At 59.4% G+C, this 113,311-nt stretch carries 104 protein-coding genes and 4 tRNA genes (2 of these 108 only partly in view); 46 read left to right on the top strand and 62 right to left on the bottom strand.

What is annotated here, in order from left to right:
• The 6 genes in view from DKW72_RS03930 to DKW72_RS03955 are tightly spaced (at most 46 nt apart) and all read right to left on the bottom strand, a layout consistent with a single transcriptional unit that may run on beyond the window.
• Positions 1-131 carry the beginning of a symmetrical bis(5'-nucleosyl)-tetraphosphatase gene (locus DKW72_RS03930; protein WP_111641028.1) on the bottom strand. 691 nt of this gene lie to the left of the window's left edge, so only the first 131 of its 822 coding nucleotides appear in the window; the start codon lies at positions 129-131; its stop codon lies beyond the left edge, outside the window.
• A 16-nt stretch (positions 132-147) separates the two neighbouring features.
• Positions 148-537 (bottom strand): Co2+/Mg2+ efflux protein ApaG, encoded by a 390-nt coding sequence (gene apaG / locus DKW72_RS03935; RefSeq protein ID WP_111641029.1) that lies wholly within the window; start codon positions 535-537, stop codon positions 148-150.
• Positions 534-1,349 carry a 16S rRNA (adenine(1518)-N(6)/adenine(1519)-N(6))-dimethyltransferase RsmA gene (gene rsmA, locus DKW72_RS03940; protein ID WP_111641030.1) on the bottom strand — a complete coding sequence of 272 codons (816 nt, stop codon included), beginning with the start codon at positions 1,347-1,349 and terminating at the stop codon, positions 534-536. The genes apaG and rsmA overlap by 4 nt, the downstream gene beginning before the upstream one ends.
• Positions 1,346-2,362, bottom strand: a complete 1,017-nt coding sequence (gene pdxA / locus DKW72_RS03945) for a 4-hydroxythreonine-4-phosphate dehydrogenase PdxA (RefSeq protein ID WP_111641031.1) — start codon at positions 2,360-2,362, stop codon at positions 1,346-1,348. Before pdxA ends, rsmA begins: the two co-directional genes overlap by 4 nt.
• A 6-nt stretch (positions 2,363-2,368) precedes the next feature.
• Positions 2,369-3,685 carry a peptidylprolyl isomerase gene (locus DKW72_RS03950; RefSeq protein ID WP_111641032.1) on the bottom strand — a complete coding sequence of 439 codons (1,317 nt, stop codon included), beginning with the start codon at positions 3,683-3,685 and terminating at the stop codon, positions 2,369-2,371.
• 46 nt (positions 3,686-3,731) lie between these two features.
• Positions 3,732-6,242 carry an LPS-assembly protein LptD gene (locus tag DKW72_RS03955; RefSeq protein ID WP_198411211.1) on the bottom strand — a complete coding sequence of 837 codons (2,511 nt, stop codon included), beginning with the start codon at positions 6,240-6,242 and terminating at the stop codon, positions 3,732-3,734.
• Positions 6,243-6,451: 209 nt separating this feature from the next.
• Here DKW72_RS03955 and DKW72_RS03960 point away from each other — a divergent pair, with 209 nt between their 5' ends.
• The 10 genes from DKW72_RS03960 to pnp all read left to right on the top strand — a co-directional run bounded on the left by DKW72_RS03960 (position 6,452) and on the right by pnp (position 17,602).
• A complete protein-coding gene (locus DKW72_RS03960) occupies positions 6,452-7,528 on the top strand; it encodes an aminoglycoside phosphotransferase family protein (protein WP_111641034.1) in 1,077 nt (358 codons plus the stop codon).
• Positions 7,525-8,232: an N-acetylmuramate alpha-1-phosphate uridylyltransferase MurU gene (gene murU / locus DKW72_RS03965; protein ID WP_111641035.1), complete on the top strand. Its 708-nt coding sequence runs from the start codon at positions 7,525-7,527 to the stop codon at positions 8,230-8,232. Before DKW72_RS03960 ends, murU begins: the two co-directional genes overlap by 4 nt.
• Positions 8,233-8,323: 91 nt before the next feature.
• Positions 8,324-8,400, top strand: a tRNA-Met gene (locus DKW72_RS03970).
• Between the two features lie 238 nt (positions 8,401-8,638).
• Positions 8,639-9,094, top strand: a complete 456-nt coding sequence (gene rimP, locus DKW72_RS03975) for a ribosome maturation factor RimP (protein ID WP_111641036.1) — start codon at positions 8,639-8,641, stop codon at positions 9,092-9,094.
• Positions 9,095-9,127: 33 nt separating this feature from the next.
• On the top strand, positions 9,128-10,609 hold the full coding sequence (gene nusA / locus DKW72_RS03980; protein WP_111641037.1) for a transcription termination factor NusA: 1,482 nt from the start codon (positions 9,128-9,130) through the stop codon (positions 10,607-10,609).
• A gap of 68 nt (positions 10,610-10,677) precedes the next feature.
• On the top strand, positions 10,678-13,407 hold the full coding sequence (gene infB, locus DKW72_RS03985) for a translation initiation factor IF-2 (RefSeq protein ID WP_111641038.1): 2,730 nt from the start codon (positions 10,678-10,680) through the stop codon (positions 13,405-13,407).
• Positions 13,408-13,509: 102 nt separating this feature from the next.
• Positions 13,510-13,905 (top strand): 30S ribosome-binding factor RbfA, encoded by a 396-nt coding sequence (rbfA, locus tag DKW72_RS03990; protein WP_111641039.1) that lies wholly within the window; start codon positions 13,510-13,512, stop codon positions 13,903-13,905.
• Positions 13,905-14,858 (top strand): tRNA pseudouridine(55) synthase TruB, encoded by a 954-nt coding sequence (gene truB / locus DKW72_RS03995; RefSeq protein WP_111641040.1) that lies wholly within the window; start codon positions 13,905-13,907, stop codon positions 14,856-14,858. Before rbfA ends, truB begins: the two co-directional genes overlap by 1 nt.
• A gap of 144 nt (positions 14,859-15,002) precedes the next feature.
• A complete protein-coding gene (gene rpsO, locus DKW72_RS04000) occupies positions 15,003-15,272 on the top strand; it encodes a 30S ribosomal protein S15 (RefSeq protein ID WP_111641041.1) in 270 nt (89 codons plus the stop codon).
• Between the two features lie 215 nt (positions 15,273-15,487).
• Positions 15,488-17,602 (top strand): polyribonucleotide nucleotidyltransferase, encoded by a 2,115-nt coding sequence (gene pnp / locus DKW72_RS04005; protein WP_111641042.1) that lies wholly within the window; start codon positions 15,488-15,490, stop codon positions 17,600-17,602.
• 93 nt (positions 17,603-17,695) lie between these two features.
• Here pnp and DKW72_RS04010 read toward each other — a convergent pair whose 3' ends face one another.
• The 14 genes from DKW72_RS04010 to DKW72_RS04075 all read right to left on the bottom strand — a co-directional run bounded on the left by DKW72_RS04010 (position 17,696) and on the right by DKW72_RS04075 (position 29,719).
• Positions 17,696-18,364: a ChrR family anti-sigma-E factor gene (locus DKW72_RS04010; protein ID WP_111641043.1), complete on the bottom strand. Its 669-nt coding sequence runs from the start codon at positions 18,362-18,364 to the stop codon at positions 17,696-17,698.
• Positions 18,361-18,972: a sigma-70 family RNA polymerase sigma factor gene (locus tag DKW72_RS04015; RefSeq protein ID WP_232522309.1), complete on the bottom strand. Its 612-nt coding sequence runs from the start codon at positions 18,970-18,972 to the stop codon at positions 18,361-18,363. The genes DKW72_RS04010 and DKW72_RS04015 overlap by 4 nt, the downstream gene beginning before the upstream one ends.
• A gap of 281 nt (positions 18,973-19,253) precedes the next feature.
• Positions 19,254-20,228 carry a GGDEF domain-containing protein gene (locus DKW72_RS04020; RefSeq protein ID WP_111641045.1) on the bottom strand — a complete coding sequence of 325 codons (975 nt, stop codon included), beginning with the start codon at positions 20,226-20,228 and terminating at the stop codon, positions 19,254-19,256.
• Between the two features lie 127 nt (positions 20,229-20,355).
• Positions 20,356-21,393 carry a LacI family DNA-binding transcriptional regulator gene (locus DKW72_RS04025; RefSeq protein WP_111641046.1) on the bottom strand — a complete coding sequence of 346 codons (1,038 nt, stop codon included), beginning with the start codon at positions 21,391-21,393 and terminating at the stop codon, positions 20,356-20,358.
• Between the two features lie 114 nt (positions 21,394-21,507).
• Positions 21,508-21,584, bottom strand: a tRNA-Met gene (locus DKW72_RS04030).
• An 83-nt stretch (positions 21,585-21,667) separates the two neighbouring features.
• Positions 21,668-22,759: a redox-regulated ATPase YchF gene (ychF, locus tag DKW72_RS04035; protein ID WP_111641047.1), complete on the bottom strand. Its 1,092-nt coding sequence runs from the start codon at positions 22,757-22,759 to the stop codon at positions 21,668-21,670.
• Between the two features lie 93 nt (positions 22,760-22,852).
• Positions 22,853-23,746 carry a chemotaxis protein gene (locus DKW72_RS04040; RefSeq protein WP_111641048.1) on the bottom strand — a complete coding sequence of 298 codons (894 nt, stop codon included), beginning with the start codon at positions 23,744-23,746 and terminating at the stop codon, positions 22,853-22,855.
• A 63-nt stretch (positions 23,747-23,809) separates the two neighbouring features.
• Positions 23,810-24,397 carry an aminoacyl-tRNA hydrolase gene (pth, locus tag DKW72_RS04045; RefSeq protein ID WP_111641049.1) on the bottom strand — a complete coding sequence of 196 codons (588 nt, stop codon included), beginning with the start codon at positions 24,395-24,397 and terminating at the stop codon, positions 23,810-23,812.
• A gap of 20 nt (positions 24,398-24,417) precedes the next feature.
• Positions 24,418-25,065: a 50S ribosomal protein L25/general stress protein Ctc gene (locus tag DKW72_RS04050; RefSeq protein ID WP_198411212.1), complete on the bottom strand. Its 648-nt coding sequence runs from the start codon at positions 25,063-25,065 to the stop codon at positions 24,418-24,420.
• A gap of 115 nt (positions 25,066-25,180) precedes the next feature.
• Positions 25,181-26,113, bottom strand: a complete 933-nt coding sequence (locus DKW72_RS04055) for a ribose-phosphate pyrophosphokinase (RefSeq protein WP_111641336.1) — start codon at positions 26,111-26,113, stop codon at positions 25,181-25,183.
• Between the two features lie 291 nt (positions 26,114-26,404).
• A tRNA-Gln gene (locus DKW72_RS04060) sits at positions 26,405-26,479 on the bottom strand.
• Positions 26,470-27,351 carry a 4-(cytidine 5'-diphospho)-2-C-methyl-D-erythritol kinase gene (gene ispE / locus DKW72_RS04065; protein WP_111641050.1) on the bottom strand — a complete coding sequence of 294 codons (882 nt, stop codon included), beginning with the start codon at positions 27,349-27,351 and terminating at the stop codon, positions 26,470-26,472. The genes DKW72_RS04060 and ispE overlap by 10 nt, the downstream gene beginning before the upstream one ends.
• A gap of 3 nt (positions 27,352-27,354) precedes the next feature.
• Complete coding sequence (lolB, locus tag DKW72_RS04070) at positions 27,355-27,966, bottom strand: lipoprotein insertase outer membrane protein LolB (protein ID WP_111641051.1); 612 nt, start codon at positions 27,964-27,966, stop codon at positions 27,355-27,357.
• Entirely contained in the window at positions 27,959-29,719 is a 1,761-nt protein-coding gene (locus DKW72_RS04075) for a tetratricopeptide repeat protein (RefSeq protein WP_111641052.1), read from the bottom strand. Before DKW72_RS04075 ends, lolB begins: the two co-directional genes overlap by 8 nt.
• 216 nt (positions 29,720-29,935) lie before the next feature.
• On the opposite strand from DKW72_RS04075, the gene hemA reads away from it, so the two are divergent.
• The 6 genes from hemA to DKW72_RS04105 all read left to right on the top strand — a co-directional run bounded on the left by hemA (position 29,936) and on the right by DKW72_RS04105 (position 36,221).
• The gene (hemA, locus tag DKW72_RS04080) at positions 29,936-31,213 is read left to right on the top strand and encodes a glutamyl-tRNA reductase (protein ID WP_111641337.1); all 1,278 of its coding nucleotides are present in this window, start codon (positions 29,936-29,938) and stop codon (positions 31,211-31,213) included.
• Positions 31,214-31,263: 50 nt separating this feature from the next.
• Entirely contained in the window at positions 31,264-32,346 is a 1,083-nt protein-coding gene (gene prfA / locus DKW72_RS04085; RefSeq protein ID WP_111641053.1) for a peptide chain release factor 1, read from the top strand.
• Position 32,347: 1 nt separating this feature from the next.
• Complete coding sequence (gene prmC, locus DKW72_RS04090; protein ID WP_111641054.1) at positions 32,348-33,205, top strand: peptide chain release factor N(5)-glutamine methyltransferase; 858 nt, start codon at positions 32,348-32,350, stop codon at positions 33,203-33,205.
• Positions 33,202-33,954 (top strand): HesA/MoeB/ThiF family protein, encoded by a 753-nt coding sequence (locus DKW72_RS04095; RefSeq protein WP_111641055.1) that lies wholly within the window; start codon positions 33,202-33,204, stop codon positions 33,952-33,954. Before prmC ends, DKW72_RS04095 begins: the two co-directional genes overlap by 4 nt.
• 114 nt (positions 33,955-34,068) lie before the next feature.
• Entirely contained in the window at positions 34,069-35,157 is a 1,089-nt protein-coding gene (locus DKW72_RS04100; protein ID WP_111641056.1) for a YjgN family protein, read from the top strand.
• An 11-nt stretch (positions 35,158-35,168) separates the two neighbouring features.
• On the top strand, positions 35,169-36,221 hold the full coding sequence (locus DKW72_RS04105; RefSeq protein ID WP_111641057.1) for a M48 family metallopeptidase: 1,053 nt from the start codon (positions 35,169-35,171) through the stop codon (positions 36,219-36,221).
• 12 nt (positions 36,222-36,233) lie between these two features.
• On the opposite strand, the gene DKW72_RS04110 is transcribed toward DKW72_RS04105, so the two are convergent.
• A complete protein-coding gene (locus tag DKW72_RS04110) occupies positions 36,234-37,238 on the bottom strand; it encodes an adenosine kinase (RefSeq protein ID WP_111641058.1) in 1,005 nt (334 codons plus the stop codon).
• A 94-nt stretch (positions 37,239-37,332) separates the two neighbouring features.
• On the opposite strand from DKW72_RS04110, the gene mrcB reads away from it, so the two are divergent.
• The 4 genes from mrcB (at position 37,333) to DKW72_RS04130 (ending at position 41,241) form a co-directional block, all read left to right on the top strand.
• Positions 37,333-39,690, top strand: coding sequence for a penicillin-binding protein 1B (mrcB, locus tag DKW72_RS04115; RefSeq protein WP_111641059.1), 2,358 nt, complete (start codon positions 37,333-37,335; stop codon positions 39,688-39,690).
• Positions 39,691-39,756: 66 nt separating this feature from the next.
• The gene (locus tag DKW72_RS04120; protein ID WP_111641060.1) at positions 39,757-40,182 is read left to right on the top strand and encodes a hypothetical protein; all 426 of its coding nucleotides are present in this window, start codon (positions 39,757-39,759) and stop codon (positions 40,180-40,182) included.
• A 325-nt stretch (positions 40,183-40,507) separates the two neighbouring features.
• Positions 40,508-40,584, top strand: a tRNA-Pro gene (locus DKW72_RS04125).
• 102 nt (positions 40,585-40,686) lie between these two features.
• On the top strand, positions 40,687-41,241 hold the full coding sequence (locus DKW72_RS04130) for a hypothetical protein (protein WP_157960385.1): 555 nt from the start codon (positions 40,687-40,689) through the stop codon (positions 41,239-41,241).
• Between the two features lie 2 nt (positions 41,242-41,243).
• On the opposite strand, the gene panB is transcribed toward DKW72_RS04130, so the two are convergent.
• From panB to dksA, 9 genes are all read right to left on the bottom strand, one after another.
• Positions 41,244-42,071 (bottom strand): 3-methyl-2-oxobutanoate hydroxymethyltransferase, encoded by an 828-nt coding sequence (gene panB / locus DKW72_RS04135; protein WP_111641062.1) that lies wholly within the window; start codon positions 42,069-42,071, stop codon positions 41,244-41,246.
• Between the two features lie 20 nt (positions 42,072-42,091).
• A complete protein-coding gene (locus tag DKW72_RS04140; RefSeq protein WP_111641063.1) occupies positions 42,092-42,775 on the bottom strand; it encodes a deoxynucleoside kinase in 684 nt (227 codons plus the stop codon).
• Positions 42,759-43,292, bottom strand: coding sequence for a 2-amino-4-hydroxy-6-hydroxymethyldihydropteridine diphosphokinase (folK, locus tag DKW72_RS04145; protein WP_111641064.1), 534 nt, complete (start codon positions 43,290-43,292; stop codon positions 42,759-42,761). Before folK ends, DKW72_RS04140 begins: the two co-directional genes overlap by 17 nt.
• Before the next feature lie 2 nt (positions 43,293-43,294).
• The gene (pcnB, locus tag DKW72_RS04150) at positions 43,295-44,644 is read right to left on the bottom strand and encodes a polynucleotide adenylyltransferase PcnB (protein ID WP_111641065.1); all 1,350 of its coding nucleotides are present in this window, start codon (positions 44,642-44,644) and stop codon (positions 43,295-43,297) included.
• An 865-nt stretch (positions 44,645-45,509) separates the two neighbouring features.
• Positions 45,510-46,931 (bottom strand): sigma-54-dependent transcriptional regulator, encoded by a 1,422-nt coding sequence (locus tag DKW72_RS04155; RefSeq protein ID WP_111641066.1) that lies wholly within the window; start codon positions 46,929-46,931, stop codon positions 45,510-45,512.
• A gap of 116 nt (positions 46,932-47,047) precedes the next feature.
• A complete protein-coding gene (locus tag DKW72_RS04160; protein ID WP_111641067.1) occupies positions 47,048-50,005 on the bottom strand; it encodes an ATP-binding protein in 2,958 nt (985 codons plus the stop codon).
• Positions 49,995-50,174, bottom strand: a complete 180-nt coding sequence (locus DKW72_RS04165; protein ID WP_111641068.1) for a hypothetical protein — start codon at positions 50,172-50,174, stop codon at positions 49,995-49,997. The genes DKW72_RS04160 and DKW72_RS04165 overlap by 11 nt, the downstream gene beginning before the upstream one ends.
• Positions 50,171-51,151: a tRNA glutamyl-Q(34) synthetase GluQRS gene (gluQRS, locus tag DKW72_RS04170; protein WP_111641069.1), complete on the bottom strand. Its 981-nt coding sequence runs from the start codon at positions 51,149-51,151 to the stop codon at positions 50,171-50,173. The genes DKW72_RS04165 and gluQRS overlap by 4 nt, the downstream gene beginning before the upstream one ends.
• 51 nt (positions 51,152-51,202) lie before the next feature.
• A complete protein-coding gene (gene dksA / locus DKW72_RS04175; protein WP_111641070.1) occupies positions 51,203-51,649 on the bottom strand; it encodes an RNA polymerase-binding protein DksA in 447 nt (148 codons plus the stop codon).
• 238 nt (positions 51,650-51,887) lie between these two features.
• On the opposite strand from dksA, the gene sfsA reads away from it, so the two are divergent.
• Positions 51,888-52,604: a DNA/RNA nuclease SfsA gene (sfsA, locus tag DKW72_RS04180; RefSeq protein WP_111641071.1), complete on the top strand. Its 717-nt coding sequence runs from the start codon at positions 51,888-51,890 to the stop codon at positions 52,602-52,604.
• On the opposite strand, the gene yqhD is transcribed toward sfsA, so the two are convergent.
• The 5 genes from yqhD to DKW72_RS04205 all read right to left on the bottom strand — a co-directional run bounded on the left by yqhD (position 52,601) and on the right by DKW72_RS04205 (position 56,726).
• Positions 52,601-53,755 carry an alcohol dehydrogenase gene (gene yqhD, locus DKW72_RS04185; RefSeq protein ID WP_111641072.1) on the bottom strand — a complete coding sequence of 385 codons (1,155 nt, stop codon included), beginning with the start codon at positions 53,753-53,755 and terminating at the stop codon, positions 52,601-52,603. The genes sfsA and yqhD overlap by 4 nt on opposite strands.
• 48 nt (positions 53,756-53,803) lie before the next feature.
• Positions 53,804-54,133 carry a Rieske (2Fe-2S) protein gene (locus tag DKW72_RS04190; RefSeq protein ID WP_111641073.1) on the bottom strand — a complete coding sequence of 110 codons (330 nt, stop codon included), beginning with the start codon at positions 54,131-54,133 and terminating at the stop codon, positions 53,804-53,806.
• Position 54,134: 1 nt separating this feature from the next.
• Entirely contained in the window at positions 54,135-55,178 is a 1,044-nt protein-coding gene (locus tag DKW72_RS04195) for a S1C family serine protease (RefSeq protein WP_111641074.1), read from the bottom strand.
• Positions 55,179-55,203: 25 nt separating this feature from the next.
• Positions 55,204-56,091, bottom strand: a complete 888-nt coding sequence (gene htpX, locus DKW72_RS04200) for a protease HtpX (protein WP_111641075.1) — start codon at positions 56,089-56,091, stop codon at positions 55,204-55,206.
• Between the two features lie 347 nt (positions 56,092-56,438).
• Positions 56,439-56,726: a TfoX/Sxy family protein gene (locus DKW72_RS04205; RefSeq protein ID WP_111641076.1), complete on the bottom strand. Its 288-nt coding sequence runs from the start codon at positions 56,724-56,726 to the stop codon at positions 56,439-56,441.
• Positions 56,727-56,895: 169 nt separating this feature from the next.
• Between DKW72_RS04205 and DKW72_RS04210 the strand changes: the two genes are divergently transcribed.
• From DKW72_RS04210 to DKW72_RS04230, 5 genes are read left to right on the top strand one after another with little or no spacing between them, the layout of a single operon-like run.
• Positions 56,896-57,636 carry a M15 family metallopeptidase gene (locus DKW72_RS04210; RefSeq protein ID WP_111641077.1) on the top strand — a complete coding sequence of 247 codons (741 nt, stop codon included), beginning with the start codon at positions 56,896-56,898 and terminating at the stop codon, positions 57,634-57,636.
• Positions 57,633-59,000 carry an MFS transporter gene (locus DKW72_RS04215; RefSeq protein ID WP_111641078.1) on the top strand — a complete coding sequence of 456 codons (1,368 nt, stop codon included), beginning with the start codon at positions 57,633-57,635 and terminating at the stop codon, positions 58,998-59,000. The genes DKW72_RS04210 and DKW72_RS04215 overlap by 4 nt, the downstream gene beginning before the upstream one ends.
• Positions 59,001-59,008: 8 nt before the next feature.
• A complete protein-coding gene (locus tag DKW72_RS04220; RefSeq protein WP_111641079.1) occupies positions 59,009-59,734 on the top strand; it encodes an HAD family hydrolase in 726 nt (241 codons plus the stop codon).
• Entirely contained in the window at positions 59,727-60,542 is an 816-nt protein-coding gene (cysE, locus tag DKW72_RS04225; protein ID WP_111641080.1) for a serine O-acetyltransferase, read from the top strand. The genes DKW72_RS04220 and cysE overlap by 8 nt, the downstream gene beginning before the upstream one ends.
• Before the next feature lie 3 nt (positions 60,543-60,545).
• Complete coding sequence (locus tag DKW72_RS04230) at positions 60,546-61,205, top strand: hypothetical protein (RefSeq protein ID WP_111641081.1); 660 nt, start codon at positions 60,546-60,548, stop codon at positions 61,203-61,205.
• Positions 61,206-61,267: 62 nt separating this feature from the next.
• Here the strand turns inward: DKW72_RS04230 and ppa are convergent, their stop codons facing one another.
• Positions 61,268-61,798: an inorganic diphosphatase gene (gene ppa / locus DKW72_RS04235; protein ID WP_111641082.1), complete on the bottom strand. Its 531-nt coding sequence runs from the start codon at positions 61,796-61,798 to the stop codon at positions 61,268-61,270.
• 144 nt (positions 61,799-61,942) lie between these two features.
• Here ppa and DKW72_RS04240 point away from each other — a divergent pair, with 144 nt between their 5' ends.
• Positions 61,943-64,537: an efflux RND transporter permease subunit gene (locus tag DKW72_RS04240; protein WP_111641083.1), complete on the top strand. Its 2,595-nt coding sequence runs from the start codon at positions 61,943-61,945 to the stop codon at positions 64,535-64,537.
• A 71-nt stretch (positions 64,538-64,608) separates the two neighbouring features.
• Here DKW72_RS04240 and DKW72_RS04245 read toward each other — a convergent pair whose 3' ends face one another.
• The 4 genes from DKW72_RS04245 to leuS form a co-directional block, all read right to left on the bottom strand.
• On the bottom strand, positions 64,609-65,949 hold the full coding sequence (locus tag DKW72_RS04245; protein ID WP_111641084.1) for a family 15 carbohydrate-binding domain-containing protein: 1,341 nt from the start codon (positions 65,947-65,949) through the stop codon (positions 64,609-64,611).
• A 191-nt stretch (positions 65,950-66,140) separates the two neighbouring features.
• Positions 66,141-67,193 carry a DNA polymerase III subunit delta gene (gene holA, locus DKW72_RS04250; protein WP_111641085.1) on the bottom strand — a complete coding sequence of 351 codons (1,053 nt, stop codon included), beginning with the start codon at positions 67,191-67,193 and terminating at the stop codon, positions 66,141-66,143.
• Complete coding sequence (locus tag DKW72_RS04255; RefSeq protein WP_157960386.1) at positions 67,174-67,728, bottom strand: LPS-assembly lipoprotein LptE; 555 nt, start codon at positions 67,726-67,728, stop codon at positions 67,174-67,176. Before DKW72_RS04255 ends, holA begins: the two co-directional genes overlap by 20 nt.
• 13 nt (positions 67,729-67,741) lie before the next feature.
• Positions 67,742-70,204 (bottom strand): leucine--tRNA ligase, encoded by a 2,463-nt coding sequence (leuS, locus tag DKW72_RS04260; protein ID WP_111641087.1) that lies wholly within the window; start codon positions 70,202-70,204, stop codon positions 67,742-67,744.
• A 162-nt stretch (positions 70,205-70,366) separates the two neighbouring features.
• Between leuS and DKW72_RS04265 the strand changes: the two genes are divergently transcribed.
• Complete coding sequence (locus DKW72_RS04265; protein WP_111641088.1) at positions 70,367-71,284, top strand: alpha/beta hydrolase; 918 nt, start codon at positions 70,367-70,369, stop codon at positions 71,282-71,284.
• A 20-nt stretch (positions 71,285-71,304) separates the two neighbouring features.
• On the opposite strand, the gene DKW72_RS04270 is transcribed toward DKW72_RS04265, so the two are convergent.
• The 7 genes from DKW72_RS04270 to DKW72_RS04300 are packed head-to-tail and all read right to left on the bottom strand — an operon-like array spanning position 71,305 to position 80,366.
• The gene (locus DKW72_RS04270; protein ID WP_111641089.1) at positions 71,305-73,020 is read right to left on the bottom strand and encodes a protein-disulfide reductase DsbD family protein; all 1,716 of its coding nucleotides are present in this window, start codon (positions 73,018-73,020) and stop codon (positions 71,305-71,307) included.
• Entirely contained in the window at positions 73,017-73,958 is a 942-nt protein-coding gene (locus tag DKW72_RS04275; protein ID WP_111641090.1) for an FAD:protein FMN transferase, read from the bottom strand. The genes DKW72_RS04270 and DKW72_RS04275 overlap by 4 nt, the downstream gene beginning before the upstream one ends.
• Positions 73,955-75,121, bottom strand: a complete 1,167-nt coding sequence (locus DKW72_RS04280; RefSeq protein ID WP_111641091.1) for a DUF3570 domain-containing protein — start codon at positions 75,119-75,121, stop codon at positions 73,955-73,957. The genes DKW72_RS04275 and DKW72_RS04280 overlap by 4 nt, the downstream gene beginning before the upstream one ends.
• 13 nt (positions 75,122-75,134) lie before the next feature.
• On the bottom strand, positions 75,135-75,350 hold the full coding sequence (locus DKW72_RS16670; protein ID WP_111641092.1) for a DUF4266 domain-containing protein: 216 nt from the start codon (positions 75,348-75,350) through the stop codon (positions 75,135-75,137).
• A gap of 2 nt (positions 75,351-75,352) precedes the next feature.
• Positions 75,353-75,862, bottom strand: coding sequence for a TlpA family protein disulfide reductase (locus DKW72_RS04290; protein WP_111641093.1), 510 nt, complete (start codon positions 75,860-75,862; stop codon positions 75,353-75,355).
• Positions 75,863-75,908: 46 nt separating this feature from the next.
• Positions 75,909-77,177, bottom strand: coding sequence for a DUF1552 domain-containing protein (locus DKW72_RS04295; RefSeq protein ID WP_111641094.1), 1,269 nt, complete (start codon positions 77,175-77,177; stop codon positions 75,909-75,911).
• A gap of 30 nt (positions 77,178-77,207) precedes the next feature.
• On the bottom strand, positions 77,208-80,366 hold the full coding sequence (locus tag DKW72_RS04300; protein ID WP_198411214.1) for a DUF1592 domain-containing protein: 3,159 nt from the start codon (positions 80,364-80,366) through the stop codon (positions 77,208-77,210).
• Between the two features lie 466 nt (positions 80,367-80,832).
• Between DKW72_RS04300 and DKW72_RS04305 the strand changes: the two genes are divergently transcribed.
• From DKW72_RS04305 to DKW72_RS04340, 8 genes are all read left to right on the top strand, one after another.
• Positions 80,833-81,576 (top strand): rhamnogalacturonan acetylesterase, encoded by a 744-nt coding sequence (locus DKW72_RS04305; RefSeq protein ID WP_157960387.1) that lies wholly within the window; start codon positions 80,833-80,835, stop codon positions 81,574-81,576.
• A 280-nt stretch (positions 81,577-81,856) separates the two neighbouring features.
• Positions 81,857-82,168 (top strand): 50S ribosomal protein L21, encoded by a 312-nt coding sequence (gene rplU / locus DKW72_RS04310; protein WP_111641097.1) that lies wholly within the window; start codon positions 81,857-81,859, stop codon positions 82,166-82,168.
• 15 nt (positions 82,169-82,183) lie between these two features.
• Complete coding sequence (gene rpmA, locus DKW72_RS04315) at positions 82,184-82,441, top strand: 50S ribosomal protein L27 (RefSeq protein WP_111641098.1); 258 nt, start codon at positions 82,184-82,186, stop codon at positions 82,439-82,441.
• A 138-nt stretch (positions 82,442-82,579) separates the two neighbouring features.
• Entirely contained in the window at positions 82,580-83,782 is a 1,203-nt protein-coding gene (gene cgtA / locus DKW72_RS04320) for an Obg family GTPase CgtA (protein ID WP_111641099.1), read from the top strand.
• 32 nt (positions 83,783-83,814) lie between these two features.
• Complete coding sequence (proB, locus tag DKW72_RS04325) at positions 83,815-84,939, top strand: glutamate 5-kinase (protein ID WP_111641100.1); 1,125 nt, start codon at positions 83,815-83,817, stop codon at positions 84,937-84,939.
• Between the two features lie 41 nt (positions 84,940-84,980).
• Entirely contained in the window at positions 84,981-85,469 is a 489-nt protein-coding gene (locus DKW72_RS04330; protein WP_111641101.1) for a DUF4442 domain-containing protein, read from the top strand.
• Between the two features lie 17 nt (positions 85,470-85,486).
• A complete protein-coding gene (locus DKW72_RS04335) occupies positions 85,487-86,596 on the top strand; it encodes a lysozyme family protein (RefSeq protein WP_198411215.1) in 1,110 nt (369 codons plus the stop codon).
• A 181-nt stretch (positions 86,597-86,777) separates the two neighbouring features.
• Positions 86,778-88,856, top strand: coding sequence for a putative bifunctional diguanylate cyclase/phosphodiesterase (locus DKW72_RS04340; protein WP_111641103.1), 2,079 nt, complete (start codon positions 86,778-86,780; stop codon positions 88,854-88,856).
• Between the two features lie 68 nt (positions 88,857-88,924).
• Here the strand turns inward: DKW72_RS04340 and DKW72_RS04345 are convergent, their stop codons facing one another.
• Both DKW72_RS04345 and DKW72_RS04350 read right to left on the bottom strand, forming a co-directional pair.
• A complete protein-coding gene (locus tag DKW72_RS04345) occupies positions 88,925-89,641 on the bottom strand; it encodes an HAD family hydrolase (protein ID WP_111641104.1) in 717 nt (238 codons plus the stop codon).
• Positions 89,641-90,435, bottom strand: coding sequence for an AfsA-related hotdog domain-containing protein (locus DKW72_RS04350; RefSeq protein ID WP_157960388.1), 795 nt, complete (start codon positions 90,433-90,435; stop codon positions 89,641-89,643). The genes DKW72_RS04345 and DKW72_RS04350 overlap by 1 nt, the downstream gene beginning before the upstream one ends.
• 300 nt (positions 90,436-90,735) lie before the next feature.
• Between DKW72_RS04350 and DKW72_RS04355 the strand changes: the two genes are divergently transcribed.
• The 3 genes from DKW72_RS04355 to DKW72_RS04365 are packed head-to-tail and all read left to right on the top strand — an operon-like array spanning position 90,736 to position 93,524.
• Complete coding sequence (locus tag DKW72_RS04355) at positions 90,736-91,500, top strand: substrate-binding periplasmic protein (protein WP_111641106.1); 765 nt, start codon at positions 90,736-90,738, stop codon at positions 91,498-91,500.
• 49 nt (positions 91,501-91,549) lie between these two features.
• Positions 91,550-93,115: a sensor histidine kinase gene (locus tag DKW72_RS04360; protein ID WP_111641107.1), complete on the top strand. Its 1,566-nt coding sequence runs from the start codon at positions 91,550-91,552 to the stop codon at positions 93,113-93,115.
• Positions 93,087-93,524: a response regulator gene (locus DKW72_RS04365; RefSeq protein ID WP_198411216.1), complete on the top strand. Its 438-nt coding sequence runs from the start codon at positions 93,087-93,089 to the stop codon at positions 93,522-93,524. The genes DKW72_RS04360 and DKW72_RS04365 overlap by 29 nt, the downstream gene beginning before the upstream one ends.
• A gap of 39 nt (positions 93,525-93,563) precedes the next feature.
• On the opposite strand, the gene alkB is transcribed toward DKW72_RS04365, so the two are convergent.
• The 5 genes from alkB to DKW72_RS04390 all read right to left on the bottom strand — a co-directional run bounded on the left by alkB (position 93,564) and on the right by DKW72_RS04390 (position 100,391).
• Entirely contained in the window at positions 93,564-94,211 is a 648-nt protein-coding gene (gene alkB / locus DKW72_RS04370) for a DNA oxidative demethylase AlkB (RefSeq protein ID WP_111641109.1), read from the bottom strand.
• The gene (locus DKW72_RS04375) at positions 94,204-95,055 is read right to left on the bottom strand and encodes a class I SAM-dependent methyltransferase (protein WP_157960389.1); all 852 of its coding nucleotides are present in this window, start codon (positions 95,053-95,055) and stop codon (positions 94,204-94,206) included. The genes alkB and DKW72_RS04375 overlap by 8 nt, the downstream gene beginning before the upstream one ends.
• A 103-nt stretch (positions 95,056-95,158) precedes the next feature.
• The gene (locus DKW72_RS04380; protein WP_111641111.1) at positions 95,159-96,613 is read right to left on the bottom strand and encodes a right-handed parallel beta-helix repeat-containing protein; all 1,455 of its coding nucleotides are present in this window, start codon (positions 96,611-96,613) and stop codon (positions 95,159-95,161) included.
• A 74-nt stretch (positions 96,614-96,687) separates the two neighbouring features.
• Positions 96,688-98,871, bottom strand: coding sequence for a right-handed parallel beta-helix repeat-containing protein (locus DKW72_RS04385; protein ID WP_111641112.1), 2,184 nt, complete (start codon positions 98,869-98,871; stop codon positions 96,688-96,690).
• Between the two features lie 77 nt (positions 98,872-98,948).
• On the bottom strand, positions 98,949-100,391 hold the full coding sequence (locus DKW72_RS04390) for a right-handed parallel beta-helix repeat-containing protein (protein ID WP_111641113.1): 1,443 nt from the start codon (positions 100,389-100,391) through the stop codon (positions 98,949-98,951).
• 196 nt (positions 100,392-100,587) lie between these two features.
• On the opposite strand from DKW72_RS04390, the gene DKW72_RS04395 reads away from it, so the two are divergent.
• From DKW72_RS04395 to DKW72_RS04405, 3 genes are read left to right on the top strand one after another with little or no spacing between them, the layout of a single operon-like run.
• Positions 100,588-101,577, top strand: a complete 990-nt coding sequence (locus DKW72_RS04395; protein ID WP_198411217.1) for a phosphoribulokinase — start codon at positions 100,588-100,590, stop codon at positions 101,575-101,577.
• Positions 101,574-102,416 carry an HAD-IIB family hydrolase gene (locus DKW72_RS04400; RefSeq protein ID WP_111641114.1) on the top strand — a complete coding sequence of 281 codons (843 nt, stop codon included), beginning with the start codon at positions 101,574-101,576 and terminating at the stop codon, positions 102,414-102,416. The genes DKW72_RS04395 and DKW72_RS04400 overlap by 4 nt, the downstream gene beginning before the upstream one ends.
• A gap of 10 nt (positions 102,417-102,426) precedes the next feature.
• Positions 102,427-103,641 carry a glycosyltransferase family protein gene (locus tag DKW72_RS04405; protein WP_111641115.1) on the top strand — a complete coding sequence of 405 codons (1,215 nt, stop codon included), beginning with the start codon at positions 102,427-102,429 and terminating at the stop codon, positions 103,639-103,641.
• A 323-nt stretch (positions 103,642-103,964) separates the two neighbouring features.
• Here DKW72_RS04405 and DKW72_RS04410 read toward each other — a convergent pair whose 3' ends face one another.
• Positions 103,965-105,716 (bottom strand): alpha-amylase family glycosyl hydrolase, encoded by a 1,752-nt coding sequence (locus tag DKW72_RS04410; RefSeq protein ID WP_111641116.1) that lies wholly within the window; start codon positions 105,714-105,716, stop codon positions 103,965-103,967.
• A gap of 68 nt (positions 105,717-105,784) precedes the next feature.
• Entirely contained in the window at positions 105,785-106,312 is a 528-nt protein-coding gene (locus DKW72_RS04415) for a gluconokinase (RefSeq protein ID WP_111641117.1), read from the bottom strand.
• Between the two features lie 150 nt (positions 106,313-106,462).
• On the opposite strand from DKW72_RS04415, the gene gntR reads away from it, so the two are divergent.
• Positions 106,463-107,512 carry an HTH-type transcriptional regulator GntR gene (gene gntR / locus DKW72_RS04420; RefSeq protein ID WP_111641118.1) on the top strand — a complete coding sequence of 350 codons (1,050 nt, stop codon included), beginning with the start codon at positions 106,463-106,465 and terminating at the stop codon, positions 107,510-107,512.
• Here the strand turns inward: gntR and maoP are convergent.
• Complete coding sequence (gene maoP, locus DKW72_RS04425; RefSeq protein WP_111641119.1) at positions 107,509-107,802, bottom strand: DUF413 domain-containing protein; 294 nt, start codon at positions 107,800-107,802, stop codon at positions 107,509-107,511. The genes gntR and maoP overlap by 4 nt on opposite strands.
• Before the next feature lie 182 nt (positions 107,803-107,984).
• Positions 107,985-108,251 carry a 30S ribosomal protein S20 gene (gene rpsT, locus DKW72_RS04430; protein WP_111641120.1) on the bottom strand — a complete coding sequence of 89 codons (267 nt, stop codon included), beginning with the start codon at positions 108,249-108,251 and terminating at the stop codon, positions 107,985-107,987.
• 186 nt (positions 108,252-108,437) lie between these two features.
• Between rpsT and DKW72_RS04435 the strand changes: the two genes are divergently transcribed.
• Both DKW72_RS04435 and DKW72_RS04440 read left to right on the top strand, forming a co-directional pair.
• On the top strand, positions 108,438-109,514 hold the full coding sequence (locus tag DKW72_RS04435) for a sensor domain-containing diguanylate cyclase (RefSeq protein ID WP_111641121.1): 1,077 nt from the start codon (positions 108,438-108,440) through the stop codon (positions 109,512-109,514).
• On the top strand, positions 109,507-110,130 hold the full coding sequence (locus tag DKW72_RS04440) for an IMPACT family protein (protein WP_111641122.1): 624 nt from the start codon (positions 109,507-109,509) through the stop codon (positions 110,128-110,130). The genes DKW72_RS04435 and DKW72_RS04440 overlap by 8 nt, the downstream gene beginning before the upstream one ends.
• A gap of 283 nt (positions 110,131-110,413) precedes the next feature.
• Here DKW72_RS04440 and DKW72_RS04445 read toward each other — a convergent pair whose 3' ends face one another.
• From DKW72_RS04445 to DKW72_RS04460, 4 genes are all read right to left on the bottom strand, one after another.
• Positions 110,414-110,902 (bottom strand): hypothetical protein, encoded by a 489-nt coding sequence (locus DKW72_RS04445; RefSeq protein ID WP_111641123.1) that lies wholly within the window; start codon positions 110,900-110,902, stop codon positions 110,414-110,416.
• Positions 110,903-111,012: 110 nt separating this feature from the next.
• Positions 111,013-111,432 (bottom strand): secondary thiamine-phosphate synthase enzyme YjbQ, encoded by a 420-nt coding sequence (locus DKW72_RS04450; RefSeq protein WP_111641124.1) that lies wholly within the window; start codon positions 111,430-111,432, stop codon positions 111,013-111,015.
• 42 nt (positions 111,433-111,474) lie between these two features.
• Positions 111,475-111,993 (bottom strand): hypothetical protein, encoded by a 519-nt coding sequence (locus DKW72_RS04455; RefSeq protein WP_111641125.1) that lies wholly within the window; start codon positions 111,991-111,993, stop codon positions 111,475-111,477.
• Positions 111,994-112,105: 112 nt separating this feature from the next.
• Complete coding sequence (locus DKW72_RS04460) at positions 112,106-112,582, bottom strand: DUF6231 family protein (RefSeq protein ID WP_111641338.1); 477 nt, start codon at positions 112,580-112,582, stop codon at positions 112,106-112,108.
• 195 nt (positions 112,583-112,777) lie between these two features.
• On the opposite strand from DKW72_RS04460, the gene DKW72_RS04465 reads away from it, so the two are divergent.
• Positions 112,778-113,311 carry the 5' end (the start) of an MFS transporter gene (locus DKW72_RS04465; RefSeq protein ID WP_198411218.1) on the top strand. The gene runs 657 nt beyond the window's last position, so the window shows 534 of its 1,191 coding nt (coding positions 1-534); its start codon is at positions 112,778-112,780; the stop codon falls past the right edge of the window.

The following is a 113,311-nucleotide window of genomic DNA, read 5'->3' on the forward strand; positions in this document are numbered from 1 at the left end:
CCCGGGCCGCGGTTGATCAGGTCGCCCGCCACCCAAAGGGTATCCACCGAGGGATCGAAGCGGACTTTGTCGAGCAGCTTTGTCAGCGGCAGGTAGCAGCCCTGAATGTCGCCGACGGCGTAGGTGCTCATGGGTTGACTCCGATCATCAGTGGACGGCGTGCGGTGGTACCAGGGCGAAGGCGGGAATCGCCGCGTCAAAGACCCGACCGTCGTCGTCGCGCATCTGGTAGCTGCCTTGCATCAAACCCGTCTCGGTCTCCAGCACCACACCACTGGTGTAGGTGTAGTGCTCGCCGGGGGCGATATAGGGCTGTTCTCCGACCACGCCTTCGCCCATCACCTCCTGGGTGCGCTCGGCTTCATCCTTGATGATCCAGTGGCGACTGAGTAGCTGGGCGCCGCGTGGGCCCTGGTTGCTGATGGTAATGGTGTAAGCGTAGACGTAACGTCGGGCCTCGGGTATGGATTGTCCGGGCACGTAGTCGGTGGTCACCGCAACGGCGATATCGGTAGGGGTGTCGGGATTCGGGTTCACAGCAGTTCCTCGGGGTCTATCAAGTTGCTGATGGTGACGTAGTCGGCAACCGAGAGGTTCTCCGGGCGTACGCCGGTGTCCACCGGCAGGGTATCGATGCGCTCGGTGGGCAGCAGTTGCTTGAGGGCGTTGCGCAGGGTTTTGCGGCGCTGCTGAAAGGCGACATTGACCAGTCGCGCGAGTAGCTTGGGGTCGCGCGCTTCCAGCGGTGGTGTGGTGTAGGGGCGTAATCGAACGATGGCCGAGTCGACCTTGGGCGCCGGGTCGAAGGCGCCCGGGGGGACCTCGAACAACCAGTCCACCTGACAGTAATATTGCACCATCACGGTCAGGCGCCCGAAGGCTTTCTCACCCGGTGCGGCGGCCATGCGCTTGACCACTTCTTTTTGCAGCATAAAGTGCATATCGTGCACTTGTCCGGCAAAGCTCAGCAGGTGAAAGATCAAAGGCGTTGAAATATTGTAGGGCAGATTGCCGACAATACGCAGCGGCTGCCCGGGGCTCGTCAGCTGACTGAAATCGAAACGCAGGGCATCGGTCTGAAACAGTTCAAAATCCGGGTGCTTTTCGAAGCGTACTCGCAACCAAGGGACCAGATCCCGATCCAGTTCGATGACCCTGAGATGATTGCAGCGCTCGGCCAGTAGACCGGTAATGGCGCCCTTGCCCGGGCCGATCTCTACGATCCGGTCATTTTCACCCGGGTGTATCGCGTCGACGATACGCTGGACAATATTCTGGTCGACCAGAAAGTTCTGGCCGAAGCGCTTGCGCGCCCGATGGCCGCCGAGTGGGGTCTGGGCTTTGCTCATGATGACGGGCCCTCCTGGGCCATGCGGGCCTGCACCATGGCTTGTGCATAGCGCAACGCGGTATCGAGGCTGCCTGGGTCAGCCTTGCCGGTACCGGCCAAATCCAGGGCGGTACCGTGATCCACAGAGGTGCGGACAATGGGCAGCCCGAGGGTGATATTGACGGCGTTGCCAAAGCCTTTGTATTTCAGCACCGGCAGTCCCTGGTCGTGGTACATGGCGAGCACGGCATCGGCCCGCTCCAGGTATTTGGGGGTGAACAGGGTGTCCGCCGGCAGCGGCCCTTCCAGACTCATCCCGGTGCGACGCAGTTCGTTCAGTACCGGTTCGATGATGTCGATTTCCTCGCGCCCCATGTGTCCGCCTTCACCGGCGTGTGGGTTGAGGCCGGCAACCAGAATATGAGGATCGGCTATGCCGAACTGTTGCTGCAGATCGGCATGCAGGATGCGCGTCACGCGGGTCAGCTCTTCGGGGGTGATGGCGTCCGCCACCGCCCGCAGGGGCAGGTGTGTGGTGACCAGGGCCACGCGCAGCCCTTCGGTGGCGAGCATCATCACCACCTTGTCGGTGCCGGTGCGCTCAGCCAGGTATTCGGTGTGGCCGCTGAAGCGAATGCCCGCCTCGTTGATGACACCCTTGTGTACGGGGCCGGTTACCAGCGCTGCGAACTGCCCGGCCAGGCAGCCGTCGATCGCCGCGTCGAGGGTGTCGAGCACGTAGCGGGCGTTGCGCGCGTCGAGGTGTCCAGCGCGGGCAGGCGTTGCCAGGCGAACAGGTACCACGGTCAGTTCGCCGTGGGCGTTGGCGCGTGCCGGGGCCTTGGGATCGAATTCGCGCAGGCGCAGGGCCAACCCCAGGTCGCGCGCGCGTGCCTGCAGAAGCTGTGGGTCGGCGATGACGATGTGTTCACTCAGGGGGTCGGGCCGTTGGGCCAGGGCGACCAGCAGGTCGGGTCCTATGCCCCCGGGTTCGCCGGGGGTAATGGCAATGCGAGCAGGTTGTGAGGTCATGGTGGTCTAGCGTTTGATCTCGATGTAGGCGTTGTCGCGCAACTCGCTGATCCAGGTTTGCAGCTCCTCGTCAAAACGGCGCTGGCGCAGCATCTGCGCGGCCTGGTTGCGCATCATTTCGCGGCTCATGTCCTGTTCACGGCGGTCGTCAACCTTGAGAATGTGCCAGCCGAACTGGCTGCGGAAGGGGCCGGCAATTTCGCCGATATCACTGGCGGCCATGGCCTCTTCGAACGCGGGTACGAAGCTGCCCGGGGCGGCCCAGCCCAGATCACCACCGCCCATACGCGAACCGATGTCCTGGGAGTGTTCCCGGGCCAGTTCGGCAAAGTCAGCGCCGTCTTCCTCGACCCGTCGACGCAGCTCCTGCAGGCGCGCTTGAGCGTCCTCGTCGGACACAATTTCAGTGACTTCGATCAGAATATGGCGCGCTCGGGTCTGGGTCACCAATTGCTCACCGCCGCCGCGCTGTTCCAGATTTTTGAGGATGTGAAAGCCCGCGCCGCTGCGGAAGGGCTCGGTGATCTGACCCACCGACAGGCCTTCGACCGCGTTGCTGAACAACTCGGGCAGTTGGCCGAGCTTGCGCCAGCCCAGGTCGCCGCCGCTGAGGGCGGTGTTCTGGTCGTTGGAGTAGGTCATGGCCATCTGGCCGAAGTCCGCGCCTTCGCGCAGCTCCTCGACGATGCCGCGAGCCTGCTGTTCGGCCTCGCGCACCGTGTCTTGATCGGCGTTGCCGCTGACCGCAATCAGGATATGCCCAAGGCGGTAATCGGGCGAGGTGGCAAAGCGCCCATCGGTGGAGGCGAGAAAGCTGTTGACGTCCTGTTCGCTGACCCGAATCCGGCTGTTCACGATAGCCTGCTGAATCTGGTTGACCGTGAGGTCCCGGCGGATATCCCGGCGGAAGTCCTCGAAGCTGGTGCCCTGCTGAGCGAGCTCCCGGGCCAGTTGCTCCTGAGTGAGCTGGTTGTTGCGCAGGATATTCTGAATGGCCTGATCGACCTGGCTGTCAGTGACGCGAATCTCGAAACGCTCGCCCTGCATCAACTGCAGGCGCTCGTAGATCAACTGGTCGAGAATCTGGGTCTCGAGCACGTCCATCGGGGGCAGTTGGCCCGCCTGGTTGCTGGCGCGCACCCGGTCGAGGATAGCTGCGACCCGGGCATTGAGTTCGCTTTCCATCACCACGTCTTCATCGACGATGGCCACCACGCGATCCAGGTGTTGAGTTTGCGCATGAACGGTGCCAACGCAGGCCATCATCAGGCCCAGTGCCAGCAGTCGAACTGAATGTGTGATGCAAAAAACGCGGTTACCCATAATATGTCGTGCTCTGTCTATTGAAGTGTGGATGCTCGCCGGGCGCCTAGTGTAACGCTTTTTCGCGCGCTTCATAGCCCGGAATGGCTTTGCCCAGCATGCTCGTGATGCGTTCATTGATACTGCCCAGCCCTTTGAACTGGATATCGAAAACAATGCCCTCGTCATAATCTTCCCTGCGCACCTCGGCGAGCAGATCCGGGTTGTAATCAAAGTCCAGCCAGCGCCGGGCCACGACCCGGATGCGGTAGCAGCAGTCATCGTATTCGAGACCGGCAAAGACGTAGAGTTCCCGGTTGTAGGTCAGGTCGTAGTTGTAGCGCCCGATAACACTCCAGCCCCCGGCGATGGGCCAGTGGACGGTGGCGTCCACCTGATCCAGGCTGCGATCGAGAAACGAGTCCGGATCGAGTCGGTCGGGTACAGGCTGGCGCCGGTTGAAGCGGTAGGAGAGGTTGGCGATGCGGGCCTGATCGTCGAAATAACGGACACTCAGGCTACCGCTCTCGATCTGGCTGGCGCCGGGGTTGTAGACCAGGTCGTTGGTCAATTGCAGGTGGTCGCCCACGCGCGCCTGCAGGCGTGTGGCGATGTCGGACTTGTCCAGGGTGTCCTCTTCCTGGGGGCGACCGCGGCGGTTGATTTCCCGGTCGCGGTTGTAAAAAATCCGGCCCACGCCAAGGCTGGCGCGCTCAATGCCGGTGGCGTTGTCGATAAAGCGGCTGGTCAGCCCCAGGGTCCACTGGTCGGCATCGTCGATCCGGTCGCCCCCGGTGAAGCGCGAGGTGCGGTACAGTTGGTTGTAGCCGAAAGTGGGTTCGCGGGTGTCAAAATCGACGTTGCGATTGTTGGCCGTTATCTCAAACAGCTCGCTGTGGTCTTCAAGTTCGCTGTAGAAATAGAAGGCGCGCGGCTCCAGGGTCTGGGTGTAGCGGCTGCCGAAGCGCTCGAACACCAGTCCCATGTCGAGGCTGGTCTGAGCAGCGTCCAGGCTGGGCCGGGCATTGGCGTCCTCGGTCAGCGCTTCGGGTTTAAGGTCATAGTTCAGGGTTCGGTAACCGACGCCGGGTTTAAAGAAGCCCCAGTTCCAGTCTTTATCCCAGCTCACTCGATAGTCGGTGCGCAGGCGTTCACCCAGAATCAGGTTGTCGGTGTCTTCTTCAAAGTAATCGTTGACATCAAAGCGGGTGAATTCATTATCCAGCTCCACCAGAAGGTCGCCCGGCAGGCGGTAGTTGCCGTCCAGATTGATGCGCGGTAGCTCCCGGTAGGGTTCCTGGCGTGTCGTGACCGAGAGAGTACGTTCTTCTTCGCCGCGAATCCCGAACAGCCAGTTGTCGGCCCGGTAGTTGGCGCTGGCGATCTTGCTGACCCGCGCCTGGCGGTTGGCGTCCAGGGCGCCGGCGTCCAGATCGCGCAAATAGTCCGGGTCGCTCAGCTCGGTGTAGTCGATCTGGGTACTCCAGCGCTGCTCGCCGCCGCCCCCGGTCTGGTCGATCTGATAAACCCAGCGCGCTTGCCCGCGGTAGGGGTAAGCTTCCTCCTCGGTTATCTCGCCGTCAGCGATCTGGTTATCCAGGCGGCGATTGTACCCGCCCCGGTCGTTGTTCAGATACGCGCCGCTCAGGTCCGTTTCAAAATAGCGCGACAGGTGCCGGGTTTCCACATCCCAGAGGGTTCCTCGGCGCGACATATACTGCGGGGTAATGGTCATATCAGCCTGGGGCGCGATATTCCAGTAAAAGGGGACGGTGATCTCGGTGCCGTTGCGGCGGCTGTAGCTGGCCGAGGGGAACAGGAAACCGGTCAGGCGATCGTCGCCCACGGGAAAGCGGACGTAGGGCGTATACAGCGTCGGGACATCCTTGATATTGAGCCGGGCGTGACGGGCGGTGCCGTAATTTTTTTCGGGGTGCAGGGTGATTCGGGCGCCGGACACGCTCCAGGTATTGTCATCGGGGGCGCAGCTGGTAAAGCGGCTGCTGTCCATACGAATGAATTCATTCCCGATGCGCTCCAGGCGGTTGGCTTGGCCGCGAATATGGACCTGATGGATGACAAACTCGGCGTCTTTCAGCTGAACATTGTCGCCGTCCTGTTGCATGCTCGCTTCGCTGGCCTTGAGCAGCAGACCGGGTTCACGGATTTCGATATTGCCAAAGGCCTCGGTGTCGCCGGTTTCCTGGTCGTAATTCAGGCGATCGGCCGACAAACTGCGGTAGCCCTGGTAGAGCTCGACGTCGCCGATCAGCTCGATACGGGTTTCCTGGCGAATGTTGGAGTTGTCTGCGCTTGCCCGAATCGGGGCGAGGGAGGGGTCGAGCAGGGCGTCGTCATCGTCCCGGATCGGGCTGACGTAGGCGCCGCAGCAGTGGCGGCGTGTCAGCCCACGCTGCTCCGGGGTCAGGGCTTCGGCGGGCACCCAGTCCAGGTGCTCGCTGCTGGGCTGGCTCGGGACCTCGGCCAGCGCCAGGCCAGCGCTGCTCAGTAGCAGGGCGGCGCTGGCCTGGGTGGTCAGTGAGCGGGCGAGCGCGGCCTGGCGGCGAGTCAACGTCATCTTAGTGCGGTCTCGGAGTGCTCGGGCGCCATTACCGGGGCCCGGAATTGGTTGATACACCCCCGTCGGGGCGCTGGTGCAAGAGCGCGATTCTACTTGAATCGGCGCGAGCATGGAATGAAGGCCGGATTTGCGGTAGTTTGTTTTTTGGAATACCTTGAAAATCATCAATACTGCGGAATCGCAAAAACGCTAATAAGGTTGTTGTTATGAAGGAGACGTTGCAGCAAGGTGCCGGGGAATCAACACGTTTCGAGGCGCTGTGTGAGTGGGCCAGTGAGCAACTTCCGGCCAAAGATGGGGCCGCGGCTCCGGTCTTTACCCGTCTGGGTGGGGATGCGGGCCATCGGCGTTATTTTCGCCTGAACACCGAACCACCGCTCCTGGCTGTCGACGCCCCGGTTGAAGGGGAGAGTGCCACCCACTTCGCCCACCTGGCGCGTTACCTGCGCCAGCATAACATTGGCGCGCCTGCGGTCGTGGCGGTCGATGAGGGCGAGGGATACCTGCTTCTTGAGGACTTGGGCGACGGCCTGCTGGCCCGGTTGCTCAACGAAGAGACGGCGCCAGCGCTTTACGGCGAGGCGCTGATGACCCTGTTGGCCATTCAGCAATGCCCGGACGACCCGGCGCTGCTGCCGCGCTACGACCAGAGCGCCCTGCGGGGCGAGCTGAATGTATTTGATCAGTGGTTCGCCACGGAGCTTCTGGGGGTCGAACTCAGCGAGGCGGACTGGCATTTGTTGCACGGGACCTATGAGCGCCTGGAGGCACTGGCCGTCGAGCAGCCTCAGGTGCTGGTGCATAGGGACTACCATTCGCGCAATCTGTTGGTGGGAGACAACGGCACCGTCGGCGTGATCGACTTCCAGGATGCCGTGTGGGGGCCAATCACTTATGACCTGGTATCACTCCTGCGTGACTGCTACGTCCGCTGGCCGGAGGAGCAGGTGACCAATTGGGCGCTCAGCTACGGTAATTTGCTCATTGATGTGGGTCTGTTGCCCGAAAATATTGACGGTGAAACCTATCTGCGCTGGTTTGACTGGATGGGGCTGCAGCGGCATATCAAGGTGCTCGGGGTGTTTTCGCGTTTGCACCTGCGCGATGGCAAGTCCGACTATCTGAGTCACCTGCCGCTGGTGATCCGCTATACCCTGGAGGTGGCCGAGCGTCACGCTGAATTGAAACCTTTTGCCGATTGGTTCCGCGAGCGGGTGTTGCCCGCAGCCGAGGCTCAGCCTTGGTACAAGGATTATCGGCGCGCCGGTGACGCCAGCCAATGAAGGCCATGATCTTGGCGGCGGGGCTGGGCAAACGCATGCGCCCGCTCACCGATCATACCCCCAAACCGCTGTTGCCGGTCGCGGGTAAGCCCTTGATTCAATACCACCTTGAAGGGTTGGCCGCGGCCGGGGTGTCAGACGTGGTGATCAATCTGGCGTATCTGGGAGAGCAGATCGAAGCTTTTGTCGGCACCGGTGCGGCGTTCGGCGTGCGCGTTCATTACTCCCGAGAGCCCGAACCCCTGGAGACCGGTGGCGCCCTGGTGCGGGCGTTGCCTTTGCTGGGCGAGGCACCTTTTATCCTGGTGAACGGCGATGTCTGGAGTGATTATCCGCTCCTGGACCTGGTATCGGCGACGCTGCCGGACGCACAGGATGGTCATCTGGTGCTGGTACCCAATCCCGAGTTTCACGGTGATGGCGATTTTGCCTTGCCCCAGAACCCCGGATTGATTGGCGTACAGGGGCCGCGCTTCACCTTTTCCGGTATCAGCCTGCTGCGGCCGCGGCTCATTGCTGAGTACCCCGAGCGGCGTTTGCGCTTCGCGTTGGTTGAGACGTTGCGCTGGGCGATAGCGCGGGGTGCGCTCAGTGGCGAGCTGTATCACGGCCGCTGGAATGACGTTGGCACACCGGCGCGTTTGGCCGAACTGGACCGGTTGCTGCAGGTTGAGCCTGCGGGTAGCGCGGGAATTGTAAATTAACCGAAACAGACCCTTGACCTCGCTTGTGCAGATCCCTATAATTCGCCTCCTCAGTTGATGAGCGGCAACGCAAAAGCATCTGAGTTGTGAATGCGGGGTGGAGCAGCCTGGTAGCTCGTCGGGCTCATAACCCGAAGGTCGTTGGTTCAAATCCAGCCCCCGCTACCAAATTCAGCAGTATGGGGTTTTTCCGATGCTGCAGACGAAAAGCCCCTGTTAGGGGCTTTTTTGTATTTGTGTGTTCGAGGCCGTGGCCACAGCACGCCGACATCAGGGGGCAAACCCCGGCCACAGAGGCCTGTGGCAATAAACGAAATGGGCCTCTGGCCCATTTTTTGTTTGTGGCCAAGTCAAAAGTCATTGCGCGTGCTGGCCGAACTGCGCTTTTTCATCAGGTTGTCAGAATATGGCGTCAAAACAAGAGCAGCTCCAGGCGCTGATTGCCCCGGTGGTGGCGGCGCTCGAATGTGAACTCTGGGGATTGGACTATCTTACCCGGGGGCGAAACAGCATCCTGCGTCTGTATATCGAGCGCGAAGGTGGTGTCACCCTGGAGCATTGCGAAAAGGTCAGTCGACAGGTGAGCAGTATGCTCGATGTCGAGGACCCGATCAGCGGCGAGTACACGCTGGAAGTGTCGTCGCCGGGCATGGATCGGCCACTTTATAGTCTGGCGCAGTTTGGTCAATACGTCGGTGAGACTGTCGCTGTGCGCCTGCGGGTGCCAGTGGCGGGACGCCGAAAAATGAAAGGCACCCTGCACAGTGTGGGGGCCAGCGAAGTACAGCTGGTAGTGGATAACGAGACGTATGCACTGCCGTTTGAAACCATTGAACGAGCGAACATCGTCCCGCGTTTTTAAGACGCGTACACGGGAGTTTAACGAGGCAAACTCATGAACAAAGAAATTTTGCTGGTCGCCGAAGCGGTATCCAACGAAAAGGGTGTCGAGAAGGACATCATCTTTGAGGCGATTGAAACCGCCCTGGCCACCGCCACCAAAAAGCGTTTTGACGAAGATTCCCATATTGAAGTCGTCATCGATCGCATGACCGGTGATTACGACACCTTCCGTTGGTGGGAAGTGGTGAGCGATGATGTGATGGCGGAGTTGGGCACCCAGTTCACCCTGGAAGAAGCCCACGAAAAAGATGCCGATCTGAAAGCGGGTGATATTTACCGCGAAAAAATCGAGAACGTTGGGTTTGGTCGCATTGCCGCCCAGACGGCCAAGCAGGTGATTGTGCAGAAAGTGCGCGATGCCGAGCGCGCGCAGATGGTTGATGAGTACCGCGACCGGGTCGGTGAACTGATCAGCGGTTCTGTCAAAAAAGTGACTCGCGATAGCATTATCGTTGACCTGGGCAATAACGCCGAGGGGCTTTTGCCGCGCGATCAACTGGTAGGCCGGGAAATTTTCCGGGTAGGCGATCGGGTGCGCGCACTGCTTCAGGATGTGCGTAGCGAAAGTCGTGGGCCACAGTTGTTCTTGAGTCGCGCTTGCCCGGAAATGCTGGTCGAGCTGTTCCGTATTGAAGTGCCGGAAATCGCCGAAGACGTTATCGAGATCAAAGGCGCGGCGCGCGACCCCGGTTTGCGTGCCAAAATTGCGGTCAATACCAACGACGGCCGTATCGATCCGGTCGGTGCCTGTGTCGGTATGCGCGGTTCGCGCGTACAGGCCGTATCCAACGAGTTGGGCAACGAGCGTGTCGATATCGTGCTCTGGGACGACAACCCGGCTCAGTTTGTGATCAACGCGATGTCGCCAGCGGAAATCGAGTCGATTGTTATCGACGAAGATGCCCACTCAATGGACGTGGCCGTCAATGAAGACAACCTGGCGATGGCCATCGGCCGCGGTGGCCAGAACGTGCGCCTGGCGTGTGACCTGACCGGTTGGGCCATCAATGTCATGAGCATTGAGGATTGGCAGGCCAAACAGCAGGAAGAAGCCGGTAGCTACATCGACAAGTTTATGAATGCGCTTGATGTGGACGAGGACATTGCGGCGATTCTGGTAGAAGAAGGCTTTACCAGTCTCGAAGAAGTGGCTTATGTGCCGCTTGACGAAATGCTCGCGATTGACGGCTTTGACGAAGATATTGCCGAAGAGCTGCGGGCACGGGCCAAAGACGCCCTGTTGACCCAGGCTCTGGCCTCGGAAGAGCAGGTTCAGGGCGGCGACCCTGCGCAAGACCTGCTGGACATGGAAGGTATGGACGATGCCACCGCCCACGCGCTGGCGAAGAAAGGCATCATCACGATGGAAGATCTGGCCGAGCAGTCTGTTGATGACCTGCTCGAGGTGGAAGGTATCGATGATACTCGCGCTGCGGCGCTGATTATGAAGGCTCGCGAGCCCTGGTTTGAGTAACAGTAGTCAACCAGATGCCGGTAGCCAACCGCCTGCCAGTGAGCAACGAACATTATTGAGGAAATGCAATGGCTGAAGTAACTGTAAGCGAACTCGCCACATCAGTCGGGGTTCCGACTGAGCGCCTGCTGCGTCAAATGCAGGAGGCCGGGTTGAGCCATAAATCTGCAGATGCGTCTGTTTCGGACGACGAGAAACAGAAACTGCTGGCTTATCTGAAAACCAGCCACGGTGACTCGGTCGCGCAGCCGAAAAAGATTACGCTGCAACGCAAGACCACCACCACGCTCAAAACGGGCTCGGGCAGTGGCCGCAAAACCGTGAACGTCGAAGTGCGCAAAAAACGCACTTACGTTAAGCGCGATCCCGACGAGCTGGCGGCTGAAGAGGCGGAAGCCAATGCAGCGGCTCAAGCCGAGTTTGAACCGGAAGAGCCAGTAGCGGCGGAGCCGGAAGCCAAACCTGAGACTGAGGTTAAAGCCGAGACGCCGGCACCCGAGCCTGAGGCCGCGCCGAGCGAGCCCGAGCCCGAGGTTGTTGCCGAGCAAGCTGAGCCTGAGGCGGAGCCCAAACCCGAGCCCGAGGCCGCGTCAGCGCGCTCGTTTGTCGATGACATCGAAGAGAAGCGTCAAGCCGCTATCGAACGGCGCAAGGCTGAAGATGCCAAGCGTGAAGCGGAGCTGAAAGCGAAAGAAGATGCGCGTAAGCGCGAGAGCGAGCAAAAAACGAAGCCGGCACCAGCGGCTACCGCACCTGCGACACCTGCGCCCGATGACGGTCCTGCGCCGATCAAGGATGACGGTCGTCCGCACAAGCGTAAAGAGCAGCGTCGTCCGGCGGACGAAGATGACGAAGGTAAGCCGCACCGCAAACGTGCGGGCAAGGCCTCCAAGAAAGCGCTCAGTGGCCCGAAAAAAGGTTCGCGTCGCGATCTGTATGAGATGGCCGTCGAGGGTGAAGACCAGGAGTTGCTGGCTCGTCGACGCACCATGCGTGCCAACCACAAGGCTTCCAACAAACACGCCTTTAAAAAGCCGACCACCAAAATCGTGCACGAAGTTGATGTGCCCGAAGCGATCACAGTGGCCGATCTGGCGCAGCGCATGACCGTCAAGGCCGGTGAAGTCATCAAGCATTTGATGAAGATGGGCGTAATGGCAACCATCAACCACTCGCTTGATCAGGAAACCGCCGTGCTGCTGGTCGAAGAGATGGGCCACAAAGCCCGTCTGGTGAGTGCCAATCAGGTGGAAGATCAACTTGAAGAGCTGGTGGTCATTGAGGGTGAGTTGAAGCCCCGTGCACCGGTCGTTACCGTTATGGGGCACGTTGACCACGGCAAAACCTCGCTGCTGGATTATATTCGCGAAGCTAAAGTCGCTTCGGGTGAAGCGGGCGGTATTACCCAGCATATCGGTGCATACCGCGTGCCCACCAGTCGCGGCGAGATCGCCTTCCTGGATACGCCGGGTCACGCCGCCTTTACCGCCATGCGTGCCCGCGGTGCTCAGTGCACCGACGTGGTTGTGCTGGTCGTTGCGGCTGACGATGGCGTTATGCCTCAGACCGAAGAGGCGATCAATCACTCGCGCGCTGCTGAAGTGCCGATGGTCGTGGCCATCAACAAATGTGACAAAGAAAGTGCCGACCCGGATCGGGTCAAGAACGAGTTGTCCGCTAAAGGCGTAATCCCGGAAGATTGGGGCGGCGATACCCAGTTTATCGAGGTGTCGGCGCACACCGGGCAAGGCATTGATGAACTGCTTGAAGCCATCGCGCTGCAGGCAGAAATCCTGGAGTTGACGGCGGTTGAAGACTCTCCGGCCAAAGGTGTGGTGATTGAATCGCGCATCGAGAAAGGCCGCGGTGTGGTTGCTACGCTGTTGGTTCAGCAAGGTACCCTGAAACACGGCGACCTGGTGCTGGCCGGACAAAGCTACGGGCGCGTCCGTGCCATGAGTGATGAGCGGGCGCAACAGGTCAAGCAGGTGGGACCGTCCTCGCCGGTGGAGATTCTGGGCCTGGATGCAGCCCCCAGCGCCGGTGACGAGTTCGTGGTACTCACTGATGAGCGCAAGGCCCGGGACGTGGCCGAGCATCGTGCCGAGAAAGAACGCCAGACCCGTCTGCAGCGTCAGCAGGCCGCCAAGCTTGAAAACATGTTCTCCAATATGGAGAGCGGACAGGCCAAGACCCTGAGTGTTGTGGTCAAAGCGGATGTGCGCGGCTCGCTCGAAGCGATTCAATCAGCGCTGCTTGATTTGGGTAACGAGGAAGTACAGGTCAATATCGTCTCCTCGGGCGTTGGTGGTATCACCGAGAATGACGTCAACCTGTCGATGACTGCGGACGCCATCATCCTGGGCTTCAATGTTCGGGCCGATGCGCCCAGCCGTCGTCTGGCTGAGACCGAGAATGTCGAGATTCGCTATTACAGCATCATCTATCAGCTGCTCGATGAGATCAAAAGTGCGCTCGGCGGCATGCTGGATCCTGAGCGGGTCGAAACCATTGTCGGTATTGCCGAGGTGCGCGAGGTATTCAGCTCACCCAAGTTTGGCCAGGTGGCTGGCTGTATGGTGGTCGAGGGTACCGTGTACCGCAACAAGCCCATCCGTGTGCTGCGTGACAACGTGGTGATCTTCGAAGGCGAACTGGAATCGCTGCGTCGCTTCAAGGACGACGTCAACGAAGTGCGCAACGGCATGGAGTGTGGTATTGGCGTGAAGAACTACGACGTCAAAGTCGGTGACCAGATCGAGGTCTTCGAAGTCAAAGAAGTCGCGCGCGAGCTTTAAGGCGCGCGCTCGACCTTTCGCCTCGGGCGGTGTCAGACACCGCTCGGGGCGTTGTTGTTTCCACGACGGCTATCGATACCGTTTTTACAGAGGGTGGCTCCTATGGCCAAAGAATTTAATCGTTCCGACCGTATTGGCGATGCCATTCAGCGCTTTCTGGCGCAGATTATTCCCCAGGAATTGCGCGATCCGCGGATTGGCATGGTCAATATTAATGATGTCCGCGTCAGCCGTGATTTGGCCTACGCCAAAGTCTATGTCACTTTTGTCGGTAGCGACGAAAGTACCAGCCTGGAAGGGACTGCAGCTCTGAACAAGGCCTCCGGTTTTCTGCGCAGCTTTCTGGCCAAGGAATTGACCAGTCGCTCGGTGCCGCGGCTACAGTTTATCTATGACAAGACCGCGATCGAGGGTCAGGAACTGTCCTCCTTGATCGACCGGGCGGTGGCCAAGGATCGCGACCGTCAGGAGCAGCGTGAAGAGCCGGACGAGCACTGATGGGGCGCACACGTAAAGGTCGCCCGATCGATGGCGTGATGCTGTTGGACAAACCTGGCGGGATGACCTCGAACAGGGCGCTGCAAAAGGTCAAATGGTTGCTTCAGGCGGCCAAGGCGGGGCATACCGGGAGTCTGGATCCGCTGGCCACGGGGGTCCTGCCCTTGTGCTTCGGCGAAGCCACCAAGTTTTCCCAGTTTCTACTGGATGCCGACAAGTGCTACCGCAGCCGTTTTTACCTGGGTGCCACCACCACCACCGGTGATGCCGACGGCGATATTCTGGAAGAAAAAGACGCCAGTGGTCTGGTTCGCGACCAGGTTGAGCGGGCCCTGGCGAGTTTTGTGGGCGATATCCTGCAGATCCCGTCCATGTACTCGGCGCTCAAACACCAGGGGCAGCCGCTCTACAAACTCGCCCGGCAGGGGGTAGAAATCGAGCGCAAGGCGCGCCCGGTGACTATTTTCCGTATTGACGTGCTTGAGTTTGTGCCCGGTCCCCGCGCCGAGGTGGTCCTTGAGGTTGCCTGCAGCAAGGGTACCTATATTCGTTCGCTGGCCGAAGACCTGGGTGCCGCCCTGGGCTGTGGAGCCCATGTGGCGGAGCTGCGGCGCATCGGTGCCGGACGCTTTGACGATACCCGCATGGTGACCCTGGAAGCGCTCGAAGCGGCACGGGAGGCCGGGGGGCCTGAGGCGCTCGACCATTGGCTTCTGCCGGCCGACGCCCCCGTGGCTGAACTGCCAGGCTTGACCCTGCCCGCCGACAGCGGCTATTACTTCCGTTTGGGGAACCCGGTGATGGACCCCCAAGTCTATCGCCTGGGCCAACAAGGTGATATGGTACGGGTTTTCGTCGCCGCCGAGGGCGCCGAGCCGCGTTTTTTGGGGATCGGTGAGCTCAACGACGAGGGCCAAGTGGCCCCGAAACGATTAATTGCCAGCCCGGCGTGAGCCGATTGGCAGCCCTGTTTGTACCGTCGGCCCCTGGCTGCCGGGCAAATCGGATCAAGGCAATTAGGCGCTTGATCCTGGCCCACCTGTAAATATGCACGGGTGTGGCTGTATTGTTGACGCATATTAACTGAGGAAATGATTATGGCACTGAGTGCTGCAGAAAAAGCTGAAGTCGTGAAAGAGTATCAGCAAGCTGAAGGTGATACCGGATCTCCGGAAGTCCAGGTCGCGCTGTTGACCATCAACATCAACAAGCTGCAAGGCCACTTCTCTGATCACAAACAGGATCACCATTCTCGTCGCGGTCTGATCCGCATGGTAAACCAGCGTCGCAAGCTGCTGGATTACCTGAAAGGTAAAGACGCCAAGCGCTATGCTGCGTTGATCCAAAAACTGGGTCTGCGTCGTTAAGTGTTTTCGTGCCCGCGTTCCGCGGGCACTTTTTTTCTGTCAGCGCGGGGTTGCCGGAGCCGGTAGCTCAGCGTTGGCGTGCCTGTCGGTTGGCCGGAGGTAACGGTCCACTGAAGAGTCATTTGGACGATGTATCGCGTGTAAAACTGTCTGGCTGCGTGATTGAAAAGCCAAGCGAATGCAATAAACAGTCAATTGTTAGAAGGTAGAGAAGAGTGAATCCAGTTATCAAGAAATTCCAGTTTGGGGACGAAACCGTTACCCTTGAAACCGGTCGGGTTGCGCGTCAGGCCACCGGCGCAGTGCTCGTGACCATGGGCGAAACCGCTGTCCTCGTTACCGTTGTCGGTGATAAAAAAGCCAAAGAGAATCAGCCGTTTTTCCCGCTGTCTGTGCACTACCAGGAAAAGGCCTACGCCGCCGGCAAGATTCCCGGTGGTTTTTTCAAGCGTGAAGGCCGCCCGTCGGAAAAAGAAACCCTGACCTCGCGTTTGATTGACCGTCCGATTCGCCCGCTGTTTCCCAAGGGCTTTATGAATGAAATTCAGGTGGTGTGCACGGTCATGTCTACCTGTAAAGCCGTGGATCCGGATATTCCGGCTATGATTGGTACCTCTGCAGCTTTGGCTGTTTCCGGTATCCCGTTCAACGGCCCGATTGGTGCGGCGCGGATTGGCTACAGCGCTGAGCACGGTTACCTGCTCAACCCCAACTACGCCAAGCTGAAAGAGTCCGAGTTGGACATGGTCGTGGCCGGCACTAAAGATGCCGTGCTGATGGTTGAGTCTGAAGCCAAAGAATTGCCCGAAGACATCATGCTCGGTGCTGTGCTCTACGCTCACCAGGAAATGCAGTCTGTGATCCAGGCCTGTGAAGAGCTGGCACGCGATGCGGCCAAGCCCGCTTGGGACTGGACCCCCAAGGTTGTCAACGAAGAGCTGCTGAACGCCGTGAAAAGCGGTTACGAAGCCGGTATCGGCGAGGCCTACCGCATTACCGACAAGATGGAGCGTTACACCCGTCTGCAGGAGCTGCGTGCCCAGGCCGTGGAAAGTCTGAGCAACGAAGAGCAGGGCGTGACCGGTGAAGCGGTATCCGAACTCTTTGCGAAGGTGGAAAAGAACCTGGTGCGTACCCGTGTCGTCAACGGCGAACCCCGTATCGACGGTCGTGATAACAAAACCGTACGCGGTATTGATGTGGAAGTGGGTGTGCTGGCCAAGGCCCACGGCTCGGCTCTGTTCACGCGCGGTGAAACCCAGGCGCTGGTTGTCGCCACCCTCGGTAACGCTCGCGATGCCCAGATCATTGACGCCCTTGAAGGCGAGCGCAAAGATCACTTTATGCTGCACTACAACTTCCCGCCCTACTCTGTGGGCGAGTGTGGTCGCATGGGTGGCACCAACCGCCGTGAAATCGGTCATGGCCGTCTGGCCCGTCGCGGTATTGGCGCGGTTCTGCCGACCGAAGACACCTTTCCCTACACCATGCGTGTGGTGAGCGAAATTACCGAGTCCAACGGTTCCAGCTCAATGGCCTCCGTCTGTGGTGCCAGTCTGGCGCTGATGGATGCCGGTGCGCCTTTGAAAGCGCCGGTTGCCGGTATCGCTATGGGTCTGGTTAAAGAAGGCGAAAAATTCGCGGTTCTGACCGACATCCTGGGTGATGAAGATCACCTGGGTGATATGGACTTTAAAGTGGCCGGTACCGCCAGCGGTGTGACGGCACTGCAGATGGATATCAAGATCGAAGGTATTACCGAAGAGATCATGGAGATTGCCCTGGAGCAGGCCCTGGCTGCACGTCTGCACATTCTGGGCGAGATGAACAAGGTCATCGCTGCGCCGCGTGATACCGTGAGCGACAATGCGCCGCGTTTTGAAACCATCAAAATCGACCCGGACAAAATCCGCGACATCATCGGTAAAGGCGGCGCTACCATTCGCTCGATTACCGAAGAAACCGGCGCGTCTATCGATATCGACGACAACGGCTTGATCAAGATCTATGCTGATGATACCGAGGGCCTGCAGGCGGCGCTCGACCGTATCGGTGAGATCACGGCTGAAGCCGAGATCGGTGCCATCTACGAGGGTACCGTGGTACGCATCGTTGACTTTGGTGCCTTTGTCAACTTCCTGCCGGGCAAAGACGGTCTGGTTCACATCTCCCAGATCGCCGATGAGCGGGTCAACAGCGTAAGTGACTATCTGAAAGAAGGTCAGGTTGTGAAGGTCAAATGTCTGGATGTAGACCAGCGTGGCCGTATCAAGCTGTCGATCAAGGAAGCACAAGCTGAACAGGCCCAGGCTGAAACCTCCGAGGAGTAATCCTCGGGTTTTCCCTGTAATAAAAAACCCCGGCATCGCTGCCGGGGTTTTTTTATGCCTACCCATTTTGGTGGCGCTGAAGTCAGATCGACCTCAGCGCATGAAAGGGTTTAGCAGGCGGTGCCAGCCCTTGGTGAACTGAATCGGGGCCTGAACTACAGTCAAACAAATGCAGTCTTCGTTTTCGAGCGCCCGAGGGGTGTGGATATGCTCAGGACCTACGTCGTGAGAGACAAAATCACCCTCATGGTAGACGCCGTTTTCATCTGAGAACCCGCCTTGCATGATCACCGTCAGCTCAGTGCCTTGGTGGCGGTGAGTCGGCACCTTGGCCCCTGCGCGAATACGCTGAAGCACCACCTCAAAATCGCCGAGCCCCAGTTTGTCTGTCAGGTCATATTTGGCGATATCACCGGTCTGTTTTGACCAGGGCAGGTCATCCCAGCGGTCTGTCGGGAGATACTTGAGCAACGGGTTGCGATAGCCAGGCAGTTGCTCATCAGGCGCGCTGCTCACCGCGTCTGCCGTCGCACACTTACTGCTCTCTATATGCGCCATCAATGCCTCAAAGCTGCCTTCCTCCACACTGGCAGGCTGGGTCGAGTCCAGCAGGGAACCCCCGAGGGTGTTGAGTTTACGCAGTTGCTCTCGACAGTGACCACACATCGATAAGTGAACGGACACGGCCAAAGCGCAGGCCAGGTCGAGATTGCCGGCAGAATACTCCACCAGGGTCATGTCGTCGGGGTGGTGATGACTCATAAATCGGTTGCCTCTAACTTGACGCGTAACTTCTTGAGGGACAATCTCAAGCGCCCCTTCAGGGTACCCAAAGGCACCTGAAGCTCTTCTGCCACCTCTTGGTGGGTCTTACCTTCATAATAGACCTTGCGCACCGCAATCAACTGCTCTTCAGGCAAGGTATTAATGGATTCATTCATGTGCTTGGCGGTCGAGCCGGCCTGAATCGAGCGGATAGTGGTATCTTCAACAGGAATCTGCCACAGGTCCTCAGTCTCAATCACAATTTCCGCTTTTGTACGGTTACGTTTGCGCAACAGATCAATGCGCTGGTTGCGGGCAATCGTAAAGATCCACGTAGATACAGACGCCAATGACGCCGTGTATTTACCCGCATTGCGCCAGACACTGGTCAACACTTCCTGCACCAGCTCCTCTGACTGCTCGCCCATCCCCTGATTGATGGCATAAGCCTTCAGGCGGGGGGCAAAATAATCGTAGACTTGCTTGAACGCTCTCTGGTCACCGGTCTGGGCTACCTGATTTAACAGCTTACCCCAGTCGGGCGTGCGAGACTCGTCCGTGCCGGGATCGCTCATGGAATTGGCCTTGGCTCGGGTCGTCAACATGCAATGCCTCTAAAGTGGTCCGTTATTCGGAATGGCCTGCACGAGCTGGCCAATTGCTGTTACGGACTTTTACGCATTACGTTTGTGGGCGGATCACAAAAAGTGAGCCGAAACAGAAAATGATCTGTTCGGTGGGGACTGGCGTATAAGGAATTACGCGGTTTCAGCACATTTAGAGGCCCGTCGCCTCCAGCATAGGTAATTTGCTGCCAAATTACCAGCAGGTTCATCCGCTCTGAGATCAATGTGTAGCCCGTTGCCCGGCCCTGAGCCGGGCTTTTTTATGGGGCTGTTTCCACCCGGTTGCGGCCTCCGGCCTTGGCCCGGAGCATCGCCTCGTCGGCGCGTCCGAACCAGGCGCTGGGCGTGTCGGAGGCCAGCAGCGGTGCGCATCCAAATGAGGCCGTGACTGGACCGTCAGGGGCCTCCAGCTGGCCTTCGAACTGGCTTCGCAGTTTTTCCGCCAGCAAACGGCCCTGTTCCAGGTCGGTATGTCGAGCCAGGATCACGAACTCTTCGCCCCCATAGCGGAATACCCGGTCAGTCCGGCGCGCGCGCTGGCGCAGGATGTGTGCAGCGTGCACCAACACCTTGTCTCCCACGGGGTGGCCGTAGGTGTCATTAACCCGTTTGAAATTGTCCAGGTCGAGGATGATCAGGGTGGTTGGCGTACCCGAACGGTGGAAGTCATCCAGGCAACGTTTGAGCTCTTCATCGAGCTGGCGGCGGTTGCCGAGATCGGTCAGTGCGTCGTGATGGGCCGCCTGGTCGAGTTTGCGCCGCTGATGATCTGCCAGACGGGAAAAGGTGAACGCCATGGCGCTGCTCAAGGCGAGAGAAGCGCTGACGCTGGCTGCTGTGAGGGTATCACTGGCGGTCAGGAGCAGGGGGAAGAGCGCGGCGACGGTGATCACCGAGAGACTGATGGCGACCCGCTGAGGAAGCAGGAAGTAACAGGTGAGCATGACCGGATGCAGCCACATACTGAATAGGGGGTGGCTCATATAGGTCAGTGTCATGACTGCAATCAGCAGGAAAAATGCCAGAAAGCTGGCCAGCTCGGAGACCCGCTGGGCACGGTAAGAGTAGATATAACTGGTCAGCGCCATGGCGAAGATGACGCAGTTGATGCTTGCCCTTAGCCAATCGCCGCTGTAAAAGCGCCAAAGCGTAAAGGGCAGAATAACCGCGAGGGTCATCAGTGCGAACAGTCGCACCAGCCCCAGTTGAAAGTGTTGCTTCGAGTCGAGTTGCATCCCTTCCTCTGCCAAGTATCGTTATATCCGTGCAGTTACTCGAGCAATAGTAGCGCCATTGGCGCCTGAATTCACGGGGTCCGAGCAAAATTCTGTGTAAAGATTCCGTGTTGGGGCGGCCGCCGTCTCACGCACTGTCGCGCTGCATGATACTGAAACCCACGTCTACCAGTGTCTGTGGCGGGGGGTCGTTGTCGTCCGCGGTCATTTTTGCCACCAGCGCCTGAGCCGCCACCCGACCGATATCGGCGCCGTTGATCTTTACCGACGAGATCGAGGGCAGCGAGGCTTCGGCAAAATCCAGGTCACCGAAGCCGATCACGGCGACGTCCTCAGGCACCCGCAAACCGCGGCTCAGGGCTTCGGTGATCACCCCGTGGGCGAGGGTGTCGGAGCTGCAGTACACCGCATCGCACTTGACCCCTTGATCCAACAGTGTACCAAAGGCCGAGCGGCCGCGACTGAAGCGGGCCGGGGTCTGAATGACATTGGTAGGGACATGCTTGATGCCAGCCTCAGCCAAGTGGTCAGTGAAGCCCTCCAGGCGCTTGGCGGCGCGGGAGTCGTCGGCGGTCACAGCGGCAAAGCGCTGGTAGCCCCGGCCCAGAAGATAGGCCGCCATCTCCTTGCCTACGTCGTAGTGGGAAAAGCCGACCAGCGCATCGACCGGGTCGTCGCCCAGGTCCCAGGTTTCCACAATCGGAATTTGCGAGGCGTGCAGACGCCGCAAGCTGATATCGGTATGGTCGAGACCGGTGAGAATAATGCCGTCCGGGCGGCGACACAAAATCGCCTCAAGCAGGTCCTGCTCCTGGTCGCGGTTGTAGCCCGATAGCCCAAGCAGTGCCTGATACCCGTATTCGGCCAGTGTCTCGTTAATGGCGCGTACGGTTTCCGCAAAGATGGGGTTGGCTACGGTCGGAACGATCAGTGCCACCAGGTGGCTGCTGCGTGTCGCCAGGCCGCCGGCCACCAGGTTGGGCAGGTAGCCGGTCTTTTCGACCGCTTTCTGAACCTTTTCACGGGCTTTTTCCGACACCATATCGGGCTGATTCAATGCCCTGGAGACGGTGATCGGAGATACCCCGGCGACCCGGGCCACATCGATAAGCGTGGGGGCCTTGGGCTTGTTTTTGAGGTCTTTGCGCTGCTTGTATTTTTTCATCCCGACGTCAATCCGTATCGCAGTGAGTGGATGTCGATTTGGCGCATATTATTATTACACAAATAAAAGGCCAGCAGGGTATACCCTGCTGGCCTTTTGTAATCGGTCTCAAAGTGGTAGCTAGGGGCGGACTTGAACCGCCGACCCCAGCATTATGAGTGCTGTGCTCTAACCAGCTGAGCTACCTAGCCACGTCTGAGGGCGCGTATTCTCGCCATCTATGGGTCTAAAGTCAAGCGTTTGGCCGCAACAATTTGGTCTTGGGCCGGCTCGTCTAGACATTAAAGCGAAAGTGCACCACATCGCCATCCTTGACGACGTAGTCTTTGCCTTCCAGGCGCCATTTGCCGGCGTCTTTCGCCCCTTGCTCGCCTTTGTGAGCAATGTAGTCGTCGTAGCTGATGACCTCGGCGCGGATAAAGCCTTTTTCAAAGTCGGTGTGGATCTTGCCCGCTGCCTGGGGAGCGGTGGCACCGACGGGAATGGTCCAGGCGCGTACTTCCTTAACCCCGGCGGTAAAATAGGTATGCAGGCCGAGCAGGTCGTATCCGCCGCGAATCACCCGATCCAGGCCGGGCTCGTCCATCCCCATTTCCTGCAGAAACTCCGCTTTTTCGTCGTCTTCCAATTCGGCAATCTCGGCCTCGAGCTTGTTGCAGATAGGAACCACAACGGCATTTTCCTCGGCGGCGATGGCGCGCACCTTGTCCAGGAGCGGGTTGTTCTCGAAGCCGTCCTCGGCGACGTTGGCGATATACATGGTGGGTTTGAGGGTGAGCATGTTGAGCTCGCGCAGTAGCGCCAGCTCGTCCTTGCTCAAACCGAAGGAGCGCAGGGGCTTGGCCTCATCCAGGTGAGGCTGGACCCTCTCCAGGATGGCCTTCATGGCGATCGCGTGCTTGTCTTGGCCCTTGGCGGCTTTACTGTAACGCAGCAGCGCCTTATCGACGCTTTCCAGATCCGCCAGCGCCAGTTCGGTATTGATGACCTCGATATCCGCCGCCGGGTCGACACTGTTGGCAACGTGAATCACATTGTCGTCTTCAAAGCAGCGTACGACATGGGCTATGGCCTCGGTTTCGCGAATATTGGCCAGAAATTTATTGCCCAGGCCCTCACCCTTGGAGGCACCTGCCACCAAGCCGGCGATATCCACAAATTCCATGGTGGTGGGGACGACTTTTTCCGGTTTGACGATCTCGGCGAGCCGGTCCTGGCGCGGATCCGGCACCATGACAACCCCGGCATTGGGTTCGATGGTGCAGAAAGGGAAGTTCTCTGCGCCGATGCCGGCCTTGGTCAGTGCGTTGAAAAGAGTGGACTTGCCGACGTTGGGCAAGCCAACGATGCCGCAGTTAAAACCCATGATAACCGTCCCGAAAGTGGAGCCCGAAGCTCCGTTGAGTGAAAAAGAAAGGCGCGATTATACAGGGGTGCGAGCCGCTTTTCGACCGGCGTTTCAGGCATCCATGACCCGTTTGGCCCCGCGCAACATGGCGTGTACCAGTTCGTCGGCATCGAACTTGGTGAGTGCCTCGTTGGCCCCAACCTGATGGGCGTAGCTGACACTCATCTCGCTGTTGAGGGAGGTATGCAGGATGATGTAGGCCTGGTTGAGGGCGCGGTTATTGCGGATCTCGAACGCCAGTTCGTAGCCGTCGAGCCCGGGCATTTCGATATCACTGACCAGAATGTCGATGGCGTTGTTGTCGGCGGCAGCCGCTTTCATGCGCGCGAGCGCATCGGCCCCATCGTTGGTGACCTGATAAGGGATATTCAGGTGGTCGAGCGCATCCGAGAGCTGCCTGCGCGCCACATGGGAGTCGTCTACGAGCAGGATGTTGAGTGGCCGCAGCTGTTCGCGCTGAACATCCGTCAGCACCGCATAGCGGCGCTCGGGCGGATCCGGGTAAATCTGGGAAAATAGTAGCTCCAGATCGAGCAATTGGATGGCTTGCCCCTCGAACATAAACAGACCGGTGACGTAGGCTTTCTTGCTGAGCATGGCGGGGGGCTGTTTTATCTCTCGCCAGTTGGCGTCGACGATACGGTCGATATGACGCACCAGAAAGCCCACGTCTTTGCGCTGGCAGTCGGTGATGATGATCGAGCTTGACGGCATTTCCTCAACAGGGATGGGCGGGTAGCCTACCGCCGCCGCCATATCGATGACCGGCAAGGTTTTCCCGCGTACAGTGACCGCCCCAAGCACGGCGGGGTGCTCCTGAAGAATGCGGTTAAACTTCACATAGGGGATGATTTCCCTGACTTTCAGGGTACCCATGGCAAAAGTCTGTCGGCCTGCCAGGGTAAAGAGTAAAAGCTTCTGCGTGTGTTTGGCTTTACTGGTCATACCGACTCCGGTTGTAATGCACTAGAGTATAACGGCAGCGAACAGATTTTATGAAGCCTTGAATCAGGCTTTGGTGTGCAGGGTCTTCATGGCGTTGGCCCAGTCGCCGCTCACGGCCAGGGGCAGGGCGTCGAGTGCGCGATCAATGGCCTCTTCGATCAACTGTTGCTCTGCGGCAGGAGCCCTTTTGAGTACAAAGCCGGATACTTGCGAGGCGTGGCCGGGGTGGCCGATACCCAGACGCAAGCGGTTAAAGTCGCGGTTGTTGCCCAGAGCGCTGATGGTATCGCGCAGGCCGTTGTGACCGCCGTGACCGCCACCGTGTTTGAGGCGTGCGCTGCCCGGGGGCAGATCAAGCTCATCGTGGGCGACAAGGATGGCCTCAGGGGCAATTTTGAAGAACTGCGCAATGGCACCGATGGCCTGGCCGCTGCGGTTCATAAAGGTGGTGGGGATCAGGAGTCGGACGTCGCGGTTGGCAATGCGGATACGCGCGGTGAGGCCGTGAAATTTGGCCTCGGGGGTGAGGCTGGCGCCCATACGGTGCGCCAGCTCGCCCACAAAATCGGCGCCGGCGTTGTGTCGGGTCCGGTCGTAGTCGGGGCCTGGGTTGCCCAGGCCCACGATAAGTTCGATCGGGGTATCCTTCATCACGTCCGGCAGATTCCGCGTTAGGCGTCGCCGCCCTCTTCAGAACCTTCTTCGCCTTCGCCTTCAGTGTCTTCAGCTGCGCCCTTGGGCTTGTTGACGGACACCACCGGCAGGTCGTGGTCCGGGCCGTGAGACAGCGCCACAGAAACAACACCTTTAGGCAGTTTCAGGTCAGAGATATGCAGGGTGTCGCCAATTTTGGCGTCGATCAGGTCCACTTCGATAAACTCGGGCAGATCGGCCGGCAAACAGCTGACTTCCAGTTGCACCATGCTGTGTACGACTTTACCGCCTTGCAGCTTGATACCGTCGGCTTTGTCTTCGTTGATGAAGTGCAGCGGCACGCTGGTCTGCAGCTTGGTGGACTTGGAAACACGCAGGAAGTCGGCGTGCATCGGGAAGCCCTTGGCGGGATGGCGCTGCAGATCTTTCAGGATCACGTTCTCGGCTTTTTTGCCGTCGACGCTCAGGCTGATGATATGCGAGAAAAACGCTTCGCTTTCCAGGTGCTTCTTCAGCTCCTTCAGGCTGATAGAAATACTGACGGGGTTCTTCTTGCCACCGTAAATAATCGCCGGGACTTGGTCCGCCAGGCGACGCAGGCGGCGGCTCGCACCCTTGCCCAGGTCGTCGCGCGCGACGGCATTCAATTCAAAATCTTCAGACATGATGTCTTTCCTCATTAACATTCCGTTGGCATCCGCGACCAGATATCGCCAACGGGGTTATAAAAACACCCGGACAGGTTTGCCCGGGTGTGTTGCCTCGAGTCGATGGGTCCGCTTATTCGCGGAACATCGCACTCAGGGATTCTTCATTGCTCAGGCGGCGCACCGCTTCGGCGAGCATGCGTGACAGCGTCAGTACACGGACACGCCCACAGTCTTTGGCCTCACCGCGCAAGGGGATGGAGTCGGTAACCACCAGCTCATCCAGCTCGGAATTATTGAGGTTGTCTATTGCGTTGCCCGACAAAATCGGGTGAGTACAGTAGGCGACCACGCGGTTAGCGCCAGCTTTTTTCAGCGCTGTCGCGGCGTTGCACAGGGTGCCGGCGGTGTCGACCATGTCGTCCACCAGCAGGCAGGTGCGGCCACTGACATCGCCGATGATGTTCATGACCTCGGCGACGCCGGCCCGCGGGCGACGTTTGTCGATAATGGCCAGCTCTACGCCCAGTTGTTTGGCCACTGCGCGGGCGCGAACGACACCGCCAATATCCGGCGACACCACAACCAGGTCTTCAAAATTCTGCTTTTCAATATCTTCGAGCAGTACCGGCGAGCCGTAGACGTTGTCCACCGGTACATCAAAAAAGCCCTGGATCTGTTCAGCGTGCAGGTCAACCGTCAGTAGCCGGTCGATGCCAGCGCCAACCAGCATATCGGCCACCACCTTGGCGGTAATCGGCACCCGTGCCGAACGTACCCGACGATCCTGACGGGAGTAGCCAAAGTAGGGCACGACCGCCGTGATCCGGCCGGCTGAGGCTCGGCGCAGGGCATCAACCATCACGATCAGTTCGATGAGGTTGTCGTTGGTCGGCGCACAGGTGGGCTGGACAATAAAAACGTCGCGCCCCCGGACGTTAACCAGCAGTTCGACGCAGACTTCGCCGTCGGAGAACTGCGTTACCGAGGCGTCGCCCATGGGCATCCCCAGATAATCGACAATCTTCTGGGCGAGTACGGGGTTGGCGTTGCCGGTGAATACCATCAAGTCAGTCACGCAGGGTACCTTTGCTAACTTAAATTGAGTCTGTCCTGTTCGACGTTCACTGCAACGGTTTACTTATCGGAACTGACGCTGATAGTTGCATGACGAATCGGGTGCTGTCGGGAAAGGTGGCCGGGGCCAGGTGACCTCCGGGTCACCCTGATAAATATGGCTGGGGCGGTAGGATTAGCTCGCCTTCGGCTCACTGGTCTCCGGCGGCGCTGCCGCCTCCGGCTCGAACCTACCCGATCCCAGTAGTTTCGCTCTGGCAGCATCGCTGCCCGATAAATATGGCTGGGGCGGTAGGATTCGAACCTACGCATGACGGGATCAAAACCCGCTGCCTTACCGCTTGGCTACGCCCCAGTAGTGTTTTTCGGCGGTGCGTATTCTGCACCATTACTTGCCAGTTCGTAAAGTGGTGATCGGTTAATTCCTTGGGCTACAAAGCCTGGGAGATCACTCGGTGCCTGGGCAAGTACATGCTCGGCCTCCTGTCGGTTGGCAAAAGCTGCAAAAATGCAGGCGCCGGTGCCAGTGAGCAGAGCATTATCAGTGAAGCGACTCAGCCACGCCAGGGCGTTGGCCACCGCCGGGTAGAGTCTTTCCACCAGGGGCTGACAGTCATTGTGGCCGCCCTCCCTGAGAAAGGCCGCTACTGTAATGGCCGCTGTGTCTCTTGTCAAACCTTTATGTGAAAAAATTTCTTTAGTAGAAACATGGCATTGCGGGCACAAAACCAGGAACCAGCGGGGTGCCAAAGCCACCGGTTTGAGAACCTCGCCGACACCTTCGGCCCAGGCGGTTTCGGCGCCCACAAATACCGGTACATCGGCACCCAGTTGCAGTCCCAAATGTTGTAATTCGGCCCGGGTCAGTCGGCAGTCCCACAGCCGGTTGAGGGCGACCAGGGTGGTGGCGGCATCACTGCTGCCACCACCGATGCCGCCGCCCATGGGTAGGCGCTTGTCGAGGTTGATGTCGGCGCCGGCCGGCCCTCTGGCCCAGGGCCGCAGCAACCGGGCGGCGCGCAGGATCAGGTTGTCGGCATCGGCAACGCCTGGCAGTGCGGGGGTGAGCTGGAGCGTGTCGTCCGGACGCAGGCGAAAATGCAGCTGGTCGCCGTAGTCGAGCAGTTGAAACAGGGTTTGTAGCTGATGGTAGCCGTCGGCTCGTCGCCCGGTGATGTGCAGGAACAGGTTCAGCTTGGCAGGTGCGGGCAGGGTCAGGTGGTCCACAGCCTAGTCCCCGGCGTCGGGCAGTTGCCACTGGCGAATGATCAGGGTCAGGCGGATATCCCCGCTTTGGGCGACAATGCGTCCGGGTAGCGGGTAGCCGTCGACCGCCTGAAACCGGCTGTAGTCCAGTGTCCATCCGGCCTGGGTCAGGCGTTCAGGCCAGCCCTGGCTATTGTGTTCGACCTCGGCGGGCGGGCCGAAGGGTGCCGGTATGCCCTTGACCCAGTAGGTCAATTGGGCCACGGGGAAAACCCAGCCGGTGGTGTCCCAGAGCAGGGTTTCAGCGCTGCTCGCCGTCAGGGGTCGTTCGCCCGCCTGCTCCAGGACGGCATGTTGCTGATCGCCGTGTATCAAGGTGCGCCCCTGACCGAAGGGGCCGCTCAGGTCAATATGAAAGTCGTCCCGATCCTGGCGCCAGCGCACGCTGGCACTGGCGTTCTGCTCGGGCACGCGCAGCCCGAGACGACCGGTGATGTGCCAGTGTTCGAGGTTTTGCAGCAGAGCCTGATGGGCACTCCAGTCTTCGATATCGGGGGCCACAGGCTGGCGCGCACAGCCAGTGGCCAGTAGCACGGCCAGGGCCAGCCACAGTCCGGATGCCGGCAACCTAGTCATCGGCTTGCAGGCGCTCTATCGTTTCGAGAATGACCGGGCTCTCGGGTTTGAGGTCCAGCCCTTCACGCCACACCGCCCGGGCGCGTTCGCGCTCGCCGGTTACCCACAGCAGCTCGCCCAGGTGGGCGGCGACCTCATGGTCCGGGTACACGGCCCAGGCGCGCTCGAGGTAGTGCAGGGCGCGCTCGTGGTCACCGAGGCGGTAGTACACCCAGCCCATGCTGTCCAGAATGGCCCCGTCGTCGGGCTTGAGGGCCAGTGCTTGACTGATCAGGGTATAGGCCTCGTCGTGGCGCTCGGTGCGATCGGTCAAAATATAACCCAGGGCATTGAGTCCGTGCGCACTGTCGGGTTGGTAGCTCAGCAGCTCGCGCAGGTCGCGCTCGGAAGCCTCGATATTGTCCAGTTCAAAATGGACCATGCCGCGGGAGTAAAGTAACTCGGTACTGGTCGGGAAGTGCTCGAGGCCCTGGTCCAGTACCGCTTTGGCGGCACTGTGTTCACCGGCGCGGGTCAGGGCTTGAGCGTGCATGAAGTAGAGGGCCTCGCCCTGCTCGGGAAAGCGTTGGTGTACGCGCTGCATGTGCTGTTCAGCGCTGACCAGGTCGCCCTGGTCGATCAGGATTTCCAGAATCCGTACGGTGGCACTGTAAAAATCGTTGCCCGGTTCGACTTGCAGGTAGTGCATCAGCGCACTTTCCAGGTCTTCGTCGTGCTCGGCCATACCCGCCAGGTAATAGTGGGCGGGTGAAAGGTGCTCATCCAGGTCGAGCAGCGTCTCAAAAGAGTTGGCGGCTGTGTCCCGGTCTCCCTGTTCCAAGGCGATAAGGCCCAGGGACAGGAGCAGATCCGGATCCATCGGGGATTGCCCAAGGAGGGTTTCAAACTGCTCCTGGGCCAGTGCCAGGTCGAGTTCCGTCAGTAGGCGGGCGTACTGCAGGCGCACCCGAAAATCGTTGGGATTGCGTCGCAGCAGTGTCTCGAGTCCACTAATGGCCTCTTCAAGGCGACCGAGTTGATGCAATGCGCTGGCACGCAGAATGGCGGCGGCGGAGTTACTGCGTTCTAGCTTCAGGGCGCGCTCGGCCAGCGCCAGGGCGGCGGCGGGCTGGTTCTGCTGATGGTACATCAGCCCGGTACCGATCAGCAGTTGAACGTCTTCCGGGTATTGCTCCAGCAGATCACTGAAGCGCGCGCGCAGGGCCTCGTGGCGATCATTGGGCAAGTTGGCCGCGTTGGCGGCAATGTTCTGAAACAGGGGGTACTCGCCCTGAGCGTGCAGGCGCCGGGACAGCTCGAAGGCTTCGTTCAGCCGGCCGCCTTGCATCATCAGCAGGGCCGCGTTGAGCTGCGCTTCTGGGTCATCCGGGCTGATGTCCAGCCACAGTTCAGCCGTTTCCAGAGCCAGATTGTCAGCATCGAGGAAGCGGGCGTAGAGCGTGGCGCGTGCGGCGACCTGGGGGTCACGGGTCACAAGCGCCTGCTGGTAGTAATTGGACAGGGCAACGTCGTAAAGTTCGCGGCTGCTGGCCAGTTCGGCGGCCAGCAAGGAGTACAGCGTTTCGCTGGTAAAGGCGCGCACCGGGCGCTCGCGACGGGCCTCGGACGTCGCCTCGTATGACTCGGCTGCGGATTCGGTCCGGGCTTCGGTCGGCGGCGGTATCTCGGGGTCCGGAACCGGTGGTTGCTGGGCGCAGCCACTCAGTAAGCTCCAGCACAGAGCCGCGGACACGAGCGGGAACAGGGTTTTCATGCGAATGGTTTTATCCTCTGAGTGCAGCTATGGGAGCATCATAAACATAGCGCGGTGATATCTCCAGCCTTGCGGCTTCCCGTTTGGAGTCTGATGCCGGCTCAGAATTCCCCGTAAAAGTCGGTATAATGCCTCTTTTGGGGGCCTGCCCTTGCCAGCCCGAGGCGCTGGCTGGACAATGACCCCCCTTTGGTTGGCGAACGCAGCTGGGACTTCATGACCTTATTGGCCTTTGGCATTAACCACACGACAGCCCCCCTCGCAATCCGTGAGCGGGTGGCTTTTGGGCCCGATCGGGTTATCGCTGCGCTGCGCCAGGCGCATGAACGTGCGGGTTTGGCGGAGGTGGCGATTCTGTCCACCTGCAACCGGACCGAGATTTATGCCCACGGCGAAGAGGATCTGCAGCGACTTTTACAGTGGTTGATTGCGCAGACTTCGATCGAACTCGATGATCTCAACAACTGCTATTACTGCCACCGTGACGACGAGGCGGTGCGCCATATGATGAAGGTGGCCGGCGGGCTGGACTCCCTGGTGCTGGGTGAACCCCAGATTCTTGGGCAGATGAAATCGGCCTATTCCGTCGCGCGCGAGGCCGGCACCCTGGGGCCGGTACTCAACGGCACTTTTCAGCAGGTGTTCGGGATCGCCAAACGAGTGCGCTCGGAAACCGCCATCGGCGAGAACCCGGTGTCGGTCGCCTACGCGGCCGTCAGCCTGGCACAACAAATTTTCTCCAATCTCAAGCAGGACACGGCACTGCTGATCGGCGCCGGTGAAACCATTGAGCTGGTGGCCCGGCATCTGGTGGAGCAGGGCATCAAGCATCTGGTGGTGGCCAATCGCACGCTGGAGCGGGCCCAGAGGCTGGCGACGGAGTTCGGAGCCGAAGCTATTTTACTGGCCGATATTCCCGAGCATCTGCACCGGGCGGATATCGTGATTTCTTCCACCGCGAGTCAGCTGCCATTGTTGGGCAAAGGCGCGGTCGAATCAGCCCTGAAAAAGCGCAAGCACCAGCCGATGTTTATGCTCGATATCGCGGTGCCCCGGGATATCGAAGAGGAGGTGGGCGAGCTCGACGACGTCTTTCTGTACACGGTTGATGATCTGCATGCGGTGATTGATGAAAATCGCCGCTCGCGCGTTGAGGCGGCGGACAAGGCGGAAGCGATTATTGCCGAGGGCGTTTCGCTCTATCAGCGGCAGCTGCGCGCGCTCGATGCAGTGGATACCATCAAGGCCTTTCGCCATCAGGCCGAGCAGTTGCGCCAGATCGAGTATGAGCGGGCGCTGCGTCAGCTGCGCAGCGGGGCCGACCCCGAACAGGTGTTGCAACAATTTTCCCGCGGCCTCACCAATAAATTGCTGCACGCGCCCACCACCACGCTCAAAGAGGCCGGTGCCCGTGGGCGTGCTGATATGATTCAGTTGGCGCATCAGCTTTATCATCTATCGCCTGATGCGGACAGCGTCGACGAGCAAGAGTAGCTCGGGCATTGACAAATTTTTAACCGCACTTTTTTACACAGCGAGTTGCAATGAAAGCATCCATGCAGGAAAAACTCGGTCGCCTTGAGGAGCGCTACCAAGAGGTCAGCGCGCTCTTGTCCGAGGCCGAGATCATCAGTGATCAAAACCGTTTTCGGGATTTATCAAAAGAGTACGCCGAGCTCGAGCCGGTGATTCAAGCGTTCAACCGGTTCCGCCAATTGCACAGTGATCGCGCTGAGGCCAAGTCGCTGATGCAGGAGGGCGACGCGGATATGCGCGCGATGGCTGAAGAAGAACTCGACAACTGTGACGCCCAGTTGGAGCCGCTGCAAGAGGAGTTGCAGCGGTTGCTGTTGCCCAGAGATCCGGACGACGACAAAAACGTGTTTCTGGAAGTGCGCGCGGGCACCGGCGGTGACGAGGCGGCGATTTTTGCCGGTGATCTGTTTCGGATGTATTCGCGCTATGCGGAACAGCGCGGCTGGCGCATTGAGGTGCTCAGCGAAAGTGAGGGTGAGCACGGTGGTTACAAGGAGATCATTTCCCGTGTTACCGGTGATGACGTCTACGCCCGGCTCAAGTTTGAGTCCGGTGCACACCGGGTGCAGCGGGTTCCGGAGACGGAGTCTCAGGGGCGCATTCACACCTCGGCCTGCACCGTGGCCGTGTTGCCCGAAGCCGATGAGGCGGAGGAAGTGGCGATCAATAAAAATGATCTGCGCGTAGATACCTTTCGTGCCTCTGGTGCGGGCGGCCAGCACGTCAACAAAACCGATTCAGCGATTCGTCTGACCCACATTCCCAGCGGCATTGTGGTGGAGTGTCAGGATGAGCGCTCACAACATAAAAACCGGGCTCGGGCCATGGCGTTGCTGGCCGCTAAACTCAAAAACCAGCAAGTCGAGGCAGCGGCCAAATCACGTTCTGATGAGCGCCGTTTGTTGGTGGGCAGCGGCGATCGCTCCGAGCGCATTCGCACCTACAACTTTCCTCAGGGACGCATTACCGATCACCGCATCAACCTGACGCTGTATAAGCTCAATGAGGTGATCACGGGGAGCCTGGACGAAGTGATCGAGCCGCTACTGACCGAGTACCAGGCCGATCAGCTCGCGGCACTGGGAGCCTGAGTTGACCATTGCTGAGTGTTTGCGCCGTGCCGCCGAATTGGCGTCTGTCAGTGATAGCCCGCGTCTGGATGCGGAGTTGTTGTTGTGCCGGGTGCTTGAGCGCGAACGCACCTATTTATATACCTGGCCCGAGCGTGAACTGAGTGCGTCGCAGGCGCAAGCCTTTGATATGCTCTGGCAGCGGCGCCGACGCGGCGAGCCAGTGGCGCATATTCTCGGGGTGCGCGAGTTCTGGTCGCTGCCCTTGCAGGTGGATGCCAGCACGCTGATTCCGCGTCCCGATACCGAGTGCCTGGTGGAGGCTGCGCTGGCACTGACCGCTGATGATGATCCACAGGCTCGGCGGCGGGTATTGGATTTGGGTACCGGCACCGGCGCCATCGCTCTGGCCCTGGCGAGTGAAAAACCGCGTTGGTCACTGCTGGGGATCGATCGTGCGCCCGAGGCCGTGGCACTGGCCGAGCGCAACCGCGCCGCGCTCGGCCTGGCCAACGCTGTTTTTCTGGAAAGCGACTGGTTTGCCCAGGTGCCACCCGTGCCGGGGTTTGATGTGATTGTCAGCAACCCGCCCTACATCGCGGAAGGTGATCCGCACCTGACCCAGGGTGATGTGCGCTTTGAGCCGCACTCGGCGCTGGTGGCGGCCGAGCAGGGGCTGGCGGATCTGCGTCACCTGATCGATCGGGCGCGCGATTTTTTGTTGCCCGAAGGCTGGCTGCTGCTTGAGCACGGTTTTGCCCAAGGCGAAGCGGTGCGTGCGTTGATGGCCACGGCGGACTATCGCTCGGTAGCGAGTTGCGCAGATTTGGGCGGCCAGGAACGGGTCACCCTTGGACAAACCCCGGGAGGCAATGCGTGAACGACGACCAGCTGTTGCGCTACAGCCGACAAATCATGCTGCCCGAGGTGGATGTCGCCGGGCAGGAAGCGTTGCTGGCGTCCCGGGTATTGATTGTCGGTCTGGGCGGGCTGGGTTCACCGGTGGCCATGTACCTGGCGGCCGCCGGCGTTGGCCACCTGGTGTTGGCCGATCACGATCATGTGGATCTGTCCAATCTTCAGCGCCAGATTGCCCACACCAGCGAGCGTATCGGTCAGGCCAAGGTGGCTTCGGCAGCCGAAAGCCTGCGGGCGTTAAACCCCGAGGTTCACCTGACTCAGATCGAGGAGCGTCTGGATCAGGCGCGCTTGAACGCTCTGGTACAGGACGTCGACCTGGTACTCGACTGTACCGATAATTTCTCGGTACGCTTCGCCATCAATGCCGCCTGTGTGGCCGCGCGCGTACCGCTGGTGTCCGGTGCCGCTATCCGCCTGGAAGGGCAGGTCGCGGTGTTTGATTCGCGGCGTGAGAACAGCCCCTGCTATCAGTGCCTTTACGAGCACCAGAGCGATGAAGCCCTCAACTGCGCCACCAGCGGCGTACTGGCCCCCCTGGTGGGGGTTGTGGGGAGCCTGCAGGCGCTGGAGGCGATCAAGTTGCTGGTGGGTTTTGGTACTGACCTGGCCGGTCGGTTGCTGATGTTTGATGCCCGCCACAGTCAGTGGCAGAGCTTGCGCTTGCCCCGGGATCCACGTTGCCCCGCCTGCGGTACCGGTCAAAAATAAGAGGTAAAATGTGACGCGGTTCTTTACCCTCGTGCGAGATTACTGGTAATCTTTTGCGCTGCTCACGCTGTGAGCACAACGGAAATCACAATCATAACCTCGAGGGAATGTGCTATGTCACACGATTTGGAAACCCAGCGTTTGCAGGATGCAGAACCCGGCGCCGCCGATGCCGCCGCGCTTACCCCCAACCCGTCCCCCGAAACGGTCAAGACGCCTTTTATTTTTACCGGTAAAGGCGGCGAGTACTTTCGGATCTGGATTGTCAATTTGTTGCTCACCATCGTCACTCTGGGGATTTACTCCGCCTGGGCGAAAGTGCGCAATAAGCAGTACTTTTATGCGAATACCAGCGTCGACGACGCGACCTTCAGCTACCATGCGGACCCCAAGAAAATTTTGTTGGGCCGACTGATTGCCGGTGCTTTCTTTTTACTTTATTTGGGTGCTGAATATATTTCACTGGCCCTGTCGGCAGTGATGTTTGCCGTGTTCCTTCTGGTTCTGCCGTGGGTGGTGTGCAAAGCATTGCGCTTTAATGCCGCCAACAGCGCCTATCGCAATGTCAGCTTTCAGTTTCGAGGCACTATGGCCGAGTCCTATAAGGCATTTCTGCTCTGGCCTTTGGCGGGCGCACTGACTCTGGGTGTGCTGTTTCCGTTTGCGGTTTATAAACAACAGCACTTTATCGCCGGTAGGCACAGTTACGGGGATACCCCCTTTGAGTTCACGGCGAGCCTCGGCCGTTACTACCGCATTTATCTGGTGTTGGCCGGCATTGTGGTGCTCGGATTGGTGGCTGCGTTCTCGGTGGGCATGCTCAGCTCCATGATCGGTGCGGCGATCGGTGTGGTGCTGGTGCCCTTCGTCATTATGGCGCTTTACCTGCTGCTGTTTGCCGGTCATCAAGCCATGATGGCCAATGCCCGCTATCAGCACCTTTCGCTCAATGCGCACCGCACGGACTCGGACTGGGACACCCTGGGCTACGCCTGGTTGCTGGTGACCAACACGTTGGGGATTGCGCTGACCTTCGGGCTTTTTATCCCTTGGGCAAAGGTGCGCGCTGCGCGCTACAAAGCCAAACACACCTGGTGCCTGGTGGCCGGCAATCTCGACGGCATGGTGGCGGATCAACAGTCCCGTAAGGGCTCGGTGGGCGAGGGCATGAGTGACTTCTTCGGTATCGACGTCGGTATTTAAAGGAGCCTGATGTGAATCAGTCACCGCGTCCGCATCAGCTTGATGGGCACTGGTATGTTGCCAACAGCAGCACCCGTGTGCCTGCCCAGATGCACATAATGGGCAGTGAGGTGGTGCAGATATGTGACGTTGGCGCCCATCCCCTGGCTCGGTGCAAAGGTGACGAACTAAGGGTGTCGCCCCGCTTGGGGAACACCCCCAGACAGGTTGAGCTGCCCGGGCTCGGCATTTTTGAGACCCGCGATCACGCGACCCTGGATGCCTGGCTCTCCCAATGGCAACCCAGCCGCTGGCGCGGCTGGGTTCACGCGCTGGAGTCGCGTTGGCGGTTCGTGCTCCTGACGGTGATTGCGGTCATCGCCATCGGTTATCTGACGGTGGAGTACGGCTTGCCCGCCGGGGCCAATCGCATCGCCCACGCCCTGCCCGCCGAAACCCTGGACCGGGTGGCGCATGAGGCACTCGTGATCATGGACCGGCTACAGTTTGAGCCCAGTGAGTTGCCCGAGTCCCGCCAGGCTGAGCTGCTCGCCAGTTTTACGCCCATGCTCGAGCGCTTTCCCGAACTGCCCTTGCGGGTACTGTTTCGCAAGGGCGGCGAGGGCCTGGGGCCGAATGCCATGGCCCTGCCCGATGGCACCATGATCTTTACCGATGAGATGATCGAGCTGGCCGAGAACGATGACGAGCTACTGGCCGTGCTCGCTCATGAAATCGGCCATGTCGCCCACCGTCACAGCCTGCGCTCGGTGATTCAGAACGCGACATTGGGGGTGGCCTATATGCTGATCGTGGGCGATGCCAGCGCCACCGCCGATCTGATGGCAAGCTTGCCGATTGTCATGGCCACCCTGTCCTACTCCCGTCAACACGAATGGGAGGCTGACGCCTTCGCCGCGCAGGTGCTCGATGATATGGGCATCGAGCGGGATGCCTTTGTCACCTTGATGAGTCGCCTGGGCGAACACGGTCACGACGACGATGACACCGGTGGGCGCTGGGATCAGTACTGGTCAACCCACCCGGATACCCGTGAGCGCCTGCGCGCCTTTCACGACCATTAAGCGCGCCCCGGACTATTGACCAAAAAATGCTTGCCTCAGGGCCTGATGTTGCTCCGGGCGCAGGCGCGGTCCGTACTGGCTGACCACTTCGGCGGCGGCGCGGCTGGCGAACTGGCCCGCGGTTTTAAAGTCACAGCCATCCCCCAGGGCGAACAGGAAGGCACCCGCGAACATGTCGCCCGCGCCGTTGGTGTCGATGGCCTCGACCGGGTGACCGTCAACCTTGTGCAGGGTCTTGCCGTCGAATATCAGCGCGCCGTCGGCGCCGCAGGTGATGGCAAAGGTGCGCGCATAGGCTTGCATGCGCTCGACAGCGCTCTCCAGGTCGTCGCTGCCGGTAAAGGCCAACGCCTCCGCTTTATTGCAGAAAATCAGATCCACGCCTTCGCCGATCATCTCCCGCAGGCCTTCGCCAAAAAACTCCACCATGGCCGGGTCGGACAGGCTCAGGGCGGTCAGGGTCTTGCGGGACTCGGCCTGGCGGCGCAACTCGATGGCCGCCGCACGCCCCGTGTCCGAGCTGACCAGATAGCCCTCGATATAGACATAGTCGGCAGCTGAGATGGCAGGGGGGTGCAGTTCGTTAACCGACAGGGTCGCACTGATGCCGAGGAAGGTATTCATGCTGCGCTCGGCATCCGGGGAGATCATCACCAGGCATTTGCCCGTGATGCCCGCCGGCGGCGCCAGGTGCGCCGGATAGTCCACCCCGGCAGCCTGAATGTCATTCAGGTAAAAGGCGCCATTGTCATCGTCGGCGACTTTGCAGGAGTAAAAGCAGCGACTACCGAAGTAGCTGGCGGCGATAATGGTGTTGGCGCCGGAGCCGCCGCTGGCGCGCTGCGAGGCGATCAGATGGTTGTTCAGATAGCGGATCAATTGATGTTGGCGGTCTTCATCCACCAGGGTCATCACACCCTTGGCGACATCCATTGCGGCCAGATCCTCGTCCGTGACTTTGATTTCCGTGTCCACCAGCGCCGCGCCAATGCCGTAGATGTGATAGTGTTCGCTCATTCTGCTCTCGCTTATCAATGTGAAGTGTTCGCTTGAGTTAAGCCGCACATTATGCAAAATAAGCGGCCCCCATTAAAGTCGCTGTTGTCCATTTATGGCCCCACGAAAGAAAACCCGCACTGCCGCCCCCAAGCGCCGTGCCCGCCGCCCGGCGAAACGCCGAGCCCAGGGGCGTCATGGCTGGGCACTACTGCGCCTGTGGCTACTGGCCATCCTGGGCTTGTCTCTGGTGGTTGGGGCGCTTTGGGTGGTGTATCTGGACTGGACAGTACGCGACAAGTTTGACGGCAAAAAGTGGTCGCTGCCGGCCCGGGTTTATGCCCGCCCGCTCGAACTCTATGAAGGCATGGCGCTGGTGCCCGAGCTGTTTGACCAGGAGCTCCAATCCCTGGGTTATCGTCCGGTACGGCGTATCAGCGGGCCCGGGCAGTGGGTCAAAACCCCCACCGGAGGGCGTACCGGGTACGAGGTTCACAGTCGCGGCTTTGAATTCTGGGACGGTTCTGAGTCCGCGCACCATTTTATGCTGATCGTGGAAAACGATCGCCTGGTGCGGCTGCTCAACCCCGATGGCAGCGCCCGCCCGTTGGTGCGCCTGGAGCCTGAGGAAATTGGGGGCATCTACCCCGCGCACATGGAGGACCGGGTGCTGGTGCGCCTGGCGGAGGTGCCAGAATTACTTGGCGCTGGCCTGTTGGCCGTGGAGGACCGGGAGTTTTACGATCACTGGGGATTTTCGGTGCGGGGGATTACCCGAGCGGCCATCGCCAATCTGCGCTCGGCGGGCGTGGTGCAGGGCGGCAGCACCATCACCCAGCAGTTGGTCAAGAATTTTTACCTGACCCAGGAGCGCACTTTGTGGCGGAAAGGGCAGGAAGCGGTGATGGCGGTGTTGCTTGAGCGGCGCTATAGCAAAGCTGACATTCTGGAAACCTACATCAACGAAGTTTATCTGGGCCAGAGCGGCCCACGCGGCGTGCACGGCTTTGGCCTGGCCGCGCAGCACTACTTCCGCCAGCCCTTGAGCGAGCTCAGCACCGAGCAGATCGCTCTCCTGGTCGGTTTGGCCAAAGGCGCCTCCTTTTATAATCCCTGGCGACATCCCCAGCGAGCGACCACGCGCCGCAATCTGGTGTTGCAGGTGATGGCTCAGGAGCGCCTGATTTCCCCCGAGGAGCACGAGCGGGCTCGCCAGGCGCCGTTGGCTGTGGTCGATCGGGCGCAGCACAGCCTGGTCAGTTACCCGGCCTTTGTGGATCTGGTCAAACGTCAGTTGCAGCGCGACTACCGGGAAGCGGATTTGCGCAGTGAAGGGTTGCGGATCTTTACCAGCCTGTCTCCCATGGTTCAGCGTCAGGCCGAGGCGGCCCTTAGCGGGCGTATCGAGCGCCTGGCGCGCCAGCACGACGACGAGCAGCTGCAGGGCGGCATGGTGATTACCTCGGTCGGCGCCGGTGAAGTGCTGGCCGTGGTGGGTGATCGCAATCCGCGCTTTGATGGTTTCAATCGAGCTCTGGATGCCCGGCGGCCTGTGGGTTCGCTGATCAAGCCGTTCATCTATCTGACGGCGCTGGAAAGCGGTGCGGGTTACCACCCGGCGAGTATCGTCAGCGATGCCCCGGTGGTGGTGGAAGGGCGCGACGGTCAGCGCTGGGAGCCGCGCAATGCCAACCGTAAAAGCCATGGCGACGTTCTGTTGTATCAGGCACTGGTACATTCGTACAACCAGGCCAATGCCCGTTTGGGCATGGAGTTGGGGCTGGACACGGTATACCGCACCCTGCGTCGGGCGGGCTTTGAAGGTCTGGTCCCCCCGGTGCCGGCAATGCTCCTGGGGTCGGTGGATATGTCGGCCTACGAGGTGGCGGGGATTTACCATACCCTGGCAGCGGAGGGGGTTTACACGCCGCTGCGTGCCATTCGCGAGGTGCTCGATGCCGATGGTCAGCCCCTGCGTCGCTATCCCCTGACCATGGAGCAGCGCTTCAGCCCTGAGAGTGCGTTCCAGACCCAGCACACCCTGCAATGGGTGCTGCGTGAAGGTACCGGGCGTTCAGTCTATCAGCGCCTGCCGGAAAACCTGCCTCTGGCGGGCAAAACCGGCACCACCAACGACCGGCGCGACAGCTGGTTTGCGGGTTTCAGTGGCGAGCACCTGGCGGTGACCTGGCTTGGCCACGACGACAATTCGGTGACTCCGCTCACCGGGGCCAGTGGCGCGCTGCAAGCCTGGGCGGATGTATTCAGTACGCTGCCGACCCAGGGTTTGACGCTGTATCCACCCGGGGACGTCAGTTTTGACTGGGTCGATAGCGAGACCGGGCTGTTGAGTGCTGAACACTGTGCCAACGCTGTCTGGCTGCCCTTGCGTGAGCAGGGCCGCCCGTCGGAATCCGGAGACTGTGATTGGCGCCGGGGTGGACAACCGCGTTGGTGGCAGTTCTGGCGCTAAGCGGATACTGGTAGAATGCGACCCAGTGACCGGAAACCCCCATTTTTTGAATAATGAGACGTGATTATGCCCGCAATTGCCTTGATGCGCTCCCTGAGCTTGCTTGCCCTGTTACTGGTACTGGTCGGGTGCGCAGGCCCGCTTGTGCAGGAGGAGCAGACCGATCCGCAGGTTGATGCGGCCGATCAGCGCGAATCACAACCCTCTGAAGCCGAAGCCGTGTCAGGCCTGTCACATCAGGCACGGGAGCATTATCAGCAGGGCAATTATTCGGCCGCAATTGCCGCTGCTGAACGCGGTTTGCGCATCAACCGGCGCACTCCGGAGCTGTATCTGGTGCTCGCCCAAAGTTACTTCCAGATGGCGCAGCACCAGCAGGCGGATCAGTTCGCCCAGCAGGGGTTAAGATACAGTGAGCCGGGCTCGGTCCTGTCCGAGGCGCTTCAGGCCATGCGCGAGCTGGTCAGCGCCCGCCAACCGCTGCATTTTTAGGGTTGTCGGTCAATTTATACCCAAAAGGCCTGACGGTGCTTCCCAAGCATTGCAAATCCGTTTAATAAAACCTCGCTCCCCGCTGGCGCTTTGCGGATGAGCAGCGATACTTAGCAGTAACTGGTGTCCCCCTTCGCGCTGTACCACCAGGAGGCCAGTGGCCTTAGCGGCCAGCGCAGTCAGCCGTGTTTGTGACCCTCTCAGTCTTTTTTCGCCGGCGTTACCCCCCAAGGGCGTCGGCTTTTTTTGCTTTTCCGCGGCCCACCCGTTTACAGACGCGTCACAGATGCTATAATCGGGCCCGCTTTGAGCGATCAAAGCCTGTCGGAGCGTAGCGCAGCCTGGTAGCGCACCTCGTTCGGGACGAGGGGGTCGGAGGTTCGAATCCTCTCGCTCCGACCACTATTCTAAAACCCTGGTTCGAATGAGCCGGGGTTTTTTATTGCCATCGAAAAGGTCTGCCTTTAAAGTAAAGCGCTACCGTTGTTTCAAAGGAGTGAAACCATGCGCTTGTGCATCCCGCCGTTAATGACGTTGTTTGTTCTCGCTTCCCTCTCTTGGCCTCTGGCGGCCGGCGCGTGTGAATCCCTGAAAAGCCGTGCCGAACATTACCGGGATCTGCGCCGGGCCGGTGGCACGGCGAGGCAGCTGGCCCGCTGGCAGTCGCAGTACAATCACTATTGGAATCGCTATCAGGACTGCCATCGTCGGGGGCTGAGTGCCCAAGGGGTAGAGCGGGTGCAAGGTCAGGCGCCGCTGGATGCGAACCCACAGCGCTGGCGTCGTCGACAGACTGAGGTCACCGACCCGGTGGTGCGGAGTCTGCTGCGTACCTGCAATTATTGGATCGACGAGTACAATCAACAGCCCACGGAGCACGCCCGCCAGTACCGGGCCAGCGCCTGCCGTGATTTTGCCAGTGCCGAGCGGCGCGCACTCAATCCGCCGGCGCGACTGCCCGCGCAGCACCGACCGCTGAGCGAGTGTGCCAAGCCCGGCAATGTCCTGGATAACGAAGTGCTCGAGTGTATGCAGGGGCTTCGGCAGCCGAGCTGGTAGGCTTACTCAAAGATATTATCGGGACCGGGGAAGGCGCCATTTTTGACGTCGGCGACGTACTTTTTCATGGCCCCCGGGATGTCGCCGGTTTCGGTCAGGAAGTTTTTCGAAAATTTTGGTGGGTGCTCGGTGAGGCCGAGAATATCGTTAATGACCAACACCTGGGCATCGGTATCCGTGCCTGCGCCAATACCGATAGTAGGGATGTTGATGGCCTGGGTAATGCGTTGGGCCAGTTCGGCCGGGACGCACTCAAGGACCAGTAAATCGGCGCCAGCATCCGCCAGGCGCCGGGCGTCGGCGAGGATTGTGTCGGCCTGTTCCGGGGTCCTTCCCTGTACCCGAAAACCACCGAATTTGTTGACTGACTGCGGCGTGAGCCCCAAATGGGCGCACACCGGAATACCCCGTTCCGCAAGCATGGTGACGGTGCCTGCGAGCCATTCGCCGCCCTCGAGTTTCACCATTTGGGCGCCCGCTTGCATGATACGAGTGGCGTTGCGCAGGGCGTCCTCGGGCGTGGCGTAGGTCATAAAAGGCAGGTCGCCAATGATCAGCGACTTGTTGTTACCTCGGGCCACGGCTTCGATATGGTAAATCATGTGTTCCATGGTTACCGGCACCGTGCTGTCGTATCCGAGTACGGTCATACCCAGAGAGTCGCCAATCAGTACTGCCTCGACGCCGCAGCGTTGGGCCATCGCCGCCATATGGGCGTCGTAGAGGGCAATCACCACAAACTTCTCCCCGCTGTCCTTGTACTTACGCAGGGTGTTTATGGTCACCGGCTTGCTCAGGGCGGCCTCTGGGCCGGGGCTCGAGTAGGGCATGGCGCTCTCCATAGCCGGTGCTAGAGCACCGGTGTCGGGTTGTAATAGTGACGGCCGCTTTTGATGGTCAGTACATACTCCACCAGCTGGCGGAAGTGGCTGGGGTTGCTGGCCAGGTCCAGGTCTTGAGCGTTGACGATCAGCAGCGGCGCGCTGTCATAGTAATGGAAGAAATGGGTATAGGCGTCGTTCAGCGTACTCAGGTAGTCGCTACTGATGCTCTGCTCCATCGCCACGCCGCGCTGGCGGATGCGCTCGTTGAGCACCTTGGTGGGGGCCTGCAGATAGACCACCAGATCCGGCACTGGCGCATCGATGGTGAGCTTGTCGTACACCTGCTGATAGATGGCCAGCTCGTCGTCATCGAGCGTGGCCTGGGCAAACAACTGATCTTTTTCGATCATGAAGTCCGCGACCCGCACCGGCTCAAAAATATCGTTCTGACGCAGCTGCTGAATCTGGTTGGCGCGCTGAAACAGAAAGAACAACTGTGTGGGCAGGGCGACGCTTTTGGGGTCGCGATAAAAGCGCTCGAGAAACGGGTTTTCTTCGGGCTGCTCCAGCAGCGTGTCATAGTTGAACAGTTGCGCGATATTGCGCGCGAGGGTGGTTTTGCCCACGCCGATGGGGCCTTCTACGGCGATGTAGCGCGGCAGTTCGAGGCCGCTTAAATCCAGTGCCAGATCGTCAAAGATGGGTTCCACTGACGGCTCCTGTGGTCAGTTCAGTTTCATTCACGGGGACGAGGCCGTCCCGGTCGCAGTGCTCAAGCAGCGCGGCCAGGCTTCGGCCATCGGGTAACACCAGTGTAGGCGCAATGTCGGCCAAGGGGTAGAGGACAAAGTTGCGCTCGCTCAAGTAGGGGTGGGGCACACTCAGGCGTGGCAGATCAAGGGTGTGCTCGCCGTAAAGCAGCAGGTCCAGATCCAGGGTACGGGGCCCCCAGTGTTGTTTGCGCACCCGTCGGTGGGCTTGCTCAATACCCTGCAAAGCGTCAAGCAAGGCCAGCGCGGGTAGGCGGGTGTGCAGTGCGGCTACGGCATTGATGTAGTCCGGCTGCGGTGGCCCCACGGCACGGCTGCGGTAGAGAGGGGAGCGCGCCACCAGCTTGCTGTCGGGCAGTACCGCGAGAGCGTCAAAGGCGCGCGTAATCTGCGTGTGCGGATTATCGAGGTTACTCCCAAGCCCGATATAGGCCGTGATCGGAGCCGCATCGGTCATGCCTAACTGTCCTGCTCGCCCGGTGTGGTGTCGCTGCGCCGGGGTTTGCGGCGCCGGCGGCGTTTGTTGCGTCCGGCGCCGGGCTCGCGCCCGAGGTTGTTGACCATGCGCTGACGTTCTTCGTCGTCCACCGCCTGGAATTTGGTCCACCAGTCACCCAGTCCGTCGAGCTTTTCGCCCGAGGCTTCACGCATCAGCACAAAGTCGTAGGCGGCGCGAAAGCGCATGTGGTCCATCAGGCGCCAGGCCCGCTGGCCATGGCGTTTGGCCAGGCGGTGCTGGAGATCCCAGATATCGCGCATTGGGATCAGGAAGCGCTTGGGAATGGAGGTGTGCGCCAACTGCTGGCCGATGACTTCCTGGGCCGCCTGGTTATGGGCGATGTTGGGCGGCATCTGCTCGGCCAACTCGCGTTCGCGAATCTGTACGGGCGGCCAGAGCAGTGCAGCATAGATGAACGCAGGTGTGACCGGCTTGCTGGCCCGTATGCGTTTATCGGTGTTGGTCATGGTAGCTTCAATCAGGCCCTGCGCATGCAGGTCGCCACTTTGCAGCACTTCGTCGGTGCCCGGGAACAGATGTCCGAGCAGCTGGTATTCCTGTAACAGCTGAAAGGTGGCCGTGGCCGAGCCGTTCATAAACAGTTTGAGCACTTCTTCGAACAGGCGTGCCGGTGGGATGTTACGCAGCATCTCACCCACCTCGAAAATCGGTTCCGCGGTTTTCGGTTCGATGCTGAAGCCGAGCTTGGCGGCAAAGCGCACCGCCCGCAGCATGCGCACCGGGTCTTCCTTGTAGCGGGTTTCGGGGTCGCCGATGATACGCAGGGTACGGTTTTTCAGGTCGCGCAGGCCACCGGTGTAGTCGTGAACGGTAAAGCCGTCGAGGCTGTAGTAGAGCGCGTTGATGGTAAAGTCGCGGCGCATGGCATCACTTTCCATATCGCCGTAAACGTTATCGCGCAGGAGCATGCCCTCGTCGGTACGCTCGGCATTGTGATGGCCGCGGAAGGTGGTAACCTCAATCAGCTCACGTCCCATGCGCACGTGCACGATCTGGAAGCGCCGCCCGATGATACGGGCGCTGCGGAACAGACGTTTGATTTGCTCGGGCTTGGCGTTGGTGCCGACATCGAAGTCCTTGGGATGGCCGCCCAGCAGCAGGTCGCGGACACCGCCGCCGACCAGGTAGGCCTCATAGCCCCCGTCGCGCAATATCCGCATGATTTTGAGCGCCCCTGGACTGATGTCCCGCCGGGAAATATTGTGTTGATCGCGGGGTAACACCAGGGGGCCATCCTGAACCGCGCTGGTTGCGCGTGAGGACAGTAACTTGAACAGCCGTTTCAGCATAGAATCCGTTGCGTCTTGAAAGTGAGCGGGTTGGTACCCGATATCGGCGCGTTTGATACCAGTGCACGCCATTTTGCGCTGGATTTTAGCACGAACGCCTAACGGTGGAAATAAGAGGGCCAGACAGCAAAACGGGAAAGCCTTAGCTTTCCCGTGTAGGAGGTACCAATTTACGCATTTTGCGCTAAACAGGCGCGTCCTTGCCCATCGTTAACTATTGCTTTTGTGCATCCCGTTCCAGTACTAGTCAGCTTCGCTTTATTCTTCTCATATCATTATTCTTGTGTCTTGCTCAGTCTTTGCTTGTGTTTCATTTATTCTTCTTTCGTTATTGTTATTACAATGTCTTTTTTTATTGTTTCTTGTCGTTATTAGTCAGTCTTTCGTTTCTTATTGTTTGTTGTCGTTATTATCGTCTTTTCGTTTCTTATTGTTTCTTGTTGTTATTCTATTTGAACCACTGTTCTTATTGTTTGTCTTTGTTATAGCGCCATTTGGCGGTTTTCTTATTGTTTCTTGTTTTTATAAGGCTCTGGGAACCTGCGTTTTTATTATTTGTCGTTGTTATGTGCCGGATATAGAGCACTTCCTGTGCCAGAAATGGAGAGTCCTTTAAAAACAGTAACTTAGCTTATTTGTCTGATCATATATTCGGTTTTGTTATTTCCAAAGGTTACAACTTTAAGGTTTGGTTTGTTACAAAGGTGGGCGGAGGTAACACATTCGTGAATGTGGGGTGGCAGGGTAACACCGCTCCCGACGGTAACAGATAGGATCGATCTGGCGTATAAAATCGATTATCAGAATGAAAAGGGCGCCAAAGGGCGCCCTGTGGTATCACTGTGTTACCGCCGTATTGAGGGGGTTACTTGGCGCTTGAGGCCGAACCGGTCTTGTTGCGAGGGATGCCAAGGCGTTGACGACGTTCCCACAGGCATTTGCGACTGACCCCCAGTTTGCGCGCCAATTCGGTTTCGCTCATGGTGTCCTGATGCTCAAGCACAAAGCGCTGGAAGTAGTCCTCCAGTGACAGGTCTTCGTTCGGGTCCTGACGACTTGGGGGTGCCTGCCTGCGGAGAGGCTCGCCGCCTGTGGAGCCGGCTGTGTCAGGCTCATCGTCCATGCGTACCAGATCCAGGTCGATATCCAGCAGCTCGTGACTGATCTCTTTGCCCGCCTCGCACAGGATGACTGCGCGCTGGATGGCATTTTCCAGCTCGCGCACGTTGCCCGGCCAGGTGTAGGTGGTGATGGCCTGGATCGCCTCTGGGGCCAGTTTCAGGCCCGGTTTGTTCATTTCCTTGGCAAAGCGCTCCAGCAGAGCCTCGGCCAGGGTCAGAATGTCGCGTCCGCGGTCGCGTAGCGGCGGCAGCTCCATCTGCACGACATTGATGCGAAAATAGAGGTCTTCACGGAATTTGCCCTCTTTGGCCAGCTTGCGTAAATCCCGGTGGGTGGCGGCGATCAGGCGGACGTCTACCTTGTGTGACTCCACCGAGCCAATCGGGCGTACTTCGCCTTCCTGGAGCACCCGCAGCAGGCGTGCTTGCGCTTCAAGGGGCAATTCACCGATTTCATCGAGAAACAGGGTGCTGCCATCGGCGGCCGCCACCAGACCGTCGCGGGTGGTGTTGGCGCCGGTGAAGGCGCCTTTTTCATGCCCAAAAAGCTCGGATTCGATCAGGGTCTCGGGAATGGCGGCACAGTTGACTGAAATCATCTGCTGCTTGCGCCGGGGGCTCTCCTCGTGCAGCGCCTTGGCGACCAACTCCTTGCCGGTGCCGGTTTCACCATGGACCAGCACGGTAGCGGACGTGGGCGCGACCTTGTGGATGCGGGCGTAGAGCTCGCGCATGATATCGCTATTGCCAATCATGCCGGCAACGGCACGGTTTTCGGTGCCGGGCTCGGGCGCTTTCTGCCGTTGGGCGGCGGCCGTGGCCTTGCCGATCACCCGTTTGACGGCAGTGACCATCTCTTCATGGTCAAAGGGCTTGGCAATATAGTCCACAGCGCCCATGCGCATGGAGTCCACGGCGGAGCGCAGGCTGGCGTAGCTGGTCATGATCAACACCGGCACGTTGCCCGCCAGCTTGATCAGGTCGGTGCCCGGTGCGCCGGGCAGGCGCAGGTCACTGATGATCAGGTCGAAGTCGTTCAGATCGAACTTGCCAGTGGCCTCCTTGACCGAAGGGGCCTCACTGACATCATATTTATTGCGCTCGAGCAGCTTGCGCAGCGCATTGCGGATGATCATTTCGTCTTCAACAATCAGAATTTTGCTCATGACTCTCACTATCGTCAGTTGAGTGACCGCCCTAGGGGCATATTACCGCAGGTAACATCGGTTGGCACCCGGTAACGGGATCGAGTAACACTTATGTTAACCGATGCGCCATCGGGTTACACCAGTGAATCGATATGGCGGGGCAGTTTTATGGTGAATCGTGCGCCGCGCTGGTTGACGGGGTCGGCTGGGCTTTCGATATCCAGGTGCCCGCCGTGGTCCTCGATGATGCTGTACACCATGGCCAGACCCAGGCCGGTGCCTTCGCCCGGGTCCTTGGTGGTGAAGAAGGGTTCCAGAATCTGCTCCAGGTGCTCGGGGGGAATTCCCGGGCCTTCGTCGGTAACATCAAACAGAATGCTGTACTCATCTTCACTGCTGGCGAGCATCACCCGTCCGCCCTCGGGGCTGGCATCGCGGGCGTTGGAGAGCAGGTTGATAAAAATCTGGATGACCTGCTGACTGTCGCCGGCAACGATGGCATTGCGTGCGATTTCATTGATGAATATCACCTGATTCTTGTCTTTTTGCAGCGATAACAGTTGAATCGCTTCGTCCGCGCAGTCGCGCAGGCTGACCGCCTCAAACTCACTTTTCTTATTCTGACCGCTGTGGGAGAAGCTCACCAGAGACTGGACGATGGTAGTGACCCGCTTGGTCTGGCCCAGAATCTGCTCGGCGGTTTCCAGGATTTCCGGGTCTTCGGAGTCGTAGCGCAGTTCCTGGGCCAGGCAGGCGATGCCGGTGATCGGGTTGCCGATTTCGTGGGCCACGCCCGCCGCCAGTCGGCCCACGGAGGCCAGGCGCTCACTGTGGACCAGCTCCTGTTCCAGCAATTGGGTCTCGGTGACATCCTCAAGCAGGATGACCTGGTCGTAGACGTCACTGGTGTCGGTGTGGAGGCCGCCCTTGATGTTGGCCTTGTGCAGGCTCACCCAGTGCGGTCGACCGTTGAGCTCAATGGCCTGGCGGTAAAAGTGCGGCTCGGTGCTGTTACTGAAATCGATCAACAGGCTGCGCCAGGGTTCGTCCAGGTCGTCCAGGCGCGAACCGGTGACTTCCTCGCCGGGGGTGCCGGTGAGGGCTTCCATAGCGCCGTTCCACATCAGAATTTCATAGTCGCGGCCCAGGGAGCAGACCGCCATAGGCAGGTCCTGCAGGGTTTTGCGGTGGTACAGGCGCAGGTTGTTGAGCTCTGCCGCCATACCGGTGAGGTGGGTGCGGTACTGCGCCAAACGGCTTTCAATCAGGTTGATATCGGGGGTACTGCGGGTTTCTGCCAGGTGGTAGGGCAGGTGTTTGTCCATGATTTCACTGGCCACGTGGACGCCCATCAGGCCCGACAGGTTGGCTTCGATCTGGTCGCGCAGGCGGCGCAGGGCGTAGGGCCGGCGTTCGTTGATACTCAGCCCCAGCTCGCTCAGGGCAATGTCTACTTCGCGACTGGCGGTGACTTTGCCCAGGGATTTGGCCAGCCGGCTTTTAAACTCGCTGGCGCTGTGGACATCCAGTACCTGGCGCGCGGGATGACTGAGTTCGTCGGCTGCGCACAGTTCGGCACTGTACTGCTCGGCCTCGCTTTGGCGGGTAAGCAGCGAGATGGCAACAAAAAGTGCGGTATTGACGCCCAGAGAGAGCAGGGTAACGTCGCTCCAGTGGTCAATGCCCACGCCGATATCGAGTAAGGGCAGGGACTGGATGCCGGTCATCATGGGCACCAGCAGGCCGCCTGCCCAGATCAGGGTGCCGGCGGCGAGCCCGGTAAACAGCCCGCGGCGATTGCCCCGGGGCCAGAATACAATGGCAAAAATACCGGGCAGGAACTGCAAGGTCTCGATAAAGGTGATCAGGGCCAGGTTGGTGAGACTGTGGCGGTTGTCGAGCATCCAGTAAAACAGATAGCCGCCGACAAAAATTACCGCGATCAAAAACCGCCGCAGCCACAGCAACTGGCTGTAGAGGTCGTGGCGGGTGCGCAGCTTGAACGCGGGCAGTAACCAGTGATTCATGACCATGGTCGACAGCGCCAGGGTGATGACCACGGTGGCGCCGGTGGCGGCGGACAGACCGCCGATGAAGGCGAGCACCGTCAGCCAGGTTGAGCCGGCCAGAATCGGTACCCCCAGGGTGAAATACTGGGCCGGCAGGGGCACGGCCAGCTCAAAACCCGCCCAGAGGATCGGGAACACCGGCAGGGCCATGAGCAACAGGAACAGCGGGAAGGCCCAGGTGACCGTATGGGTGCTGCGCATAATGGGGTTTTCCGCGACCCCCATATGGAAAATGTGGGGCATGGTGACGGCGGTGGCCAGAAACACCAGCAACAGGGTGTGGGCCGCGCCGTCGCGAATCGGGGCGTGCAGCAGGGCCAGGTTTTCCGGGTTTTGCTGGAGCCAGTTGTCGAGGCCGCTGAAACCGTCAAAGATGCCGTAGACCGCCAGCAGGCCGATGGCACAGAAGGCGAACACCTTGAGCAGGGACTCGAACGCCATGGCGGTGATCAGGCCCCGGGACTGCTCCCGGTTGGAGCCGAACAGCACGGTAAAGACCGCCAGGATCCCGCAGTAGGCCAGGGCCATGGTGTCCTTGAAGGTAAAGCCGGTGCCCACCAGGGGCAGGGAGGGGCTGCCGCTGACGGTGAGGATATACATGGTGTCGGCGATGGCCTGGATTTGCAGGGCCATGAGCGGCAGGATGCCGAGCAGCATACACAGGGTGGTCAGGGCGCCCACGGCATTGCTGTGGTAGCGGAACACCAGCAGGTCGGCCAGCGAGTGCACCTGATGGCGCCGGGCCAACTCTGCCAGCGGTGCCAGCGCCACCGGGGCAAACAGGAACAGGGCGCCGACCCCGAGGTAATAAGCCAGAGCACCGTAGCCGTACTGGAAGGCCAGGTCGATGACCCCATAGAACGCCCAGGCGCTGGCGAAGATACCCAGCGACAGGATATAGGTGAGTGGGTGCTGGGTAATGGCGGCGGGAATCCAGCCCCGCTCCGCGGCCCAGGCGACCCCAAAGACAATCAGTAGATAGGCGAGCCCGAGCAGGGCAACGTGCAACAGGTCAAAGGTCATTGGGCTCTTTTCTTCTGATTTGCATGATAAAGGCGATGACAATCACGAACACCCACACCAGATAGGGGCGGTACCAGGCACCGTCCGGGTTCAGTACCCAGGTAAAGAGTGTGGGTGAGAAAATATAGGCAACCAGCAGCAGCAGGATCACCAGACGTTGATTGTTCATGAGGGTGTGGCCTCGGTTGTGATGGTGCCGGTTTCCGGGTCGACCGCGTGGCCGGTGCCCTGAACGGCATTGGCGCGCCAGTGACTCTTCGCCCATTCGAGCAGCCTGCCTGGGGGCGCCGCGCGCAGCTCTGCCGGAGGATTTTGCCCTAAAAACCTCAGCGCGTGCCACAGGTTCTCCCCCGCTCGGTGCGCCTGAAGCGCGGGGGCATGGGTTTGTTTACTCAGTTTGTCGCCCTGTGGATGCAGTGCCATGGGCACGTGGCCAAAGTGCGGTACCGGGGCGTCGAGCAACTCAAAAAGCCGGGATTGCGCGCCGGTGATTGGCAGCAGGTCAGCGCCGCGGATACTGTGGGTGATACCCTGAGCGATATCGTCGACCACCACGGCCAGTTGATAGGCGTGCAGGCCGTCCTTGCGCCGCAGAATGGTGTCATCGGCGTCGGTGCGCAGGTTGTACCCGTGTCGTCCCTGAAAGATGTCCTCAACGGCGAGGGTATCCGGCAGCCCCGTGTAAGGTGCGGGTAAATCCGTGAGTTTCAGGCGCAGGGCGTAAGGGGCGTCAGTGTCAGCCCGGTGCCGACGGCAGTGGCCATTATACAGGCCGCCCATGGCACGGATCGCCTTGCGGGTGCAGGTGCACGGATAAACCAGGTCCCGAGCCAGAAGTTGCTCAAGCGCGTGCTCGTAGGCGGCCAGGCGCGTGCTTTGAAACAGAACTTCGCCGTCCCAGTGCAGACCGTGCGCCTCCAGGCTGGCCAGAATCGCGCTATCGGCGCCCGGTTGCTCCCGGGGCGGATCCAGATCTTCCATGCGTACCAGCCAGCGGCCACCGGCGTGGTGGGCGTGCAGATAGCTGGCGAGGGCGGCGACCAGAGAGCCGAAGTGTAACGGGCCGGTCGGGGAGGGCGCGAAGCGTCCGACATAGGCCGGCGAGCTCGCGCTTGAGGCGGCGGTCTGAGACGATGCCTGGGTCATAGCGGGTGGCCTGGGCCGGACAGGCGAAGCCGAAGCTCCGCCGAGGCGGGCTTAACGGCCGACCTGCTTCTCTTTGATTTCGTCCAGGGTCTTGCAGTCCACACACAGGGTCGCGGTGGGGCGGGCCTCCAAGCGGCGGATACCGATCTCGACGCCGCAGGCATCGCAGAAGCCGTAGTCGTCGTTTTCGATCAGTTCCAGGGTGCTGTCAATTTTCTTGATCAGCTTGCGTTCGCGATCGCGGGTGCGCAACTCCAGACTGAACTCTTCCTCCTGACTGGCGCGGTCGGCCGGGTCGGGAAAATTGGCGGCCTCGTCTTTCAGGTGGCTCATGGTGCGGTCCACCTCTTCCATCAGCTCCCGGCGCCAGCTGAGCAGCATCTGGCGAAAGTGCTCTTTCTGGTTGTCATTCATGTACTCCTCGCCTTTCTTCTCCTTGTAGGGAACAAAGGTATTCAGAGCGGCACTGTCGGCGGCATTGGATGAACTTTTGGGCATGATTGAAAGCCTCGCGTCACTGCTAACCAAGCGGATTTTTTAAGGGTTGGCAAGCTACCAGATATTCCTGCACTTCGCCAGCACTTTTTCCTGTGGGCGATGGCCTCCCACAGACCTTGTGACCATCATCAACTATAGCGCTTTCTGGCGGGGGTGCTGGATTTTTCGCGGTTGGCATTTGTGATCACAGTTGTAAAAATGGGCGCTCTTTCAGCAACGTAATCGTTTGTGGTCCCTTATGAATCAACCGGATATTTCCTGGCAGCGTGGCACCTTGCTGCGCCGCTACAAACGTTTTATGGCGGATGTGCGCCTGGACGACGGCAGTGAATTGACCCTTCACTGTCCCAACACCGGCTCCATGCGCCACTGCGTGGTGCCCGAAAGCCCCTGCTGGTTCTCCGACTCCGGCAACCCCAAGCGCAAGTACCGCCACACCTGGGAGGTGGCCACCACGCCGAGCGGCGACCTGGCGGGGGTCAATACCGGGCGCGCCAACCACCTGGTGCGGGCGGCGATTGCGGACGGTACCATCGCCGAGCTGCAGGGCTATGACGCCGTGCGCAGCGAGGTGCGCTACGGGGCGGAAAACTCGCGCATCGACTTCCTGCTCAGCCACCCCGACCGGCCCGACTGCTACGTCGAGGTCAAAAGTGTCACCCTGATGGAGGCGCCGGGCGAGGGGCTGTTCCCCGATGCGATCAGCAGTCGGGGCAGCAAGCATTTACGCGAATTGATAGCGGTGGCCGAGGCGGGCGAACGGGCGGTGCTGTTGTTCTGTGTCCAGCACACCGGCGTCCAATGGGTGAGCCCGGCGGACGCCATTGACCCGGTGTATGGCCGGACCCTGCGCGAGGCCGTCGCGGCCGGTGTCGAGGTGTTCGCCTACGGCGCCCGGATCGAGCCGGACGCCGGGCATATCGCGCTCACCCACCCGCTGCCGGTCAGGCTTTAGGCGGCCAGTCTGAGTATGGCTTTGGCGTCGGCCGGGGTGATATCGCCGTGTTCCCCGAGGGCGGTAAATCCGTGGGCTTCGAGCTGCGCCACCAGAGGGTCGATGATGGTTTCATCCAGGTCGTAATCGCGCAGGCGGGTCGGGTTGCCCATCTGTTCGAAGAACCGCCGGGTGGCTTCAATGGCGCCGTCGATCAACGCCTCTTCGTCGGTGCCGCTCAGTTGCCAGACCCGGCGGGCGTACTGGATCAGTTTGGCGCGTTTGTGCTCGCGCTGCTTGTGCAGCACCGCGGGTAACACCACGGCCAGGGTCTGGGCGTGATCCAGGCCGTGCAGGGCGGTCAGCTCGTGGCCGATCATATGGGTGGCCCAGTCCTGGGGCACCCCGGCGCCGATCAGGCCATTGAGGGCCAGGGTGGCGGACCACATGATATTGGCGCGCACGTCGTAATTTTCCGGCTCCTCCAGAGCCCGGGGGCCGTCTTCGATCAGGGTCTGCAGAATACCCTCGGCAAAGCGGTCCTGGACCTTGGCGTCGACCGGATAGGTCAGGTACTGCTCGACGGTGTGCACAAAGGCATCGACCACGCCGTTGGCGACCTGGCGCCGGGGCAGGGTGTAAGTGGTGGTGGGGTCGAGCACCGCAAATTGCGGGTACACCAGCGGGCTGAAAAAGGGCAGCTTATCGTGGCTGCTGCGGCGATTGACCACCGAGTTGCCGTTGCTCTCCGAGCCCGTGGCCGGGAGCGTCAGAACGCAGCCGATGGGCAGGGCCTGCTTCACCTCGGCACCCTTAGCCAGAATATCCCAGGGGTCACCCTCGAACGGCACCGCGGCGGCGATAAATTTGGTGCCGTCGAGTACGCTGCCGCCACCGACCGAGAGCAGGTAGTCGATTTTCTCGTCGCGTACCTGTTGGACGGCACGCATCAGGGTATCGAACTCCGGGTTGGGTTCGATGCCGCTGAACTCGAACCAGGTGTAACCGTCGAGTGCTGTCTTGACCTGGTCATAGACGCCATTTTTCTTGATGGAACCGCCGCCGTAGGTCACCAGAATCCGGCTGCCCTTGGGCAGGCGCTCGGCAATGGTCTGGATCTGACCCTTACCAAAAATGATTTCAGTGGGATTTTTAAACGTAAAATTTTCCATGGTCGCGCCTCACTTGGGTTGCGATCAGTGTATGAAGGTGTGGCAGTGTTATACGTCGATCTGGGCAAACAGATGCCCGTCGCGCAGGGTGTAAGCTATGGCCTCCAGTGCCTGACCCCGACAGGGACCGGCGACGCAGTGGCCGTCCTCAATAGTAAATTGCGCCCCGTGATTGGCGCATTGAATCAGGGCGCCGCTGGGGTCGAGAAACCGGTCCGGCACCCACTCCAAAGGAATGCCTACGTGGGGGCAACTGTTGCGATACAGATAAATTTCGCCGCCCTTTTTGACGGCAAACAACAGTTCGCTGCCACTGTGATAGCCCTTGCTGCCGCCTTCGGGGATGGCCGCAGCCGGGCCAAGATCCAGTTCGCTCATATCAGTTCTGCGGTGCCGCCAGTGTCAGTGGGGTGGTGCGCGCCCGTTGGCCGCGCACATAGTGAACAGTGACCTCGTCACCGGGCTGGTATTTTTCCAGAGCAGTCATCAGCTCATCGTAGTTGCGGGTTGTGTGGTTGTCGATGCCGATGATGACGTCCCCGAGAATGACTGAACCCCAGCGGTTGCGTCGGGCGCCTTCGAGGCCGGCGCGCGCGGCGGGCAGATCGGGGGCGACGCGAAGAATGGGTACCCCCTGAATACCTGCCTGGCGGGCCCATTGATCGGGTCCGATATCAATCCCGATGATCGGCCGCACCAGCCGCCCATGCTCGATCAGTTGCGGGACGATTTCCTTGACCGTATTGACCGGGATGGCGAAACCGATACCGGCGTTGGCGCCGCTCGGGCTATAAATCATGGTGTTGACACCCACCAGCTCGCCGCTGGAGTTGAGCAGCGGGCCACCGGAGTTGCCCGGGTTGATGGCGGCGTCGGTCTGAATGACGTTGCGGATGGTGCGCCGGTTGGGTGCCTGAATCTCCCGACCCAGAGCGCTGACGACACCCACCGTCAAGGTGGCATCCAGGCCGAAGGGATTCCCGATCGCGAGCACCTTTCGGCCGACTGACAGGCGGCTGGAGTCGCCCCGGTGCAATGGCTGTAAATCCGTGCCATCGGGATCGATTTTGAGGACCGCCAGATCGGTGTCCGGTGCCAGCCCGACCACTTCGGCGGGCACACTGCGCTGATCCGGCAGGGTGATCATGATCTGACGGGCGTTCTCGATCACATGGAAATTGGTGACAATATAGCCTGCCTCATTCCAGATAAAGCCGGTGCTGGCGCCCCGGGGCACCGTCATCAGATCCCAGGAGCGAGGGTCGCGCACCAGCTGCTGGTTGGTGACATAGACCACGCTCGGACGGGCATGCTCGAACACCTGAATGGTATTGCGCTCGTCGTCCGTGGCAAAGTCCACGGCGGTCGCGGGCGACGCCAGTAACGCCAGGCAAAACAACAGCAGGGTGCGCAGCGGGCTCATAACCTCTCCAGTCAGGGAAGTGGGATCAGGCCATACGGCTGAGGGCGTCGATACGCTCCTGAAGCGGCGGGTGGCTGGCGAACAGCTTGCCAAATTTCTGTTTGAAGCCGCCGCTGATACCGAAGGCCTTCATGGTATCGGGCATGGGGCTTTCGACACCGGCGTTGACTTCGGCCTGCAGGCGTTGCAGGGCGCGGATCATGGCGCCGCGACCGGCCAATTGGGCACCGGCGACGTCGGCCCGGTATTCGCGGTAGCGAGAGAAGGCCATCACAATCATTGAGGCCAGGAATGCCAGGATCATCTCGGTAATAAAGGTGACGATATAAAAACCGATGCCGTGGCCGCGCTCGGTCTTGAAGATCACCCGGTCCACCGTGTGGCCCACGATGCGGGCAAAAAACATGACAAAGGTGTTTACCACCCCCTGAATCAGGCTCAGGGTGATCATGTCACCGTTGGCCACGTGGCCGATTTCGTGGGCCATGACCGCGCGCACCTCATCGCGATCAAAGCGCTGAAGCATGCCCTGACTGACGGCCACCAGCGCCGCGTTACGGTTCCAACCGGTGGCAAAGGCGTTGGCCTGCTGTGCCGGGAAGATGCCCACTTCGGGCGTCTTGATGCCGGCCTGACGGGCCAGATCCTCAACGGTCGATACCAGCCACTGCTCGTCGGCGGAGCGGGGCTGCTTGATCACCTGGGTGCCGGTGCCCCGCTTGGCCAGCGTTTTGGACAGGAACAGGGAGATGAACGAACCCGCGAAACCGAATACGGCGCAAAAAATCAACAGATGTTGGAGGTTCAGGCCACCGGTTTCATCCAGGTAGCGCCCTACCCCTAGAAGGTTGAGAGTAATACTGGCGACCACCAAGACTGCCAGATTGGTCAGTAAAAACAGGCCGATACGCATGGTTGGGTGTACTCCTTGAACACGGAAAGCGGAAATTGCTGCCAATGATAGACCGCAAAGATTGCGCTTTATATGCGTGTCGATTCGGGAAATTTCAAGGTCGGGGGGAGCAAAGACCGTTTCGGTGGGAAAAGATGGCCACCCGAAGGTGGCCCAAGCAACCGTGATTAGCCGAGTCTGCGGGGTTAGCCGATCCGCAGACTGACAGGTGAAGATCCGGCGGCAGACTTTGCGGGTGCCGCGTTCACTTCATCCCGAGTCGGGGAGATAGGCCTTCTCGGGATTTGTTAATGATAATCATTATCTATTGAGGTTGTCAACAGTCTTCCCTGTTTTTTGAGAGCGGCTCAGGAAACGAGGGAGTCGGTGGCCAGTGCCGCCTGGGCTTCGCGCACCAATCGGTCTTTGACCTCGGTGGACAGTTCGCTCCAGTGGCGGTCGACCAGTGCCCCGTGCAGGGCGTAGAGCATGACCTTGGAAACATTGATATCACGCGCGACGATACGACAGTAGACTTCTACGGCGCCGAAGTGCGCAAGTTCTTCGCGGGTGTGGATGCCCACGGCATTGATGATGTTGACAGATGCGATACCGAGATTTTTGAGCCCTAGGAGCTCACTGCGGTTGACGGACATGGCCACTCTCCCTTTATTACTTATCATTATCTTATAGTGGTGACAGCAGTACTTTCTGGTTTACCCTTGGGGCATGAGCATGCTGCGGAGCAGGTACTGGCTGTGCTGGATGCGCTAACGGCCAAGGCTTTGGTTATAGCGCTCAGTTATAATACCTGCTCGAGGCATTATGGCAAGTGACGAGGTTCACGAGATGCAAGAAAACAGCCTGGCGCGTCGGGCATTGGGGCTCGAAGAGACGGGCTTGGTGACTCTGCCGGACGGACGCAACCGGATTCAGCAGGCACTGCTGGCCCCTTTGGCGCAACTCAATGCCGCGGCGGTGAGGGCGGGCTTCACGTTGGGCGTGGCCAGTGGCTTCCGCGGTTTTGCGCAGCAGGCTGCGATCTGGAACGCCAAGGCACGCGGCGAGCGACCTATTCTCGACCCGCGCGAGCGGCCACTCGACCCCGAAACTCTGGATGATGAGCAGAAGCTCTGGGCGATTTTGCGCTGGTCAGCGCTGCCCGGCACGTCTCGTCACCACTGGGGGACGGACATCGATGTCTATGAATGCAGTCACCTGCCCGAAGGCTACGTGTTGCAGTTGACCCGAGCGGAGTGCGCTCCTGGAGGACCTCTGGCCGACTTTCACCACTGGCTGAGTGAGTACCTGGCGTCAGTGGATAACCCCGGCTTTTACCGTCCCTACAGTGAGGACACGGGTGGGGTGTCGCCGGAGCCCTGGCATCTGAGTTTCGCACCCTTGGCAGAGCCGTTGGAGACGGTGCTCACCGAGACATTGGTTGAACGTCAGGTAGCGAGCGCCGACCTGGCACTTAAGCCCCAGATACTGACGCACCTGTCGGCGATCATGCGTCGCTTCGTGCATTCTTCAGCGGCCGGACTACGCACCGAGGTCGGACCATGACACAAGCGGAAAAAAACGCCGCCCCGAGTCAGTTTGCGTTATTGCGCGAGCGCCGCTTCCTGCCCTTTTTTATCGCCCAGTTTGGCGGTGCTTTTAACGACAATTTCTATAAAAGCGCGTTGTTGATTCTTTTTACTTACGGCGGCATCGAACGCTGGGGGCTCGATGTCAACGTGATCAATAATCTGGTGGCGGCCACCCTGATTATCCCGTTTTTCCTGTTTGCTCCGCTGATGGGACAGTACGCGGACAAGTACGAAAAAGCCCTGATTATTCGCCGTATCAAAGTGGCGGAAATTCTGACCATGGTCTTTGCGGCCATCGCCCTCTGGTTGAACAGTCCTGGGCTCCTGATGCTGGTGCTGTTTCTGACGGGTACCCAGTCGGCCTGTTTCAGTCCCCTGAAATACTCGATTCTGCCGCAGCATGTGTCTGCGCGCGAGCTCACCGGCGCCAATGGTTTGGTTCATACGGGCACCTCGCTGGCGATTTTTTTGGGGCTGATCGCGGGCACCCTGGCACTGGAATTTAGCGGTGGGCGCTGGGTAGTGGCAGCGGGCGCGCTCTTGGTGGCCTGGATTGGCTGGCGCGCCAGTTGCCGGATTCCTGATGCACCTCCCGCGGATGCCGGTGTTCAGCTCCAGCACAATATTTTTACACAGACGCTGCGTACCCTGCGCTACGCGCGGGAATACCCGATGGTGTTCTGGAGTATCATGGGCGCGTCCTGGTACTGGTTTTTGGGCTCGGTATACCTGACCCAGTTGCCCAACTTTACGCGCAGTGTGCTCTACGGTTCGCCGGCTGTGGTGAGCGTGTTGCTGATTCTGTTTCTGCTGGGTATCTGCGTCGGCGCGCTCCTGTGTGAGCGGCTGAGTCGGCGCACCGTCGAGCCCGCGATTGTGCCTTTGGGGGCGTTGCTGGTGGCACTCTTTGGTCTCGACCTGGCCTGGTCCGGGGCCGCGTTCGAGCGTGCGCACGCGCTCGCGGATGGCGAGTTATACGCGATTTCTGATCTCTTTGGACTGGCGTACTGGTGGCGTATTGTTGTGGATGTTACTGTGCTCGGCGTTGCCGGTGGCCTCTATATGATCCCTCTGGCGGCGCTGATGCAGAGCCGTAGCCGCGATGATAATCGGGCCCAGATCATTGCGGCCAACAACGTCATCAACGCGATCTTTATGGTGCTGGCGTCGGTGGTTGGCGTTGTCGGTCTGGGGGTTATCGGGCTGTCCATTCCCCAACTGTTTGTTGTGATCGTCGTGATGCATCTGGCGATGATGACATTGTTGTTTGTGGCGGTAGCGGAGTTTCGGCAGCGGTTTTTTGCGCGCTTTTTCGGCGTGCTTAGTACTAAGAGGTAAGCGGTAACATGTTGGTGATTTTTGACTGTGATGGCGTGCTCGTGGACAGCGAGATCATCTCTGCCCGGGTGCTCAGTGAGTGTTTGGCGGCCGAGGGTTTTACCCTGAGTGCCGGACAGGTGATTGAGCGCTATCGCGGTAAGTCCGTGCCCCATTGCGAGCGCATGGCGGCTGCGGACCTGGCGGGTGCTGATGACCAGACGCCCTTGAGCGATGAACAGCTGGCGCGCGGTCAGCGTTTCTGGCGCCATATGCAGGCTGAAACACTGCGCGCGTGCGAGCGCGACCTGGATACGGTGCCCGGCGTTGAGGCGGTGCTTGAGGAGCTGGAAGCGCGCGGGATTCCTTACTGCGTGGCCTCCAACGGTAAACACGAAAAAATGGCTGTGACCCTGCGTGCTACCGGTTTACAGGCGCGTTTTGACGGGCGTATTTTCAGTTACGAGGATGTCGCCCAGGGTAAGCCCGCGCCGGATCTGTTCCTGTTCGCTGCGCACAGCCTCGGCGTCGAGCCGTCTCAATCGGTGGTCATTGAGGACTCGGTGACCGGCGTACGCGCCGCGAAGGCGGCCGGTATGCGGGTGCTGGGTTTTTGTCCGCCCGAGCCCGATGGCAACGCCAATCCGCTTTTGGGAGAAATGCAGGCGCTGGGCGCCGAATGCTTTTTCGCCATGCCCGAGCTGCTGGAGCGGCTGGACAAGCCGACCGCGGTGCGGGAGATTGCCGATGGTTGATCCGACCCTGTACCAGGATATCAGTGTCGCCGGCGTTTGGCGGGCGCTGCGCGCCGAGGCGCAGGCGGCGGCTCAGGTCGAGCCGGTGTTGGCGAGCTTCTATCATGCCAGTCTGCTCAATCACGACAATTTTGCGGCCGCAATCAGCTTCCATTTGGCCAACAAACTCGACAGTCATGCGGTGCCCGCGATGCAGATTCGCGAAGTATTTGAAGCGGCTATGGTGCGTGAACCGGCGCTGGCTGAAGCCATGTGCCGGGATATGCGCGCCTACCGCGACCGCGATCCGGCTTGCGATCGCTACACCCTGCCGTTTCTGTTTTTCAAGGGCTATCACGCGCTCCAGGCCCATCGCTTTGCGCATCACTTGTGGGACCAGGGGCGTGAAACCCTGGCGCTCTATTTACAGAATCAAATCTCCCGTGCCTTCGACGTCGATATTCATCCGGCCGCTCGCATCGGGGACGGTATTATGATTGACCATGCCACCGGTGTGGTGGTGGGTGAAACGGCAGTTATCGAAAACGATGTATCCCTGCTGCATGCGGTGACCCTGGGTGGCTCCGGACTTACCAGTGGTGATCGCCACCCTAAAATCCGCCACGGCGTTCTGATTAGCACCGGCGCTAAAATTTTGGGTAATATTGAGGTAGGCGAGGGCGCGGTGGTGGGCGCGGGCAGTGTGGTGCTCGAGTCGGTCCCGGCGCACTCCACGGTGGTGGGGGTGCCCGCCCGGGTGGTCGGGCGCCCACGGGTGGATGAGCCCGCCCTGACCATGGATCACGAATTTCCTTCGACGCCGGAGTAAGCCATGAGTGAGACCCGATACGATATTGTATTTCGCGGCGATCTGGTTCTCGGCCAGAACATTGTTGAGGTAAAAGCGCGCCTGCAGAAACTCTTCAAAGCCGATGCCGCCCGTATCGATGCGCTCTTCTCCGGACGCCCGGTCACCCTCAAACGCAATCTCGATCAGGCCGCTGCCCAGAAATACCGCCAGGTGCTGGAGCAGGCCGGTATTCAGGTACAGGTCAAAGCCCAGTCCGAGCCATCGGCGCCCGCCCAGGCGGCGGCGAAAGCTCCGGTTGCGCCGGCGGCCAGTCCGGCCACGACGGACGGATGGGACTTGGCGCCCGTGGGCGAGCTGCTGCGTCCGGAGGAGCGGCCGCGCCTGCAACCGGTCCACGTGGATACCAGCGCTATCAGTCTCAAGCCTCAAACAGGTAACCTGGTGGATGCGGAAGAGTTGCCGATGAATGATCTGCCGCCACCGGTGATTCCCGAGTTGGATATCGCCGAGCCGGGCAGTGATGTGCTGCGCCCGGAAGAGCGTGCGCCGGAACCCGAAGCGACGGTGATGGCCGGGGACTGGGACATTGCTGAGGTAGGCGAGGACGTACTCAAGCCTGAGGAGCGACAGAAAGTCGAGCCGGTCGAGGTGGATATCAGTGGTATTTCGTTGGCGGATTGATGGGTAGTGCCGGGGGGGAGAGCGCCCGGCGCAAGGCACCGGGCGCGAGGCTGAAGCGAGGCTTAGCCTTTTTTGTAGCGCTCGACCGAGTCGATGATTTCCTGACGCGCGGCTTCCGGGCCGGCCCAGCCTTCAATTTTCACCCACTTGCCTTTTTCCAGATCCTTGTAGCGCTCGAAAAAGTGCTCGATCTGGTTCAGAGTAATTTCCGGCAGGTCAGTGGCTTTTTCAATCTTGCTGTAAAGCGTGGTGACCTTGTCCACCGGCACGGCCAGGACTTTGGCGTCTTCACCGGATTCGTCGGTCATCTTGAGTACACCGATGGGGCGGCAGCGAATTACGGCACCCGGGGGCAGAGCGTGGGGGAAAACCACCAGCACGTCGACCGGGTCGCCATCGCCGCACAGGGTGTGAGGCACATAGCCGTAGTTGCAGGGGTAATGCATGGCGGTGCCGAGCAGGCGGTCTACCATGATGGCGCCGCTGTCCTTGTCCACTTCGTATTTGATGGGTTTGCCATCCATGGGGATTTCAATAATCACGTTGAGATCGTCCGGCAGGTTCTTACCGGCGGGTACTTTGTCCAGGCTCATAAGCAGCTTCCCGTTGGGTTGAGGGTGGAAATAAGGTTCGGGATTCTACCACAAGCGCGCGCTGTGGGCCGCACCCCGCGCTTGCAAGTCCGTCCCACTCCGCCATAATAGACCCTCATCCGAACGGCAACCTAAGGCTTGTGCATGCGCGTTTTTCTGTCTCTGTACCAGTGGCTGGTCATCAAACACCCCGTGCTGACCCTGGTGGGCATCGCCCTGTTGACTCTGGTCGCGGCCTTGGGGCTGCCCAACTTCAAGCTCGACGCCTCGGCCGACTCGCTGACGCTGGAGAGCGATCAGGATCTGGACTACTTTCGCGAGATCAACCAACGCTACCAGAGCGGCGATTTCCTGGTGGTGACCTACACGCCGCACACCGACATGTTCTCCGACGAATCCCTGGAGACTCTGGCGGCACTGCGGGAAGAGTTGGCCGATGTCGACGGTGTTGCCAGCATCAACTCCCTGCTGGATGTGCCTCTACTCTACAGTCCCATGCGTCCGATGGCGGAGCAGCAGGATGGGGTGCGCACTCTGCAGACCGAGGGCGTCGATCGGGACATGGCCCGGGACGAATTTCTCAACAGCCCTATTTATCGGGATATGCTGCTCAGTCCTGATGGTCGCACCACCGCGCTGCTGCTCAACCTGGACGTGGACAATACCTATATCGACCTGGTGCGTGAGCGCGATGCTCTGCGCCTGAAGCGCAGCCGGGACGGTCTGGATTCCGATGAGGAGGCGCGTCTGGCGGACGTCACCGCCGAGTTCCGTACCTATCAGACCGAGGCCAACGCCCGCGCCCATGCCCGGGTTTATGAAGTGCGCGACATTCTGGTGAATTACGAGGACCGCGCGGAGGTGTTCCTGGGCGGCCCGAGCATGATTACCGCCGATATGATCGCCTTTATCCAGAGTGATCTGGTGGTTTTCGGCACCGGCATCATTATTTTTGTGATTGTGATGTTGGCGATCATCTTCCGCCAGTGGCGCTTTGTGGTTCTGCCCTTGGGTACTTGTGTTCTGGCGGTGGTGTTGATGCTCGGCTGGTTGAGCTGGATCGACTGGCGCCTGACGGTAATTTCCGCCAACTTCGTTGCCCTGCTGCTGATAATGACCCTGGCACTCACCATTCACCTGGTGGTGCGTTTTCGTGAGTTCCATGCCCAGAACCCGGACTGGAGTCGCGAGCAGTTGGTGCTCTCCACCGTGAGCTTTATGGTACGCCCTTGCTTGTACACGGCGTTGACCACGATGGTCGCCTTTGTGTCCCTGGTAGTGAGCGATATCCGCCCGGTGATCGACTTCGGTTGGATGATGACCATTGGCCTTGCGCTGGCATTTGTGCTTGCGTTTCTGATTCTGCCTGCGGGTTTGATGCTCTGGCCCAAAGGTGAACCCAAAGACAAGGGTGACAACTCCGGTGCCTTTACCTTGCATTTTTCCCGCATCGCCGAACACCATGGTGGCAAGGTGGTGGTGATCGCCCTGGTGGCTGCGCTGGTGAGCGTGTGGGGGGTAACCCGCCTGGAAGTGGAAAACCGGTTTATCGATTACTTCCATAAGGACACTGAGATCTATCAGGGCCTGAAGGTGATCGACCAACAGCTCGGTGGCACGATCAATTTGGATATCATTCTCGATGCCGATTCGACCGTGCTGGAAGAGCCGGGCAGCTTTAGTCTGAGCGATTCGGCGTACGGCGAAGATGACCCCTTTGGAGAGCCTGAGGGTGACCCCTTCGGCGACGATCAGGATCCTTTCGCCAGCGATGATGACCCCTTTGCGGATGGCGACGATCCTTTTGCGGACGAAAACGGCAACGACGCCACTGTGGCGGACAGCTACTGGTTCACCCTCTATGGATTGCAGGAAGTCGCGCACCTACATGATTACCTGGAAGCCCGGCCGGAAGTGGGCAAGGTGCAGTCCCTGGCGATCGTACGGGAGCTGGCGCAAGATATTGCTGGCGGTCGACTGAACAATTTTGAACTCAATGTGTTGCGCCGCTCGCTCCCGGAAGAGGTGCGGGACTTCCTGATTGCGCCCTATCTGTCTGAGGAACACCATCAGACGCGCATCAGCATGCGTATCAAGGAAACCCACCCGGAGCTGCGCCGGGCGGAGCTGGTCGAGCAGATCAAAACCTTTGCCGTGGAAGAGGCGGGATTCAATGAGGATCAGGTGCAGGTCACGGGTATGCTGGTGCTCTACAACAACATGCTCCAGAGCCTGTTCTATTCTCAGATCGTCACCCTGGGTGCGGTGTTTGTGGGCATCATGTTGATGTTTCTGGTGTTATTCCGCTCAATGAGCATAGCGATTATAGCCATTCTGCCCAATATGCTTGCCGCCGGCGTGGTGTTGGGAGGCATGGGGATTGTGGGGGTGCCGCTGGATATGATGACCATCACCATTGCGGCGATTACCGTCGGGGTGGGCGTTGATCACGCTATTCACTACCTCTACCGGTTCCGTAAGGAGTTGGCGGACAGTGTCAGCTATGTGGAGGCCATGCACCGTTCCCACGCCTCCATTGGTCGGGCCATGTACTACACCGCCATTACCATTATCGTGGGCTTTTCGATTCTGGCGCTGTCGCAGTTTATCCCGTCGATCTATTTTGGTCTGCTGACGGCCTTCGCCATGCTGACCGCGATTCTCGGGTCGCTGACGCTGTTGCCGAAGCTGGTGTTGATGGTCAAGCCGTTTGGTGCGGCGGGGCCGACCGACAACTAGGTTGCCGGTCGGCCCGCACGCGTTGGTGCGGGCCGGGTGAGTGTAGCCCCCGGAAACGGGGGCCGGAAGGGTTACTCAGCGAAACTCACGGTCACGCTGTGAATCGTCAGAGTGCCCGCGACGTTGCCACCTTCATGTTTGGCGCCGAGTATAAAGGCCAACTGCTCTCCCTCTGCGATGTCAAACGCACCGGTTCCCAGGGTGCACTGGGAGGTCTGCTCTGCGCCGGTCAAGTCCTCATTGTTGATCCAGCAGTCCCAGTGGCCAGTCCAACCGCCAAATTGCTCCTGTGCCATGGGTTGCACATTGGCACCGCTCGCGCGGTAGTCTTCATCGGCGGTAAAGACGACGGTAAACGTTGCGCCTGCGAGATTAACCGGGCCGTCGATCAAGTAGCGGGTACTGTGATCATGGGCTGAGGCTGAGAAAACGACCCCGGCTTCTGAATAGCTCACGGATGCCCCTTCGCCCTCGACTGACCAGCCTTCGGTCACACCGAGGCTCAGGTCGACGTCGTCATCCCCGCCGTTGCCATTGCCGTTGTCGCCATTGCCATTGCCGTTGTCGCCATTACCGTTGCCGTTGTCGCCATTACCATTGCCATTGTCACCGTTGCCGTTGCCATTGTCGCCGCCGTTGTCATCCGGGGTGTCGTCAGCGAGGTAGAGTCGGGCGGCGTGAAGGGTGATGCTGCCTTCCAGCGTGCTGTCAACGGGGCCTTCGGGGTTGGCGCCTTCATCGGCGCCGTCGCCGCGCAGCACCTGCAGGCCCACCTGGCCGGTGTCGCCGCCGGTGGAGAAGACGAGGGAGTCGCTATCCAGCGGGAATTCGCAGCTGTAGGTGTAGGGTGAAGCGTCGATGTCCTGATTGTAGACCTCGCAACCCCAGAAGCCGCCCCACGGCGCTACTTGTTGCTGGCCATAACCCTGCAGAATGATGCCGCCGGGCTGCCCGTTGTTGTCAAGAATACTTTGGTCGATGTCCAGTTCGAACACCAAGGTCGCACCGCGTAAATCAATAGGCCCGTCCATGCTGTAATTGGCCGCAAACACACAGCGGGCGTTGGCATCCCAGTCTTGTGGGCAAGCCTCCTGGGTGAAGTCGGGCGTCAGGATCAGAACCTCGTTCTCGGTATCATAGCTGAGCGTGGCAGAGGATCCGTTATTGGTCCAGGCGCTGTCGCCAAGTGGTAAGTGCATCGCGTCGCTGGTGTCATCGCCGTTGTCACCACCATTGCCGTTGCCGTTCTCGTTTCCATTCCCATTCCCGTTGCCGTTGCCATTTTCAGGCTCTTCGTGCTCCTGGGAATGATCAATACTGGTGTCCGGCGGGTTAAGGTTGCTGCCGCCACAGGCGCTGAGCACCAGCGCGGCGGCCATCGAAAGACTGGTTAGCCAGAATTTGTTAAACATAAAGCACTGCCCTCTTTATTGTTACTGTCGGCACCGGGGCCTACAGCACGGCTTGCCCGGGGGTGCATTGTGGGATACCCATCCAGTGAATGTGGTTTATCTAATATATCAGATAAATAAGACGTGATTAACCGGTTTCAGTGAGTTTGTGGGTCTGTTTTAGTCAAATTTGCTATTAGAGGTGTGTGAGCTTAGAGCTTGAGGTTCAGTCGCTCATTGGCGGGGTGCAGGCTGCGTACGCCCGCGAGGTTGAGGGTCAAGTCCAGCAGTTCATCCCAGGGTTGGGCGTTGCGCATGCCTTTGATCGAGCGGTCGACAGCGTTGGCTTTGCGCAGTAACTGTTGCAGTTGTGCGGGTTTGAGGCGACGAGTGGCCTGCTGGATCAGGGGTTGACGCTTTTGCCAGACGTTGGCCTGCTTGGCGGCCCAGGCAAAGGCTTTGCCCTGGCCTAGAGCGTGGGTGACATCCACCAGGGTCCGGATTTCTCGCGTCAGGGCCCAGAGTATGGCGATGGCTTCGGTGCCCTCGGTACGCAGCCCCTGAAGGGTTTTGATTGCGCCTCGGGCATCGCCCAGGAGCGCCTTGTCGACCAGCCCGAAGACATCGTAACGGGCGCTGTCGGCCACAACAGAGGCCATCAGCTCACGGCTGACCAGCCCGTCCGGGGCCAACAATTTCAGTTTTTCAATTTCTTGCACGGCCGCGAGCAAGTTGCCTTCAATACGCGCTGCCAGCAATTCAATAGCATCGCTATCGGCGTTCAAGCCGGCCTGTTGCAGGCGCTGGCCGATCCAGCGTATCAGGGGCTGCCCCGGGGCCACGGGCCAGACGGTGACATGGGCGCCGACATTGTCGAGGGTTTTGAACCAGCGGGTATTCTGGCTGCTGCGTTCCAGTTTCCCGGTGACCAACAGCAGTAGGTTGTCGCTTGAGACGTTGGCGGCATACTCCTGCAATGCCTTGCCACCCTTGTCGCCGGGTTTTCCGCTGGGCAATCGGACTTCAATAATTTTCTGTTCAGCAAACAGAGACAGGCTGTTGGCGGCGCTCAGCACCTGGCCCCAATCAAAATTGGCGTCGGCATGGTAGAGCTCCCGCTCGCTGAAGCCCCGATCCCGGGCAGCCTGGCGAATGCTGTCGCAGGCCTCCTGAACCAGCAGGGGCTCGTCCCCCGAGACCAGATAAATGGGGGCCAGGGAGCGCTTCAATTGGGCGGGTAGTTCCTCAGGGCGAAGCTTCGCCATGGGCGTCCTCGATCAGGTCGGTGTCTGGCGCCGCATTCGGGTCACTGCCGGCGACGGCGTAGAAGCGGCGCAAAATTTGCTGGCCCAGTTCCCGACGCATTTCCCGCACCAGTAACCGTTCCTGCTGATGGGTGCTACCGTCACCGACGCTGTAGTCGTAGGAGCGGATGATGCTGGCGCTGGCGCCGCTCACCAGGGTGTCTCCTGCGCGCGAGCGGATATCAAATTCCGCTTCCAGTGTCAGCTCGTAGGCGCTGGCCAGGGTATCGGCGCCGACGCCGGCCACCCGGCGCTCAAAACTTTCGTCGGTGATATAGAGGCTGAACGGTGCCTGATTGGCATTCGCGACCAGCTCGACACCGGCCCCCCGAAGCAGGTTGCGCATCTCTGACGCCAGCTCGCCGTGAGCTTCCGAGGCCTGCAGGTAGATCTGCTCCACGGTGGCCTGAGGCCCTTGGGTGCCGCGCAGATGCCAACCGCAGGCAGCGGTCAGCAGGCACAGCAAGGTAACGACAAGCACAGGCATAACACGCATGGCCGGACTCCGGTTAGTTGGCAACGATGTTGACCAGTTTGTTGGGTACCACGATGATTTTGCGTACCGTGACGCCCTCAAGGAAGCGCTGGACATTGGGCAGTGCCTGGGCCAGGTGCTCCATTTGCGCTTTGGGGGCATCCACCGGCGCCTGGATTTTGTCGCGCACTTTGCCGTTGACCTGCACCACCACCTCGATGCTTGAGCGCACCAGTGCGGCTTCGTCCACCATTGGCCAGGGGGTATCCAGCGGAATGCCGTCGTGGCCGAGCGCTTGCCAGAGTGCCTGGGTGGCGTGCGGGACAATCGGCGCCAACAGCAATACCGCGGCTTCCAGCGCTTCCCGCTCCACCGCGAGGGTGTCCGGGGTGTTGCGATCGGCGAGCTTGCTTACCTCGTTCAGCAATTCCATGACCGCCGCAATCGCGGTGTTGAAGGTCTGGCGACGACCGTAGTCGTCACCCACCTTGGCAATGGTCTCATGCGTCTTGCGGCGCAGATCCTTTTGCTCATTGCTGAGCGCGTCCGGGTTGAGGGTGCCAGGGGTGCCGGCCTGCAGGTGCCCGTGCACGGCTTTCCACAGCCGGCGCAGGAAGCGGTGGGCACCATCCACCCCCGAATCACTCCACTCCATGCTCTGATCCGGCGGCGCCGCGAACATGGAAAACAGGCGTACAGTATCGGCACCGTACTGGTCGATCAGGGCCTGTGGGTCCACGGTGTTGCCCTTGGACTTGCTCATTTTGGCGCCGTCTTTGAGTACCATGCCCTGACACAGCAGGCGCTCAAAGGGTTCATCGCCGGAGACCAATCCCTCGTCGCGCATCAGCTTGTGGAAGAAGCGCGCGTACAACAAGTGCAAGATTGCGTGTTCGATGCCGCCCACATACTGATCCACCGGCAGCCAGTAGTCCGCCGCCTCTTTGTCGATCATGCCCTCGGCATAGTGGGGGCAGGTGTAGCGGGCGTAATACCAGGAGGATTCCATAAAGGTATCAAAGGTATCGGTCTCCTTCTCTACCGGTTGGCCGTCCAGTTCATCCTTGCGCCATTCGGGGTCGGCCTTGATGGGCGACTGCACGCCGTCCATGACCACATCTTCGGGTAGCAGGACCGGCAGCTTGTGCGCCGGTACCGGAATTTCGCCGCCTTCAGGCAGATTGAACATGGGTATCGGGGATCCCCAGTAGCGCTGGCGAGAGACACCCCAATCGCGCAGGCGGTAATTGGTGGTGATACGTCCTTTGCCGGCCGCATCAAGGGTGTCGGCAATGGCGCTGAAAGCGGCGTCAAAGTCGAGCCCGCCGAATTCACCGGAGTTGATCAGTACGCCTTTGTCGACAAAGGCCGCCTTGTCCAGGTCGCAGTCCTCGCCGTTTTCGGGGGCGATGACCTGGGTGATGGGGAGGCCGTACTTTTTAGCAAATTCGTAGTCACGCTGATCGTGAGCGGGTACTGCCATGACCGCGCCCGAGCCGTAATCCATGAGCACATAGTTGGCGACCCAGACGGCTACCGGCTCCCCGGTGATCGGGTGCAGGGCTTTGAGGCCGGTATCCAGGCCGCGCTTTTCCATGTTGGCCATATCGGCCTCGGCCACCGACTGCTTTTTGCATTCGGCAATAAAACCCGCCAGTTCAGGGCTGTTCTTGGCCAGTGCCTCGGCAATCGGGTGCTCCGCCGCCAGGCTCACATATGTGACCCCCATCAGCGTGTCCGGGCGCGTCGTGTAGACCTCAAAACTGTCGTGCTCGCCCACCGCCTGGGCCAGGTCAAAACGCATCTGCACGCCCTGGCTCTTGCCGATCCAGTTGCGTTGCATGGTGCGCACCTGGTCCGGCCAGTGAGGCAGTTGGTCGAGATCGTTGAGCAGCTCTTCGGCGTAGTCGGTGATCTTGATAAACCACTGGGGAATTTCTTTGCGCTCCACCAGTGCACCCGAGCGCCAGCCGCGGCCATCAATCACCTGCTCATTGGCCAAAACGGTCTGATCTTCCGGGTCCCAGTTGACCGTGGCCATCTTCTTGTACACCAGGCCCTTCTCGTACAGACGGGTGAAGAACCACTGTTCCCATTTGTAGTACTCGGGGGTACAGGTGGTCAGCTCCCGGGACCAGTCAAAGCCAAAGCCCAGAGACTTGAGCTGCTCGCGCATATGGTCGGTGTTGGCGTAGGTCCATTTTGCCGGGGCGGTATTGTTCTTGATGGCAGCGTTTTCAGCGGGCAGACCGAAGGCATCCCAGCCCATGGGGTGAAGCACATTTTTACCCTGCATACGTTGGTAGCGGGCAATCACATCGGAGATGGTGTAGTTGCGCACATGGCCCATATGCAGCTTGCCGCTGGGGTAGGGGAACATCGCCAGGCAGTAGAATTTGTCTTTACTGTGATCCACCTGGACCTCGAAGGTCTTGTGGTCGTCCCAGTAGCGCTGTACGTCGGATTCAATCTGCTCGGGATGGTATTGCTCTTCCATCAGTGATAAAGGCCTGTGCTCGGTAATGGGTGGGTTTACAAAAGCCCACGATTATAGAGCCTTGCGGCCCAGAAAGCGAAGGCCTGGTGGTAGACTATGGATCCGGGCCGGCGCATTCGCGGGCGGCCCCGGTAGTGATAAAAACAAACTGAGAGAGAGCACATGATGAACCCGAAAGAGTTGGGCCAGTTATTGGTCTTGTCGCTGCTGCTGGCGCTGAGTGCCGCCGGGGCGAGTGAGCGTCCGGCGGACGGTGAGCCGCTACCCTTGTGGCCAGAGCGGGAACCGGTGCAGCCGGATCGCCAGCGCATTGAAGATCAGCGGATCTATCACGTGGACAACCCCGCGATCACACCGTTTTGGCCCGAAGCCGGGCAGGCTAATGGTGCCGCCATGCTGGTGTTCCCCGGCGGTGGCTATCGACGCCTGGCGTGGGACAAAGAGGGCACCGACATCGCTGATTGGCTGACCGCGCGCGGGATCGCGGCGTTTGTGGTGACCTATCGGATGATCGATTACGGCTACCCGGCACCGCAGCTCGATGGCCAGCGGGCGGTGCGTTATCTGCGCCGGGAAGCCGAGCAATGGGGCCTGGACCCGAACCGTATTGGGGTGATGGGCTTCTCTGCCGGCGGCCATCTGGCGGGCAGCGTGGCCCTGCGGGAGCCGCTGAGCGTGAAGCAGTCCGACGCCTGGGACACGTTTGATCCGCGTCCGGATCTGGCCGTGTTGGCCTACCCAGTGGTCACTCTGGAGGGTGAGGCGGCGCATATCGGCTCGCGTGATGCACTCTTGGGTGAGGGGCCAGATCCCGCCAGGGTGAAGGAGAATTCCCTGCACCATCAGGTCACAGAGCGGGTTCCGCCGCTGTTTTTGGTTCACGGCGGCGGGGATCGTTCGGTGCCGCTGGCCAATAGCCTCATGCTGCTGGAGGCCGTGCGCGCCCACAGTGACGATGTGGAGCTCCATGTTTACCCGACCGACGTGCACGGTTTTGGGATGGAGGCCGGGCACGGTTCAGCCTCCAGCTGGCCTCAGGCGCTGGAAGCCTGGCTGCGGACTCAGGACTTCATCCGTTAGGACAAAGTCCGAGCGGTGACTCAGTGGCTTACTACCTGCTCGTTTGGGCGCAAGGTGTCGGCCAGCGTGGCTGGAGTCAACAATTGCGGGAGCAGCTGCCCAGGGCCTCGGTGACCTGCCGGGTACCACAGGTATAGGGGAACGCCACTGCGTCCATAGCGCTCAAGCAAGGCGGTAATCTCCGGGTCGCGGTTGGTCCAGTCTCCCTTAAGCGTAACGACGCCCAACTCATCAAAGAGGGTATTGGCGCTGTTGGTGCCAAGCGCGACTCGCTCATTGGCCAGGCAAGTGATGCACCAGTCGGCGGTCAGGTTGATAAAGACCGGTTTACCCGCTGCGCGCAGGCTGGCCAGACGCTCGGCGCTGTAGGATTCCCAGCGGTCGGCGTCGCGCTTCCCGTCCACTATTTGCCAGGGCAGCATCAGAGCCACCACCCAGGCGGCCGCCATGGCGCCGCGGCGCACCAGGTTGACGGCGCCCCGGGCGGCCTGTTGGCGCAACCAGAGTGCAAAGATGATCATTAGCCCGCCGGATGCTACCGCGATCACGGCGTTGAGCCCCACTTGGCGACCGAGCACCCAGAGCAACCAGATGGCGGTGAGATACAGCGGGAAGGCCAGGAGTTCTTTCAGGGTTTCCATCCAGGGGCCGGGACGGGGCAGGTGCTTGGCCAGCTGTGGCAGGTGGCACAGCAGTAGTAGCGGCAGCGCCATCCCCAGGCCCAGCGCCGCAAAGACGCCCAGGCTCACTGCGCCGGGTTGGGTCAGAGCAAAGCCGAGGGCGGCACCCATAAAGGGGGCCGTACACGGACTGGCCACCACCGCCGCCAGTACACCGGTAAAAAAGGAGCCGCGTAACCCCGAGCCTTCGGTCAGCGACTGGCCCGCACCCATCAATCCGGTGCCGATATTGATCATGCCCGAGAGTCCGAGGCCCAGTAGTAAAAACAAGTAGGCGAGGGCGGCCACCAGCAGTGGCGACTGCAGTTGGAAGCCCCAGCCCAGTGCCTGCCCGCCCGCGCGCGCGAGCATCAACACGGCGGCCAGTGCTATAAAACTGGCCATGATACCGAGGGTGTAAGCCCAGCCGTGCTTGGCCAGGCGCTCGGGTTCCGATTGCACCAGGCTCATCACCTTGATGGAGAGCACCGGGAATACGCAGGGCATGGCGTTGAGAATTACACCGCCAAGGAGTGCGAATACCAGCGCTTGCAGCAACCACAGTGAGGGGCGTTCGCTGTCTGTTACTGCTCCTGGCCCCTGTAGCTCACGAAATTGGTCAGCACTGATGGGAGTGACGCCGGCAGAGCGCGGGTCTACCTTCAGGTAGTCCCGGTGCGGGGGGTAGCAGAGACCGGCCTCGGCACAGCCCTGGCTGACCACTTCCAGCGCAAAAGGTCCGTGCGCGTCCACAGGCAGAATCACGGTGGCGCTGTCGCGGAACACGGCCATATCTTCTTCAAAGTAGGGATCATAGATCATCTGTGCTTCGCTGAATTGCAGCTCGACCGGTTGCGCTGGCGCGGCGCTAACCCGCGTGCGATCGCGGTAGAGATAATACTCGGGGGCAATGTCCCAGCGCAGAATGACCTGCTCGCCGGTCCAGTGGGCGTCGAGCTCAAAGGCTTCGGTCACGGGCAGGAAGTCGTCCTGAACCAGGGCATTGGCGCTGTAACTGAACCACAAAACGGGAATCAGCAGGGTGCGTATTAACAGTTGGAAAAATCGGTTGTTCATGAGGGTTGTCCAATAGCAGGCGTAGCGTAGGTGCCGTGGGTTTGCAGTGTGCCGCTCAGGCGCAGAGCGGGGTCGACCAGCAGGTAGGGTAACCCCTGGTCGGTCAGCCACTGGGGTTCAAGGGGGCTTTTGAGTAGCGCCAGGGTCGAGAAGGAGCCCGCGATCAGGCAGCGTGCGGCAATCACGCTGGCCGAGGCGAAAGTCGGTTGCAGGCTGCGCCCGGTAAACGGATTGAGCAGGTGTGAATAGCGAATGCCGTCGACCACCATATAGCGCTCATAGTCGCCACTGGTGGCGATGGCGCCTTCGGTCATGGTCACCTTGGCAATAGGTTTGCCGGGCGAGCGCGGGTTCTGAATACCCACAAGCCAGGGGCTGCCGTCCGGGTGAGGGCCGATCAAATGAATGTCCCCGCCGAGGTTTACCAGCCCGTGGGTAATGCCGTGCTGGCGACAGAGGTCCGCTACCTGGTCGGCGCAGTACTCTTTGACGTAACCGCCAAAGTCCAGCTCCATTCCAGGGTCCGGCAAAAAAATCTGGTGGCCATCCCAACCAACTCGGTGCCAGCCTATGAGGGGCGTCAGATGGGTCAGCTCCACCTCCGATGGTAACTTGTTGCTGGTGAAGTCCCACGCTCGACGCAAGATGCCTGAGGTGACGTCGAACAGGCCGCTGCTCTGTTGGTAGAGGGCATCGGCGTAGTCGAGCAGCCGGGCGGTCTCATGGTCCACTGTGACCGGATGCAGGCCCGCCGCCAGATTGATGGTGCTGGTGACACTGTCGCCCCGGTAACGACTGTATTTGCGCTCCAGTCGACGCACGTAGGCCAGGGCCACCTCGCCCACGGTGCGGGCGAGGTGTTCACTGCCATACAGCTGCAATTCACAACGGCTGCCCATGGCCTTGAAGCGCAGGCTGTGCAAGCGACCCTGACTCATTGGAAGCGGTACCCTATGCCCAAGGTGAGCAGATCGTAGCTGAGCAGTCCCGGGTGATCGCCTTCGGCCTGGTAGTGCTCATAGCCGATGTCCAACTGCAGTGTATCAAAGCGCTTGATGAGTTTGAGCTGGCCGCTGTAGGCATCAAATGCCGACAATCGATAGTCGCTCGAGTAATAGCCATCGTTGCGGGTCTGGGTGTAATAGGGACGATAAAACGTCGCCGCGCTCTGACTGTGATAGCGCAGTGTCGGCGTCAACTGCCAGCCATTGCCCAGGTTCTGATACCAACTCAGCTCGAGGGTGTGAGCGTCGATCTCCCAGTCGCTGGTGAAGTAGCGATAGTCCAGGTGCAACGCGGCGTTGGCGCCTTTGATGAACCGGCGCCACGACAGATCAATGTTGATCTGTTCGTGGGTGTCAGGACGTGAGTCAGCCACTGTCTCCTGTCCTACCAGTGCCAGTTTATAAGGATCGGATAGAAAACCCTCAACCAGATTCAAGCCGACGTTGATACTGGCCAAATTGATTGGGTTGATCACCTGGGTCACCCCCGCACTTAATCCGGAGCGGTTCAGGCGCTCGCCGGTAGGGCGGTTAAAACGCTCCGCATCGGTGGCATCGATGTAGTCCCGGGAGCTGTTGGCACCAAAGTTCAACGAGGTATGGTCCTGGTTTAAACGCCAGGCGCCGGAGAAGCCGATGCTGTAAGAGGAATAGTCGTTTTCAGTGGAGTGCCCTGCCGACAGGGTCACCTCCGAGCGCTGGTTGTAGCTGCGAAAATCGACACCCAGCTCGGTGCGCTCTTCCGAAATAGTGGCTTCGCTCATGACCTGTACCAGCTCGCCCTCTGCGTCGGGCATCACAAACCAGGGGGACGCGCCACTCATGGATTCGTGCAGTAGCGACAGGTTCAATTCGGTGTCGCTGGAGGTCGGCGCTTTGAAGCGCAAATGGCTGACGTCGATCAGGTAACGCTGATCGCTACCCAGGCCAAGTTTGTGCTGGGGAATGGGCGCCTCCTGGTAGCGCGCCTGTGAGAACTGCACCTGGTATTGCTGATCCGGCGGATCGGCCTGAGCCGCGTTGGGTAGCATCATGGCGGCGGCGGTTAAGGCCATAAGCGCCGAGGGTGAGTGGGCCGTGTTTTTTTGTGTATTCATGGATACCTTTCCCTCAGTTACATCCGCAACCGCCGCCTGAACCGCTCGAAACGGAGGAAGCTGCCTCTTTGCTGTGATGGATGTGGCTGCGTAACAGCGCTCCCATGGGGTCTGGCTCAAGGGCCATCTCTGGCCGAGCCAAGTAGTTGCGCTCCCAAGGTTGCACCTGGGTGCAAGCTGACACAGAGACCAGCAAGACACCGAGAAGCGTCAGTGTTTTTATGCGCATGGTCACAGTCCTATCAACTGGGTAACGACGTCTTCGATCAGCGTGGCATCGCGGTAGTCGTCAAACCCGACCACCACCTGACGTACCTGACCCTGCTGATCGACGATATAGGCACTGGGCATCCCTTTGAGCTGATACTCCAGTGCAACGTCGCCCTTGGGATCCCATGCAATGGGGAAATCCACCGGGTGGCTGTTTAAAAACTGCTGTGCATCGCGCTCATTCTCGTCCAGATTGATGGCGATGACTTCAAAGCCCCATTCGCCGAATTTTTCCCGCAGTTCCTGCATCTTGGGGAAGGAGCGCCGGCAGGGGCCGCACCAGGATGCCCAAAAGTCTACATAAACCACCTGGCCCCGGTAGTCCGCCAGGTTAATGGCTTTGTCGTCGGGGACATTGGCGATACCCGGAAGACTGAACGCGGGCGCAGAGGCACCCGGTTCCACGGCGTGAGTCAAACTGGCGGCACCGAGCAGAGCGATGGCGCTTATCCGGCGAAAAATCTGTTTCATGGCTTACCTCGTTGTGTGGTGTATCAAAAGATGTTTGTTATTCAGGTCAGGTCAAAATACCGGTCGCAGGCGAGCTGCTATAGGGCGCAATCACGCCATAGGCGCCCATATACTCCGCCACTGTATCGAGCAACTGGTGGTGATTATCGACATTGACCACTTGACCTCGACGAATGGCGTTGCCGCCGCCAGCGAGCATAAAGGGTGCATCGTGACCGTAGTGGGCATCACCGTCGCCCATGTCGGTGACTTGAACCACAAGGGTGTTGTCGAGCAGGCTTCCGCCGCTGGTGGGGTCGGTAGTTTCGGCCAACCGCTGAATTAGGTGGGTCATGCGCTCGGAAAAGTAGCTCCGAAAGTGTTCGTAGCGTGGGCGGTCACCGCTGTGAATCGCATCGTGATACTCGCCGTCGCGCGTGGTCACGCTGAAGTCGGCCTGATGGGTGCCCAGCTGCATCGTTGCGACTCGGGTGATGTTGCAGCTCAATGCCAGAATGATGTTTTCGGTTTGAAGCGCAAACAGATCGGTAAACGCGCTGTCGTTGCTGATGTCGTTCAGGCCCTGAGGGTTGTAGTTGGGCTCGGTGCAGCCTGCGGGCGCGGAGCCCGATGCCGCATGCTCAATATCCGAATGCAGCTTTTCGATGCTCGCCATATGCTGTTCAATGCGTTGGCGCTCGTAGTGACCCAGGCGTTGCTGGAGTTGCTCCAGCGCCAGGCGATTGACTTCAAGGATGCGTTTTTCCCGGCGCTCACCAATGGGGCTGGTATCGATAGTGCCGCCAAAGAGTCGGTCAAAGGCTGAGCGCGGATTGTCCTGGAAATCGGTAACGGCCGAGAAGCCGCGAGCAGAGATGGGATCCTCGCCGCGTGTGCGAACACCCAGACGTAAAGAGGCGACGGGCGATGTCGCCCCGACTACGCTTTCCAGTGCCAGGTCGATACTACCCTGCACGCCGTCAGCAAAGGCGCCCAGTACCCGCTGGGTCAAACCGTGGCCACCGCCGCCTACGATGTTCATGTCATCGAAGAAAACACACTCCTGTTTGACGGGCTCCAGCGGTGCCGAGCAGATCTTGAGTGTCAGGTCGGCAGAGGGTGTGTAAGAAAAGGATGCACCCCTGGGCGTGCCGTCCGGGATGTAAACAAAAATAACCCGACGGGTCGGATTGCCGGAGGCCTGCGCTTGGCGCGTCAGCAGGGCCCCAGATCCCAAGGCCGAGGCCTTGAGGAGGGGGAGTGATACGCCGGCAGCCCCGAGAAACTTCATGAACTCCCGGCGTTGTCGCTGTGCAGCTTTCTGATTGTGTTCCATAGTGACACCTCGTTGAATTCGTTGGCTCGGTTAGCGGGTAACATCTTTGCGGTAGCGCACACTGTCCATACTGCCCAGTGCCTTGAGCAGCTCGCGAGTGCTGTAACCGCGTTCGCGCATCACATTGTCCAAATGGTTGGCTTCGCAGCTGTAGCTTTGACGCTCTGCCGCTGAAAGCTGAATAGCGGGCAAGCCGTGGTCAAAGTGGTTGGTGCCTGTACCCATGGCCAATCGGAAAACGTTGTCAATAAAGCAGTGACGGGTGACATCCAGCCCGGCAATTGCGTGCGCAAATTCCTTGGCACCCTCAAAGTGAATGGTCTGGCTGTCGTTGACGCTATTGACGCCGTACAGGGCACCCATGGCGTCGATCGTCAGGTTGTTGAAGTCAGTGGCTTGCGGTAGGCCAACCGAGTTGAAGTCCTCAAAGCCGCCACCCAGGGGGTTGATCATTTCTTCGTGGCAGGTGGCGCACAGTGGTGCGGAGGTCTGATACTCGTACTTGGCACGGCTGGTGGCGACGCCGTCGTTTGCTTCAAGGTAGGCCTCCCAAGCCTCACGGGCGGCTTCACGCTCTTCATCAAAGTCCTCACCGCTCAGGGCGACACCAGTGGGGGGCGCGGGTACGTTGTGACACAGAAAGGCGCGACGGGCTCTTACAGCGCGCTGGATCGGTGAGGTTTCCTGCTCGTGGGCATGGACTGCCAGGAACGCACCTGACGTCACCAGGCCAGCGCGAGTGCTGGTGGTGACTTTGCGCAATTGATCACCGTTGACGCCGGGAATGCCGTAGAACTCGGCCAACGACTGGTTAACAAAGGCAAAGTTGCCGTCGTAGAGGCTCTCGAAGGGCGCATCCTCGTCCAGAATTACGTGATTGAACAACTCGCGCACTTCCTGGGCCATTGCTTGGCGAACATCGTCGGTAAAGCCGGGGTAGAGGCTCATATCCTTGTTCTGTTCGAGTACCCGGTCGGTGTGTAGCCACTGGGCTGCCAGGTTACCGAACTGTGCCCGCGCCTGGGGTGTGTCCAGCAAGCGATCAACCTGGGCTTCAATCTGTTCGCGGGTGGTCAGTTCATTGTTGCGTGCAGCCTGCAACAGGATCATATCCGGCGTGGTGCCCGCAAAGGTGAAGCTCAGGAAGGAAGCCAGCTGATAGGGAGTGAGCACATAGGCATCGGGATCCAGCTCTACAGTCGGCAGGGAAATTTCCACCTCTTGGGCCGCCGCAAGGGTAGCGGAGGTGACCTCAATGGTGTGCGGCTCCCCGGTTGTTTCGACAAAACCAAAGTAGGTGTTGTTGCCGGTCAGCCCCTCAAGCATGACTCGATAGGTTTTCTCATAGCTGGCATCGATGGTGATGCGAACATCCGCTTGACCATTGCCGCCGGTAATATGCAGTTCCGGCCAGCTGCCAGCGCCATTGGGCTGAGCGCTTGCAACAATTTCCAGTAACTCGGTGCCGGTGAAATTGTGGCTCACATTATTGCCCGTGTGATAGCCGGGGGTAACAGGATCGGCAAAGATGGTGGCAACCGGGCCCATCGCCTCGTACTGCGGGTCGTCAGACCCATTTTCGAGATCAGCCACCGACACCCCGGTTTCATCGCGGTAGAGGAAGTTGGGGGAGGTCAGCAGGGTGCGCACGGCCAGTCGTAGCCCTTCGTTCAGGTCGCCGCCGGTGTACTCGTTGGTGAACATGCTTTGGAACTGGTCGCGTTCATCGTTGCTGAGAGGGCGGCGGAAGGCCCGGAAACCAAAGTCATCAAGCAGGCGCATCCCACACTGGCCATCGGCGATGCCGCTGCAGTCGACAATATCGGCAAAGTCGTGTTCGGCTAACGCATCCACCACACGACTGACCACCAAACTGTAGGCTTGCAGTGTGCCGCTCTCGATATTGGCCATGATGTTGTTCGAGAAACCCTCAATGCGGTTGTCTGAAGGCAGGGTGTCGTACACACTTTGTCCCAGGTCCTCGCGAATATCGACTCCGGTCAGATCACGTACGCTATTGATAAATTCGTGTCGGGTGAGTACGCGCAGGTGGCGCGGGCCATAGGCAATCTCACAGCTGCTTTCGATGGGCGGTTGGTTGCTGGATGAGGAGCTGCTGGAACTGCTTGAGGACTCCGAGGATTGACTCGATGACGAACTGCTGGAGCTTCCCGGTGAGTCGCTCGATGTCTGGCTGGAGCTGGACTGACTTGAGCTCGATTGACTCGAAGATGAGCTGCTGGACGGTGGTTCACTGCCTGGTGCCGGCAGGCCGTAGTGGATATAGGTTGCGAGCAGGGTAGCGCACTCGGCATCACAACGACTCGGGATGCCGTAAGGCATGGTTTGCTCGATTTTACTTGCCAGGCTCAACTCATTACTGCAAGACGGGCAGTTAAACAAGTTGTAAGCCCCGGGGGGATCGGCTTGGGGGGCAGTGAAGGTGGTTGTGCCATCAACGCCGTGGCAAGTGGCGCATTGTTGGGAGTGGTACAGATCGTGTGCTTGGGCAATATCGATTGACCAACCGCTTTCTGTGTCGCTGTCACTGCTGGAACTGCTGGATTGCTGATCGCTGCTTGAGCTTTCAGAGCTGCTGGATTGCTGATCGCTGCTTGAGCTTTCAGAGCTGCTGGATTGCTGATCGCTGCTTGAGCTTTCAGAGCTGCTGGATTGCTGATCGCTGCTTGAGCTTTCAGAGCTACTGGATTGCTGTTCGCTGCTATTGTTGTCACTACTGGGAGGGGCAGGGAAACCGGCCTCGATATAGTTGGCCATCAGTTGAGCGCATTCACCCACACAGGAAGTGGGCGTCAGCAGTGGCATGGTGTGCTCAATGACATCAAAGAGTGCATTGGAGTCGCCACAAGCGGAACAGTTGAGCAGGTCGCCGCCCACGCCGCCTTTGCCTTGATCGCCGTGGCAGCTGGCACACTCCGTTTGATAGACGTAGTGTGCTTCCGCAACGTCAAAAACGGTATCATTAATGGGAGGCGTTTCATCTGAAGGAGGGGCACTACTGTTGTGATCGCTCTGGGAGCTGGAGCTGTCCGCACTCGGTGGTGTGTTGGGCGAACCGTTGCCCTCATCGAAGCTGGCGTCACCGCCACAGCCGGCAAACAACAGGGCACTGAGGGCGAGCACCAGTGGTCGCCAGTGGCGCGCGGATAATATCCCTAGGGCTTTCATGGTTGCATTCCTATCATCAGGTGAGTGAGTGAGCGCTGCCGCAGTAAAAATGTCAGGCAAAACCATCCCGCGACCTTTTGGTGTTGCAAAAGGCCTGTTCAATGTCCCGGGTTTCGGCGGAAAAATGTCGCGGAGGTTAGTGTGTTTTACTTATAGTGATGTCTGCCTTTTTTTCTGACGGTTGCTTAGAGTCATTCTAGGAAAAAGTCATCGTGGTCGATGTGAGGGCTGTCTCACGCGAGGGGGGCTTGAGTCACAAAAAAAAGGTGTTGGCACATTTTTATCTAACAGGGATCACACTTTGGCGATACTGGGTTTTGATAGGTGAATTTTTGTTTACAAGTTAATCGTTGTCGAATTCGCGGGTTCGATCAGGGTAAAATGGCGATTACTAACAGCGATGAGTGAGACGTGTATGAAATCCCTAACTAACCGTAACCGAGCTGGATGGTGGATCCTGTCGACCATGATACTGACTTTGATGTTTTTGGGCGGTTGTGCCTCTGTCTCGGACGAGCAGCGCGGACCCACCCTGTACCTGGTGGGTGACTCCACCATGGCTGAGCAACCGGAAGAGAAACACCCGGAGTGGGGCTGGGGCCAGGCTCTGCCGCCGCTCCTGGAAGAGGGTATCGCCCTGGAAAACCACGCCCGCAATGGCCGCAGCACCAAGAGCTTCGTCGACGAGGGTCGCTGGGCCACCGTGCGTGACCGACTGCAGCCGGGCGACTTTGTGGTGATCGGCTTCGGTCACAACGACCAGAAAAGCGAAGATCCCAACCGCTACGCGGAGGCTCAAACCGACTATCGGGACTATCTGAACCGTTTTATCGATGAGGCCACCGAGCGCGGTGCCGAGGTGATTTTGGTGACCTCGATTGTCCGTCGCCGGTTTGACGATGAGGGACAGCCGGTCGCGACGCTCGGGGATTACCCGGACGCCGTGCGAGCGGTGGCGGCCGAGCGCGCCGTGGCGCTGGTGGATCTGAACGCCTTTACCCGCCAGCTGCTGGTCGAGGCTGGCCCCGAGATGTCGCGCCACATTTATATGCACGCCCATCCAGGGCAGTACGACAACTTGCCCCCCGAAGGCAAGCAGGATGACACCCATCTGCAGGTGCGCGGGGCCGAAGTGGTGGCGAAACTCTTTGTCGCCGAGGTCCAGAACCAGGATTTGCCCCTCGCCCGGTGGCTGAAACAGCTTTATTGATCAAGGATTAGCTTCGATATCGATGCCAAGCAGCGGGGGGTTATCCCCTTCCGGGACCGTCTGCCGCCCGGACGGCGGCAGTCGAGCCCCCATGGATGGGTTCACGGCGTGTCTCGGAAGGGGATAACCCCCCGCTGCTGCCGGGCTCGAAGCCTGTTGCCTTTTGGAAGTGTTTGGCCTACAATCGGCGCCCCTGAAAATCAGTCTACGACGCTAGTCCCAAACGCCGAGGCATACCGCCTGGCTACTTCGTGTCGTCCAAGCGTGTATTGGAGCAACTATGTACGCAATTATTGAAAGCGGTGGCAAGCAGCACCGGGTAGTGGAAGGCGAAACCCTGAAGCTGGAAAAAATCGAAGTCGCCACTGGCGAAACCATCGAATTTGACAAAATCTACCTGGTCGGTAGCGGCAGCGACGTTAAAATCGGTGCTCCGATCGTAGAAGGTGCCAAGGTAACGGCTGAAGTCGTTAGCCACGGTCGCGGCGACAAGGTGACCATCATCAAATTCCGTCGTCGCAAGCACTCCATGAAACGTCAGGGTCATCGTCAGTGGTACACTGAAGTGAAGATCACTGGCATCACAGGTTAAGAGGAGTAATGACTCATGGCTCATAAAAAAGCTGGTGGTAGTACGCGTAACGGACGCGATTCACAGAGCAAACGCCTTGGTGTTAAAGCTTACGGCGGCGAAACCGTGTCTGCGGGCAGCATCATCGTGCGTCAGCGCGGCACCCGTATTCACGCAGGCGTCAACGTTGGTGTAGGCAAAGACCACACCCTGTTCGCCAAAGCCGACGGTCAAGTGAAGTTTGAGACCAAAGGCCCGCACAACCGCAAGTTCGTCAACATCGAATCTGCGTAAGTGCCTGTTCTGCCTCACTTCGGTGAGGCGGCAACACGATCAAAGCCCTGTCGATCCGTCGTCAGGGCTTTGTTGTATTCTAACCCCGGTAAAAAATCGCCATAATGGCGGTCATTGCGATCCAAGCGGAGCCCCACTGTGAAATTTGTAGACGAAGCGCCCATTTACGTTGAAGCCGGCAAAGGCGGCAACGGCTGCTTGAGCTTCCGGCGCGAGAAATTTATCGCCAAAGGCGGCCCCGATGGCGGCGATGGCGGCGATGGCGGCAGCGTCTACCTGGTGGCGGACGAGAACCTCAATACCCTGATCGACTACCGCTATCAGCCCCGTTACCGGGCGGAGTCAGGCAGTAATGGCATGGGTAAGGACTGCACCGGGAAAAAGGGCGAGGACCTGTTCCTGCCGGTACCCGTGGGCACCACGGTGCTGGATATGGACACCGAGGAAACCCTGGGGGACCTGACCGAAGCCGGACAAAAGCTCAAAGTCGCCCAGGGCGGCTTCCACGGGTTGGGTAATACCCGCTTCAAGTCCAGTACCAACCGGGCCCCGCGCAAGACCAGCAATGGCTCCGAGGGCGAAAAGCGCCAGCTCAAGCTGGAGATGAAGGTGCTTGCCGATGTCGGTCTGCTGGGGTTGCCCAATGCCGGCAAGTCCAGTTTTATCCGCGCGATCAGCTCCGCCAAGCCCAAAGTGGCAGACTATCCCTTCACCACCCTGGTGCCCAACCTGGGGGTGGTGAGTGTCCAGAAGCACCGCAGCTTCGTGGTGGCGGATATTCCGGGTCTGATCGAAGGCGCCTCGGAGGGTGCTGGCCTGGGGATTCGCTTCCTCAAGCACCTGACCCGTTGCCGGGTATTGCTGCACATTGTCGATATGCTGCCGCCGGACGGCAGTGACCCCGCCGAGCAGGCCCAGATGATCATTGAGGAGCTGGAAGAGTTCAGTCCGACCCTGGCCGGGCGCGAGCGCTGGCTGTTGCTCAACAAAATTGACCTGCTGCCACCCGGCGAAGCCGAGGCTCGCTGCCAGGCGGTGGTTGATGCGCTCGAGTGGGAGGGGCCGGTATACACCATTTCTGCACTCAACCGCGATGGCACCGAACCCCTGTGCGGTAAGATAATGACGCACCTGGAAGACATCTGGGCAGCGGAAGAAGATCCCGAGATCCGGGCTCGCGAGCTGGCCTTGCAGGACCAGATGGCCCAAGAGGGGCGCGACCGCATTGAAGAACTGCGCGATCGCCACCGTGCGGCCCGCAAGGCCGCCAAGGGCGAGCATGATGATGACGATGATTTCGACGATGATGATTACGACGTCGAAGTGGAGTATGTGCGCTAGCCCTGCCGGCGCCACGGACATAAGCTGAGGCTATGAGCGAAAAACGCCAACAAGTGACCCGCGCCCGGCGCTGGGTGGTAAAAATCGGCAGTGCCCTGCTGACCAATGACGGCAAAGGCCTGGACACCGCCGCGATTGCTGTCTGGGTGGCGCAGATGGCCGCGCTGCGCGAGCGCGGCATTGAGCTGGTCTTGGTCTCCTCCGGGGCGGTCGCCGCAGGCATGAACCGCCTGGGCTGGCACAAGCGCCCCACGGAAGTTCACCGTCTGCAGGCGGCCGCGGCCGTGGGGCAGATGGGCCTGGTGCAGACCTACGAGAATGCCTTTCAGCAGTATGGGTTGCAGACCGCCCAAGTGCTGCTCGACCACGATGACCTTTCTTCCCGCGAGCGCTACCTCAACGCCCGCTCGACCCTGAAAACCCTGATCGGACTCGGAGTGGTGCCGGTGGTCAATGAAAACGATACCGTGATCACCGATGAAATCCGCTTTGGCGACAACGACACCCTGGGCGCACTGGTGGCCAATCTGGTGGAAGCCGATCTGTTGGTGATCCTGACGGATCAGGACGGTATGTACGACAGTGACCCGCGTACCAATCCGGCGGCCAGGCTGCTGTCTGAGGCGGCGGCCAATGACCCGCAGTTGGCGATGATGGCAGGCGACGGCGGCGCTCTGGGCCGTGGCGGCATGATCACCAAAGTGCGTGCGGCGCGGGTGGCAGCCCGTTCTGGAGCGGATACCCTGATTGCCGGTGGGCGTTTGGAGCAGGTGTTGAACCGGATCGCCGAGGGCGAGGCGGTGGGCACCCTGCTGTGGGCCTCGGAAGAGCCCCAGGCCGCGCGCAAGCGCTGGCTCTCCGGTCAACTTCAGACCCGGGGTACTCTGGTCATTGATCGCGGCGCGGTCAAAGTGCTGCGCGAGCAGGGCAAGAGCCTGCTACCGGTGGGCGTCAAAGCGGTCAAGGGCCGGTTTACCCGCGGGGATATGGTGATCTGTCTCGATCCGGACGGGAACGAAGTCGCGCGCGGACTGGTCAACTACAGTGCCGAAGAGGCCGGTAAGATCATCGGCAAGCCGACCGCCCGGATTATCGAGTTACTGGGCTATAAAGATGACGACGAACTGATTCACCGGGATAACCTGGTATTGAGCTGAGCTTTGCACCGGATCGGTTCTGGAATAAGCGGGAGATCGATATGAGCCCCAAGTGGTTGCGACGCCTGGTCAACTTCTGGCCGCCCATGCTGTTTACCGGAATCCGCGCGACCTACATCAGTGACGATTTTTGCAAAGTGGATGTAACCCTCAAATACCGCTGGTACAACCGCAATTATGTGGGGACTCAGTACGGCGGCAGCCTCTTTTCCATGACCGATCCCTGGTACATGATGATGCTTCACCACAACCTGGGCAATGACTACTACGTCTGGGACAAGAGTGCCGATATCGATTTTGTTTCCCCGGGGCGCGGACCCGTCCATGCGCATTTTGTGATCGATGATTACCTGCTTCACACTATCCGCGAGCAAACCGCACAAGGCGAAAAATACCTGCCCGAATTCACGATCGATATTGTCGACGGCGACCACAACCTGGTGGCGCGGGTAAATCGGACGCTCTACGTGCGCCGCAAGCCCCGGGCGCGCCAGTCTACCGACAGGCAGGATAAACCCACAGCGGCGTAAAACAGGAGTGCGAAAGAGTGTCCAGTTGGAGTACACGACGTTTGATACTGATGCTCTGCCTGTACCTGCCCGGGCTGGCGTCTGCCTCGGAGGCGCCGGTGCCAGCATCGGAATGGCTGTCTGTGGTGCGAGCAACTCCCTACTGGACCAGTCAGGGCGTCTACGACAATCTGGTGACCCTGCGTCGCTGGGTCCTGACCGGTAGTGCTTACTGCACTGAACGTGAGCGCCACATCCTGTTCAACCACCGTGCTACCTTCCTCGGCTACATCAGCAATGATCCCGACGCGGAGGTGACACAGGCGCGCCTGAATGAACGCCGGCGCGCGTTGGCCGCCAATGAGAGAACGGAACACTGGAGTGAGGGCGCGCCGGGGAGCGCGGGATATCCGTTTGCACTCAGCTGTGATCAACCGGAAGCGGAACTGCAACAGGCGCTGGCGCGCTATCGGGGAGACGATCCTGAAGCGCGTCTGTGGGGCACCTGGGACGGCATGCGGATTGGCACCGAAGCAGAGACCGTGTCACTCCACGCCGCGATCCGCAAAGTGTACGACGATCGGCGCACCCAGGGGCGCATCAGTATGCCCGAGGAAGTGTTGACGACCCTGGCGGGTAAGGTCCTGATTGAAAGCGGTGGTCGGGCCATGGCGCGCTCGGCGGCCGATGCCCGGGGGGTGATGCAGTTGTCGGTGGCGGCGCTCAATGACTGCGAGCTGGCCGAACGTTTTCACTTTCACCGCCTGGCACAGATTGATTGTGCACTGCGGTTGCTGGAGCAGAACCACCGCAATCTGGCTTCGGTGTTTGACGGGATCTTTGGCCATTTGCCGGAGGACAAAGCCGATCAACTCTATGCGTTTTTGTTGATCCAGGCCTATCACGGTGGCGTCGGGCGTGTGAGCGCACTGCTTGTGGACAGCGAACTCAACGGTGCGGCCCGTTACTTTGCCCGTCATCACGAGCGCTTCACGGCCGGGGATATCGCCCTGGGCATGGTATTTCACAACCTCGGGCGCAACCAGCTCGGTTTTGCCTCACTCTACTATGTTACCGACGTTGGCATCGCCATGGCCGAAGCCTGCCGACAGCTTGACGATTTACCGGGCTGTGCTTCATTGAAATAGGGCAGGGGTGGTTTATAATCAATGTACCCAGTTCGAGACTGTGGCACAGGGTCTACTGTGGCGGAGTCCGGCACGCCCGCATGAACGGGCACTCGCGCCCGCTCCGTGGCCCGGCAACAGAGACACCGGAAGCTTAACGGCAGACTGTTGATTGCACATACACAATAAGTGGACAGGCTCAATGGGAAAATTGCTCAAAGTACTCTATGTCGAAGACTCGGCAGCCGATGCCGAACTGGTGGGTCTCGAACTCCGGCGCGGTGGCTTCGCTCCGGATGGGCTGCGGGTAGAGACCCGGGATCAGATGGTTTCCGCGCTGCGTCGTAGCGCTTGGGATCTGATCTTGTGCGATTACAGTCTGCCGCAATTCAGCGCTGAAGAAGCATTGAACACCCTTCACAACAGTGGGCTGGACCTGCCTTTTATCATCACTTCGGGTGCCGTAGAGGCCGAGGATGTGGTCAACCTGCTTAAGCAGGGCGCCCACGACTTTATGAGCAAGGAGTCCTACGCCCGCCTGATACCAGCGATTGAGCGGGAGCTGCGCGATGCGGAGGTTCGCCGCCTTCGTCGCCAGGCCGAGGACAAGGTGCGCATACTGTCGCGCGCCGTGGAGCAGAGCCCGGTGGCTGTGGTCATCAGCGATGCCCAGGGTGTGATTGAGTATGTCAATCCCCGTTTTGAACAGGCCACCGGCTACACCGCAGAGGAGGCTATCGGTCAGGAATTGGGCTTTACTCTCCTGGACGAGGATAGCGCCCAGGCCATGCGCGAATTGCTGGCCAGCGTTCAAAACGGTCGGGAGTGGCGCGGCGAGTTTTGTCACAAGCACCGGGACGGCCAGCTTTTCTGGGAGTTTGTGCACGCCTCCCCCCTCAATAACGACCAGGGCCAGCCCACGCATTTCGTGATCGTCAAGGAGGACATCACCGTCCGCCGCAGTTACGAAGAACAGCTGTTGCGACAGGCGCACTATGACCACCTGACCGGCCTCGCCAATCGGGCCCTGATGGTCGATCGGCTCACCGTCGCGGTGGCGTCGGCCCAGCGCCACCAGCATTTGGCGGCACTGCTGTTTATCGACCTGGATCACTTCAAGAACGTCAACGACAGCCTCGGTCACAGCATTGGGGATGCCCTGCTGACCAAGGCTGCGGGACGTCTGAGCGCTTGTATTCGCGGTGGTGACACCCTGGCGCGCATGGGCGGGGACGAGTTTGTCATTGTCCTGCCAGAAGTGGGCAGTGCGCTGGAAGTGCAGCAGATCGCGGAAAAAATCATCGACGCTTTCGCACGTTCGTTTACCCTTATCGGGCGGGAGTACTTTGTCACGGCCAGCGTCGGTATTGCCCTCTACCCGCAGGATGGAGAGAATCCCCACCTGATACTGCGCAATGCGGACCTGGCGATGTACAAGGCCAAGGACCTGGGGCGAAACCAGTTCCACTTCTTCACCGAGGACATCAATACCCAATTGATGCAACGGCTGGAACTGGAAACCCGTTTGCGCCATGCGGTTAAGCGTCGTGAACTGGAACTGCATTACCAACCCATATTCAACCTGCAGACCCAGAAAATTGTCGGTATTGAGGCATTGGTGCGCTGGCGCCAGCCGGATGGCAGCCTCTGGGCGCCAAACCGCTTTATTCCGCAGGCCGAAGACATGAGCATAGTCGCCGAAATAGACAACTGGGTGCTCAGTCAGGCCTGCACCGAAGCGGCCCCGCTGCTCAAGGCAGGTGGCGATGCTTCCCCTATGCGGCTGGCTCTCAATGTGTCAGCAACGCAGTTGCAGGTCCCCGGTTTTGACCGACAGGTCACAGAACAGTTGGCGATGTCCGGTCTTGTTCCTGCGCAACTGGAACTGGAGGTTACCGAACGGGTGCTGGTCGATGATGACGAACAGACCCAGCGCAATATGAACGCGCTCTGTGAACTGGGCGTGCGCCTTTCCATTGACGATTTTGGTACGGGCTACTCGTCGCTCGGCTACCTGCAAAAGTATCCTTTCAAAACCCTCAAGATAGACCGCAGTTTTGTCAGTCAGATTATTGAAAACCCCCACACCGGAAAGTTGGTAGAAACGATTGTCGTCATGGCGCGGGGGCTGGACCTTGAAGTCGTGGCGGAGGGCGTAGAAACCGAAGAGCAGCGCCAGCGCGTTGCCGAGCTCGGCTGCGATCAGGCCCAGGGCTACCTGCTCGGCTACCCCGTTCCTATCGCAGAGCTCTATCACAGGATCACACCCAAGGCGCAATAAAAAACCCGCCGAAGCGGGTTCAAGTTTTGCGCCCTGAAGCGCTGATTTGTTATTTCAGGCCTGAAGAATCAGCGGGGCGGTATCACCGTCCAGCCTCGCTCCCGAGCACACTCGACCAGTCCCCGGCCACCACTGACAACCCGCGGGTGCCCGACGGCCTGGAGCATGGGCAAATCGGAGATATCATCACCGTAGGCGTAACAGTCGTCTGACTTGCCACCAACCGCCTCGAGAAATAGCCCGATGGCCTCCGCCTTGCCCGTACCGATGGTCTGGGGAGGAAGTATTTCACCGGTATAGCGATCGCCGGCAACCTCCATGCGTGTAGCGAGTATCTGCCGCACACCCAGGTGGTCGGCAACAGGCTGCAGAAGTGCAGGAAAAGAGCCGGAAACAAACACCGGCTCCCGCCCCTCCGCCTGATGCCAGCGCAGCTCGGCCAGTGAACCCGCGTGAAAAAAGTCGTCCCGGGACGCCGTTTGCCAACGGAACCACTCCCGCCCGGCCTGCTCGACGTCTACCACCTTGCGCCCGGCAAAGTAGTGGTAGTAGCGCCGGTTCAGTACTTCCCAGGATGCACGCTCGTGCAGGTGCTGTTCGATTTCACGCAGATAGCGCTCGCGCTCGCCATTATCCGGGCGCGAGGCGTACCAGAACGCCTGAAAACTGAGCATGCTTTTGACATCAATCAATGTGTCATCCACATCAAAAAATGCAAACGTGCAGTGCTCGTCCGCAGGTGCCACCTTGGCGAGTGGCGTGACAGGTTTGGATTGCATAGTCATCACAGATTCTCCACCTTCTGTTTCCGGTTTTCCGGCAGGGACTGGGTGATGCTCGCCAGATAATTATCCTGCATCTTGTTGGCCAGCATTCGCTCGCGCTTGCCGAGACGTTCGTGTTCCATCGCAGAGATGGAAAAACGGAACGCGGTGACCGTCATCCCGCATTGGCGCACCTCTGCCTCCATGACAAAATTGAGGCGGCGAGGGTTATCCAACTGCTTTTCCACTATGCGGCAAACGATACTGGCCGCAATCGGGAAGGTGAAGTTGTTGTAATCTGCGCTCATGCTGTTGAGTACAAAGCCATAGTTCACATCACTCTTGGGTATCAGGAAGCATTCCGATATCAGAATGGTCATCTGGCGCGCCGCTTCAATCAGGACCATGCCCTGGATGTGTTGACCGCTCTGGTGATCCTGCATCAACTCTGAATGTTCATCGATCATCAGGTGCATTTCATACTCATCCTCGGACAGCTGGCGCGGCATGGACAGCAGGATATTCTCCGGCCGTCGTTTGTGCGACAGGGCGGAGGTAGCGCGCTCCGGAAGGTGGTGCCACAAGCTGAAATCAAAATGCGCAAGGTTGGCGGACCGGGAAGCCGCGTCGAGCAGCTCACGCACCGCCGTATCACCCAAGCCCTGACCAGGAACCAGAAGGGTGGTGCTCTGGCCTGGCAGGAACTGCACCGGCAAGCTGAGCAAGCCGTGCAATTGCGATAGGGTAATGGCATCCTTACCCTGGACGTAGAAAGAGAATTTGTCGCCTACAACGAGTAAAATACGCTGGTTCATAAGATATGACCTCATTTAACAAAATAAAAAAGAGTGGGCCAGTGTTTCGCCAGACCCTCTGGCGAGCATCAGCGCCACCCGGTACACTCATCCTTGAAAAACAACACCTGATCGCCCTCTGGCCCAACCCGGGACGTGACGTACCGACAGGGCCTGACCGAACACCTGCGATTCGCTGCAGCAGTCGACTGCGAGGGTTGACAGGCCCTCCAATCCTGACAAACGCCGTGCCATAGCGGACAAATTCAGGGAAAATAGGCTATAGATAGGTGAGGTTGCGCTGCGGGTTGGCGCTTAAAAATGAATCAGACGACACTGGATGACGCTATGCCCTCCGTTGCCGCTTTTATTTTGCTGTTACTCTGCTGGCCGTTATTGGCGACGGCAGCTCAGGATGACGCGAACGCCAATAATACGATGAGCTTTATCACCATTGATGTGGCCCCCTGGGCTTCCGTGGATCCGTCGAGCGGGCGCTTTGTGGGCGCGTTCCCCGAACTTATCGAGGCCATTGGCGAGCGCAGTGGCCTGAGTATGAGTATCTCCCTGACACCCTTTGCCCGGGTCGATCGGGAGTTGGAATCCGGTGATCACGACTGCACCATCCTCATTCCCCGGGATGAGAGCCTGGTGGTACCCGGCGAGCTGGTTTCCTATCACGCCATCGGTGTGATCGCTCGCGAGGGAATCGTGCTGCGCGAGTATGACGATATGGCCGGGCGTGCGATCTCCGTACTGAGAGGCGCAAGTATTCACCCGCGTTTTGATGAGGACCCGACGCTGGATAAGCAGTTTGATACCGATTACGCCATCGCCCTGCGCAAGATGGAACGTGAACGTATTGATGTGATTGCCGGTGCCATACCAACCATCCAGTTTATTGCCGAGCAGGAAGGTGTCGCCGATCAATTGGGTGATATTCTGCAGCTTGCTGAGGTACCCTTGGTCTTCCAGTGTTCAAGAAAATCTTCTCAGCTCGACAACATGTCGGCCATCAACCAGGCCATACGCGATATCAAGGAAGACGGCACACTGGAAGAGATACGGCAGCGTCATTATTTCTGACCGAGTGAGGTGCTGCTCCTGGCTGACAACCCTGCTTTTGGATTCAAAGATGCCCTATAGTCCCTCGCCTTCGTCCGGCCTTCGCTCCGCCTTCAGCCGCCGCGGCATTGGCCGGAGACTGTTGCTGTTGATCATTCTGTTCAGCTCCTGTGTGACACTTCTGTCAACCGGCGTTCAGCTGTACGTCGACTATCAGCGAGACCTGAGCGCCATCAATACCCGGCTGGACGAAGTGGAAAGCGGTTACCTTGGCAGCATCAGCGCCAGCCTGTGGAATCTCGATATCCGGCAACTGCAGTTGCAACTGGAGGGCGTCAGGCACCTGCCGGACATCCAGTCGGTCGCCGTTTATGAGAACCCCCAGGGTGTCGACAATCCGTTGGCTCTGCGTATCGGTGAGCCTGTTGAACAACGCGCCATAGTGCGTGAGTATCGGCTGGTCTATCATCTGGGGGGTGAAGGCCGCGATATTGGCCGGCTGGTTATCAACGCATCCATGGACGAAGTCTACCGGCGCCTCTGGGAAAAGGCGGTGGTCATTCTGATGACCCAGGGTGTAAAGACCTTCGTGGTGTCCCTGTTCATCCTGTATATTTTTTACCGACTGGTCACCCAGCATTTGAGTACCATCGCGCAGTTTGTGAGCCGGTTCAAATTGGGCAAGGCGACTTCGCAATTGACCCTGGCCCGCACGCCCCCCAGGAAGGCCGATGAACTGGATCAGGTGACCCATGCCTTCAATGAGCTGGGCGACAACCTTCATCAGGCCTATGAGGCGTTGCGCGAGGTCAACGCTGAGCTGGAACGCGATATTATCGCCCGGCGTCGGGCGGAGGAGGAAGTGAAGCGGCTCAACGAAGGGCTGGAGCAGCGCGTACGACAGCGCACCGCCGAACTGGAGGCGGCGAACAAGGAGTTGGCGAGCTTCAGTTACTCGGTGTCCCACGATTTGCGGGCCCCGCTGCGCCGTATTGAGGGTTTTCGCCGCATCCTGGTGGAGGACTGCGGCCACGACCTGCACGGTGACGCCGGGCACTACCTGAGCAGGATTGAAAGCGGCACGCGGGAAATGGCTGAGATGATTGACAGCTTTTTACGCCTGTCCCGGGTAACCCAGGGCGAACTGTGCGTTGAGGACACCAATGTGTCGCAACTGGTGCAACGCGTGTTCAACCAACAACAGGAGCGGGAGCCCGACCGCCCGGCGCGGTTGGAGCTGGAACCGGATATCTGTGCGGACGTCGACAGGCGCATTTTTGAGGTGTTGATCACCAACTTGCTGGATAACGCCTGGAAGTACTCCCGCCAGCGAAACGAGATCCTGATCCGGTTCGCGCGTGACCAAAGCAGCGGCCAAAACGTTTACTGCCTTGGCGATAATGGCGTCGGCTTCGACATGAAGTATGCCGACAGGTTGTTTACCCCCTTCAGTCGGCTGCACAAAGCCGAAGACTTTGACGGAATCGGCATTGGGCTGGCCACGGTTCAACGTATCATCGCCAGACACGGTGGCCGGATCTGGGCAAAATCTTCTCCGGGGGCGGGCGCGACATTTTATTTTACTCTTTGGGAAAGGAATACAGAGTGTGAGCAAGGATACTATTCTGTTGGTTGAGGACCATCCCGACGAGGCGGAGCTGGCTCTGCGCGGCTTCGCCAAAATGGCCGACGATTATGATGTACAACTGGCCCGGGATGGCGAAGAAGCGCTGGATTTTCTGTTTTCCCGGGGCCAACACCGGGGACGTCCATCTGCCCGCAAGCCGGGCCTGATCATTCTCGACCTGTCACTGCCAGGCATCGATGGTTTTGAGGTGGTCCAGCAACTGCGAGAGCACAGCGATTACCGGTATACACCGGTCGTGGTACTTACCACGTCCGATGAGCAGTCGGACATCCTGCAAAGTTACAACCTGGGGGTCAACAGTTATCTGTGCAAGCCTCTGGACTTCGAAAATTTTTCCGACGTTCTGCAACTGGTCAGTCACTACTGGCTTAGGAACAACGCCGCTCCACGCCCCTGACCCTCAGTCGTTGCCAACAGTTGTTGCCAAAAGGGGCGCCTAGCGGGCCCGGCGCAGCGTCAGGTTTATCCGGCAGTCACCCAGCGGAAAATGTGTCCCCTCCTTGAGGGTCAGTACCCTGTGATAGTGGCGCCTGACCGGCCCGCCCCAGACCACCACATCGCCGTGAGTCAGTAGCACCTTGGTGGTCGGGTCGCTGCGCTGGGCGCCGCCAAACGCAAAGGTGGCCGGCAGCCCCAGGGAGACAGATACAATCGGTTGGCTGAAGTCCTGCTCGTCCCGATCCTGATGCAGGCCCATTTTTGTCCCCACAGCGTAGCGGTTGATCAGGCAGGCATCGGGCGCAAACACTGGATAGCCCGCTTCGGCCGCCGCCCGCTGGGCGAGTCTGAAAAAGCGCTCGGGCATGGCGGGCCAGGGGGTATCGGTGAGCGGGTCGCGTGGGGCATAGCGGTAACCGTGGCGGTCGCTGATCCAGCCGTAGGCGCCGCAGTTGCTGGTCCTGACCGACAGCGGTTTGCCGCCGGGGGTGAACAGCTGGCGCCAGGGCGCTTGTGTGACGACCTGTTCGATGTCGGTCAGCAGTCCGTCTGCCTCGGCCAGGGCAAAGCGCCTCAACACCACGGCCCCACCCGTGAGGGGCTCCTGCCAGGGCTGGGTATCGTCGGCAAAAAGGTCGTCAGTCATCGTTGCCGTTATGGCTCTCTTCATCCGTGTCATCGGCTTCAGGGCGGATACGCTCGGCGATCCAGTCGTGCTCATCAGGGTCGAGGGCGATCATCATGTCACCGCGCACCTCTCCCGTATAACGGGTGTCTTCAATCTCAAAGCTGATCTCAGCGCCCTTCAAGTGGGCGCTACTGATGCGCGTCCACGTGTTACCCGCCGTGGCGTGACCGCGGATATCCTGGAATGACTGCTCCAGTGACAGGGGAATTTCGTCGCCGTCTGCGGTGGTAATCACCCAGTTACCCGCTACATCAGCGGGTACGTACCAGAGGTACACTTTCAAACGCTCGTCGGCCTTGTCCGGCTGCCAGTCTTCCATGTCAAAAACATAGGAAATCACTCGCGTTCCCGGCGCCAGAGTTTCCAGAATAATCGGCCGCAGCTGAATGTTGAGCGGTTGCAGGAGAAACATTGTGAGCACCGTGGCATCGGAAAAGTCCGTCTCAAAAAGATCTGCCTCGATAAAGCGCGCGCGCCGGTGCACGCCATCGGCGCGGGCGTTCTCCCGCGACTGTTGCACCAGGAGGGGATCGATTTCAATGCCCAGACCCCGGGCGCCATGATCCCTTGCGGCGGTAATGACAATGCGCCCATCGCCGGAGCCCAGGTCGATGACATAGTCGTCGGCGCTGATATCGGCCATTGCCATCATCCGATCGACGGTTTCCTGAGGGGTGGGAACATAGACCACATCCGGCTCGCGTTTGGGTACTGCGTCATCGTCGATACCCGGGTATGCGGCACAGCTGCTGAGTAGCAAAAAGCTCAAGGGAAGGGTCAAAAACGTCAGAAGAGCACGCATGCGGGGATCCTGGCAATAGAGTGAGTCTCCATTGTAGGAAAAGGCGCGGAGGATTACAAAACAGTGGGGCAAAAAAAGGCCCGCCGAAGCGGGCCTGGTAAAGCTAGGGAGTATAGCCGTGAGCGCCAATCTCGGGAGCCTCTCCGGAGAAGGGGAACCCGATGTTGACACCGGCTTCTTTAAACGCGCTGGCTTCAAGGACTTTGAAAAGTTCAATGTCCGGCAGAGAGCCATCGGCCTGGCGTTCGCTACGGGCGAGCTCCAGGTCCGGGATGTTGATATCGCTCTGGCGCGGATTGGTATCCATTTGCCAGCTGTTGCCGTCGGATGAAAGACCGCCTACGAGTGGGGAGAACAACTCAAGGTTGCCGAGCAAACTGAAGTTGTTGTACATGATATAGCGTTCGTCCTCTTCTTCCGGCGGGTTGGGGAAAGAGAAGTTGCGCGGGTTGTTGACAGCGGTATTGTGGATCAGCACTTGGGGCGCCGGGTTATTGTTGTGATCGAAACCCTTGGCATTTTCGAGGTGTCCCAAGTTGTTAAAGGCGATATTGCCGATGGCGATGTGAGCGCCGTAGACGCCATCGCCGCCAAATTTGAAGCCATTGCCGTTGCCGCGGAAGTCGGTCAGGTGACCATAAACATCATTGCGGCCCTGATCAAAAGCCCAGTTGTTTTGCAGGACGATAGTGCTGGAGGCGCGCCAGAAGTCAAAACCGTCATCGGAGTTGTTCCAGGCCCGGTTACCGTAGTAATGGTTGCCGGGGCCGATATCGAATTTGGCTCCAAAGCCGTCGGCGTTGTTGCCGGGGTTGGCGGTATAGCCGCCATTGGCCGAGCCAAGATTGACATTGTCGTAGCTGTCGCAGTTCATGATCAGGTTGTGTGAAGCGCCGCCCGCCATGTGAATGCCGGTGTCGTAGTTTCCGTGGGATACCACTCGCTCCAGACGATTGTAGCTGCCGTCCATGCGGATGCCGTTATGCCCGGCATTGCGGATGGTGAGGCCGTACAGGTGCCAGTGGCTGCCGTTCAAGCGAACGCCGTGGCGGTTGTTACCCAGCCCCTGGCTGGTAAAGTCCAAAATGGGCTCCTCGCCAGGGTAGGCGAACAGCGTAATTTTTTCATCCTGGGTACCACTAGAGTCGATTCGCAGCGTAGTGCTTTTCTCGTAGACACCGCCACGCACAACAATCACATCGCCGGGTCCCACTTGACTGATCGCGTGGCTCAAGGTCGCAAAAGGTCGGTCTTCACCGGTGCCATCATCCTGGTTGCTACCGGTGGTGGCGACAAAAAAGACCTGATTGCCCTCAGGAATCTGGTCGTGGGGTGTTGGTGTCGGCGGTGTGGGAATCAGATCGCTGACATCCTCAAGCAGTGGAACCTGCTCGACCGGCGGTTCCTGGCCGTTCCCGTTGCCATTGCCATTGCCATTGCCATTGCCGTTGCCATTACCGTTGCCATTACCGGGGGGGGTGTCGCTGGAGCTGCTGCCGCAGCCTGCCAATAACCCTAAACTCAGGGCCAGAAAGATGGAGGGAATCAAGTATTTCATAGTGGTGACTACTCTTTATTTACTAGGGTGAAAACAGACCCGGTGATGTCACCGGGTCAAAACTGACGTTAGTGCTAGGGTTGATACTCGTAGGCGCCCATATCCGGTGCGCTGCCATTGAAGGGGCGGCCGATATCGACTCCGCCATCAACCATGGGGCTATCGGGCTTAGGTTTCAGGAGATCAATCTCCGGCAGAGAGCCGTCGGCCTGACGTTCACTTTTTGCGAGATCAACGTTCAGAGAGACAAAATCACCGGTGGTTGGTTCGTTGGCAAGCTGCCAACTGTTGCCTTCTTGAACAGACCTGTTGGCAATGTTGACGTTTCCAATCAGACTCGCGTTGTTCTGGAATACATGACGTTTACTGCTGTCGTCCGGATTGCTCCCGATATTGAAATTGTTGACGCTGTTCAAGGCCGTATTGTGAATCAGTGTCAGGGCGCCGGTGTTGTTGTTTCTGTCGAACGCGGCGTTGCTATTGCCATAGCGAAGGTCGAACGCCATGTTGCGGTAAACTAGATGGTCGCCGGGTTCGTGATTACCACCGAGTTTGAAGCCATTACCGCCACCGTCAAAATCACTGCCTTCATAGCCTAGCGCCTCTTGATTCCCATTGCTGAAGGTCCAGTTGTTGTACAGGACAATGGGGTGGGGCGCGCGCCAGAAATCGAAGCCGTCATCGGAGTTCTCCCAGGCGCGGTTACCGTAGAACATATTGCCCGGGCCCAGGTCGGGGAACTTGGCACCAAAGCCATCAGCGTTGTTGCCAATCCGTTCGTTCGGGCTGTCACCGGCGGCCTTGCGGCGACCGTCGTTGAAGTTGCGATAGCTGTCGCAGTTCATGATCAGGTTGTTGGAGGCGGAGCCGGCCATATGAATGCCCGTGTCATAGTTCTCCTTTGCCACCAGGCGTTCGAGGCGGTTGAAGCTGCCGTCCATACGGATACCGTTGTGGCCGGCGTGACGAATCTTCAGCCCGTAGAGATGCCAGTAGTTGGCGTTCAAGCGAATACCGTTATTATTGCCGCCAATATTCTGGCTGGAGAAATCGAGAATCGGCGTCTCGCCGGGGTAGGCAAAAATCGTAATGGGGTTCTCGGGGCTGCCACTGACATTGTTGATGTTGATGGTGCTACTGTGGTTGTAGACCCCGCCGCGCATCACGATGACGTCGCCGGGCGCTACCTGACTGAGCGCGTGGTTCAGCGTGGCAAAGGGTGCAGCTTCGCTGCCCGCGTCGCTGTTGTTGCCGTCGGTCGCGACATAGTAAATATTCTCACCCGCGGGAATCACGTCGTGAGGTGTCGGTGTGGGCGGCTCGGGAATGGTCAGTTCGACCGGTTCGTCGGCGCCGTCGTCTTTACAGTCGCGAGTATCTTCCGAGTCTCCGTAGCCAATGATACAGCCAATATTTGCGGGCAGTTTTCCGGCCAGTTCATCGGGCGAGTAAGCTGCTTCGTCGGTCCATATCAACCAGTCGAGTTCGGCTTTGTATTGGTGGCTGCCGCCATCGCCAAAACGAATGTAGTTGTCACCATCGTTCACGGCTGAGCGCAACGCGGCTGATTCCAGTTCCAGTACCGGGTCGGCTTCGCCGTCGATATACACCCGTACGTCGCCGGTGGCGGGATCAGTCAGGGTTATCGCGACCTGGTAGATACGGAAGCGGTCCATTTCATACCCGTAGGCCTCCACCGATTCATCGTTATTGGCACGTTCAAGCTGCACACCTTGTGCGCTGCCGTCAGCACGGATAATGGTTTTCAGGCGGCTGCCGGGTTGACCTTCATCGGCCAGAGCGACCTCGATATCGAGCAGGCGAAAGCCTTCAGCGAAACCGGTCATGCCAGTGACAAACGTGAGGTGCTTCGGGTAGTCGCCTTGATTGTTGGCGATGCCTTCGTGCTGTGCGACCAGGCGATAGCTGCCCACAGCGCTGCTATCGAAGGTGACTGTGCCGTCGCCGTTGTCGGTGAAAAAGTCGGCGTCGGCTGGTTCAGCACTCTCGAGTGCGAAGGCCGTCGCGGAGCCATCACTGAGGGTGAGAGAGCCGTCTACTGTTGGGTGGTAGTCGGCGGCGTAGACATTCCAGTGAATGCCGTTCTGATTGTCCACAGAACTGCTGGAGGAGCTGCTTGAATCTCCGCCATTGCCATTGCCATTGCCGTTGGTGGTTCCTGTATCAGTACTGCTGCTGCCGCAACCCACAAGGAGCGAGGCACTCGCGAGTGCGATAAAAAAGGGGCTTAATTTCATTGGATGACCTCTAGGTCTTATCGTTGTTTGAGATATGAGGCCCGCTGCCTTCCGGCAGCGGGTATCCGACGGGTTGCCTATTCAGAAAATTCGCGCGCGCCGATATCTGGCGCTGAACCGTTAAATGGGAGGCCCTCTTGGGGGTCTGTGCCGGCATTGATCAGCGCGCTGCCGGGTGCCAGCTTGAACAGATCGGTGTCGGGCAGCGAGCCGTCCGGGTTGCGCGGCTCGAGTGCAAGGGAGGTGTCGGTGCTGACAAAGTGGCTCTCGTCGATGGTGACGTCGTCCAGATCCCAGCTGTTGGTCACTTGGGTATTGGCGCCGCCTACGTCGTGTATACCCACCAGTGCGAGGTTGTTTGCCAGTACATTTCGGCCCGAGAACGCAAAATTGCGCCCGTTGTTGTAAGCCGTGTTGTTGACCAGCAGGATGGTGCCGGAGTTGCTGTTCTGATCGAAACCTTTGTGGGCGTTTCCGCGGGTGTTGTCAAAGGCCATATTGCGGTACACCACGTGATTGCCGTTCTCGTCAGTGCGGCCGAGTTTAAAGCCATTGCCGCCGCCAGTGAAGGCGCTCTGGAATTCGGCAAAGGTCATGTCCAATCGCTCCAGCAGGTCTTCCCGGTATTCAAAGACATCCGGGTTGCCATTATCAAAGGCCCAGTTGTTGTACAGAATAATCGTGGAATCAGATTCCCAGAAGTCAAAGCCGTCATCCGAGTTGTTCCAGGCACGGTTGCCATAGAACATATTGCCCGCACCCAGGCGGTCGCCTTTGGCGGTAAAGCCATCAGCACGGTTACCCACAGGGTCACGGGCATTGACGTTCTTATAGGAGTCGCAGTTCATGACGAGGTTGTAGGAACCATAGCCACTGATGTGAACACCGGTATCTTCGTTGCCGTAGGAGACGCAACGTTCCAGCCGGATGTGGTTACCTTCGATGTTGATGCCGTTGTGGGCGGCGTAGCGAACCTTGACGCCCACAATATTCCAATAGTCTCCCCACAGGCGCAAGCCGCGGCCACTCTCTTGGGCGGAGAAGTCCAGAATGGGTGTTTCGCCGGGGTAATTGATCAAGGTGATACGGGCTTCTGCTGTACCGTCGACACCGCGGATATTGACCGTGTCATCCTCGTGATAGACGCCGCCGCGCAGCACAATCACGTCGCCCGGGCCAACCATTTCAACCGCCAAGGGGATGCTGCGCAACGGCTGCTCTTCGGTTCCGGGGTTGTTGTCGCTGCCATCGGGCGCGACGAAAAAGACGTTCTCGCCGTCAGGAATACTGTCGTGAGGCGTAGGCTCCGGCGGTGGGTTGGGAATCAGGTGCAGGCCCGAGTCGAAAGGGTCCAACTCGACCGTTACCGGGGGCTCCTCCCCGTTTCCGCTGCCGTTGCTGTTGCCGTTACCATTGCCGTTTCCGGGGGTTTCACCGACCGGGTCGCTGGAGGAGCTGCCGCAGCCGACCAACAGAAGGGCGAGTGCAAGCAGGATCGTTGATTGGGCAAGTGCTTTCATAGGGGGCTCTCATCGTCTTGCGTTATCGTTTTCGTGCGCGGATTTGACCAAGCGCGACGTATGATCTCTTCGAGTATAAATGGTTGCGTATATCAATTGAAGCGTCTTTACATATCTAAGCGGATGAATGACTACATTAAGCTGGCAGGTATCTTGCTGTGAACAATACACTGGACACCGAAAACGAGGTTACCGCATGGCACTGAAATCCCCGGGCTCCCTATGGCCTCCTGCCTGGCAGCGATGCGCCGAACCCCCTGAGCTGGCCGCCTGGCTGCCGGGGTTTTGTGCGCAGGAGCGGCTCTCGCCGACCGTGGGCGGGGCGTTGGTGGCGCTTTATTGGCCCCTGGCAGTGGCGCTGGCTGAGCGTGCCGAGGCGCTGGGGCGCCCCTTGGTGCTGGGCGTCAATGGCGCCCAGGGCACTGGCAAATCAACCGCCGCAGCCTGCCTGGAGGGCTTGCTGGCGCTGTGCGGGGCGAGGGCCTGCTGCCTATCCATCGATGATGTGTATTTGACCCGTGCCGAGCGCCAGCAATTGGCCCGCGATGTCCACCCGCTGTTTGCGACCCGGGGTGTGCCCGGCACCCACGATCTGGCACTGGCCGAGCGGGTACTGGCGGCGCTGCGAGCGGCCAGACCCGGGACCCTCACGCCACTGCCTCGCTTTGATAAGGCGCAGGATGACCGATTGCCACCGGATCAATGGCCGGTGTTTGAGGGTCGGCCAGCGGTCATTTTACTCGAAGGTTGGTGCCTGGGGGCCGTACCTGAGCCCGATGGGGCCCTGGCGAAGCCGTACAATGCGCTCGAGCGTGAGTCGGACCCCGAGGGCCTATGGCGGACAAGCGTCAATCGCGCGCTCGCGGACTACCAGCCGTGGTTTTCCCAGTTGGACTGCCTGGTCATGCTCAAGGCACCTTCGTTCGAGCAGGTCTATGAGTGGCGTGAACTGCAAGAGCAGAAACTGCGCGCCCGGCTCTCCCCCGAAGAGCTGGCCCACTCCCGGGTCATGAGCCCGGCACAGGTTGCACACTTTATCAGCCATTACGAGCGCCTGACGCGCTGGATGCTCGACGAGATGCCCGCGCGCGCTGACGTCGTTATAGCCCTGGATGCTGAACACCGGGTGACCGGTCTGACGGTGGCGCCCACAACTGCTCTCATGCCGGAGGAGACCCCCCGATGACTTATGACCCTTATCTGGTGTTTACCGATCTCGACGGAACCCTGCTCAATCACCACGACTATGATTGGCGCCCGGCGCAACCGGCACTGACACGCCTGCGCGAGCGCGAAATTCCGGTGATTCTGGTATCGAGCAAAACCGCGCCAGAAATGCTGGAGTTGCGCGCTGAGCTTGATAACGCCGCGCCTTTTGTCTGTGAAAATGGCAGCGTGATTGTGATTCCCGAGGCAATGCAGGCGATTTTACAGCTGGATATCACCTCAGGGCCGGCAGCGGGCTACTATTACAGTTACCGGGGGGCCAGTCGCGAACGCATTCTGACGGTGCTGGCGCCCCTGAAAAAACAGTTTGCCTTTACCGGGTTTGCCGAAATGAGTGTTGAGGACATTGTCGCCAGGACTGGCTTGTCGGAAGAAGCGGCCACCCGGGCCGGCAAACGTATGGCGTCCGAGCCCCTGCTGTGGCGGGACGATGATGCAGCCTTGGAGGCCTTCACCGAGCAGTTGGCACAGCAGCGCTTGCGCCTGATCAAAGGGGGACGGTTTTACCATGTGATGGGTCAGTGCGATAAGGGGGATGCGGTACGCTCCTTGCAGCAGGCCTACCAGCACCAGTTTCGGGCAATCCCCAAAGCCATTGCACTGGGAGATAGCCCCAACGACCTGGACATGCTGAAACAGGCGGATATTGCGGTTGTGATTCCGCGCCACAATGGTGCAGTTATGCAGGATGATGCACTAAGAGATGCCATTGTTGCCCCAGAGCCCGGTGCGGCCGGGTGGCGACAGGCGATTGAAGCGATTCTGGCCGGGCTGCCAACGTCGACCAATAAACCATGAGGGTTAAGCCGTGAGTGACTTTTTTCAGAATGGACGTATTGCCACCTTGCACAACCTGGGTGCTCATCCCATTGAGGCTTTGGAGAAGCAGCTCAACGAGTGGAAAGAAAGAAAACCGATGTGTCTGGTATTGCCGTGTCTTTACTCTGAGCTGGAGGGGCCGGCGCTGGAGCATATTGTCGATGAACTGTGCAAGGTGACGTATCTCGATCAGATCATTATCGGTTTGGATCGAGCCACCGAGGAGGAGTTTCGCCACGCCAAAAAATTCTTTTCCCGCTTGCCGCAGGAGCATCACATTCTCTGGAACGACGGTCCGCGCCTGAGAGCTATTGATGCGGTACTGGCCGACCACGGCCTCGCACCCAGTGAGTTGGGCAAGGGGCGCAACGTCTGGTACTGCCTGGGGTATGCTTTGGCTCTGGGCAAGGCCAAGGCCGTAGCGCTGCACGACTGCGACATCCTTACCTACAAACGCGATATCGTTGCCAAGTTGTTCTATCCGGTAGTGCATCCGACGTTTAATTACGCCTTCTGCAAAGGCTATTACTACCGCGCCGCAAGCGGCAAGCTCAATGGTCGGGTCAGTCGCCTGCTGGTGTCGCCGTTGGTCCGGGCCCTGGAAAAAGTCTACGGAGCGGATGATTACCTGGATTTTATCGACAGCTTCCGTTACCCGCTCGCGGGTGAGTTTTCCATGGTCATGGACGTGGTGAGTTCGATCCGGATTCCCAGTGATTGGGGTTTGGAGATCGGCGTGCTGTCGGAAGTCAATCGGCGCTATTCCGATGAGCGCGTGTGTCAGGTCGATATTGCCGACGCCTACGATCATAAGCACCAGGACTTGTCCCCCGACAATCCCGATGGCGGCTTGTCAAAGATGAGCACGGATATTTCCAAGTCGCTGTTTCGCAAGTTGGCCATCAAGGGCAGGGTATTTACCCCGGAAGTGTTTCGTACGATTAAAGCCAGCTATTATCGGTTGGCATTGGATCTGGTGGATCGCTATCACAATGACGCGGTAATCAATGGCATGACCCTGGACCGCAATCAGGAAGAGGACACCATCGAGCTGTTTACCAAGTGCATCATGCGCGCGGGCGAGCAGTTTTTGAGTGACCCCACCGAGCGCCCGTTTATGTCCAATTGGTCGCGGGTGTTGAGCGCGGTGCCCGATGTGTACGGCCGGCTGCGAGAGGCAGTTGATGAGGATCGGGCGATATAGGTTAAGCGAGCAATGGCTCGCTGTTGTTGGGTTGGGTGCCTCAGTGTCGGATTACGGCTGCGCCTAATCCGACCTACTCGGACAAAGGCACGTTGTATCTATGCGGTTGGTGGTTATTTTGTCGGATTACGGCTGCGCCTAATCCGACCTACTCAAACAATGGCACGTTGCACCCAGTAGGTCGGATTAGCCCAAAGGGCGTAATCCGACGATGAGGCACCCAGTCCCCAGCCCCGACAATCACAGTAGCAATGGCACGTTGTTGCGAGTAGGTCGGATTAGCCCGAAGGGCGTAATCCGACACCTGAGGCACCTGACCCGACTCAATCCCTGCCGTGCCAATTGGTCAACCAGACCGACTGATAAGGTGCAAGCGTCAACACCCCGTACAGATCTCCTATCGATTCACCGCTGATCAAATCCCGCCAGTCATCGGTGCTGATCAGATTGATGTCCGCCAGATTCACCTGCTGCTCTCGATCGCTGACATTATTCAAGCAAAAAATACTCTGCTGGCGCTGCATGCTCTGACGCCAAAAGGCGAAAACCTCCGGCTTTAAATGCAAGGTAAACTGGGTCGCGTTCGGATGAAACGCCGGTTGCTCACAGCGTATTGCGATGAGTTCGCGCAGGCGATTGAAAATTCTGTGATTGGGCGTTTCGGGATCGTTCAACAGTTCGTTGAGCTCACTCATCTGCCAGTTCTTGCGGTTGATCGAACGATTACTTTGCGTCGCTTCGAGTTTGTCCTGGTCATTGGGGGTGGCAAATAACGTGTGAATGTAAAACGCCGGGATGCCCTCCAGCGACAGCATGATGATTTGCGAGCACAGCAGACGCGCCTCCTGCCAGCGGTCGGTGCCCCTGAGAGAACCCTTGAAGGCATCGAACAGGCTGATATTGGCTTCGTAGGGCTTGCGATTACCCTCCGCATCGGTGCGCCAGCTGATACGCCCACCAAAGGATTGGAGTGCCTGCAGAAAGATGTCCAACTCGTGATCATCAAGCAAGCCCTCTACCGGACGCAAACCGATGCCGTCGTGGGAGGCGGTAAAGTTCAGATAGGTGCAGCCCACCGGCGACGGCGGCATACTCATCATCCAGCTCTTAAGGTACTGCGACGTGCCGGCGAGCAAGGCATGGATCACCAGGGGCGGCAGGCTGAAGTTGTAAATGATGTGCGCTTCGTTACTGTTGCCAAAGTAAGTCAGGTTCTCCCGGTTGGGCACATTGGTCTCGCTGATAAGCAACGCATGGGCGTTCTTATAGTCCATCAGCAGTCGAAGCAGCTTGATCACATCGTGAGTCTGCGGCAGATGGATGCAGGAGGTGCCGATTTCCTTCCACAGGAATGCCACCGCATCCAGGCGCAACCACTGGGCCCCTTCATCCAGGTATTGGCCAATGATCGCGATAAACTCCAGCAGCACTTTCGGGTTGCGAAAATCCACATCCACCTGATCGTGGCTGAACGTGCACCACACATGCTTGGTACCTTCAGTCGTCTCCACCGCACGCAGCAGTGGACTGGTGCGAGGGCGCACCACCTGGCTCAGGTCGTAGTGGGGGCTGGCTTCGACAAAATAGTCGCGCCCGGGGTCTTTCCCGTACAGGTAGTTGCGAAACCAGCGGCTCTGGCTCGATGTGTGATTGATGACCAGGTCGGCCATCAACTTGAAGTCTTTTCCCAGGGCGTTGATGTCTTCCCAGTCGCCCAGCTCGGGGTCGACCTGGGTGTAATCAATCACGGAAAAGCCATCGTCGGAGCTGTAGGGAAAAAACGGCAATACGTGCACCGCGCTGAACACCTCGCGCAAATGATCGTGCAGAAAGTGTTGCAGGGTATCCAGGGGTTTGTGACCGTGTTCGCGCAGGGAGTTGCCATAGGTGATCAGTAGGCAATCGCGCTCGGACCAGAGTTCCTCAGGCGGCACCACGGCCTTGTTCTGGCGGGTGCCAATAGCATCCAGGCACTCCTGGGTTAACGCTTGGGGGTCGCTGGCGGGGTAGAGCCCAGCCAGCAGGGTGCTCACTTTACTGCGCAATTCGTCGAGAGACAAAAAATCGGTGGTCATTGCCCGGCTCCTTGAGGGTCATGTTGTGGATTATGACGCAATATCCGGGCCAGTGCGTTTCTTGTATCTCAGGGGATGAGCGCCCGTTGCTTGAGAATGTTGAGTGCGTTGTCGACGACGTCGTTCAGGGGCGGGTGGGTATCCAGTGGCGTAACATCCTTTTCGTCCGCGGGACTTTCCAGGCTATCGAATTGACTGTCCAGCAGTGAGACCGGCATAAAGTGATCGCGGCGCTCTTCCAAACGCTCACGGATGAGTGCTTTGTCGCCCGTGAGCCAAAAGAAATGGGTGCAAAAATCCAGTTGACGCAGGGCCTCGCGATGCTGGCGGCGCAGACCGGAAAAGGCCAGGGTGCAGCTCTGGCCGCGCTTTCGATGATCGCTCAGGGTTTCGCTCAGGCTCGCAATCCAGGGAGCGCGCATGGCGTCGTCGAGGGGTCGACCTTCGGTCATACGTTTTCGGGCTTCAGGGGTGTGAAAGTCGTCAGCGTCGAGAAAAGGGATGCCGAGTGCCTGGGCCAGCCGCTTGGCCGTTACCGACTTGCCACAACCCGAGACTCCCATAACAACCAGCAGCATTGGTGGGGCGTGCGGCATTGTCGGAGATTCCTTATCGGTGTCATCTAAATCATTATTCAGTAGGGGTGTTCAAGACAGTACCATGAAAAATCTGGTAGCGCAAACACGCGGGCCATGCTACCATGTTTGCGGTAACAAATCACAAAGGCAAGACAAGAGGATTGTTTTATGCTGCTGGATGCTCGTAAAGCCCGCAAAAAAGTGACTTTGGCCGATGTCGCCAGGATGGCAGGGGTCAGCTCCATGACCGCGTCGCGCACCATCAATTACCCCGAAAAAGTATCCGAGCAGTTGCGCGACAAGGTGCAGCAGGCGATTGATACGCTGGGCTATATACCCAATCAGTTCGCCAGCTCCCTGGCATCCGCACGTTCCCATGTTATCGGCGTAGCAATACCGTCCCTGTCCAATACCGTGTTCAACGAAGTGTTGCGGGGCATTTACGACGTGACCGGACGCGCCGGCTACAAGGTGGTGTTGGTGGATACGCACTACTGTCCGGCTGAGGAAGAGCGCCTGGTGCGCACATTGCTCAGTCAGTCCCCCGAAGCGATGATCATTACCGGTGCGGATCAGACCGACGCTTGCCGAACCATGCTGCGTCGCTCCTGTGTGCCGGTGGTGCAGATGATGGAAATGGTGGAGGCGCCGATTGATATGAATATCGGGTTTTCCCACTATCAGGCGGGTTATGACGTGGCCGCAGGCCTGCTGGCGCGGGGGTGTGAGCGTATCGGATTTCTTGGCGCGCGCATGGATCCGCGCGTACATCAGCGCCTGCATGGCTATCGCCGGGCCCTGTCTGAGCGTCAGCTCAACAATAAAACGCTGGAGGTCACCACCGAGGATCCCTCATCGGTGGGAATGGGCGGGCAATTGATGCGACAGCTCTGGACGCAAGCCGCGGGCCAATTGGACGCGGTCTTCTGTTGCAACGACGACCTGGCCCTGGGGGCGCTGTTCGAGTGCCAGCGGCTGGGGATCGATATTCCGGGGCAAATGCTGCTGTGTGGCTTCAATGACATGGATGCCATGGCACACGTCAATCCGTCGCTTTCGAGTGTGCACACCCCGCGTTACGAGATGGGTGTGAAGGCCGCTGAAATGGTGCTTGGGGCGCTGTCCGATGAAGGCGAGACCGGTCCCAAGCGGCTGGATATTGGCTACACCGTCAAATGGCGCGATTCTGCTCGCGCCCCGCGTCCTCTGACCGCCTAGGCTGTCTCTTGGATTTTTTCCGCGCGCTCGGCCACCAGGCGTAGATACTTGATCCAGGCCTGTTCAATCGGGCTTCTGGGGGCGTACTGGTGGTCGATCACCTTGAGCAGGTGTTGGTCCTCATCCGTAGGGTTGGTGACCTCTTTGCGGCACAGGGCCTGAATCAGGGTGCCGTACTTGCGCAGCAGGCGAGCCTGAGTGCTGGACAGCTGGTCGTCGTGGTCAAAGCCCTTGGGGAAATGGGTTTGGTCGTGAAAGGGCTGCTTCAGATAGTGATCTCTAGGCAACATAACGCGTTCTCCCTTGTTGTGTGCCCGTTATATAGGGTTATTGTGTCTGAAATATGTCAATCACCGCCGAAAAAATCAACCCTTTTTTACCCGCAACAAAAAAACCGGCCCTGGGCCGGTCTTCGGGCAGCGCGCTCGGCGCCGCCGGTCGTACTTGACTGCCCCGCAGGGCAGGCACCCGCTTAGGCAGCCATGGCCTTGATGCGAGTGTTCAGGCGGCTCTTATGACGAGCGGCCTTGTTCTTGTGGATAATGCCTTTATCCGCAATACGGTCAATGACCGGTACCGCGGCGGCGTAAGCGCCTTTGGCCGCTTCCACATCACCTGACTCAATGGCGCTAATGACGCGTTTGAGGTAGGTGCGAGCCATAGAACGGAGGCTGGCGTTGTGCTTGCGCGCTTTTTCGTTCTGGCGTGCACGTTTTTTAGCTTGGGGGGTATTGGCCACCGAAGTGCTCCTATAAATTAAATCAGTACTGAAATTGGTTGTCGTTCGGGCGACGTTGGATCGCAAGCCGAGCAAGGACGCGACATTATGCTGATTTAGCGCGCAATGTCAACTATCCTGTGAGGGTAAAAAGGCGCAAAATAGTGTCTAGGCGAGGTGCTTTGCGCACCGCCGGAAGGAGAAATCATGAACAAGCTCTTAAAGGGCTGCCTGTCCCCCGACCAGGAAGAAGTCCGCCTGGCGGCGCTGGCCGCCTACGAGATCCTGGATACCCCGGAAGAGGCGGCTTTTGACGAGCTGGTGGAGGTGGCCGCCTATATCTGTGATGCCCCCATCGCCGTGATCAATTTCGTTGATCGCCACCGCCAATGGTTTAAGGCCGTTAAAGGCCTGGGCGTGCGCGAGACCCCTCTCGATGTGTCGATCTGCGCGCATGCCATCATGCAGCCGGGCCTGTTTATTGTGCCCGATACCACCCGGGATCCCCGATTTGCCCAGAACCCGTTGGTCACCGGCGAGCCTCACTTGCGCTTTTACGCGGGGGCTCTGCTCGAAAGCCATGACGGACAGCCCTTGGGTACCCTGTGTGTGCTTGACTACAAGCCCCGGACCCTCAGTGAACGACAGGCCTTCGCACTTCAGGCCCTGGCCAACCAGGTCATGGCCCACATGGAGCTGATGCTTGCCCACCGCCAGCAGGTGACGCTGATTCGCGACCTGGACGCGGCACGCAAGGAAATGACCCATTGGGCGTCCACCGATTCGCTCACCGGGTTGCTCAACCGGCGCGCCTTTGAGCAGCGATTGTCCCAGGAGTTGGCGCTGGTCAAGCGCGGGGCTCGCCCCGGCGCGTTGATGATGCTGGATCTGGATGACTTCAAACGTATCAACGACAACTTTGGCCACCACGCCGGAGACGATGCAATCGTGTGCTTTGCGGATGCTTGTCGAGAGGTGTTCCGACAAGCGGATGTGGTGGGCCGCTGGGGCGGGGAGGAATTTATCATTTTGTTGCCGAGCACCGAACTGGGTGAAGCGGGGCACGCCGCGGAGCGCCTGCACCAGTCGTTGTCCCGTGAGCCCATTGCCCGTTCCGGCAGTGAGCCGCTGACAGTGACGGCCAGTATTGGCCTCTGCGCGTTGACCCCCGATGGCGAGCTGGACGATACCCTGCGCAACCTCGACGCCCTGCTTTACCAAGCCAAGCGCAAGGGCCGCAACTGTACCGTATGCGAAGTGATTGAACAGGACGATCATGACTGACACTGCAAGCACAGCCTACCCGGTACTGGCGAGCCCGTGCGAGTGGACCCACGAGGAAAAACGCAGCCAGTTTATCGCTCTATTGGAGCCAGTCACCACGCGCGAACAGGCCATGGCGGCATTGGAGCGCATCCGCACCGAACGCCCCGGCGCCAGCCATTACTGTTGGGCCTATATTCTGGGGCCAGCACGTCAACCCCTGAGTCAGGCCTTCAGCGACGACGGCGAGCCCGGTGGCACCGCGGGCAAGCCCATGCTCAACGTGTTGGCCCACCGCGACGCTGGCGATACGCTCGCCGTGGTGGTGCGTATCTTTGGTGGTGTAAAACTCGGCGCCGGCGGATTGGTGCGCGCTTATGGCGCCGCGGTCTCCGGTGCCCTGGACCTCGCCCAGTGGCGCACCGTCACCCCCTCCACCGCCGTCACCATCCACATCGACTTCGCCCAGGAAGCGGCCCTGCGCCACGCCCTCGAACAGCGCAATTTGATGGTCGAATCGGCCGCCTACAGCCAACGCGTCAGCCTCGACGTAGCCGTGCCGATGAATGACATCGAACAGTTAAGAGACATTGTGCAAACCCTTACCGCCGGACAAGGTGAATTAACGACGGATTGAGGGGCGTTTCTTGTGTGGCTGGGTGCCTCATTGTCGGATTACGGCTGCGCCTAATCCGACCTACAAAAACTCTGGCACGGTGTTTCGGGGTGGGTGCCGCATTGTCGGATTACGGCTGCGCCTAATCCGACCTACTAAAACTCTGGCACGATGTTTCGGGGTGGGGGCCGCATTGTCGGATTACGGCTGTGCCTAATCCGACCTACTAAAACTCTGGCGCGATGTCCCGCGTAGGTCGGATTAGCCCGAAGGGCGTAATCCGACACTGAGGCACCGGTTCCGTTTATTCCTGTTCATCCAACTCAAAGGTATAACGACTCCCCTCGTCATTCCAGGACGGGCAGCCGCCTTCGAAAACGGCGTACTCTGGCTGCACTTCGACGGTTTTAGGCGCGTAGTGTTCAGCGGTCAAGGTGAATTCGTAGTCGCCATCGCTATTGCCGAATTGGCAGGGCAGGTCACAAATCAGTACATCGTCCTCGGGCGTCGCATTCTCACAGTAGATGCCGCCGATGGGTGGGTAACTCATCCCGGTGGGCATGTCGGGGCAGAGTTCTTGGGCTGAGAAGGGGATGCCGCCCAAGCTGAAATCCGACAGGGTTACCTGGGATAACTCGGTTCCGGCCGGAGTGCCGATGACGCGCTCCAGGGTGATGATGGGTTCGAGGTAGTTGTGGACACAGGGTCCGAAGCCGTTGTCGTCTGATCCACAGCCAACCAGTAGTGCTGTCATTGCAAGACTCGCGGCGGGGGCAATCCTAGTCACTTTCATGGCGCGCTCCTTCGGGCTCGGTTTAGCCTCAAGCATAGGCGCACGGGCCCGATGTAACAACGTTTTTTGCCAATGAGTAACCTTTGCTCACAGATTCTTACAGGTCTGGCTTACTCTCCCTGCAAGGTCAACACCAGGCTGCGGCCACTGGCGCGGTTGCGGTGTTCGCACAGGTAGATGCCCTGCCAGATACCCAGGTTGAGTCGGCCGTTGGTGACCGGGATGTTCAGGCTGGCGCCGAGCAGGCTGGCCTTGAGGTGGGCGGGCATATCGTCCGGGCCTTCGTCGTTGTGGCGGTAGTAGGGCTCGTTCTCCGGCACGGCGCGGCTGAAGTAGCTTTCAAAGTCGTCGCGCACGGTGGGGTCGGCATTCTCATTGATGGTCAGTGAGGCCGAGGTGTGTTTAAGGGTGATATTGAGCAGGCCAATACTGACCTGGCTCAGCTCGGGGAACTGGCTCAGGATCTCGTCAGTGACCAGGTGGAAGCCCCGGCGGTAGGGTTTGAGCCGAATTTCTTTTTGGTACCACATGCTGATGCTGACTCCGGGCGAAATGAATGATCGCCCGCTATCTTAATCGCCTTGCTCGGTCAGCTCAAACTGATAGCGGCTGCCGCCGTCGCGCCAGGACGGGCAACCGCCCTCAAACACACTGTACTCGGGCTCGATGGTCACAGCGTTTGGTTGAAAGTGCTCAGCGCTCACGGTGAACTGATACGCTCTTTCGGAGTTGCCGAATTGACAGGGCAGGTCACACACAAGAGTTTCTTCCTCGATTGTGATGCCTTCGCAGTCGATATTGGCGGCGACCGGGTGACCTGTGCCGTCGGGTCTCTGCCTGCAGAGCTCTTGAGGGTGGAAAGGCTCCCCGTCGCGCTTAAAATCCGAGAGCCGAACCTGCGCCAGGGCGGTCCCTGCGGGCTGACCAACCACTTCCTCAAGGGTGATGATGGGTTCGTGATACATCTCGACGCAAGGGCCACCATCTCGCTCATCATTGTCGTTATCGTCCGCAGTCCAGGTCTCGGCGCCGTCAGAGCCGCAGGCGCTCAGCATGACAACCGCGGCGAGAGTAATCAGTGGTGTCTTCATCGGTGTCCTCCCGTGGACTGTGACAGTACCCACAGGGTAGGCGGCGGGGTGAATGAGGGCAATGGCTTTAATACTTTGGTAACGTTGGCTCACGCTTTTTAACAGGTGCGGTTTACCACCAGTGTTTGCCCCAGCGTTCCGGGTTGGCCCAGAAACGGGCGTTATTCCAGGGGCGTTTGTGGTTGTAGGTGTCGATATTGTAGGTGTAGAGGCTGAGCGGCGGGTCGGTATCCAGTTGTGCCTGGCGCCGAAAACCGAGGCCGATAAAGTCGCTCAGGGTCCAGGGGGTGCTGTCGGTGACCAGTACCGCGATCTGGCGGGTGCCGTAGTTGCGCAGTTGCCCGAGCAGTTGCCGGGCCTCGCTCTTGTCCCGGTGCTCCAGGGTGTCGGTGACCAGCGCCAGGTCCTGTACGGCCGGTGGGCGCCAGCCTGAAGGCAGCTCGGCTGCATCCAGGGCGGTGAGGTGACAGGGGCTGTGGCCCTCGGCCCAGCGTCCGGCCATCTGTCGGGCAAGGGTGCCCAGCGCTACCAGGCTTTGGGGCTCGCAGGCGTCTATCACTTGGGCAAGCGCAGTTTGTGCGGGAGTCATAGGCTGGGCTTTGGTCAGTAGACGATTGCCCACTTTACGCCCGCAGGTGCCAGCGAGCAAGCGTGCGCACCTCAAAGAAATCCTTGTGAGGGGTGGTTTATGGGTGGCGGACGCGGGCGTCTCCGGCGAGAATAGCGCCCTACGCCCGGTAACCGGGGTCACTGCTTAAGAAAGGCTGTCAACGGAGTGCTGCTGATGATGAAACTGCCTGTCACTGTTTGGGGCCTGGCGCTGGGGATGGCGCTACTGGTCACCGGCAATATCCTGCTGGTCTCGGTCACCGCACTGGTGGGCGTCCAACTGGCGCCAAGGCCTGCGCTGATCACTCTGCCGGTCGCCCTTCAATTTATCGGCCTTATGGCCGCGACCTTGCCCGCTGCCCATTTGATGCGCTGGCTGGGACGCAAGGTGGGCTTCCTGCTCGGCAATCTGGTGGGCGTCACCGGTGCCTTGGTGGCGTATTTCGCGTTAGCTGCTGAGCATTTTGGGTTTTTCTGTGTGGGCACTTTTTTGGTGGGGGCGGCGATTGGGGCGAGCCAGCAGTACCGGTTTGCCGCCATTGAGGCGTGTGTACCGGAGGCGCGCCCCAAGGCCATCAGCCTGGTGATGGCGGGCGGTGTGTTAGCGGCGATTCTCGGCCCCAATCTGGCGGTCTGGTCCGGTCATTGGTGGCCCGGGCGGGAATTTCTGGGCGCTTTTGGGGCTTTGGTGGGGTTGTATGTGCTGGCG

The organism is Marinimicrobium alkaliphilum, from assembly GCF_003259155.1.
Classification (GTDB): domain Bacteria; phylum Pseudomonadota; class Gammaproteobacteria; order Pseudomonadales; family Cellvibrionaceae; genus Marinimicrobium_A; species Marinimicrobium_A alkaliphilum.

What these genes read in the sequence shown, in the direction of transcription:
- rsmA (WP_111641030.1), bottom strand. Translation starts at nt 1,349, where the DNA reads ATGAGCAAAGCCCAGACCCCACTCGGCGGCCATCGGGCGCGCAAGCGC.
- pdxA (WP_111641031.1), bottom strand. Translation starts at nt 2,362, where the DNA reads ATGACCTCACAACCTGCTCGCATTGCCATTACCCCCGGCGAACCCGGG.
- DKW72_RS03950 (WP_111641032.1), bottom strand. Translation starts at nt 3,685, where the DNA reads ATGGGTAACCGCGTTTTTTGCATCACACATTCAGTTCGACTGCTGGCA.
- DKW72_RS03955 (WP_198411211.1), bottom strand. Translation starts at nt 6,242, where the DNA reads ATGACGTTGACTCGCCGCCAGGCCGCGCTCGCCCGCTCACTGACCACC.
- DKW72_RS03960 (WP_111641034.1), top strand. Translation starts at nt 6,452, where the DNA reads ATGAAGGAGACGTTGCAGCAAGGTGCCGGGGAATCAACACGTTTCGAG.
- murU (WP_111641035.1), top strand. Translation starts at nt 7,525, where the DNA reads ATGAAGGCCATGATCTTGGCGGCGGGGCTGGGCAAACGCATGCGCCCG.
- rimP (WP_111641036.1), top strand. Translation starts at nt 8,639, where the DNA reads ATGGCGTCAAAACAAGAGCAGCTCCAGGCGCTGATTGCCCCGGTGGTG.
- nusA (WP_111641037.1), top strand. Translation starts at nt 9,128, where the DNA reads ATGAACAAAGAAATTTTGCTGGTCGCCGAAGCGGTATCCAACGAAAAG.
- infB (WP_111641038.1), top strand. Translation starts at nt 10,678, where the DNA reads ATGGCTGAAGTAACTGTAAGCGAACTCGCCACATCAGTCGGGGTTCCG.
- rbfA (WP_111641039.1), top strand. Translation starts at nt 13,510, where the DNA reads ATGGCCAAAGAATTTAATCGTTCCGACCGTATTGGCGATGCCATTCAG.
- truB (WP_111641040.1), top strand. Translation starts at nt 13,905, where the DNA reads ATGGGGCGCACACGTAAAGGTCGCCCGATCGATGGCGTGATGCTGTTG.
- rpsO (WP_111641041.1), top strand. Translation starts at nt 15,003, where the DNA reads ATGGCACTGAGTGCTGCAGAAAAAGCTGAAGTCGTGAAAGAGTATCAG.
- DKW72_RS04010 (WP_111641043.1), bottom strand. Translation starts at nt 18,364, where the DNA reads ATGAGTCATCACCACCCCGACGACATGACCCTGGTGGAGTATTCTGCC.
- DKW72_RS04015 (WP_232522309.1), bottom strand. Translation starts at nt 18,972, where the DNA reads ATGTTGACGACCCGAGCCAAGGCCAATTCCATGAGCGATCCCGGCACG.
- DKW72_RS04020 (WP_111641045.1), bottom strand. Translation starts at nt 20,228, where the DNA reads ATGCAACTCGACTCGAAGCAACACTTTCAACTGGGGCTGGTGCGACTG.
- DKW72_RS04025 (WP_111641046.1), bottom strand. Translation starts at nt 21,393, where the DNA reads ATGAAAAAATACAAGCAGCGCAAAGACCTCAAAAACAAGCCCAAGGCC.
- ychF (WP_111641047.1), bottom strand. Translation starts at nt 22,759, where the DNA reads ATGGGTTTTAACTGCGGCATCGTTGGCTTGCCCAACGTCGGCAAGTCC.
- DKW72_RS04040 (WP_111641048.1), bottom strand. Translation starts at nt 23,746, where the DNA reads ATGACCAGTAAAGCCAAACACACGCAGAAGCTTTTACTCTTTACCCTG.
- pth (WP_111641049.1), bottom strand. Translation starts at nt 24,397, where the DNA reads ATGAAGGATACCCCGATCGAACTTATCGTGGGCCTGGGCAACCCAGGC.
- DKW72_RS04050 (WP_198411212.1), bottom strand. Translation starts at nt 25,065, where the DNA reads ATGTCTGAAGATTTTGAATTGAATGCCGTCGCGCGCGACGACCTGGGC.
- DKW72_RS04055 (WP_111641336.1), bottom strand. Translation starts at nt 26,113, where the DNA reads ATGGTATTCACCGGCAACGCCAACCCCGTACTCGCCCAGAAGATTGTC.
- lolB (WP_111641051.1), bottom strand. Translation starts at nt 27,966, where the DNA reads ATGACTAGGTTGCCGGCATCCGGACTGTGGCTGGCCCTGGCCGTGCTA.
- DKW72_RS04075 (WP_111641052.1), bottom strand. Translation starts at nt 29,719, where the DNA reads ATGAAAACCCTGTTCCCGCTCGTGTCCGCGGCTCTGTGCTGGAGCTTA.
- hemA (WP_111641337.1), top strand. Translation starts at nt 29,936, where the DNA reads ATGACCTTATTGGCCTTTGGCATTAACCACACGACAGCCCCCCTCGCA.
- prfA (WP_111641053.1), top strand. Translation starts at nt 31,264, where the DNA reads ATGAAAGCATCCATGCAGGAAAAACTCGGTCGCCTTGAGGAGCGCTAC.
- DKW72_RS04100 (WP_111641056.1), top strand. Translation starts at nt 34,069, where the DNA reads ATGTCACACGATTTGGAAACCCAGCGTTTGCAGGATGCAGAACCCGGC.
- DKW72_RS04110 (WP_111641058.1), bottom strand. Translation starts at nt 37,238, where the DNA reads ATGAGCGAACACTATCACATCTACGGCATTGGCGCGGCGCTGGTGGAC.
- mrcB (WP_111641059.1), top strand. Translation starts at nt 37,333, where the DNA reads ATGGCCCCACGAAAGAAAACCCGCACTGCCGCCCCCAAGCGCCGTGCC.
- DKW72_RS04120 (WP_111641060.1), top strand. Translation starts at nt 39,757, where the DNA reads ATGCCCGCAATTGCCTTGATGCGCTCCCTGAGCTTGCTTGCCCTGTTA.
- DKW72_RS04130 (WP_157960385.1), top strand. Translation starts at nt 40,687, where the DNA reads ATGCGCTTGTGCATCCCGCCGTTAATGACGTTGTTTGTTCTCGCTTCC.
- panB (WP_111641062.1), bottom strand. Translation starts at nt 42,071, where the DNA reads ATGCCCTACTCGAGCCCCGGCCCAGAGGCCGCCCTGAGCAAGCCGGTG.
- folK (WP_111641064.1), bottom strand. Translation starts at nt 43,292, where the DNA reads ATGACCGATGCGGCTCCGATCACGGCCTATATCGGGCTTGGGAGTAAC.
- pcnB (WP_111641065.1), bottom strand. Translation starts at nt 44,644, where the DNA reads ATGCTGAAACGGCTGTTCAAGTTACTGTCCTCACGCGCAACCAGCGCG.
- DKW72_RS04155 (WP_111641066.1), bottom strand. Translation starts at nt 46,931, where the DNA reads ATGAGCAAAATTCTGATTGTTGAAGACGAAATGATCATCCGCAATGCG.
- DKW72_RS04160 (WP_111641067.1), bottom strand. Translation starts at nt 50,005, where the DNA reads ATGACCTTTGACCTGTTGCACGTTGCCCTGCTCGGGCTCGCCTATCTA.
- DKW72_RS04165 (WP_111641068.1), bottom strand. Translation starts at nt 50,174, where the DNA reads ATGAACAATCAACGTCTGGTGATCCTGCTGCTGCTGGTTGCCTATATT.
- gluQRS (WP_111641069.1), bottom strand. Translation starts at nt 51,151, where the DNA reads ATGACCCAGGCATCGTCTCAGACCGCCGCCTCAAGCGCGAGCTCGCCG.
- dksA (WP_111641070.1), bottom strand. Translation starts at nt 51,649, where the DNA reads ATGCCCAAAAGTTCATCCAATGCCGCCGACAGTGCCGCTCTGAATACC.
- sfsA (WP_111641071.1), top strand. Translation starts at nt 51,888, where the DNA reads ATGAATCAACCGGATATTTCCTGGCAGCGTGGCACCTTGCTGCGCCGC.
- yqhD (WP_111641072.1), bottom strand. Translation starts at nt 53,755, where the DNA reads ATGGAAAATTTTACGTTTAAAAATCCCACTGAAATCATTTTTGGTAAG.
- DKW72_RS04190 (WP_111641073.1), bottom strand. Translation starts at nt 54,133, where the DNA reads ATGAGCGAACTGGATCTTGGCCCGGCTGCGGCCATCCCCGAAGGCGGC.
- DKW72_RS04195 (WP_111641074.1), bottom strand. Translation starts at nt 55,178, where the DNA reads ATGAGCCCGCTGCGCACCCTGCTGTTGTTTTGCCTGGCGTTACTGGCG.
- htpX (WP_111641075.1), bottom strand. Translation starts at nt 56,091, where the DNA reads ATGCGTATCGGCCTGTTTTTACTGACCAATCTGGCAGTCTTGGTGGTC.
- DKW72_RS04205 (WP_111641076.1), bottom strand. Translation starts at nt 56,726, where the DNA reads ATGTCCGTCAACCGCAGTGAGCTCCTAGGGCTCAAAAATCTCGGTATC.
- DKW72_RS04210 (WP_111641077.1), top strand. Translation starts at nt 56,896, where the DNA reads ATGGCAAGTGACGAGGTTCACGAGATGCAAGAAAACAGCCTGGCGCGT.
- DKW72_RS04215 (WP_111641078.1), top strand. Translation starts at nt 57,633, where the DNA reads ATGACACAAGCGGAAAAAAACGCCGCCCCGAGTCAGTTTGCGTTATTG.
- DKW72_RS04220 (WP_111641079.1), top strand. Translation starts at nt 59,009, where the DNA reads ATGTTGGTGATTTTTGACTGTGATGGCGTGCTCGTGGACAGCGAGATC.
- cysE (WP_111641080.1), top strand. Translation starts at nt 59,727, where the DNA reads ATGGTTGATCCGACCCTGTACCAGGATATCAGTGTCGCCGGCGTTTGG.
- DKW72_RS04230 (WP_111641081.1), top strand. Translation starts at nt 60,546, where the DNA reads ATGAGTGAGACCCGATACGATATTGTATTTCGCGGCGATCTGGTTCTC.
- ppa (WP_111641082.1), bottom strand. Translation starts at nt 61,798, where the DNA reads ATGAGCCTGGACAAAGTACCCGCCGGTAAGAACCTGCCGGACGATCTC.
- DKW72_RS04240 (WP_111641083.1), top strand. Translation starts at nt 61,943, where the DNA reads ATGCGCGTTTTTCTGTCTCTGTACCAGTGGCTGGTCATCAAACACCCC.
- DKW72_RS04245 (WP_111641084.1), bottom strand. Translation starts at nt 65,949, where the DNA reads ATGTTTAACAAATTCTGGCTAACCAGTCTTTCGATGGCCGCCGCGCTG.
- holA (WP_111641085.1), bottom strand. Translation starts at nt 67,193, where the DNA reads ATGGCGAAGCTTCGCCCTGAGGAACTACCCGCCCAATTGAAGCGCTCC.
- DKW72_RS04255 (WP_157960386.1), bottom strand. Translation starts at nt 67,728, where the DNA reads ATGCGTGTTATGCCTGTGCTTGTCGTTACCTTGCTGTGCCTGCTGACC.
- leuS (WP_111641087.1), bottom strand. Translation starts at nt 70,204, where the DNA reads ATGGAAGAGCAATACCATCCCGAGCAGATTGAATCCGACGTACAGCGC.
- DKW72_RS04265 (WP_111641088.1), top strand. Translation starts at nt 70,367, where the DNA reads ATGATGAACCCGAAAGAGTTGGGCCAGTTATTGGTCTTGTCGCTGCTG.
- DKW72_RS04270 (WP_111641089.1), bottom strand. Translation starts at nt 73,020, where the DNA reads ATGAACAACCGATTTTTCCAACTGTTAATACGCACCCTGCTGATTCCC.
- DKW72_RS04275 (WP_111641090.1), bottom strand. Translation starts at nt 73,958, where the DNA reads ATGAGTCAGGGTCGCTTGCACAGCCTGCGCTTCAAGGCCATGGGCAGC.
- DKW72_RS04280 (WP_111641091.1), bottom strand. Translation starts at nt 75,121, where the DNA reads ATGAATACACAAAAAAACACGGCCCACTCACCCTCGGCGCTTATGGCC.
- DKW72_RS16670 (WP_111641092.1), bottom strand. Translation starts at nt 75,350, where the DNA reads ATGCGCATAAAAACACTGACGCTTCTCGGTGTCTTGCTGGTCTCTGTG.
- DKW72_RS04290 (WP_111641093.1), bottom strand. Translation starts at nt 75,862, where the DNA reads ATGAAACAGATTTTTCGCCGGATAAGCGCCATCGCTCTGCTCGGTGCC.
- DKW72_RS04295 (WP_111641094.1), bottom strand. Translation starts at nt 77,177, where the DNA reads ATGGAACACAATCAGAAAGCTGCACAGCGACAACGCCGGGAGTTCATG.
- DKW72_RS04300 (WP_198411214.1), bottom strand. Translation starts at nt 80,366, where the DNA reads ATGAAAGCCCTAGGGATATTATCCGCGCGCCACTGGCGACCACTGGTG.
- DKW72_RS04305 (WP_157960387.1), top strand. Translation starts at nt 80,833, where the DNA reads ATGATACTGACTTTGATGTTTTTGGGCGGTTGTGCCTCTGTCTCGGAC.
- rplU (WP_111641097.1), top strand. Translation starts at nt 81,857, where the DNA reads ATGTACGCAATTATTGAAAGCGGTGGCAAGCAGCACCGGGTAGTGGAA.
- rpmA (WP_111641098.1), top strand. Translation starts at nt 82,184, where the DNA reads ATGGCTCATAAAAAAGCTGGTGGTAGTACGCGTAACGGACGCGATTCA.
- proB (WP_111641100.1), top strand. Translation starts at nt 83,815, where the DNA reads ATGAGCGAAAAACGCCAACAAGTGACCCGCGCCCGGCGCTGGGTGGTA.
- DKW72_RS04330 (WP_111641101.1), top strand. Translation starts at nt 84,981, where the DNA reads ATGAGCCCCAAGTGGTTGCGACGCCTGGTCAACTTCTGGCCGCCCATG.
- DKW72_RS04340 (WP_111641103.1), top strand. Translation starts at nt 86,778, where the DNA reads ATGGGAAAATTGCTCAAAGTACTCTATGTCGAAGACTCGGCAGCCGAT.
- DKW72_RS04345 (WP_111641104.1), bottom strand. Translation starts at nt 89,641, where the DNA reads ATGACTATGCAATCCAAACCTGTCACGCCACTCGCCAAGGTGGCACCT.
- DKW72_RS04350 (WP_157960388.1), bottom strand. Translation starts at nt 90,435, where the DNA reads ATGAACCAGCGTATTTTACTCGTTGTAGGCGACAAATTCTCTTTCTAC.
- DKW72_RS04355 (WP_111641106.1), top strand. Translation starts at nt 90,736, where the DNA reads ATGAATCAGACGACACTGGATGACGCTATGCCCTCCGTTGCCGCTTTT.
- DKW72_RS04360 (WP_111641107.1), top strand. Translation starts at nt 91,550, where the DNA reads ATGCCCTATAGTCCCTCGCCTTCGTCCGGCCTTCGCTCCGCCTTCAGC.
- alkB (WP_111641109.1), bottom strand. Translation starts at nt 94,211, where the DNA reads ATGACTGACGACCTTTTTGCCGACGATACCCAGCCCTGGCAGGAGCCC.
- DKW72_RS04375 (WP_157960389.1), bottom strand. Translation starts at nt 95,055, where the DNA reads ATGCGTGCTCTTCTGACGTTTTTGACCCTTCCCTTGAGCTTTTTGCTA.
- DKW72_RS04380 (WP_111641111.1), bottom strand. Translation starts at nt 96,613, where the DNA reads ATGAAATACTTGATTCCCTCCATCTTTCTGGCCCTGAGTTTAGGGTTA.
- DKW72_RS04385 (WP_111641112.1), bottom strand. Translation starts at nt 98,871, where the DNA reads ATGAAATTAAGCCCCTTTTTTATCGCACTCGCGAGTGCCTCGCTCCTT.
- DKW72_RS04390 (WP_111641113.1), bottom strand. Translation starts at nt 100,391, where the DNA reads ATGAAAGCACTTGCCCAATCAACGATCCTGCTTGCACTCGCCCTTCTG.
- DKW72_RS04395 (WP_198411217.1), top strand. Translation starts at nt 100,588, where the DNA reads ATGGCACTGAAATCCCCGGGCTCCCTATGGCCTCCTGCCTGGCAGCGA.
- DKW72_RS04400 (WP_111641114.1), top strand. Translation starts at nt 101,574, where the DNA reads ATGACTTATGACCCTTATCTGGTGTTTACCGATCTCGACGGAACCCTG.
- DKW72_RS04410 (WP_111641116.1), bottom strand. Translation starts at nt 105,716, where the DNA reads ATGACCACCGATTTTTTGTCTCTCGACGAATTGCGCAGTAAAGTGAGC.
- DKW72_RS04415 (WP_111641117.1), bottom strand. Translation starts at nt 106,312, where the DNA reads ATGCCGCACGCCCCACCAATGCTGCTGGTTGTTATGGGAGTCTCGGGT.
- gntR (WP_111641118.1), top strand. Translation starts at nt 106,463, where the DNA reads ATGCTGCTGGATGCTCGTAAAGCCCGCAAAAAAGTGACTTTGGCCGAT.
- maoP (WP_111641119.1), bottom strand. Translation starts at nt 107,802, where the DNA reads ATGTTGCCTAGAGATCACTATCTGAAGCAGCCCTTTCACGACCAAACC.
- DKW72_RS04435 (WP_111641121.1), top strand. Translation starts at nt 108,438, where the DNA reads ATGAACAAGCTCTTAAAGGGCTGCCTGTCCCCCGACCAGGAAGAAGTC.
- DKW72_RS04440 (WP_111641122.1), top strand. Translation starts at nt 109,507, where the DNA reads ATGACTGACACTGCAAGCACAGCCTACCCGGTACTGGCGAGCCCGTGC.
- DKW72_RS04445 (WP_111641123.1), bottom strand. Translation starts at nt 110,902, where the DNA reads ATGAAAGTGACTAGGATTGCCCCCGCCGCGAGTCTTGCAATGACAGCA.
- DKW72_RS04450 (WP_111641124.1), bottom strand. Translation starts at nt 111,432, where the DNA reads ATGTGGTACCAAAAAGAAATTCGGCTCAAACCCTACCGCCGGGGCTTC.
- DKW72_RS04455 (WP_111641125.1), bottom strand. Translation starts at nt 111,993, where the DNA reads ATGAAGACACCACTGATTACTCTCGCCGCGGTTGTCATGCTGAGCGCC.
- DKW72_RS04460 (WP_111641338.1), bottom strand. Translation starts at nt 112,582, where the DNA reads ATGACTCCCGCACAAACTGCGCTTGCCCAAGTGATAGACGCCTGCGAG.